Raw genomic sequence first — 113,371 nt, 5'->3', positions numbered from 1 at the left:
AGCTTGGGGACGTTGAGCTCCTCGCCCTCGGGCACCTTGTCGTGGCGCTCGGGCACCTTGAGGCTGGCGCGCGCGGCGCCGGGGAAGGCGTGCGCGTAGTCCTCCTGGTGGATGTTGCGGCGGCTGGTGTTGGAGCGCGGCTCGAAGATGGCCCACAGGCGCCGGTCCGGGTAGCGGTGGTGGATGGCGGAGATGGTCTCCCGCACGGCGGTGGGGTGGTGCGCGAAGTCGTCCACCACGAGCACGCCCTCAATCTCCGCGCGCACCTCCTGCCGGCGCTTCACGCCCTGGAAGGTGGACAGGCCCTGCTGGATTTCAGCGAAGGTGAGCCCCAGGCCGCGCGCGGCGGCGATGACCGCGAGCGCGTTCTCCACGTTGTGCGCGCCGGACATGGGCAGCATCACGGTGCCCAGGTCCTGGCCCTTCTCCACGACGTTGAAGCGCGCGCCCTCCGGGCCGAAGGAGATGTTCCTGGGCGTGTAGTCCGCGTCCGCGCCCTCCTTCGCCACGTAGGTGCTGACGGGCGCGGTGCCTCCGCGCGCGATGCGCACGGCGTTGGGGTACGCGGCGCAGACGACCAGCTGGCCGTCCTTCGGCACCAGGCGCACGAACTTCTCGAACGTGGCCTCGTAGTGGGGCAGGTCGCGGAAGATGTCCGCGTGGTCGAACTCCACGCTGGTGACGATGGCGGTGCGCGGGCGGTAGTGGAGGAACTTGGAGCCCTTGTCCCAGTAGGCGGTGTCGTACTCATCGCCTTCCACGACGAAGTGCGGACCCTTCCCCACGCGGTAGTTACCCGAATAGTTCTGGGTGACGCCGCCCACGAGGAAGCTCGGATCCTTGCCCGCGGACACCAGCACGTGGGCCATGAGCGAGGACGTCGTCGTCTTCCCGTGCGTGCCGGCGACGACGACGGAGTGCGAGTGGTCCAGGAAGAGCGAGCCCAGCGCGGCGGGGAAGCTCATCTGCTTGAGGCCCCGCTCGCGCACGGCGGTGGCCTCCGGATTCACGCGGCGGATGACGTTGCCGATGATGACCAGGTCCGGCTTCGCCGCGTCCAGGTTGGCGGGCGAGTACGGGCTGCTGGCGGGGATGCCCCACGTGCGCAGCATGTCGCTCATGGGCGGATAGACGTTCTCGTCGCTGCCGGTGACGTCGTAGCCAGCGGCCTTGAGCATGCCGGCGAAGGAGCCCATGCCGGTGCCGGCCACGCCCACCAGGTGGATGCGGCGCACGGACTTCGGGTCGAGTGAGTCGAGGACGTTGCCGTTGTCGTCAGCCATGCTGCGGTTTCCTCAGGGGAGGACGTGGAGGTCGAGCGCCTCCACGACGAGCTCGTGGAAGGCGGGGCGGAAGTCGCGGATGCGCAGGTCCTGACGGCCCTGGGCCACGCGGTTGGTGATGAGCGCGACGACGAGCGACCGCCTCAGGTCCACCCAGAGGCTGGTCCCGGTGAAGCCCAGGTGGCCCACCGCGCCCGGAGGCGTGTCGCCAATGAAGCGGCCCGCGCTGGAGTAGCCCTTCGACGGCGAGTCGAAGCCCATGGAGCGCGTGCTGCCCTCCACCAGCGGGTCGGTGGCGAGCGCGCGGTGCCACAAGGGCCCGGGAGCAATCGCGGCATGCGTGCCCGCGGCGCCCTCCAGCACGGCCTGGCCGAAGCGGGCCACGTCCACGGCGGTGCCGAACAGGCCCGCGTGTCCGGCGACGCCGTCCAGCACCCAGGCGTTGTCGTCGTCCACCTCACCGGAGCGGGCCGCCTGCGAAGGCACGTCCTTCCACAGCGACTCCTGGCCCGGAGCGGGCTCGCGAGGACGCATGGCGCCGGTGTGCGCGGTGGCGCCGTCAGCGGGGAAGTCGGTGAGGCGGTGGAAGCGGGCCTTCAGGTCCAGCGGCTCCGCGATGTGGCGGTGGAAGAGCACGTCCAGCGGAGCGCCACCGGCGCGGGCGAGGATGTCCCCCAGGAGGATGAAGCCCACGTCGCTGTAGATGGACTTCGTGCGCACGGGCGCATCCAGCGGAGTGGCGGCGGCGGCGTGCAGGACCTCCGCGTGGACCTGCGCGCGGAGGGTCGCGGGGCAGCTCGCGTCGAGCAGCTCCGGATGGGACTTGAGCGCGTCCGCGAAGAACGGGACGAAGGCCGGCAGGCCGGAGCGGTGGTAGAGCAGGTCCGCGACGGTGACGCCCGCGTCGCCCGCGGGCGAGCCGGGGAAGTAGCGGGACACGAGCGTGTCCGGGCCCACCTTGCCTTCGGTCCACAGGCGCAGGAAGAGCGCGGTGGTGGACATGACCTTGGTGAGGGACGCGAGGTCGAAGAGCGTGTCGCCCGTCGCCTTGCCGGCGACGCCGCCGAAGACCTGCATGCCCTTGTGGAGCACCACGGCCTGCGCGGCGGGGAAGATGCCCAGCTCCACGCCGTCATCGAGCACGGCCTGGAGGTTGGCGATGGGGTGCTGGCTCATCCGGGGCTCACCGCGCCTTCGAGGAACGTCAGGCGCGCGGCGTCCGCGTCCAGACGCACGTGGGTGCCCAGGGCGACGGGGTAATTGATGGCGCCATGGCCAATGGGGAAGCCCGCGGCGCAAGGCACCTTCGCGTCCCGCGCCAGCTCGCGGAGCACGTCCGCGCTGGAGTAGTTCGCGTCCTTCTCCTCGCAGGCGGTGAAGTCACCCAGGACGATGCCGCGCACGCGGGAGAAGACGCCCGCGAGCCGCAGATGGGTCCACATGCGGTCGATGCGGTAGGGGCGCTCGGTGACGTCCTCCAGGAGGAGCACGGCGCCGTCGAGCGGCGGCATGTACGGCGTGCCCAGGAGCCGGGAGAAGACAGACAGGTTGCCACCCACGAGGACGCCTTCGGCGGTGCCGGGGACGTAGGTGGCGTTGCCGGTGAGGGGCGGCGGGGCCTCCGGGGATTCAAGGAGGCGGAAGAAGTAGTCGTGGACCTGGGACGACTGGCGGCCCAGCTGCGTGAGGACGGGCGCGTGGAAGGAAACGCGGTGCAGGGCCTGGAGCGCGCAGTGGACGGACGTCAGGTCGGAGAAGCCGGTGAAGGAGACGGGGCCGGCCTTGTCGAGCGGCAGCTCCGGCAACAGGCGCGCGCTGCCGTAGCCGCCCCGGGCGCAGAAGATGGCGCGGGAGGCGCGGTCGAGGAACGCGTGGGACAGCTCCTCCTGGCGGCGGGCGTCATCCCCGGCGAGGTAGCGGTGCGACGCGCCGATGTCGGGCCGAACCACCGGGGAGTAGCGGTCGGAGAGGATGCGCAGGCCGGCCTCGAAGGGAGCCTGTTCGAAGGGGCCCGCGGGGGCGACGACCTGCACCGTGTCGCGGGGACGGAGCGGAAGGGGCTTGAGCCAACGCACGCAGCGCTTCATAGCACCCGGTGCGAGGGTGAAACGGTGTTTCAGGGAGCCCCGGGCCCGAAGCGTTGAGTACCGCCGGAAGGAGGAACGAGGCCCCGTGGAGCGCTCGTCCGCCCGGCCGTCGCCGGAAACCTGTCCGACAGTCGGACAGGTTTTTTGCGCCGAGCCGCCCTACCCCTCCGTGCGGCGTTCAAGCACCGCCGCGAAGAACCCGTCCGTCCCGTGGCGATGCGGGGTGACGAGGAGGAAGCCCTCCTGGAGGCACGCGTCCGGAAGCCATCCGGCGCCCGGGGTGACGGCGCGGAAGTCAGGGCGGGAGCGAAGGAAGTCCGCGACGACGTCCTGGTTCTCCGCCCGGTTGAGGGTGCAGGTCGCGTAGACGACCCGGCCGCCGGGGCGCACCACGTCTGCGGCCCGGGCCAGGATGTCGCGCTGGACGGCCGTGTACTGGGAGAGCGAGTCCGGGGTGAGCCGGAAGCGAAGGTCCGGGCCCCGGCGGAGTGAGCCCAGCTCTGAACAGGGAGCGTCCGCGAGGACACGGTCGACATTGAGTCCCGGCGCAGGCGGAGTCCGGAGCACCTGGACGCGGGTGAGCCCGGCCCGGGAAGCGCGCTGCTGGAGCCGGTCCAACCGCTCCGCGTCCGGGTCATAGGCGAGCAGCCGGCCGGAGTCCTTCATCGCCGCGCCCAGTTGGAGCGTCTTCCCCCCTGCCCCGGCGCAAAGGTCCAGCACGGTCTCTCCGGGTTGGGCGTCCACGAGGAGCCCCAGGAGTTGGCTGCCCTCGTCCTGGACCTCGAACAGGCCTTCACGCAGGGAGGCCAGCCCATAGAGGTTCGGCCGGGGCCCATCAATGTGAAGGGCCAAAGGGCTCCAGGAGCCAGGGCGGGTCGTGACGCCCTCGGAGGCCAGGCGCGAGGCCAGGGCCTCACGCGAGATGCGGGCCGGATTCACCCGGAGCGTGATGGGCCCCGGGACGTTGAGGCGGGCGCAGAAGTCCTCCGCCTCCGCCCCCAGTTCCCGGGAGAAGTGGTCCGCGAGCCAGTCCGGCAGCGAGGCCCGGAGCGCCAGCGACGGAGGCGTTCCGGTCCGCAAAGGCAGAGGAGCCTCCAGCCCCGCCCAAGACGCGGCGTCCGAAGCGGGAACGCCCACCAGGCCATGCAGGAGCGCGAACAGGAGCTGGGAGGGCGACGCGTCCGGAGAGGCCAGAAGGAACCCCAGGCGGCGGCGCCAGAGGCCCACGTTGAAGACAGCCTCCTTCAGCGCCTGGCGTCCTTCACGGGACAGGTCGCGGTGGGCACGCAGGGTCCGGTCGAGGACGCGCTCGGCGGGGTCGCCCGAGAGGACACGGGCAAGCGCTTCGGACACGACGGGACCGAGCCCCTGGAGGGCGGCCCAGGGCTGCGAGGTAAGCCGGGAGATCGGATCGAACAGGACAGTTGACAGGGCAGGCTCGGTTCTCTAGAAGTCGCTTCCGTCACGGCAGCGCACCGCCGCGACGGGACATATTCCCCGATAGCTCAGCTGGTAGAGCGGGTGACTGTTAATCACCATGTCCGTGGTTCGAGTCCACGTCGGGGAGCAAAAAAGAAGGCCCTGCCCTGAACCGGCAGGGCCTTTTTGCTTTCCAGGGCCTCGCGATGAACGTCGCGGGCCTTCGTGCTCAAGCCGCTGAGTCCCCAGGGATTTTCCTCGCGGTACTGAAGAGTGCGCGCTGTCAGGGCGCAGCCCGTATGGCGGGGGGCCCGGCCGTGGATTCGGCTGGCGCGGCGCACGTCTCGTGTCTGGGCCACGTGCGGAGTCATCCGTTGCTCCCGTACAGCTTCCACGAAGCACTGCACGTCATCCCCGGCATCCTCTGCGAGCCAGCCTCGACTCCGGGTCGGTCGTTGACGCGTGCGCGGCGTTGCTTCTCTTCTCGCCGTGGAAGTCGACGGTGGGGTTGCCCTTGTCGTCCGGAGGCTCCTGGCTCACCAGGTCAGGAGGAGCCCCTACTCCGGTGCGGGAGGTCGTCCCCGCACCGGAGTTGTCCAGCAGCCTGCTAGCTCACGGGCACCGTACCGCCGTCAATCACGTACTCCGCCCCGGTGATCGCGCTCGCCCGGTCCGAGACGAGAAACCCGATCAACTCGGCGACCTCGGCCGGACGCGCGGGGCGCCCGAGAGGAATTCCGCCGAGCGAGCGCATCACGATTTCCTTCGCTCCCGCCTCGTCGGTGCCGTTCTTCGCCGCGATCTCGCTCATGAATCCGACGGAGGCCTCGGTCTCGACCCAGCCCGGTGACACGCGATTCACGCGCACGCCCTGCGGCGCGACCTCCTTCGAGAGGGCCTTGCTGTAGTTCGAGAGTGCGGCCTTGGCCGAGGCGTACGCAGTCGTCGCTTCATGAAGCGGCATCTGCCGCTGGATCGACGTCACGTGCACGACCGCGCCGGTCCGGCGCTCGCGCATTCCGGGGACCAGCGCCCGGTCGAGACGCACCGCCGCCATCAGGTTCAGGTCGAGCGTCTTCTGCCACGCGTCGTCGTCGAGGACGGAGAAGCCGCCCGCCGGCGCCGACGTTCCACCCACGACGTGGACCAGGATGTCCACTGCTCCGGCGGCCTTGACGACGCGCGCGCAGCCCTCGGCCGTGGCGACATCGGCGGCGATGAAGCCCTCGCCCGTTCCCTCCCGCGCGGTCGTCAGCACCGTCGCGCCGGCCGCGCGCAGCCATGCGACCACCGCCTTGCCGATGCCCTTCGTTCCGCCCGTCACGAGCGCGCGCCTACCCTCTAGCTCTCGCATCACGTCATCTCCTTCCGCAGGGTTGAAATGGGCATCGCGGCTCACGCGCCGATGCTCAAAGCCGCGATCCGATCGCCCTTCATCCGGAACGCAAACGTGAGCGTGATGGGACTGCCGGGGAACTGGCCCGTCACTCTCGCGCGAACCTCGCAGGCATCGCCCTTCGCGTTCACCTCGATCGGCTGCGCGACGGCCTGATACTTCTCCTGGGAGTCACGCCACCATTCGTCGATGGCCGCATGCCCGACATGCCGATGTCCCTCATCCTCGACAACGGCATCGGGCGCGAAGGCGTGGAGCGGCGTGGCACTGTCCGCGTCGAAATAGGCTCGAACTGATGGGTGCATTGTCATGACCCAAGACGTAAGCCCGCGCGATTGCCCGCTCAACAGGGACAAAGCAGGATGCGACATCCCGATTTACAGGACTATCGATGTATCAACCCGGACTGAATGATCTCGATGCCGTCCTCGCCGTCGCTCGCAGGAGCTCGTTTCGCGGCGCTGCCCTCGAGCTCGGGATGTCGACGACGGCGATGAGCAGCGCGATCGCGAAGCTCGAAGCACATCTTGGCGTCCGCCTCTTCAACCGCACGACGCGCAGCGTCTCGCTGACCGACGCCGGCAGAGCGTTCGTCGAACAGGTGGCTCCGGGACTCGAGGACATCCGCGGCGCGATGGACGCGGCTCGCGCCCAGCAGGCAAAGCCGTCCGGCATGCTGCGCATCAACACATTCGCGACAGCGGCGCGCGAGATCCTCGCGCCACTGGTGCTGGAGTACCTCCGCCGCCATCCGGACGTGCATGTCGACGTCGTGACCGAAGGCCGGCTGGTCGACGTCGTCGCCGAGGGGTTCGACTTCGGCGTGCGGATGGCGAACCTTGTTCCCACCGACATGATTGCCATTCCGCTTGGAGCGCCCCAACGCCATGCCGTCGTCGCTTCGCCGGCGTACCTGAAGAAGCATGGTCGGCCGCGCGTCCCATCGGACCTCTTCCGTCATCGGTGTATCCGGGTGCGCTTGCCGAACGGCAGCCTCTTCCGGTGGGAGTTCCGTAAGCGGGGGCAGACGGCCCTGATCGATGTGACGGGGCCCCTCACGCTGGACGAGGCCAGCCTCTCGCGGATCGCAGTCCTGGAGGGCATCGGACTCGGCTTCTTCATGGAGCCGGACGTGCGAGGTGACATCGAAGCGGGACGCCTCGTTCGCGTGCTCGAGGACTGGACACCGGAGCTCGCTCGGCTCTGCCTCTACTACCCTGGCCGGCGCAATTCCTCGGCCGCGCACACGGCGTTCGTCGCACTGGCCCGCGAAGTCGCGGCAGCTCGCGAATGAGGCTCGCAGGATGAAAAGTAAGGTGAGAAGGCCCATGGCGTGGGGCTCTACGAAGAGCGCTCTCAGCGCACAGCAGCCCGAGCCATCCAGAGCAAAACCGAGAACGAGTTCGCGCAGGTCTTCATTCGGGGAGCGAAACGAAGGGCCCTACCAACCGGTAGGTCCCTTTTGTTTTACACAGGCCTCGCGATGAACATCGCGGGGCTTTTGTGCTCAAATTGAGCGAGACAACCCGCTGAAGTCTGATGGGTTTCCGCAGCGGTTCGATACCTGGCGGCAGGTGTTAGCGACCTCGACGAAGCCCACAGTTCCAGGCACGCTCCAGAGCACAGGATGTCAGCACCGTTCTGCTGACGTCACGAGCCGGTCACAGCCACGGTCACGAGGCTTGCCTGGAGGCCCACCCCTGGGGGTGCCGACCGCCCTTCGGCCCTTGCACCGTGCGCGGATATCCTTGGGCTTCGCGTTCTCCAAGGACTCCGCGTGACCGCATGGACAGGGCTGCCACCTTCTTTCGATGACACGCGACGATCCCAACCATTTCACGGCAGCTTTCCCGTGTCATGACAGTCGATTGCGCTTCGCACTTCGGGGTCCTTCACATGGCCGATTCCCGGACCTCCAGTCCGGTGAGTCGACACCCGATCGAAACCCCATGATCCCATTCCGAAGTCTGTGGCTCGCGGCCGCCCTGCTGATGGCCGCCTGCGGAACGACTGAGCTCGCGCAGCCCGACGACGTACAGGATGCGACGACGGCCCAGGGCCTCTCCACGCTCTCCGTGCGAGGAACCACCAGCGCGAGCGGCCTGGCCACCACCACCCTCTCCATCCCCACCCCCGCCGGTACGGCCGCCGGAGATGTGCTGGTGATGCAGCTGAGCAATCGCGAGGCCGTCACCGCCGTCGCCACCCCACCCGCTGGCTGGACGCTGCTGCGCTCCGAGCAGAGCGCCTCGGCCATCAAGTCCTGGCTCTTCCTCCGCGTGGCCACCGCGGCCGAGCCGAGCAGTCACACCTTCACCCTCGACCTCGCCAGCTCCATGGCGGCCACCCTGGTCGCGGTGTCGGGCGCGGATCCGCTCCAGCCGATCGACGTGCACGTGGGCCAGAAGAATGGCAACAGCGCGAGCCTCGCGCTACCCGTCGCCACCACGTCGTCCGCGAACGGCCTCGCGGTGTGGTTCTCGGCCCAGGTCTGGGGAGGCGCCGCGTGCCCCGCGGTCCACACCCCTCCGGCGGGCTTCACCGAGCGGCTCGACACCTGCCTCGTCTCGCCGTCGCTCGGCGTGCTGCACAGCGCCGCCACCTCGGAGCTCGGGGCCGCGGGTGCCCAGCCCGCCTTCACCGGCAGCTCCACGCTCCCCAACACCAACATCACGCACGCGGTGGTGCTGCGTCCCCGCCAGCCGCCGGCCACCGGGGAGATCACCCTCGTCGGCACCACGCACGCGAGCGGCAAGACGGTCACCAGCCTGACCCTCACGACCCCTACGGGCGTCGCCGCCGGTAATGTGCTGCTGGCGCACCTTGCGAACCGGAACCAGATCGGCGCCGAGCTCACCCCGCCTCCGGGTTGGACGCTGGTGCGCACCGACATGAGCACCTGGAGCATCCGCGGCTGGGTCTTCGTCCGCGTCGCCACCGCCAGCGAGCCCGCGAGCCACACGTTCCAGAGTTCCATCGCGAGCAACCTCGTCGGCAACCTCGTGGCGTATGCCGGCGTCAATCCGGTCAACCCGATCGACACGCACGCCGGCAAGAGCACCAGCGGCTCGACGGCCTTCACGACGCCGCAGCTGAGCACCTCGACCGCGGGCGGGGCTGCCGTCTGGTTCGGCGCGCAGGCGTGGACCGGCGCCGCGTGTCCGGCCCCGGCGATCGAGCCCCCCGTGGGCTTCGCCGAGACCTACGACACCTGCCTGGTGTCCTCGTCCCAGGGCCTCGTCTTCAACGCCGCCTTCATGCCCCTCGCCGGTGCCGGCATCCAGGGACCGTTCAACGGGAGCTCGACGTTCGCCGAGACCAACGTCGCGCAGGTCGTCGCCCTTCGCCGCGCCGAGGTCGCACCGTCCTCGGGGGTCGCGTTGCGTGGCAGCTCGCGCAACAGCGGCCTGTCGCTCTCCTCGCTGTCCATCCCCAAGCCGTCGGGAACCCAGGCCAACGACGCGCTCATCGCGCGGGTGACCGTGCGCAACAACATCTCCGCGACCGTCACGCCGCCCGCCGGCTGGACGTTCCTGCGCTCGGAGCAGAGCGCCTGGGCCATCCGCACCTGGATCTTCTACCGCGTCGCGGGCGCCTCCGAGCCCGCGAGCTACGCGTTCGGACTGGACGCGACCACCCACATGGCGGGGAGCGTGGAGGCCTTCAGCGGCGTCGATCCGGTCCAGCCCATCGACGTGCACGCAGGCCAGAAGAACGGCGACTCCGCGTCGTTCACCGTGCCCGACGTGGTGACCGGCAGCGCGGGTGGCCTCGCCGTCTGGTACGGCTCACAGGTCTGGCCGGACGCCACCTGCCCTGCCACCGGCATCGAGCCGCCGCTCGGCTTCACCGAGGCCTTCGACGCGTGCCTGGGCAACGCCAATGGACTGCTCTTCAATGCGGCCTACCGGTCGCTCACCGCGCCGGGCCTCCAGACGGGCCTCTCCGGCAGCTCCGCGTTCGTGCAGACCAACACCGCGCACGTGATCGTCCTGCGCGCCGCCAACGCCCCCAGTTGCATGGCCGGCGACACGTACGCGAGCACCTTCACGCTCCAGGGCACCGTGACCGCGCCGGAAATCGTGGAGCCCTCGGGCCTGGCCGCGAGCCGCGTGGTCGGCAACGCGCTCTACGTGCACAACGAGGACACCACCGCGATCGTCGCGATCAACACCCTCAACGCGAGCACGATCGGCACGTTCAACGTGACCAACGTGACGCCGGCCGACTGGGAGGACCTCGCGACCGGGCCCTGCCCGAGCGGCTCGTGCATCTTCATCGGTGACATCGGGAAGGCGAGCGCCAACTTCCCTCCGGGTGGCAGCCCCACGTCGTTCACGATCTACCGCGTGCCCGAGCCGGATCTCGCCCACGGCCAGACCTCGGGGGGGCTCGTCGCCGAGGCCCTCCCGTTCGTCTATCCGGACGGCGCGAAGGACGCGGAGTCGCTGATGGTGCACCCCACCACCGGGGACATCTACGTCGTCACCAAGAACGGGGGCACGGGGAAGAGCGGCGTGTACAAGTTCCCCCAGCCGCTGACGCCGGGCGTGCAGGCCACGCTGATCCACGTCCACACGATCCAGCTGCCGCTGAACGGAGACGCCAACTTCTCGGCCGCGACCGCGGCGGCGATCCACCCATGCGCGGATCGCTTCCTCCTTCGCACCTACCGCACTGTCTACGAGTTCCGTGCGACGCCGGGACTTGGCTTCGAGTCGGCCGTCTTCGCGACGCCCGTCACGCTGACCGACACCTCCGAGGGCCAGGGTGAGGCGATCGAGTACGAGGCCAACGGCGCGAGCTACTTCACGATGAGCGAGAGCCCCTCGCCCTTCAGGCTCAAGCGCGTGCCCCTGCGGTAGGAGCGCGTCGACACGCCGAGGAGCAAGGCCGGTCGTGGGGCACGTCCCCATGGCCGGTGTGCCTCCCCCCGAACCGGTCGCTGCGTCATGCGGACATCAAGGCGAGTGAGCGCACAGAGCACGGGGTCAGCGAGTTCCCGTAGCGGCGTCGGCGCTCCACCCCTCCGACCGAGATGCCCCGCGTCTCCGCTGCCGGTTGAGCGCTCTGGAGCGCTCTCCTGCGTGGTCGTACTGGACCATGTCCGGACGCTCAGGGCAGCAGGGTGATGCGATTGAGCGCGGGGGCGGGCAAGGGGCTCGCCTGGCTGCTGTGTGCCTTCAGGTATGCCTCCAGCGCGTCGCTGTCCACGGCGCCACCCAGCCGGTTCGTCCCCTCGGCGAACACCTGGAAGCCATCACCCCCACTCGCGAGGTAGCTGTTCGCGGTGACGCGGTAGTTCGCCGCCGGGTTCACCGTCACGCCGTTGATCCGGATGGACGCAGGGTCGACGCGGCTTCCGACGGGCGCCGACGCGCTGACCGTATAGGTGAAGCCCGCCGACGGAAGCAGCATGAGGGTGGCTCCCGACGGCCGCCACTGCCACTCCAGCAGTTGCTCGATTTGCGCGCCCGTCAGCGTCAGGGTGACCAGGCTGTTGCCGAACGGCTGCGTGGTGAAGGCCTCGCCGTAGGTGACCTCGCCCTGGGCGATGTCCGCGCGCATGCCGCCCGGGTTCATGAAGGCCACCTGCGCCCCACCCAGGTTCGCGGGCTTCGTCGCCTCCAGCTGCGAGTCCGCGATGACGAAGCCCAGGGTGGACTGGCCCAGGGCGTCCGACTGGGTCCTGAGCGTCTGCGACACCCAGCCGATGACCCGGTTGGCCCTCGGCGCGACGAGCTCCTGGTACTTCGTCACCAACTCCTTCACCGCGCCGGCCTCCTGCACGTCGCGAGTGACGATGAGGTTGTTCGCTCGCGCCTCCACGACGTCGCCCGTCGCCTTGCTCAACGTCAGGTCGATGTCCGTGACGAGCCGCCCCATCGACAAGGCGCTCGTGACGACCTTGCCATCGATGACGCAGTTGTAGGCCTGATGCGTGTGGCCGCTGACGATGACATCCACCGCGTCGTTGAGGCCCTTGGCCACGCCCACGATGGCACCTGAGATGAGGCCGTCCGCACCCGCGCCCTTGCATTCGTTCACCAGCGAGCCCGCGGCCGGAATTCCGCCCTGGTGCACCACCACGATGATGGCTTCGATGCCCTGCCGCCACAGCTCCGGCACCAGCGCGTTCACCGTCTGCACTTCGTCCTTGAAGGTGAGCCCCGCCACGCCCGTGGGCGTGACGCTTTCCGGCGTGGCCTCCAACGTCATGCCGATGAAGGCCACCTTCACGCCCTCGAACTCGCGCACGTCGTAGCGGGGGAACAGCGTGCGGTCCACGCCCGTGGCCACGTTGGCCGCCAGGAACTTGAACTTCGCGCCCGGGAAGCCATCCCCGTCCAGGCAGCCATCCACCGGGTGGCAGCCGCCCGACTGCATGCGCAACAGCTCCGTGCTGCCCTCGTCGAACTCGTGGTTGCCCACCGCGACCAGGTCCAGGCCAATCAGGTTCATCGCCTCGACGGTGGGCTCGTCGTGGAAGAGCCCCGACAGCAGCGGGGAGGCGCCGATGAGGTCTCCCGCCGCGACCACCACCGTGTTCGGATTGGTGGCCCGCAGGGCCGCGATGTGCCGGGCGAAGTACGTCACGCCGCCCGCGTTCACCCTCACCGCTCCACCGTCGGGGGCGATGCCCGCCAGAATCTGGCCCGCGGGCTCCTCGAGCTGCCCGTGGAAGTCATTGAACGCGAGCACCTGCACGCTCACCGTGGTGGAACCCGCGTCGGGCGCCCCCGCGTCGGGTGTCCCCGCGTCGGGCGTCCCCGCGTCCGTGCCGGAATCCGGAGGCGGCACCTGGACGGAATGCTGCTCACAGCGCTTGTCCTCGCAGACCCACTCCGTGTTCGAAGCCGGCGGTCCCTTGTCTTCACGGCAGTCGGCGGCGTCCTGGCACTCGTCACCTCCGCAGCCGCCCTGGGCGAAGAGGAACATGCCGGTGACGAACGCTCCGGCGAGCAGGAAGACGCTGGGTCGCGCTTCCAGAAGTGACGAGCGCGGCGTGGCTTGTGGCATCGACGGAACTCCAGCGAACAGGGCGAGAGAACCTACTCTGGTTCGTGGACGACGGCGCGACTTCATTCGACCCTGTCCAAGAGGGGCGCCAGCGCGCGTTCCATGGCGTTGGCGGTCGCATCGCCGCTCTGGTTGGTGATGATGAACACCCCCCAACTGATACTTCGGCACGAGGTAGAGATAGCATTGCGCGCGAGGCACCCCCGCCGTGATGCACGTAGCCAGGAGGTCCTCCTACGACGACGCGTCCTCCGAGCCGAAGTCGCGGGCCCAGTGCGCCCTCAGGATTCGCGCGAAGCTCTCACGCTGCCTCGCGCCGGAACGACGCAGCGGGTCTTGCGCGGAGATCCAGAACGGGTTGAACCGCTTCGGGTCCTCGAGCAGCACCTCGGCGAACGCCTCGAGGAAGTGCCGGACACGCTCCGGCTCCCGTCGCGCGGAGGGCGGCACGAGCGCCCATTCCTGCTCCACCACGTTGGAGATGAATCCGTCCTCGAAGGTGACCACGCGGAAGAGGATGGAGAGTGACTCGTCGGGCGCCTGCTGGGTGTCCACCCATTGGAGGCGCGTGGAGTCGGTCTCGCGCACCGCCTCGAGCGGCGGCAGGCCCTCGAGACAGTCCTTCAGCGCCCGGGCCGAGAGCGCCTCTCCGGGAAGGAACGGCTCTGTGACGGTCTCCTCGGGATGGAGGTCTAGCGCCGGCAGGTCGGGCGAGCCCGTGGATGAGAAGCTCACCGAGCTGAGCCGTCTGCCTTCGCCTCCGACGTGGGTGGCGAACATGTCGAGCCGACGTGCCTCCACATCGAAGACATAGACATAGGCCACGGCACCGGTCTCCTCCGGTCCGACGCGCAGTCCCGGCTCCTCCTCCGAGAAGCGTTGGCCCTCCGGCTTCTCGGGGCCCGGCATGCAGAGCGACCAGCCCCAGGGGGCCTCATCGATGAGCTGGCGCACCACGGCCCCCAGGTCCCCCTGCGCGCGCTGCGCGCGGTACAGAAGGTGTTGCCCGAGGCCGGTTGGGTAGCCATCCCAGTGATGATAGACGCCACGCCAGGGGCGCTCCGAGACGTGCGCGGGGATGCCCGAGCCCGATGTGTACACAGCGATTGCACCGGGAGTCGACATGGGATGGAGAGTGTAGTGTCTCCATCTCCAGGCCGTGAAGGCTTCACATCCTCCGGCCCTGCCATGAACCCGGCCGCGCTCAGCATCACCGAGGGCGTGGCGGCGTGAGTGGCAGCTACGTGTCTGGCGCCTCCACCGCACCCCGGTGCAGCCGCCGGACGAACCCACGCAGGTTGGCCCGGACCACGCGCGGCCAGATGCTGGATGGAAAGGGGCCCGCCGGGCCCCGGTGATTGACCATGACCGCGCGCAGCGCGGGCAGTGCTTCGAGTGAGGTCATGTCCACGAGCCCGGGACACTCGCGCAAATCGATGGAGCGCAGCTCGTTCATTCCCTCCAGTCCCCGCAGGGATGTGAGCTCGGTGCAGTTGCGGAGGTCGAGGTGCTCAACGCCCCGCAGGTTGCCGAGCTGTCGGATGGAGGTGAGCGGAGCGTCCTTGAGCACCAGCCGGTTGGGGCCGTCCGGCACGCGTGGATCGTCGAGGAAGGCGGCGCTCGGCACCCGGTCCAGGGAGCGAAGCTTCCGGGTGATTTCGAAGCGGAGCCCGCGAAGCTCCGGAAGGTCCGCGATGGGGGCGAGGCTGGTCGCCGCAAGCGCGCGGATCCGGAGGGTTCTCAGTCGAGGCGCATGCGCCAGGTGGCGAAGTCCCTCTTCATCGAGGAACTGGAGCTCGAGCGACGTCATGGGAAGCCGTCCCGCCCGAGTAGACGTCGCGTCCAGTGACCAGGCCGCAAGCTCGAGCTCCTCGGTGTCCGGGAGCGCGGAGATGGGCTCCAGGTCTGGAGTCGACCCGAGGAGGGGCAGGCGCAGGATGGGGATGCGGCAGCTCGCGATGACCTTGGCCTCCGTGACGGAGATTTGTTTGCGCAGGGAGAGGGAGCGCAGCGAGCGGAGCGCCGGAAGCGCGGAGAGGTCGTTGTTCTCGTCGCAAAGCCAGAGCTCCAGTTCCTCGATGGGAAGATCTTCGAGCCCCCTGATGGAGAGGGGCGGGCCCTCGTGGACGACGAGCTTTCGGAGCGTCTCCAGCCCGGACAGCGCGCGAAGGTCGCCGAGGCCGCCAAAGCTGAGCTGGAGCGACTCCAGGCTTCGGCTTCGCGAGATTCCGTCGAGGTCTCGGATGCTGTTCGTCATGAATGCGAAGAGGGATGCATGGCGCAGCGCGGGCAGCTCCGAGAGGGCCGATGCGCCGACGATGCCGGTGTGCGAGTACACCGCGACGCGCTCGAGCTCCGTCAGGCCCGTGAGCCAGCGGACATCGAAGGGACCGCCCAGTCGCGGCCAGGTGCCCACGCCCAGGGAGCGGATCTGCTTGCGGAGCCCGGCGGCACGGGGCCCGTTCGCGTCGCGCAAACGCCGAAGCACCTCGATGGTTTGCTGCTCGCGCACGTCAGTGTCCTGCCAGGAGTCGCCCTCGTCGCCCTCGAAGCGGAGCTGTCCCGGCGCGGCATGAGCGCCTTCAAGGACATTTCTGTTGGGCGCGGGGTCGTAGCGCACCGTCGCGAACAGTGCCTCATCGCTTTCCCCTACCCACCGTCCTGCGTCCCACATCGAGTGTCCCCCTGGCGGCAGTGTATCTGGAACAGCCGGGCGTGGATGACGATGGCCCGCTCCTGCTCCGGTGCGGGAGGTCGTCTCCGCACCGGAGCTTGTCAGCAGCCTGATAGCTCACCCGGTGATCGCGCTCGCCCGGTCCGAGACGAGAAACCCGATCAACTCGGCGACCTCGGCCGGACGCGCGGGGCGCCCGAGAGGAATTCCGCCGAGCGAGCGCATCACGAGCTCCTTCGCGCCCGCCTCGTCGGTGCCGTTCTTCGCCGCGATCTCGCTCATGAATCCGACGGAGGCCTCGGTCTCGACCCAGCCCGGTGACACGCGATTCACGCGCACGCCCTGCGGCGCGACCTCCTTCGAGAGGGCCTTGCTGTAGTTCGAGAGCGCGGCCTTGGCCGAGGCGTACGCGGTCGTCGCCTCATGAAGCGGCATCTGCCGCTGGATCGACGTCACGTGCACGACCGCGCCGGTCCGGCGCTCGCGCATTCCGGGGACCAGGGCCCGGTCGAGACGCACCGCAGCCATCAGGTTCAGGTCGAGCGTCTTCTGCCACGCGTCGTCGTCGAGGACGGAGAAGCCGCCCGCCGGCGCCGACGTTCCACCCACGACGTGGACCAGGATGTCCACTGCTCCGGCGGCCTTCACGACGCGCGCGCAGCCATGCGACCAACGCCTTGCCGATGCCCTTCGTTCCGCCCGTCACGAGCGCGCGCCTCCCCTCTAGCTCTCTCATCACGTCATCTCCTCCCGCAGGGTTGAAACAGGCATCGCGGCTCACGCGCCGATGCTCAAAGCCGCGATCCGATCGCCCTTCATCCGGAACGCAAAGGTGAGCGTGATGGGACTGCCGGGAAACCGGCCCGTCACTCTCGCGCGAACCTCGCAGGCATCGCCCTTCGCGTTCACCTCGATTGGCTGCGCGACGGCCTGATACTTCACCTGGGAGTCACGCCGATGCGGCATCCCGATTCAGAGGACTATCGATGTATCAACCCGGACTGAATGATCTCGATGCCGTCCTCGCCGTCGCGCGCAGGAGCTCGTTTCGCGGCGCTGCCCTCGAACTCGGGATGTCGACGACGGCGATGAGCAGCGCGATCGCGAAGCTCGAAGCACATCCTGGCGTCCGCCTCTTCAACCGCACGACGCGCAGCGTCTCACTGACCGACGCCGGCAGAGCGTTCGTCGAACAGGTGGCCCCGGGACTCGAGGGCATCCGCGGCGCGATGGACGCCGCTCGCGCCCAGCAGGCAAAGCCGTCCGGCATGCTGCGCATCAACACCTTCGCGACAGCGGCGCGCGAAATCCTCGCGCCACTGGTGCTGGAGTACCTCCGCCGCCATCCGGACGTGCATGTCGACGTCGTGACCGAAGGCCGGCTGGTCGACGTCGTCGCCGAGGGGTTCGACTTCGGCGTGCGGATGGCGAACCTCGTGCCCACCGACATGATTGCCATTCCGCTGGGAGCGCCCCACGCCATGCCATCGTCGCTTCGCCGGCGTACCTGAAGAAGCACGGCCGGCCGCGCGTCCCATCGGACCTCTTCCGTCACCGGTGTATCCGGGTGCGCTTGCCGAACGGCAGCCTCTTCCGGTGGGAGTTCCGTAAGCGGGGGCAGACGGCCCTGATCGATGTGACGGGGCCCCTCACGCTGGACGAGGCCAGCCTCTCGCGGATCGCAGTCCTGGAGGGCGTCGGACTCGGCTTCTTCATGGAGCCGGACGTGCGAGGCGACTTCGAAGCGGGACGCCTCGTTCGCGTGCTCGAGGACTGGACACCGGAGCTCGCTCGGCTCTGCCTCTACTACCCTGGCCGGCGCAATTCCTCGGCCGCGCACACGGCGTTCGTCGCGCTGGCCCACGAAGTCGCGGCAGCTCGCAAATGAGGAAGGAGTACCGCGATGGCAGCCGCCGGAGAAGCGCTCGGGTCCGTCCACGCTCATCCCGCTTTGCGACGAAGGTGGAGTGCTGCACGCCGGACTTGAACCGCTGCGTCAAAGGAGGCCCTGCGGCACGTCCCGCGCGACCTGTCGCTGCTCACGCCCAGGTACCTGGCGGGCAAGCTGCACCTGAGCGAGCGGACCCTGTCCCGGCGCTTCGAGGTGGAGACCGGCACCAGCCCCGGACAATGGATCCAGGGGCTGAAGCTCCAGGCGGCGCGGGCGCTTTGTCTGACAGCGGCCAGCTCAAACGTCGCGAGGCCGCCCATCGGGGCCCACCGCATCGAAGTGACGCAGGAGCGCCGCCCCAAGCGGAGGCACGATCGCGCGAGGCAGCGCGTGCCGTCGTCCAGGAGCAGGGGACTGACGCATCGCTGCGCGACATCGCCCGCCGGGCCGACGTCGGCCTCGGCACGCTGTACCGTCACTTCCCGACGCGAGAGGCGCTGCTGGAGGTGCTGCTCCGCTCGAGTCTCGACGAGATGACGGCGCAGGCGGCCGCGCTCGAAACGTCGAATGCACCCGACGAGGCGCTCGTGACGTGGCTGCGGGAAGCGGTCGCGTTCACGAAGAACTACCACTGCGTCACGCAGTTGCTGGCGGCCGCGCTGGATGATCCGCAGTCCGCGCTCCACGCGTCATGCGTCATGCGTCACGGTGCGCTCGGCAGGCGCGCGGCTCCTCTCCCGTGCTCAAGCCAAGGGGAAGGCGCGAAGAGACCTCAACGGTGAAGAGTTGTTCGCGCTCATCGCGGCGCTGGCATGGCTCGGCGACCAACCCTCGCTTGGCCGGCACGCGGATCATCTCTTCGAAATCATCGCGAGCGCGATCAGGAGATGAATGGCCGTCACGAGGTGTTCCGATGGGACGGAACCCCGCGTGCCGTTCAGGCCTGGAACCAGGCCCAGACGCTGGACACGGCGCGGACCGCTTCGCATCTCCCCCGAGGAGCAGCTGCAATTCCTGGCACGGCTCTACAGGGGTTGCTCCAAGCACCCGGGCTGGTACAGCCACGGCGGCCCTCTGCCCTCTTTCCACTGCCAGCAAATGCCAGACCCCGGGTGTTGCCGCAAGCCCCCCCGGCCGTGCTCCACCATCGCCCGTTTTGCTCCAGAAGCGGGAGGCCCGACAGATGCCTACGGACGTGGTGACACAGCACGCGGTGGTGATTGTGGGAGGAGGGCCTACGGGCCTGATGCTGGCGGCGGAGCTGGCATTGGCGCGGGTGGACGTGGCCATCGTCGAGCGGCGCGCCAGCCAGGAGGTCGCCGGCTCTCGCTCGCGCGGCCTGCACGCGCGCAGCCTGGAGGTGCTTGATCAGCGCGGGGTCGTCGAGCGCTTCGTCTCGCAAGGGCAAGCGGTCCAGAACGTCGCATTCGGGCAGACGCCGCTGGACCTCAGCGACTTCCCAACCCGTCACAACCATGGGCTCGCGCTCTTGCAGGAGCGCTTCGAGCACATCCTGGCCGGGTGGGTAGCCGAGCTGGCGGTGCCCATCCACCGTGAGTGCGAGGTGACAGGCTTCACGCAGGACGACACCGGCGTCGACGTCGAGCTGTCCGGCGGCCGTGCGCTGAGGGCGAAGTACCTCGTTGGATGCGACGGGGGACGCAGCCTCGTCCGCAAGGCGGCAGGCATCGGGTTCCCGGGGTGGGACGCGTCCATCAGCTACCTCATCGCCGAGGTCGAGATGACCGGAACGCCGGAGTTCGGCATCCGGCGGGACGAGAAGGGCACCTACGCCATGGGCCCGGCGGAGGGCGGACGCGTGGGCGTCGTGCTGAGGGAGGAGCAGGTCCGCACGGGCGACGCACCGACCCTCGAGGCCCTGCGCGAGGGGCTCGTCGCGCTCTACGGGACGGACTACGGCCTGCGCCGCGCCACGTACCTGTCGAGGTTCAGCGACATGGCGCGGCAGGCGGCGTCCTACCGGGACCGGCGGGTGCTCCTGGCCGGCGACGCGGCCCACGTGCACTCACCCATGGGCGGACAGGGGCTCAACCTTGGCGTGCAGGATGCCGTGAACCTGGGATGGAAGCTGGCCCAGGTCGTGCGCGGCGTCTCGCCGGACAGCCTGCTCGACACGTACCAGGCCGAGCGGCACCCCGTCGCGGCCCGTGCGCTGCAGAAGACCCTGGCGCAGACCGCGCTGAGTCGCGGTGACGCGCGGATGGACGCCGTGCGCGAGACGCTGTCCGAGCTGCTGCGGATGGACGGGCCACGCAAGCAGTACGCGGCGATGATGTCGGGGCTGGACGTCCACTACGACCTGGGCAACGGACACCCGCTGCTCGGGCGCCGCATGCCGGACCTCGACCTGCTCACCGCTGACGGCCCCCGGCGCGTGTTCCACCTGTTGCATGACGCGCGGCCCGTGCTGCTCGACCTGGGCGAACCCGGCACGCTCGACCTCACGCCCTGGGCGGACCGGGTCCGGAGCGTCGCCGCCCGCTACACGGGGGCGTGGGAGCTTCCGGTGCTCGGCGCTGTCACAGCGACCGTCGCGGTGTTGATCCGGCCGGACGGACACGTCGCGTGGGTCGGAGAGGGCTCGGGCCAGGGTCTGCATGAGGCCCTGACCCGATGGTTCGGGCCGCCGCGCGCCCAGGGACCTCAGTAGGACTTCGCGCACTCCGACCAGTTGGGCACGTGGCACGGAACGTCGTTCACCGGTGTGATGGTATCGAGGGTGACGTCGCGGGCCACCGGCGGAACGTTGGGCGGCGGGTCGTTGTCGCGACACGCGGCAAGAAGGGGCGGGTCGGAGTCGCGCCGGCTTCGTGCAGGCCATGACGCGTCCGCCTCCGTCGGAGGTACCACGGACGGAGGAAGGGCACGGCCCGCCGAGCGGCGCCAACGCGCCGGCGTCTGCCCATCTTTCCTTGCATGAGCCGAACGTCCCATCCCCCTCGTCGAGCCCTGAAGGTGGCGCTTGCCATCGTGGGCGTGGCCTTCGTGCTGACGATCGCGGCGTTGGCCATCAAGCCTTCCTGGCTCGGTGAGCGGCTGCGCGCCCAGGTCGAGGCCGTGGCGACGCGCTCGCTCGGCCGCGAGGTGACCATCGAGAAGCTCGACGCTCACCTGCTCCCCACGCCCGGCGCAACCATCACGAACTTCCGTGCCGAGGGAGCGGGCTCCGAGCCCCCCTTCCTCGAAGCCTCCCGTGTCACGGCGACCGTCCAGCTCTGGCCCTTCGTGCGGAGCCTGGGCAAGGACGTGCGCGTGGGCGCGGTGCGGCTCGAGGAACCCACGCTCAACCTGGTTCACCACGTGGATGGCTCCTGGAACCAGGAGACGCTCGCACGTCCGCCCGAGCGGCCCTCCGGAGCATCCGGAAGCAACACGGACATCGAGCACCTGCGCATCCGGGATGGCGTGGTGCGCGTGATGGACCAGCAGGCGGAGGGCAGGCCCGCGGTGGCCGCCCTCCACGACATCGACGCGGACCTGAAGCATGTCGGGCGGGGCCAGCCACTCGAGGGCAAGGTGCGGATGGCGCTGGCCGCTCCCAAGCAGAACGTGGGGCTGGACCTGAAGGTCGATTCGCTCCCACAGGGCCTGCCCCAGGAGGGGCAGCCCTGGCCCCGGGTGACGGCACGCCTGAAAGGCCAGGACGTGTCCGTGAGCGCCTTCCGCCGCCTCCTCCCGGCCTCCGCGACGGAACTCTTCACCGGAGGGACGTTGAACGCCGACGCGGAGCTGAAGACCGACCAGGGCCGGTACGTGCTGTCCGGACATGGCTCGGCGAAGGGGCTGAGGCTTCGAGGAGACCCGGCGAACGGCTCGTTTGACTTCGACTCGCGCATCGACCCGGACCAGCCGGAGGCGGCCAGGGTGGCGTTCACCCGAATCACCCTGTCAGGCCCTGGCGTCGAGCTGGGAGGAACCGCGTCCGCACAACTGAAACCCGCGCGCGTCCGGTTCTCCCTGGCGGGCAGGGAGCTGGACCTGGGGCACCTGCTTGGCGCCATGCCCCCCCGCTCCGCCCCGGATGAGGCGCGCCCCTCCGGCACGCCGCTCATCCCGAAGCGCACGGGGATGGGGAAGGTGGACGTGGATGGAACGCTCCGCATCGCGACCCTGCGCCATGGCGCGCTGACGGCGTCGGACGTCGACGTCCGGGCGAAGCTGGACGATGGCGCCCTCGTGCTCCAGCGAGGCACCGCGCAGGTGTACGGCGGACGCGCGAATCTCACCGGTTCCCGCGTGGACTTCACGAAGGCGCAGCCGGTGTGGTCGCTCAAGGCGGCGCTGGACGGAATGGACACGGCGCAGGCCTTCCAGGCGCTCACGGGACGCTCCTCGCTCCAGGGCGCCGCCAGCGGGAACCTCCAGCTCTCCGGAGCGGGCCTGGACTGGGAGCGGGTCCGCGGCCAGATGACGGGCGCGGGGACCCTGCGGCTGAAGGAGGGCGTCTACACGCCGGCGGACCTGGGCGAGACGGTGGCCTCCACCGTCTCGCAGGGGCTGGAGGCCCTGGGGAAGAAGGGGGCCTCCGGAACCGTGCGGAAGGCGGGGCAAGGCACGCACTTCAAGGACCTGGACGCGCGCTTCCGCATCCAGGATGGCTGGGTGTCCTTCACCCAGCCCATGGCGTTCGATTCGGACCTGGGAAAGGGGACCCTGGACGGACGGGTGTCATTGGATGAGCGCCTGGAGTTGAACGGAGCAATCCAGGCGTCCCAGCAGTTCGTGTCCGGGCTCACCCACGGCGCGGTCCCCCTCCGGGCGCCGGTATCGGTTCCCATCACCATCACCGGCACGGTGAAGGACCCCCAGGTGAAGGCCGGCAGCCCCACGGACATCGCGCAGGCGCTGCTGCCGGCGGTGCCCGTGCCGAAGGAGCTCAAGGGCCCTGTGAACCAGGCGCGCAAGGGGCTGGAGGGCTTCTTCCAGAAGCGGCCCCGCGAGAAGAGATGAGCCCGCTGGCGGGGGAACCTCCAGCCCCGATGCGGGCCATGGGAGAACGAGGTGTCGCGATGGCAAGTGTCGCGGAGAACATTCGTCAGCATCGTGAGGAGATCATCCACGGGTGGTCCGAGCAGGCCGCCCGCGCTGCGTCCGCACGAGGGCTGGATGGGCCTGAGTTCAAGAACGTCATGCCTTCGTATCTGGCCTCGCTCGCCGAAGAGGAGGGGCGCCCCGGTGCGAACGCCAACGCCCGGAAGGCGCACATCCAAAGCCATGTGGCCACCCGCCTCCGGCAGGGCTTCAACGTGGCGGAGGTCATCGAGGAGTTCGCCATCCTGGGACGATGCGTGACCCATACGTGGGCGAACGCTCCGCCCAGGGACCGTCCCAGCCCCCAGGACGTGGAGCGCCTCTTCGCCGAGCTGCATGACGCATCCGTCACCGTGGCGGAGCGCTTCAGCCAGCATCTGCTGGAGGACGAGCAGACGGAGAAACGATACGTGCGGCTGCTCCAGAAGGAAGCCAGCCAGGCGCTCCTGGAGGATACGACGTCCCTCCATCCCCCCTTGAAGGGAGCCCTCGAGTTGATCGTCGAGGCCATGGGCGCGCAGAGCGCGGCCGTGCTCCTGTATGAAGTCGAAGGGGAGAGGCTCGTGACCGCGGCCGCCTCGGGGCTGGCGAGCGAGCAACTGGAGCGCTACGCGACCTCCATGAGCCCCTCATCCTTTCCCGGAAAGATTGCCGCTGGGAGCGACGAGACCTGTTCGGTCCTGGATGCCGGAGCGACACCGTTCGAGCTGAGCCCCCAGCTTCGCCAGAGCGGGCTGCGTTCGCTGCTCGGGGTTCGGCTCCCCCCCCACCGTGCACTGGTGGGCGTCATGTTCGTCGGCCTGACCGAGGTCCGGGAGTTCTCCCCCCGGGAGAAGGCCCGGCTGATCTCGCTGGGACAACAGCTGAGTGTCCACCTGGACAACGCCAAGCTGTACGCGAAGCTTCGGGAGAAGATCGAAGCGCTGCAGGTCGAACGAGGCCTTCGCGAACGCTTCGTCTCGGTGCTCGCCCATGACCTTCGCGGCCCCCTGTCGTCGGCGAAGTCTGGGGCACACCTGCTGCTGCGGCATCCCGAGCGCCTGGACCAACGGCGAGACCTGGCACTGCGCATCGAGCGGAGCATCGAACGCACGGACCAGATGGTGCGGGATCTGCTCGACGCGAACCGCCTCCAGGCAGGCCAGCGGCTCCCGCTTCGCCTCGACACCTGCGACCTGGATGGCATCGCCCGGGAGGTGGTTGAAGAGTTGAGCGCGATCCATGGAGACCGCTTCGTGCTCCACGCGGAGGAGTGGGTCCGGGGAGTCTGGAGCGCGGAGGAGCTCCGCCGCGCGCTCTGGAACCTGGGGAGCAACGCCATCAAGTACGGCTCCGCCACGGAGCCCATCACCTTCACGGTCACCCGGACCGGAGACACGGCGCGAGCCGCCGTCCACAACCGGGGTCCTGTCATCCCACTCGCGGACCAGGAACAGATCTTCAAGCCCTTCACCCGGACCCACTCCGCGCAGGAGGGCCCTTCGAAGGGGTGGGGGCTTGGACTGACGCTCGTCTGGGGGTGTGCGCAAGCCCATGGAGGAAGCGTCGCGGTCCAGAGTGACGCCGCGACGGGAACGACCTTCACCCTCACGCTGCCGCTGGACGCCCGGCCCTACCAGCCTCGCGAGCCGTGAGCCGCCCGCCTGGATGAGGCGCATCCACGCATCATCCGCCCCGCACGCCTACGTTCGCGTGTCCATCCTCTTGAGGAAGAGGAGAGTGGGCACATGCGATTTTCCGAGCGGATCCACCCAGGTCGCACCGTCGTCGCCGCAGGGGGGGAAAAGATAGGCGTCGTGGAGGCCCTGTTCATTGACGCCGAGACCTGGAAGGTCGAGGGGCTTCAAGTGAAGCTGGGCTCCGAGACCGCCGACCAGATTGGGGCGTTCTGGAACCTCTTCCATGCCGGCCGGGTCGAGCTGCCCACCCGCATCATCCAGTCCGTCAGCGACACCGTCGTGCTCTCCGTCTCCGTGGACGAGCTTCGCCAGGTACTGCCTTCGGAGTCGACGCAGCACTCACACGGAGCGCAGCCCTAGACGAGGAGCGCTCCCCTTCCATCCACACGAACATGGACCTTCCGGGCGAAACGCAAGCACTGAGGTGTCTCACCATGTCTTATCGCGTCACCATCACCCCCGAACTATCGGAGGCCTACGAGAAGCTTCCTCTCTCCGAGCGCCACCCCATCCAGGAGCGGCTGGACATGCTCGCCGCGGCGGCCGACGACGCCGCTCAATCTCCGTCCCGGATGGGTCGCCCCCATGCGAAGGAGCTCGCGGTCGTCTCTCCAGGAAATCACCGCGTGTTCCTGGGCGACCAGTGGATTGCCTACTGCGTCCAGGCGCAAGATCGCACCCTCCGGTTGCTGGACTTCGGCAGCTGGAGCATGGGCCCGCTGGCGCGCCAGGACTCGACCGCCGAGGAGTCGCACGACCCGGGACAGCCGGAGGACGGCAGTCACCCGCACAGCCCCGATCACGGCGGCTGAAGGGCCCCCGCCGGCCGGCGCTGACGCTTCGGCGTGGGCGTCACCCCATCCCGCGTTGGCCGCCGCCATCGACGCCTTGAAGGCCCAGGGGTTGCTCTGAGAAATGACCTGGTGGCGCGACGGGGCATCGCCGAGCACCGCGCCTATCTGCGACAGGTCGTCGAGCAATCCCCGCTCTCGCGCCATCGCGACATCGGCCCGGTTGGACCGGTCCACCTACAACGCGCTGTTCCGGCTGCTCAAGGCCGCCTGCGTCTTCCAGTCCGCTTCCGCTTCCGACCGAGGGAGACCAGGCGACGGCGGCAGGACGGCCTGCATCACCAGGCCCAGCACCACCACCAGCGCACAGCCGATGACGTTGAACCAGAGGTAGCCCACGTCGGAGAGGAAGAAGAGGGCAATCACCGTCGCCTGGGAGATGACCGCCGCCGCGAACACGGCGTGGCCGCGCACGCGCTTCGCGAAGAAGGCCACCAGGAAGATGCCCAGCACCGTGCCGTAGAAGATGGAGCCCAGGATGTTGATGGCCTGGATGAGGTTGTCCAGCAGCGAGGCGAAGGTCGCGAAGGCCACCGCGACCAGCCCCCAGAACACGGTGAACAGCTTGGACGCCACCAGCACATGCCGGTCCGAGGCGCCGGGCTTGAACACCCGCCGGTAGAAGTCCACCGTCGTGGTGGTCCCCAGCGCCGTCAGCTCGCTGGCGATGGAGCTCATGGCCGCGGACAGGATGACGGCGATGAGCAGCCCGAACAGCCCGCTGGGCAACCAGCGCTTCACGAAGGCGATGAAGATGTAGTCCGAGTCCTTCGTCTCCGCGCCCGGAAGCGCGCGCGCCACCATGGCCTTGGCCTCCTTGCGGACCGCGCTCGCCTGCGCTTGCGCGCCCTGGAGCAGCGCCCGTGACGCCTCGCCGGCCGCCACGTCGCCCGACTCGACGGCCGCCAGGTAGCGCTCCACCTCCGCGCGCTTGCCGGACTGGACCTGCTCCCACTTCGCTTCCAGCTCGGCGTACTCGGCCGCCTGCGCCGAGCCCTGCACGCGGGTGCGCAGCGCGTCGTTGAAGAGCAGCGGCGGCGGGCTGAACTGGTAGAAGACGAAGACGAGGATCCCGACGAAGAGGATGAAGAACTGCATGGGGATCTTCAACACGCCGTTGAAGAGCAGCCCCAGCCGGCTCTCGGAGATGGAGCGGCCCGTCAGGTAGCGGCCCACCTGGGACTGGTCCGTGCCGAAGTACGACAGCGACAGGAACAGGCCTCCCGTGATGCCGGACCAGAAGTTGTAGCGGTCCTGCATGTCGAAGTCGAAGCTCACCACGTTCATCCGGCCGAACGCGCCAGCGACGTCCACCGCCTTGCTGAACGACACGTGCTCCGGCAGGCGCCAGAGGATGACCGCGGCGGCCACCACCATGCCGCCCATCATCACCACCATCTGCTGCTTCTGCGTCTGGCTCACCGCCCTGGAGCCGCCCGTCACCGTGTAGAGGATGACGAGCGCGCCCATGACGATGACCGTGGGCTCCAGCGGCCATCCGAGGATGGTGGAGAGGATGATGGCCGGCGCGTAGATGGTGATGCCCGCGGCCAGGCCGCGCTGGATGAGGAAGAGGAAGGCGCCCAGCAGCCGCGTCTTCAGGTCGAACCGCGACTCCAGGTATTCGTACGCGGTGATGACGTTCAGCCGGTAGTAGATGGGCACGAAGACCGCGCTGATGATGACCATCGCGATCGGCAGTCCGAAGTAGAACTGCACGAAGCGCATCCCGTCTTCGTACGCCTGCCCCGGGACGGAGAGGAAGGTGACGGCGCTGGCCTGCGTGGCCATGACGGCCAGGCCAATGGTGGGCCAGCGCAGCTCACGGCCTCCACGCATGTACTCGTCGCTGGTGGCCTGCCCCCGGGACTTCCAGAGGCCCCACACAACGATGAACGCAATCGTCCCGCCCAGGACCAGCCAGTCGAGCCCCGTCACGCGTACGCCTCGGTGAGTGCCCAGAACACGGCGACGAACAGCACGAAGGTGCCCAGCACCAGGATGTAGATGTTGCGCCAGGAGCCCAGGAGCGGCGGCGCGTCATCGAGCTCGGGCCGGCGCGCGGGGGCCGCTTCGGCGGCGGGCTCGACAGGGGTCAGGTTGGGAACGGTGCTCATGGCGAAAGGATGTTGGCCAACAGGCGGTAGGCGCCGGGGACCCCGGCGGGGAGCTGACGGAAGAAGGCGAGGCCCGTGTAGATGAAGGTGCCCTTGCCATGACGCGCGACCAGCAGCGCGCCCTGGAGCGGCGCCTCGCCGGCGTCGTGCATGGCGAACACGGGCTGATAGCGGGCGTCCCACGACGACGCGAAGTAGAGGCCGCGCTCCTGCACCCAGCCCTCGAAGTCCGCGGCCGTCAGCGCGTTGGGCGCGCGCAGCAGCGGCTCATTGGCGCGCAGCGGCGTCATCACCGCCGTCTCGTCCGTCACCCGGTCGCGGCCAATCTCCAGGGGATAGGGCCCGACGAAGGACGTGAGCGGCCCCACGCGGCTGTTGGTGTTGTACTGCACCACCAGCCGCCCGCCGCCCTCCACGTACTGGAGCAGCCGCTCCCGGTGGACGGCCAGGTGCGTGTTGGCGTTGAAGGCGCGCACGCCCACGAGGATGGCGTCGAAGCGCTCCAGCGGCTCCCGGGCCAGCCGCTCCTCGGGAAGCAGCGTCACCTCGTAGCCCACCGCGCTCAGGCTCTCCGCGACGCGGTCGCCCGGACCGGGGATGTAGCCGATGCGCTTGCCCTTCATGGCCAGGGAGAACGGCACCGCCCTGGCCGTGGCGGGCTGGCGTACCGTCAATGGCGGGATGTGGGGATGGGAGAGGGAGAGGGCACTCCACGACCAGGCGCGGTCCCCCACGTCGACGTCCACGGAGAGGGCTGCCTCCTTCGTGGAGCCCGGAGGCGGAGTCACCTGGAAGGTGACGGTGCGCTCGTCCCCGCGCGCCGCGAGCTTGAACCCGACCGACGCGGGCTCCACGCGCCAGCCGGGCGGCGCCACCATCCGCACCGTGCCCGGGACCCCGTCCATCCCCGCGGCCAGCACCACCGGCACGGCGCGGGACTCGCCGTTGGGGAACATGAGCACGTCCTGCGCCAGCGTGGCGGTGACGGGCGGGACGACCTCGAAGTCACGGTAGAGCTCGCCGCGCACCGGATCCGTCCAGGCGTGGACCACCGGACGCACCGCGCGGATGCGCCGGCCCGCGACCTCGTACTCGAACGTTACCGGCAGCGCGGGAAGGCCCTCCGGCTGGCCGGTGAGCGCGAGGTCCTCGCCCTTGAGCGTGTAGAGCCCTCCGGTGACAGGCTCCCGGAGCCAGTAGGGCGTGGAGATGGGCGCCGTCGCCGGCAGCGTCACCGTGCGAGACAGCTTCAGGGGCACGTTCGCGCCCAGCGCCTTCCCCACGGCCTCGGGCTTCTCGCCCGGCAGCGTCAGTCCCACCCACTTGATGGCGGCGGGTGAGCGGTTCAGCGCCACCACGTCCAGCGCCACGGGCAGCCCCGGGATGCCCGTGGGCGCGGCGGCGCGCACCTCCAGGAACAGCCCCGCGCAGTTGGCGATGAGCGCCTCCACCTCCCGCAGCTTGGGCGCCTTCCACGGGTGGGTGTCCGGCAGCGCGCTCAGCGCCTCGTGGACGCGGACGAGCGCGGGCAGGGACTGGTGGGGGGCGCGCGCATCGAAGGACTTCGCCGCGGCGGCCACGGCGCGGGACACGGCCTCCGAGCCCGGCCACCGCCTCCAGGAGAAGTCGAGCCCCTCGAACACGTCGCGCTTCGGGAGCGTCCCCGCCAGCGGCGTGAAGTACTCGGCGGCGGGGCCCCGGTCCGCGGCCTGGCCGAAGCCCTGGCTCTTGTGCTGGCTGCGGCTCTCCGCGGCCACCTCGCCCCACGAACGCCCGAGCAGCGCGTCGTAGCCGCCCACCTCCAGCTTCACGTAGCGGGACAGGTCCTCATCGGGCTTGAACGACCACGAGGAGGCGTTCTGCAGCAGGCGGTCCGCCCTCCACGGCTTCACCTCGGACAGCTGCTCGGGGAAGCGCTTCGGATCCGCGGCGGCGATGAAGGCCTCCGCCGCCAGCAGCGCGGAGGCCGTGTGGTGGCCGTGGTTCGGCGGCTGCGTGGTGAAGCGGGTCATGATGACGTCCGGCTGGAAGCGCCGGATGGCGAGCACCACGTCCGCCAGCACCGCGTCATGTCCCCAGATGCGCAGCGCCTCTTCCGCGCTCTTCGAGTAACCGAAGTCCCGCGCCCGCGTGAAGAGCTGCTCCGCGCCGTCCACGCTCCGCGCGGCGAGCAGCTCATGCGTGCGGATGAGCCCGAGCAGCGGCCCCTGCTCGGTGCCGATGAGGTTCTGCCCGCCATCTCCGCGCGTCAGGGACAGGTACCCCGCGCGCAGGCCGCGTTCGCCCACCAGCCATGCGAGCAGGCGCGTGTTCTCGTCGTCCGGGTGGGCCGCGACATAGAGCACACTGCCCGTCACACCGAGCCGCTTCAGGCCCGCCGCGATTTCACCCGCGTGGAGCTGCCGGGCAGGCCGCGCCATCGCCGTCGACCCGAATCCAAGGCTCATGGCCAGCGTCATTCCAAGGAGCAGGTTCCGCATTCGCACGGACCCTATACCAACCGGCGCGGCCCGCGTTCATTCCGGAATGACGCCCGCCGCCATGGACGGACGCGACGTGCGAGCCCGCACTTCCGGTGGCGTGCGCGCATCGACCTGTTATCACGGCAGGCCGTGACGTCCTCGTTCTCGACCGCGTGGCTGCGCGGAGATGCGTCCGCGCTCTCCTTCCTCTCCGACGACTATCGGCACCGTGAAGCGCGCGCCCGCGCCGTGGCCGCCGCCGCGTCGCGCACGGTGGCGCCCGCGCTGCTGGACGTGCTCGGCGCGCAGAACGCGCGCCTCGCGCCGAGTCCCGCCCGGGAGCGCAACCTCGCGCTGCTCGCGCGGCCCGGCACGGTGGCGGTGGTGACGGGACAGCAGATGGGCCTCTTCCTGGGCCCGCTGTACACGCTCTACAAGGCCGCCTCCGCCATCGTCACGGCGCGCGCGCTCCAGGAAGAGACCGGCCGGCCCTGTGTCCCCGTCTTCTGGCTCCAGACGGAGGACCACGACCTTCCGGAGATCGACCACTGTGTCATCCCGCGTCCGGGCGGAGGCCCCTGTCGCGTGGCGCTCGAGCTTCCGGACGCGGCCACGTCTCGAGCGCCCATCGCCCACCGGCTCCTGGGCCCGAGCGTCCTCCCCGCCCTGGCCACCCTCCGCGCCCAGCTGGGAGCGGAGCCCCACGCGGAGGAGTTCCTCGGCCTGCTGGAGGGCGCCTACCGTCCCGAGGCCACGCTCGCGCAAGCCTTCACCGGCGTGCTGTCGTCCCTCTTCGCCGGCGAGGGTCTGATCTTCCTCGACCCGAGGGACGCACGGCTGGCGCCCCTGGCCGCGCCCGTGCATCGCTTCGCGCTCCAGGAAGCAGCGCCCCTCTCCGCGGCGCTCGCGGCCCGCGCGGAGGCGCTCACGCGCGCGGGCTACGCGGTGCAGGTCCATGTCCGCCCCGGCTCGCCGCTCAGCTTCTTCTCACCGGATGCGCTCGATGGCCCGCGCTACCGGATGGATCCGGCGGAAGCAGGCGCCTGGAGCCTGGTGGGCCACCCGGAAGGCGGCGCCATCACCCGGGACGCGCTGCACGCCGCCCTGGAGCGTGAACCGCTGCGCTTCACCACGTCCGCGCTGCTGCGCCCCCTCCTCCAGGACACCCTTCTCCCCACGGCGGCGTATGTCGGCGGCCCGGGCGAGCTGGCCTACTTCGCGCAACTGGCGCCGCTCTACGCCCACGCGGGCCGGCCGATGCCGCTCGCCATTCCCCGGGCCCGCTTCCGCGTGCTCGATGACCGCGCGCGCCGGTGGCTGGACAAGGTGGGGCTCCAGCCGGATGAGGTGAACGTGCCTCGCGACACGCTGCTCACGCGGCTGGCCACGCGCAACGCCCCGGAGCCGCTGGAGACGCCCGAGGCCCTGGAGGCCCGCCTCTTCAGCGCCTTCTCCTCCGAGCTGGAGCGCGTCGCCGGACAGGTGTCGGCGGTGGACGCGAGCCTCCAGGACGCGCTGCGCCGCACCCGGGGCACGGTGCGGGTCGCGGTGTCCCGCCTGACGGGCCGCTACCGCCGCGCGCTCGCCCGGCGCGATGCCACGGCGGCAGAACAGGTGGACCGCCTGCGCACGTTCCTCTTCCCGGAGGACGCGCCCCAGGAGCGGGTCCTGGGGCTGCCCTACTTCGCCTGCCGCATCGGGATGCGTGCCTTCACGAAGCAGGTGCTGGACGCGTGTGTCCCCTTCTGCGGTGACGCCAAGGACCTGACGCCATGAGCGCGACCGGCACCGCCTACGGCATCGACGTCCTCGCCTTTGGCCCGCACCCGGATGACGTGGAGCTGTTCTGCGGCGGGCTGATGGCGAACATGGCCGCCCGCGGCTACCGCACCGGCATCGTCGACCTGACGCGCGGAGAGAAGAGCTCGCGCGGCACGCCGCAGTCCCGCGCGGAGGAGACCGAAGCCGCCAGCCGCGCGCTGGGGCTGGCCCACCGGGAGAACCTGGAGCTGCCCGACGGCTGGCTCAATCCGTGGGCGGGCTTCGACACGCCCGAGCCCGAGCGCGCGCGCACCGCCGCCGTGGTCCGCGTGGTGGAGGCGCTGCGCCGCCTGCGTCCGGAGCTGGTCGTCGTGCCCTGGGAACAGGAGCGGCACCCGGACCACGAGGCGGCCAGCGCGCTGGTGACGCGCGCCCTCTTCTTCGCGGGCGTGCGCAAGTTCGACGCGCAGCCAGACGCGGAGCCCTTCACGCCCAGGCAGGTCCTCTACTACCCGATGCGGCACCTGGCCGAGCCGAGCGTCGTCATCGACGTCTCCGCCGTCTACGAGCGGAAGCTGGCCGCGGTGCACTGCTACGCCAGCCAGGTGACGCCCCGCCCGGACGCCCCGCCCACGCTGGTGGGCTCACCGCTGTCGCTGTCCTCGCTGGAGGCCCGGGACCGCTTCCATGGCGCTCGGATTGGCGTCACCCACGGAGAGCCGTACATCCTGCGCGAAGTGCTGGGGCTGGCGGATCCGCTGGACCACTTCCGCAGGAATAGCTTCGCCCGGCCCCTGTTCTTCCCCTCACGCACATGAACGCCCCGCTCAACGTGGCCATCACCTGCTTTCCGACCTTCGGTGGCAGCGGCATGGTCGCCACGGAGATTGGCCTCGCGATGGCGGACCGGGGCCACCGCGTCCACTTCATCGCCCGGGACCTGCCGGTCCGGCTCCATGGCACGAACCGGAAGGTCGTCTTCCATGAGGTGACGGAGAGCGACTATCCGGCGCTCCAGCAGTCCAGCACCTATCCCATCGCGCTGGCCTCCAAGATGATTGAGGTCGCCAGCTACGAGCGCCTGGACATCCTGCACGTCCACTACGCGGTGCCGCACGCCACCGCGGCGTGGATGGCGCGCGAGGTGCTGGGCCCCCGGGCGCCGCGCGTCGTCACCACGCTGCACGGGACGGACACCACGCTGGTGGGAATCGACCCCAGCTACCTGCCGATCACGCGCTTCTCCATCCTGCGCAGCGACGCGGTGACGGTGCCGTCGGCCTACCTGCGCCGCGCGACGTGGCAGGGCTTCGACATCCCCGAGAGCGTCCCCATCGACGTCATCGCCAACTTCGCGGACACCGCGCGCTATGCCCCGGTGCGTGACCGCGCCTGCCTGCGCGCGCTCTTCCCGGACCTGGAAGACTCCGAGCCGGTGCTCATCCACGTCTCCAACTTCCGGCCGGTGAAGCGCATCTCCGACGTGGTCGCCATCTTCACGGAGGTCCACCGCCGCCGTCCCTGCCGGCTGGTGATGGTGGGAGACGGTCCGGAGCGCTCGCCCGCGGAGCGGATGCTGCGGGAGCAGGGCCTGGAGGGCCGCGTCGCGTTCCTCGGCAAGCAGGACCGCTTCGAGGAGCTGGTCGCCGCCTCCGACGTCTTCCTGCTGCCCAGCGAGCAGGAGAGCTTCGGGCTGGCCGCGCTGGAGGCGCTGAGCTGCGGCATCCCCGTGGTGGCCAGTGACCTGGGCGGAATCCCGGAGCTCGTCACGCACGGCGAGACGGGCTTCCTGGCGCCGCTGGGGGACGTCCCCGCCATGGTCCGGCACGTGCTCACGCTGGTCGAGGACCCGGAGCGCTGGCGGGGCTTCTCACGGCGCGCGCGGGCGCGGGTCCTGGAGCACTTCCAGATGGAGCCCGCCATCGACCGCTACGAGGCGCTCTACCGCCGGCTCCTGACGGGGCCCCTCCATCGCTGAAGGAGCCCCGGGAACCCAAGCGGGCTACTTCTTGTTCTTCCAGTCCGCCAGGGCCTTGGAGACCTGGTCCCGGTAGAAGAAGTTCTTGTCCTTCTGCCCCAGGTCCCACGCGGTCTGCGCGGCCTTGCGGGCCTCGGCGTACTTGCCCATCTGCGACAGGACGCTCGCGCGGGTCCAGTGGGCGTACCACGTGGGGTTGGCGGCCACGGCCGCGTCAGCGTGCTTCAGCGCGGCGGCGTAGTCCTTGGCGGTGGTCGCCAGGTAGGAGGCCGCGCTCGTGTGCATGCTGGCCGCGTCCTTGTCCGCCTGCTCGATGTTGGCCTTCGCGAAGGCGGCGGTGTCCACCGTGATGGGCACGGAGACGCGCAGCTTCTCCCACTCCAGGTCCAGCCGCGTGCTGGTGTCCGTGGTGTCGGTGAAGAGGTACGTCAGGCGCTCGCGCGCCGGAATCTCCGTGGTGGTGGCGTTCACCGAGGCCACGTCCTTGGAGGCGTCATAGGGCGCGCCGCCCCGCCACAGGCCCAGGTCCGTGTTCAGCATCACCTTCCAGCCCTTCTGCGAGGGCAGGCTGACGATGGCGTAGGAGCCGGCCGGGACGGCCTTGTCGCCGAAGGTGACCGGGTGGCTGAAGGTGATCTTCGTCGCCGAGTTGGCGCCGCTGCGCCAGGGCTTGTCATTGGGGACCAGCTCCCCCCAGACCTTCCGGCCCTTCACGCCGGGGCTGGAATATTCGACGGAGATTTCAGACACACCCACCGCCTGCGACACCTTCGCCGCGGGGCTGGGGGCAGGCAGTTGGAGCTGGGCCAGCGCGGGCGTCGCCGCCAGGGTCATGAGCGCGGAGGCCATCCAGCCAAAGAGCGGGTTCTTCATGGTCTTCACTTCATCCTTTCCGACCCGCGAAGGGTCGCGGAGCGGGCGCAGTCGTAACGCGTCCTTCCCAGTGGACGCAAAGAACGCGATGGTCCCCTTCCCCCTTTTCCCCTGGAGTGAGTCGCATGCGCATCCTGTCCATGTCCCTCATTGCCGCCGCCCTCCTGGTCGGTTGCCAGGACGATCCAGCCCCCACGCCAGCGGACTCGGGCGTTCCCCAACAGGACTCGGGTGTCGCACTGCAGGATTCGGGCGTCCCTGAAGACGACGCGGGCACGGACGCGGGCACTCCGGAAGATCCGCTCCCCAGCGGGCCCCCGGTTCCGCAGGGCCCGCCCAACGTGCCCGAGTTCCAGCCGGCCTTCCCCGGCCAGACGCGCGTCCCCGCCATCCAGACGAAGACGGCCCTCCAGGTGACGGAGATTGCCTCGGGCTTCCGCAACCCCTGGGCCATCGCCTTCCTGCCGGACCAGCGCATGCTGGTGACGGAGAAGGCCACCGGCTCGCTCTACATCGTCACGCAGCAGGGCGCGAAGTCCCCCGCCATCAAGGGCCTGCCCGCCGTGGACGCACGCGGACAGGGCGGCCTGCTCGACGTGGAGGTGGGCCCGGACTACGCCCAGAGCGGGCTCATCTACTGGACCTATTCCGAGCCCCGTCAGGGCGGCAACGGGCTGGCGGTGGCGCGCGCGCGGCTCGTGGACGGAGCGCAGCCCGCCGTGGAGGGCGTCCAGGTCATCTTCCGCATGATGCCCACGCTCGAGTCGACGCTGCACTCCGGCGGACGGATGGTGTTCACCCCGGACGGCAAGCTGTTCGTCACGCTCGGCGAGCGCTCCATCCTGGAGGGCCGCGTCCAGGCCCAGGACGTGAAGAGCCACTTCGGCAAGATCGTCCGCATCAACCCCGACGGCAGCGTGCCCCAGGACAACCCGTACCTGGGCAACCCGCAGGCGAAGCCGGAGATCTGGTCCATCGGTCACCGCAACGTCCTGGCCGCGGCGCTCGACAGCCAGAACCGGCTGTGGACGGTGGAGATGGGACCGCAGGGCGGTGACGAGCTGAACCGCCCCGAGGCCGGCAAGGACTACGGCTGGCCCACCATCGGGTACGGCGAGGAGTACTCCGGCGCGCCCATCCACCAGAGCACCCAGGCGCCGGGCATGGAGCAGCCCGTGTACTACTGGGATCCGGTGATTGCCCCCTCGGGCATGACCATCTACTCCGGGACCTTGTTCCCCGAGTGGAAGGACGACATGTTCGTCGGCGCGCTGGCCGGCCAGGCGCTGGTGCGGCTCATGGTGCGCAACGACCGCGTGGTGGGCGAGGAGCACCTCCTCAAGAACCTGAACGCGCGCATCCGCGAGGTGGTGCAGGGCCCCGAGGGCGCCCTCTACCTGCTCACCGACGCCACCAACGGCAAGGTGCTCAAGGTCACGCCGAAGTGAAGCCGTCGTAGGGCACCGCGAGGCAGGGACACCACCGCCGGCCCCGGCCCCCGCCGGAACTGGAGACGGCTCCATGAGCGAGTATCAGTGCTACGAGTTCATCGTGCTCGATCGCCCGCTGAGTCCCAAGCAGATGGCCGAGCTTCGCGCCATCTCGACACGCGCGGAGATCTCCCCCTCGCGGTTCTGGAACGAGTACCACTGGGGCGACCTGAAGGCCGATCCCGCGAAGCTCATGGAGCGCTACTTCGATGCGCACCTGTACTTCGCGAACTGGGGCACGCACCGGCTCATGCTGCGCATCCCGAAGGCGCGCGTCGCGTTGAAGCAGCTCAAGCCGTACTTCGACCGCGGGGACGCCGCGCGCCTCATCAGCACGGGTGAGCACGTCCTGCTCGACCTGAGCAGTGGCATCGAGGAGTTCGAGGACGACGAGCAGAGCCCGGGCTCGCTCGCCGCGCTGTCCCCGCTCCGGTCCGAGCTGATGCGCGGCGACCTGCGTCCAGCGTATCTGGCCTGGCTGCTCGGGGTCTCCGCGGGCGAGCGCGATGACGACGCCGAAGAGCCGCCAGTGCCCTCGGGGCTCGGCGACCTGAGCGCGGCGCAGGAGGCGATGGTCGAGTTCCTGCGCATCGACCCCGACCTCGTCGCGGCGGCCGCGACCGGGAGCGCCCACATGACGGCGGACGGCACGCAGCTTCACCAATGGCTCGCGGCGCTCCCCGTCAAGCAGAAGGACGCGTGGCTGAAGCGCGCGGTGGAAGAGCCGGAGCTGGCCCTCGGTGGCGAGCTGCTTCGGGTCTTCCGGACGACGATGAAGGACGAGCGTTCCGGCCCACGGCGCACCGCCGGCGAGCTGAGGGCGCTTGCCGGGACGCAGCGAGCTGCCCGGATGAAGGCCGAGGCCGCGCGCGCGAAGAAGGCCCGGGCCGCCTCGGAGGCGGCGCGCGCGCGGCACTTGAAGAAGCTCGCTCACGATATCGAGGGCGCCTGGGCCGAGCTCGAGAGGCTCGTGGAGGCCAGCGACTACGACGGGGCCGTGAGGCTCGCCATCGACCTGCGCGACCTCGCGTTCCGAGATGCCAAGGGCATGGCCTTCGCCCGCCGCTTCGAGACCCTCCGCAAGCGTCAGATGCGCCGCCGCGGGTTCTTTGACCGGTGGAAGCGCGCGAACCCGAACGGGGCAGCGAACGGGTGGATGCGATGACCGCGAGGGCCGCCAGGCAAGCAAAGACCCAGGAGGGCCAGGCACCCGCGCCCGCGAGGGACGCGCAGAGAGCCGAGGTGCAGACGGCGTTCCCGTCGCCTCTGGCGGCGGTGCGAGGTTGACGATGGTCGGCGGATTGGAGGCAGCCTCCCGGCTCCGAGGAGACCGTCTCACGAACACTTGGAAGTCATTCCCGCGACACGCCTCGTGGCGTCCGCCCACCCTGCGCGAGCAGGTCCTTCGGGCCCGGGGGGGGCCGCTGTCAGAGGCTCACCGCATCAAGGCTGAATGGATTTGACGAAGTCAATGAAGGCACGCAGCGGCGTCGGCAGGTGGTGTCTGCCGGGGTAATAGAGGAACGGCCCGGGGAAGCTCGGCCACCAGGGTTCGAGCAGGGGTTCGAGCTCGCCCCGGGCGATGTAGGGACGCAGCCAATCCTCGAAGTCGTAGATGATTCCGGTGCCCGCCACGGCCGCCTCCACCGCGAGGTCCGTCGTCGTGCCAAGCCCGACAATCAGCGGACCCTTCGGATCGACCTTGAGCGTCTTCCCATTGCGTTCAAACTCCCACGCATGCAGCGGGCCGCTCGTGAACCGCCCTGCCAGGCAATCATGGTCCAGCAGCTCGCGCGGATGTCTGGGCCGCCCACGGCGCGCAAGGTAGGCGGGGGAAGCGGCTGTCGCGAAGCGCTGGACGCGAGGACCAATGGGGACCGCCACCATGTCCTGCGCGAGCCGCTCTTCGTAGCGGATGCCCGCGTCATAGCCCTCCGCCACCACGTCGACGAGGCGCTCCTCGGCGATCACCTCCAGGCGGATATCCGGGTACTTCGCGAGGAACGGCGGCACGATGCGCGGCAGCACGAGCCGCGCCGCGGCGATGGGGACGGTGAGCCGCAGGCGTCCCGCGGGGCGGTCGCGGAAGTCGTTGACCACGTCCAACGCCGAGCGCACCTCGCTGAGCGCGGGCGTCAGCCGCTCGAGCAGCCGGGCCCCTGCGTCCGTCAGCGTCACGCTGCGCGTGGTGCGATGGAGCAGCCGGACGCCGAGCCGGGCCTCCAGCCGGCGGACCGCGTCGCCCATGCGCGAGGCGCTGCTGCCCGTCGTACGAGCAGCGCCGCGGAATCCGCCCTCCCGGGCGACCGTCATGAATGCCGTCAAATCCGTGAGCTCATCCATCGCTGTGCGGATTTTCGCACGGCCTGTGCACATTGCCACCGATAGTCGCGCAGTGACTCCTTTCGTAGATGAGGGGTGCACCTCCCTTCACCCAGGAGCCTCACCGTGCCCCACCCTTCCATCTCAGGCAGCTACCGCATTGGCACGCACACTGTTCGCCGCGTGGGTTACGGCGCGATGCAGCTCGCGGGCCCCGGCGTCTTCGGTCCGCCCAAGGACCGCCAGGCGGCGCTCGCGGTGCTGCGAGCGGCCATCGAACAGGGCGTCGACCACATCGACACCAGTGACATCTACGGCCCCCACGTGACGAACCAGCTCATCCGGGAGGCGCTGCATCCGTATCGCGACGGACTGGTCATCGCCACGAAGGTCGGCGCGGTGCGCGGCCCCAACGGCTCCTGGGAGCCTGCGTTCTCCCCGGCGGACCTGGAGCGCTCGGTCCACGACAACCTGCGCAACCTCGGGCTCGACGTGCTCGATGTCGTGAACTTCCGCGCGATGTTCAGCGCCGAGGGCCCGGTGGAAGGCTCCATCGAGGCGCCGCTCACCGCGCTCGCGGAGTTCCAGCGGCGGGGCCTCATCCGCCACATCGGGTTGAGCAACGTCACGCCGGCGCAGGTCGCCGAGGGCCGCAAGGTCGCCGAGATCGTCTGCGTGCAGAACCACTACAACCTGACGCACCGGCGGGATGACGCCCTCATCGACCAGTTGGCCGCCACGGGTACGGCCTACGTGCCGTTCTTCCCCCTGGGCGGGTTCACGCCGCTCCAGTCGAGCACGTTGAACGACGTGGCCACCCGGCTGGGCGCGACCCCGATGCAGGTCGCGCTTGCCTGGCTCCTGCACCGGTCCCCGAACGTGCTGCTCATCCCGGGGACGTCGTCGGTGAAACACCTCAGGGAGAACCTTGCCAGTGCCGCACTGACACTGGGCGCCGAGGACATGGACACTTTGAACCGTCTTGCCGAACGGGCCTGACAGGCATGAGGGGAAGCATGGACAAGCACCGGCTGGAAGCGTTCAGCGACGGCGTCATCGCCATCATCATCACCATCATGGTGCTGGAGCTGAAGGTACCACACGGCAGCGAGCTGTCCGACCTGCGGCCACTGGTCCCCATCTTCCTCAGCTACGTGCTCAGCTTCGTCTACATCGGCATCTACTGGAACAACCACCATCACCTCTTGCACACCATCAGCCATGTCACCGGCGGCGTGCTGTGGGCAAACCTGCACTTGTTGTTCTGGCTGTCGTTGATTCCCTTCGCCACCGGCTGGATGGGCGAAAACCATTTCTCATCCATGCCGCTGGCGCTCTATGGCTTCGTGCTCCTGATGTGCGCCTTCGCCTGGAAACTGCTGCAAGCCCGTTTGGTGGTGATGCAAGGCCGGGAGTCGGCACTGGCCCATGCGGTCGGGCGCGATCTCAAGGGCCGGATTTCACCTGCCTTCTATGTGGCCGGAATACTCAGCGCCTTTCTCAATGGGTATCTGTCCGAAGCCATCTACGTGCTGGCCGCGTTGATGTGGCTGGTGCCGGACCGTCGCTTCGAGAAAGCCACGCACGCCAGCTAGGGCACGTCCCCGACGAGTCACCCCCTGGGCGAGGCCAGGCAAGACGGCGGGTGGCTGGTGCCTCGTCGTGACGGAGCCCATAGTCGCGAGACATGGCACGCATCTTCATCACGGGGTCAGCGGACGGCTTGGGCAAGGCCGCCGCCCGGACGCTTCTCGCCGACGGTCACGAGGTGATCATCCATGTGCGCAGCGAGCAGCGGCTCGCGGGTGTGCAGGACCTGGTGACGCAAGGCGCGGCGGCCCTGGTCGCGGACCTGGCGGTGCTGGAGCAGACCCGTGACCTCGCCAGGCAGGTCAATGCGCTGGGGCGCATGGACGCCGTGATCCACAACGCAGGTGTGTACTCCGACCCGTCCGTCCTGTCCGTGAACGTCGTGGCGCCCTACGTGCTCACCGCGCTCATCCAGCGGCCCCAGCGCCTCGTCTACCTGAGCAGCGGGATGCACCAGGGCGGGCGGCCGGACCTCGAAGGCATGGATTGGAGCGGAAGCCGCGTCACGGGGAGCTACTCGGACAGCAAGCTCTTCGTCACCACCCTGGCCGCGGCCATCGCCCGGCGCTGGCCGGACGTCTTCAGCAACGCGGTCGACCCGGGCTGGGTCCCCACGAAGATGGGCGGCCCCGACGCGCCAGATGACCTGCGGCTCGGCCACCTCACGCAGGAGTGGCTGGCGACCAGCGACGCCGCCGAGGCACGCACCACGGATGGCTACTGGCACCACCAACGGCGGGTCGAGCCGCATCCCGCGACACGCGACCTGGCGTTCCAGGCCCAGCTGCTCGACGCGCTGGCTCGGGCCACCGGCGTTTCGCTCCCGCCGGGTCCCTGACGCACGTCATCCCGTCTGACGAGCCAGGTAGTAGACGTTCCCGCCCGGGTCCGTGTGCGTCGCTTCCAGCGTGAGCCCGTGCGCGCGCAGCAGGTCGCGATACCCGTCGACGCTGTACGAGTGATAGCGGAACGGCACGCCATCCATCGGCGCACCGTCGATGGACCCGTGGCTGTCGCCCGAGGTGAAGAGGAACGGGGCGCCCGGCTTCAATGCCTTCGCGATACGGGCGATGGCCTGTTCCTGCTCTTCGTGGCGCAGGTGGAACAGGACGCCCCACGCAATCGCCGCGTCGAACGCCCGCGCCGGAAGTTCACACGCCTGGATGCGCGCGCAGTGCACCGGAACGTGGGGGAAGTTCGCCTGGAAGCGCGCCAGCAGCTCGCGGGAGCTGTCCACGCCCGTCACCTGGCAGCCGTGCTCCAGCAGCACCCGCGTCAGCGGCAGCCCCGTGCCGCAGCCGACGTCCAGCACCGAGGCACCGGCGGGAAGCGAGGCCGCGAGCGCGGTCACCTCCGGAACGCCCATGGAGCCCGTGCGGTGGGCCGCGTAGCAGTCCGCGATCAAGTCGTACTCGTGCACGTGTCAGCACCTCAAACCCGCACTGGTGGGTTTCCCCTATTTTCACGGGTTGTCCATTTTCGTATCCCTCCAAGCAAACATCACTTCGCAGGGGGGGGGTTGACCATGATGCGCAGGTTCCACTGGCTCGCCGCATGTCTGTCGCTCTCGGTTTACGGCTGTGGCACCGAAGACCTTGAGCCCGCCGTGGCCTCGGAGACGGAAGCGCGCGTCCTCACGGCTCCGGCGAGCCTGGCTCGCTGAACGAGTCCCTGTCGGACATCTTCGCCGCAGTGTGCGAGAGCTGGTCGACCGCGTGGTCCACCAGCGCGGACATCTGGAAGATTGGCGAGGACGTCTGGACGCCCGCCACGCCCGGTGACGCCCTCCGGTACATGAACGACCCGGCCCTGGACGGCTCCTCGTTGGATGACTACGGGAACTTCTCGTCCAGCACCGACCCGCATCAAGGCTCGGGCATCTCGAACCTGGCGTTCAAGCTGCTGGCCACGGGCGGCACGCCACGTCCCTGCCCCCCCTACAGCGGGACGGTGAGCAGCCTCAGCGGCACGCTGAACTCGAACCGGTACTACTGCGCGAGCGCCGCCGCGTTCGCCTCGACGCTGTTCACCATCACCGGAGGCACCGGTGACGCGGACCTGTACGTGAGGTTCGGCGCGGCGCCCACGAAGACCACCTACGACTGCCGGCCCTACAAGACGGGCAACACCGAGGCGTGCACGGTCCCGGTCCAGCCCACCGCGGGCAAGTACTGGATCATGATCAACGCGGCCCAGGCCTACTCCGGTGTGACGCTCAGCTATTCCTTCTGAAAAGCGCCGGGTGAGGATGTTGTCGCGGCCACCTGGGGCGGCGCGTAGAGTCGCCCCAGGTCATGACTCTCTCTCCTGAGCCCTCCGCGCTCCGACGCTTCGCGGCCAGGCTCCTGCTCCCCTTGACGTTCGCCATCTGGGGCGTGGTGTGTGCCGTCCCCATGTGGGCCAAAAACGCGCGGTACTGTTTCTGGCACTACGACATGGGCATCTACACCCAGGCGCTGGCCCGGCTGTCCTTCCAGGACCCGAACCCCTGGCTCAGCGCCCGGCAGGTCTTCATCTTCAACGACCATTTTGATCCGGTGCTCTGGCTTGCCCGGCCGCTGGTGATGGGATTGACACCCAGCCAGGCCGCCGTCGTGGCCGAGTGCCTGGCGGTGCTGCTTTCAACAGCCCCCATCCTCTGGCTCCACCACCGGAAGCTGTTGGACCGGGGCGCGACGTTCCTGCTGTGCGCGCTGCTGCTGCTCAACTCCGGCGTGCAGAGCGCCATGGCCTATCCCGTCCATCCCACGACGTGGGCCGTGTTCCCATGGACGCTCCTGGCGGTGGCGTACTGCCTCCGCCGGCCAGGATGGATGCTCTTCGCACTGGCACTGCTCTTCTCCTGCAAGGAGGAGTTCCCCTTCGCGGGCGTGATGCTCGCGGGAGGGCTCGCCTGGCGAGGTGAGCGGCGCGCGGCGCTCGCGGTGGGCGTGCTGACGGTGGCGTGGCTTGCCTTCGTGTTCGCCGGGCGCCCGGCGCTGATGGGCCCGGTGGTGGACTACGGAGGCCGGCTCCTCCCGAAGCCGGGCCAACCCCTGACGGCGTTTCTTTCCGAGCGGCTGACACCGCGGCACCTGAGCAACGCAGGCTCCATGCTCCTCATCTTCGTGCCCCTGGCCCTCTGGGCATGGCGGGAGAAGTGGCGGCCGGATGCCGTCTGGCTGTCCGTGCTGCTGCCGATGCTGGGCATCCGCTTCCTGGGCATGGCGTGGCGCGACCACTACGGCGCGCCACTGCTGGCCGCGGCGGCGATGGTGCCGCTGCCGCTGCTGCTCAAGCGCCGCCCGCCTGTCTGGGTATTGGCGGGGACGGCCCTGTTGCTGCTCACCACCAATGAGAGCGTGCTGCGACGCACGTGGCGTGCGATGGCCGAGCCTGAATCCTTCCCGGCCTACTGCCCCGACACGCCCCAGCGGCTCGCCAGCGTGGGTCAGGGCGTGAAGACCCTCCTGGAGAATCCCGAAGGCCGCGTGCTCTTGAGCGGGAACCTCGTGGCGCCGCTCGCCGCGCGCGATGAAATCTACGCGGTGGACGGCCCCCAGCCGCCGGGGACGCTGCGCTACGCGTGGGTGCTGGTCGAGAAGCCCGGCGGAAACACCATCCCGACTTCGCCGGAGCGGATGGAGGAGCTCATCGCCCGCTGGCGCAAGGCGCCGGACACACGGATCCTCATCGACGACGCCCACGTCTTCTTCGCTCAGGGCGATTTTTCACTGGAGACGGGCGGCGCCATGAGCGCGGGAGGAGAGGCCGTGAGCGAGCCCAGGTAGAGCCGGCCGTGGACTCCGTTGGGCTGCTTGGAAGACTGCCACGCCTCCGGCCCCGGGCTGATGCCGAAGACGTTGCACTCCACCCCCTCACTCCAGACATTGTAACGGCAGGCGAACTGGGTGCCGCGCTGGAAGCCCACGTCCAGGAAGCGCACCGAAGGCAGTGCACGGGCCACGCGAGCGCCCATGGGCTGGTAGTCGCCATCCCAGCTCACCTCCGTGGTGCGCGCGTGGACGCTGCCCGCGAGCACCAACGTCCAGGCCTGGGGACGCTTCGCTTGGGCACCCAGCAGGTGCTGGGCCATCCGCGCCTCGCGCTCATTGCCACGGGCCTTGTCGGAGTCGATGGCGGCCAGGGCCACGTCCCTTCCGGAGACACGCAAGCGGCGCACCTGCTCGACGAGCCCCAGCATGGCGCGGCTGCTGCGTCCGTCCTGATAGGTCCGGCGCCAGAAGGCGCTCTCGGACAGGAGCTGCCGCACGGCCTCGGGGCCGCCGTCGCTGGACAGGTAGCGCTCCAGGAGCGGCTGCTCTGGCGCGGGAATGGACAGCGCCAGCGTCACCGGCAGGCCCTGGGCCGTGGCCTCGCACACCATCCGCAGCGCCACGGACGGCACCTCGTGCGTGCCCAGGGGGTCCGCCACCAGCAGGACACCTCCCGCGGCGAACAGGGACGCGGCGTTCTCCACCGGAGCACCACACGCGGGCGCGAGGGGGGTGGCCGGGGTCTCCCCCTTCTCACCCAGCGCCGAGGGATCCAGGGCGACGGGGGGATTGCCTCCCACCAGCTCCAGCGCGGGGGCCATCTCCAGCAGCTCCAGGAGCTTCTGCTCGACGGCCAGGTCTCGGTAGCCCTGCGCGGGCCGGAAACCCTCCAGTCCGGGGACGTTGCTGAAGGCGGCCAGGTCGGGGAGCTGGCCCTTGGACCGGCCGGGTTCCTCCGGGGCGGAGACCCCCTCCTGGAAGTACCGGATGCGGAAGACGCGAACGAGTGCCTGCCGGGAACCCAGCCGCTTTCCTTCGATGTAGTAGCGCTCGGGCGGCGTGACGTCCGGGATGAAGGAGGTGAACATCATCAGGCCCCCCTCCTTCTCCATCACGGCATAGCGGTCCTTCTCGAAGAGGTACCGGGTCGTCATCAGCGCGTCCTCGACGGGCAGGTGATAGACGAGCTCGTGCTTGGGGGCCTCGTAGCGGCCCGTCTCCGGGTTGTACCGGTCGGCCAGACCTCGTGTGGCCGTCGCACATCCGGCACACCCCAGCAGGCCCAGCATCAATCCAAGTCGTCGCATCCGTCTCTCCGGCTCCTGAGCGCGTCAAACACTGGAACGTCTGGCGTGCGTGGACATACTGCCCTGCCAGGAGATTCCATTCATGCCCATCCTGCCCAAAGAGCGAGACTCCAGGCTGATCACGATCCGTCGCGGCGGGAGCCTGACGGACGAGGACCACCACCTGCTCGCGGAGTGGGCCGCCGTCTGCGCGGAGCACGTCCTGCCCTTCTTCGAAAGCGCGTCTCCCAAGGACGCGCGTCCCCGTGACGCCATCGCGGTGGGACGGGCGTGGATCCGGGGCGAGGTGCCGATGCGTGACGCGCACAAGACCGCGTTCGTGGCCAACGCCGCGGCGCGTGCGCTGCCGGACCCGGCGAAGTTCGCGGCGCTCGCGGCAGGACAGGCGGTGGCCGTCGCCCACGTCGCCGCGCACTACCTGGGCGCGGCTGCGTACGCCATCCGGGCCGCCGCCGCGTCAGTGGCTCCGGAGGACGCGGAAGCGGCCCGGATGTGGGAGCTGGAATGGCAGCACAAGCGCATCCCCACCCGCCTCCGTGAGCTGGTCCTCGAAGACCAGCGGGCGCGAAATGCCATCTGCTGGGGCGTCTTCACCCGCTGAAGGAGACAGGCACGGACACTTCGTCCCGTCCGGTAGCGCGGCCTCGGGTCAAACTGTCACTCGCGTTGACCTCTCCGGCGGGGGCCCAGAGTGGCACTCCCTGGCGTACTGCTTGCAAATCATCGCGGATGGGAGGCGCACATGGCGCGATTGCAGTGGGGACTGGGTCTCACCTGTCTGCTGTTGGGAACGAGCGCGGGGGCAACACATCCCAGCATCCGAGCGAAGTTCAAGACGGATTACCGTGAACAGCGTTTCGAGCAGCTCACCGCCGACGATGCCGAGACCCGGGAGGAAATCCCCGCCGAGGGGACCCTGGAGGGCCCCTTCCTCAGGCTGTTCTCAGAAGTCATCCAGAAACAGAACAACTTCAAGTTCGCCACCTGGGTGCTCTGCGTGTCGCCCACGCCCGAGGACGAGGGCACCGCCCTCCTCGTCGATTCCGTCAGCCGCGTCGAGATGCCCGGCAAGAAGGGCCACGAACTGGTCGTCTCCTACCGGCGGTTGAAGAATCCCGACAGGCAGTCCACGCGCAAGGTCTGGCCCTATGCGGTCCTGATGGCCTATGGATGGCATGACCGGGTCCGCTGTCAGGCAGCGCCGGAATGACAGACGCCTGACCGGCTCACGCCGCCGGTGAACAGGTTGACCTGAAGGGAATCGCGACCTCGAACCTCTACGGCCTCGGAGGGACGGTGTCGAACTTCGGCGCCTCGTCCGCGACGTCGTAGTAGTCGCCCTTGTCGGCCATGTAGACGTGGACCGCGATGCGGGTGTGGGTCGGCGTGTCGAAGGCGCCCATCGCGATTCCAATCCAATCGCGGTGCAGCGGGTCCCAGAACAGCGACGAGCCGCAGACGGAGCAGAAACCGCGGCGCGCCTTCTCCGACGACTGGAACCAGCGGACCTGGTCCGCGCCCTCGATGGTGACGGCAGAGCGCGGCACGTCGCTGGAGACGAAGTAGTGGCCCGAGTGCTTGCGGCATTTGCCGCAGTGGCAGGCGTCGGGGGCGGGCAGGTCGCCCTCGACGGTGAAGCGGACCGCGCCGCACAAACAGGAACCGCGATGCATGGACGACCTCCTCACGACGGGCGAACGTCCTCCGGCCACTTGCGCTCCACGCCGGTGGGGTTCTGACTGTACAGCTCCGCGAGCCGGGCCTTCACCTCCTCCACCGTGCCGACGATGACGTAGGTCCGCGTCTTGAGGTCGCCAGGCACGTTCTCCGACATGCCGAAGGTGACGCCGAGCTTGGTGCAGTCGTCCTCGGGGTTGCCGAGGTCGAACTGGTGCAGGCGGTACTGGAGGTCTGCCCGGTCCTCGTCCGGCGACCAGATGGCCATGGCGTGCGTGCCCCCATCCGTAGCGACGATGAGCGGCACGTTGCCCCCCTCGTCCGGGAAGCCCTTTCGCGGCTCCCCGTCCTTCGGAGGCTCCGAGTGGATCCGGGGGTACTCGCGCGTCTCGCCCGTCGCCGGGTCGAAGCGGTAGTGCTTCTCGAACTCGCCGTTGAGGTAGGTGGTGGGGACCTCGGCGTAGATCTTGTCGTGGGAGGCGGCGAGCTGGATGTGGCTGTCGTACTGGATGACGTTGTCGTGGCCACCCACGCCCACGGTGATGTCCTTGGTGATGAGGTCCTCGGAGACCAGGGTCTCGTTCCTGGCGTACGGTTCGCTGTTGTACTCGCCCGCCTCCTCTCCCGGCTCCAGCCAGTAGGCGGGGTGCACGGTGCTGGTCATGCTGCCGGGCTGCGCGCCGTAGCCCACCACCTGCGTCGTGGAGATGGGGTCCGACTTGTTCCGATTGCTCCCCGCCTCGGTGGGCATCAGGGCCTCGTCGTAGCCGTCCAGCGAGAAGGCCACCTGCATCTGCCGGCCATGGTCCTTGTTGTTGATGTACTGCTTGCCGCCGTAGTTGAGACTGGTGACAGCGCCGCCGTGGCTCGCGGAGGTGCCCATCTGCACCGTCGCGTTGCCAAAGGAGGTGTCCCCGTTCAACGGGCCGGTGGTGCCGTAGGGGCCCGTGGGCCCCTGGGTGCCTCCGGGGCCCTGCGTCGCCGTCGCGGTCATGTCCCCGCCGGGCCACGCGGTGCCCAGGGGCTTTCCCTCCTTGGAGAAGGCCTGCACCTTGCCGCCCAGGTCCGCGAGGTAGCCGTTCTGGAACTCCTGGAAGGGCACCGCATCGGGCTTGCCAGCGGCGACGCGGGCGTCACGGAACGCCTTCACCATCGGATCATCGAGGAACGGCGGACGGGTCTTCACCGCGTCCTCACGGCCGGAGTTGGGATGGCCCAGCAGGGAGTTGGTGCCCTGGCGCCCATGGGTGAAGGTGTTGTCCGAGTAGGCCTTGCAGATGTCGCCGTACACCTCGAAGGACACCCACTGGTTGCGGTCCGAGGGGTTCGGGGCCTGCCCCGCCTCCGGGCGGCAGAAGGTGTAGAGCTGCATCTGCCGCTCGCCGACGGCGGGAAAGTCCTGGAAGAACGCGGGGACGTTCTCGTTGCCGGGCACGGTGGAGCGGCCCGCGGGATACACGGGCGAGCGGGAGCCATGCATGGCCTGGTCGGCGGCGAGGTCCGGCAGGGTGGTGCCGCGCTTGCGCTTGAGCTCGTCCTCGGCGCTGCCCCTGAATTGCTCGCAGAAGGCCTGCCAGTCCTCGACGGACGCGTTGGACACGTCCGGAGGAGGCTTCGTCTCCGCGAGGGCCCTGTGGGACGAAGGCGCCGCGGGGCGGGACTGGGGCTCGAAGCTGCTGCGGGAGAACAGCTCGCGCAGCATGCGCTCGGCGGTGGAGTCCTGCGGCGTCGTTGCTGGCTCGGCCGTGTCCGCGTTCGATGACACCCGGAGACCATTCAGCGCCGATGAGAAACGAGAAATTCCGTCCATGTGTGCCTCCCCCTGAGGCGGGCCGCGAGCTTCGCTGCCCTTCATGACGATCAGCGGGCGAATCCATTGCCGGATCGCTGAATCAATCCCGGCCGAACAGGTGCTCAGTGTAAAACCAGGAATCCCCCCCTCCACGTTCGACCGGGAGCAGCAGTGATGCCAGGAACGCAGTTACGAGTCGTGTGCGCGGTCTTCTCGCTTCTCGTGGGCTGCTCGACGCAGCCGTCACCGGAGCTGGCGGTCGCGCGAGCGGCCGCGGTCATGCAGGACGCCAACTTCGCCGACTCGGTCTTCGTCGGTGGCCTCCAGGGGCCCACCACCATGACCTTCGCGCCCGACGGGCGCCTGTTCGTTTCGGAGAAGAACGGCGCGCTGCGCGTGGTCGTGAACGGCCAGCTCCTGGCGGCTCCGTTCATGACGCTCGCCGTGGACACCGACAACGAGCGTGGGCTGATGGGCGTCGCGTTCGACCCCAACTTCGCCAGCAACCACTACCTCTACGTCTATTACACGTCCGTCGCGGGCAGCATCCACAACCGGCTCAGCCGCTTCACCGCCAATGGCAACGTGGTGGTCCCCGGCAGTGAGCTGGTGCTCGCCGACTTTCCGACGCTCGACGCCGCCAACCACAACGGCGGCGCGGTCCGCTTCGGGCTCGACGGCAAGCTCTACGTCTCCCTCGGTGACAACGCGGTCTCCTCCAATTCGCAGAGCCTGAACACGCCGCTCGGCAAGCTGCTGCGCTTCAACCCGGACGGCAGCATCCCCACGGACAATCCGTTCCATGCGACCGCCACCGGGCTCGCCAAGGCGACCTGGGCCATGGGGCTGCGCAACCCCTTCACCTTCGACGTGCAGCCCGGCACGGGCACCCTGTTCATCAACGACGTGGGCGAAGGTGGCTGGGAGGAGATCAACCGCGGCCAGGCCGGCGCCAACTACGGCTGGCCCATGACGGAGGGCTACTTCACGAACCGCCCGGAGCTCACGCAGCCGTTCTTCGCGTACCCGCATGGCTCCGGCACGGCCGCTGGCAACTGCATCGCGGGCGGGGCCTTCTACAACCCGCCCGTCCCGGCCTTCCCCAGCGCGTATGTGGGCCAGTACTTCTTCGCGGACTACACCAACAACTGGATTGCCCGCATCGACCCGAACAGCGGCGCGCGTTCGCTGTTCGCGACGGCCACCCCGGGGCCCGTGGACCTGGATGTCGGGCCGGATGGCGCGCTCTATTACCTGGCGCGCGGCGCGGGCCAGGTGGGCCGCATCGCATACACGGCCTCGCTGCCGCCGAGCATCGCGCAGCAGCCGGCGAGCACGTTGGTCTCCGCCGGCTATCCGGCGGCCTTCACCGTGTCCGCCAGTGGCGAGCCGCCCCTCACCTACCGGTGGCAGCGCAACGGCGTGGACATCCCCGGCGCGACCTCGCCGGGCTACGAGCTGACCGCCGCGCAGCTCACCGACAGCGGCGCGCGCTTCCGCGTGGTCGTGACGAACGGGCTGGGCTCGGCCACCAGCGCCGAGGCCGTGCTGACGGTGACGACCCACAAGCCGCCGGTGGCCACCATCGTGACGCCGGCCTCGGGCGCGACCTACGTCGCGGCCACGAACCTGACGTTCTCCGGCTCCGCCAGCGACCTGGAGGATGGCGCGCTGCCGCCGAGCGCGATGACCTGGAACATCACCTTCCACCACGACACGCACACGCACCCGGCCATGGCCGACACCTCCGGCGTCGCGAGCGGGAGCTGGCCCATCCCGAACATCGGCGAGAGCTCCGCCAACGTCTGGTATCGCGTGCGGCTGACGGTGCGTGACTCCATTGGCCTCACCCACACGACGTATCGCGACGTCCATCCCGTCACGGTCCCGCTCACGGTGACCAGCGTGCCTGGCGGACTGCAGGTCCTGATGGACGGGCGTCCGGTCGCGGCGCCGCATGCGACGACCGGCGTGGTCGGAGTCGTCCGCTCCGTGGGCGTCGAGTCGCCGCAGTACGCGAACGGGAAGTTCTGGGCGTTCTCGTCGTGGTCGGACGGCGGCGCGCAATCCCATACCTTCGTCACGCCTGCCAGCGCGGCCACGTACACCGCGACGTTCACCGAGACCTCGGGCGGCAGCTGCTATCAGATCCAGAGCGAGCGCTCCGACAAGTGGCTCACCGTGGACGGCGCGGGCAAGGTGGTCGCGGGCAGCACGGCGCAGGCCGGCGGGCAGGTGTTCCAGCTCGTTCCGGCGGGCACCCGCTACAAGCTCAAGGGCTCGGGCGACGCGTTCCTGACGGTGGTCGCGAACCAGCTCTCCATGAGCGCCGACTTCACCAGCGGGGAGTCGTTCACCCGGCTGGCCTGCGGCTACGGCACGCGCACGCGCGTGGGTTTCCAGGCCGCCACGGGGAGCGCGCCCCACTGGAAGGAGACCACGCCGGGCGCGCCCATCCAGAGCGGTGACGGCGGCAATGGCGGCGCCTGCAACCCGGGCGATGGCGGTGCCTGGGAGGGCTTCTACCTGGAGCCCGTGGCCTGTCCGGATGGAAGCACCGGCCCCGTGTGCGGCAACGGCACGGTCGAGAGCGGCGAGCAGTGCGACGACGGCAACACGCAGCCGGGCGATGGCTGCGATGCGACCTGCCACACCGAGGCCAGCGGCAGCGCGGGGTGCTTCCGCATCCAGAGCGAGCGCTCCGACAAGTGGCTCACCGTGGACGGCGCGGGCAAGGTGGCCGCGCTGGGCACGACGCAGACCGGGGGCGCCGTCTTCGAGCTCGTCCTCAGCGGCGCGAAGTACAAGCTCAAGGGGACGGGCGGCGCGTTCGTGGCGGTGGTCGCGGATCAGCTCACCGTGAATGCCTCGTCCAGCACGGCGGAGGCGTTCACCCGCCATGACTGCGGCGTCCACGGCGGCCGCAACCGTTATGGCTTTGAATCGTCGGCCGGCACCGCGCGCAACTGGAAGGAGACCACCACCGGCGCGCCCATCCAGAGCGGCAATGGCGGCAACGGGGGCATCTGCAATCCCGCCGACGCCACCTCGTGGGAGGCCTTCTACCTGGAGCCTACGACCTGCCCCTGAGTCGTCGTGCCATCAGCGCCGGATGCCGGTGAGCGCGAGGCGCAGCACCCGGCGCGCGGTGGCGGGCTCGTTTTCGTTCGCGATGGCGATGGCGTTCGCCAGCATCAACAGGTCCTCCGCCGTGGCGCCAGCCTGAAGCGCCCCGGCGGAGGACGCCCGCGAGACCAGGACCTTCAACACGTCGAGCACCATGTCGGTGCAGCAGATGTCTTCAGCGGGGAGGCCCTCCGGACCGGCGAGCAGCGCGGCGGCGAGCCCCTGGTGGGTCGAGGTGTAGACCGTCACCTCCTCCAGCCAGGCCTCCAGTTCGTCGGCGGGCCTGGCTCCGGGTCGCGCGGCGCCCCGCGCACAGAGCTGCGCGACGCCATCGCGGAAGACCGCCTCCAGCAGCGCCTGCCGTGACGGGAAGTGCCGGTGCAGCGTCGCCGAGCCCACGCCCGCCCGCCGGGCAATCTCCTCGAGCGACGCCTGCGCGCCCTCCCTGGCGACCAGCTCCGAGGCCACCTCGACGATCCGCTCCCGGTTGCGCTGCCCATCCGCGCGCAACCGCTTCCCCTGCTCCACGGCGCACGCCTCCTCACGGGCCTCTTCTTTTTGACAAACGGGGGCCCCCTCCGTATTTAACACGGAAATAAACGGTGGGGTCCCCCACTTACGAAGGAGCCGCCGATGAGCCTCAACGATGTCGTTCTGGTCACCGCCGCCACGGGCCGCCAGGGTGGCGCCACCGCCCGCGCCTTGCTGGCCGAGGGCCGTACACGGGTGCGCGTCCTGGTGCGCGATCCGGAGGCGCCGAACGCCCGGGCCCTGAAGGCGGCTGGCGCGGAGGTGGCCGTCGGAGACCTGGACGCCCCCGCGTCGCTGCGCGCCGCCTGCGCCGGGACGCGGGCGGTCTTCTCCATGCAGTCACCCATCGTCTCCGCGACCGGCGTCGACTTCAGCAAGGAGCGTCAGCAGGGCAGGAACCTCGTCGAGGCCGCGCTCGCCGAGGGCGTCGAGACGTTCGTGCACACCGCGACGTCTGGCGTTGGCGCCCACCGCCAGGTCGAAGGCTGGGCGGAGGGGCGCTGGAAGTCCCACGAGGACTACTGGGAGAACAAGCTGGCCACGTGCGAGCTCGTCCGCACCGCCGGCTTCAAGCACTGGACCGTCATCCTGCCCTCCACCTTCATGGACCACGCGATGTTCGACCCCGCCGGCTTCGTGGACGGGCGCCGGCTGCTCACGGTGGTCAAGGCCGACAAGCCGCTCGGGGTGATTGCTCCGGAGGACATTGGCAAGGCGGCCGCGGCGGCCATCCACGACCCGGCGAAGTTCCATGGCGTGACGCTGGAGCTCGCGGGGGACGTGCTCACGCTTGCGCAGATCGTCGAGCTCCTCTCGCGCGTCCACGGCAAGGAGTACGTCCTCCAGTCCGCCACGATTGAAGAGGCCATCGCGGCCGGCCTGCATCCGAAGGTGGCGGAAGGCATGACGTACATGAACGTCGCCCCGCTGCTGGCCCGGCCTGAAATCGCGCGCTCCTACGGCCTCTCACCCATGAGCTTCGAAGCCTGGCTGCGTCAGCTTCGCGAGAGACCGTGACGCGCGTTCTGTACCGCACCGGATTATTGAGACACCAGGTTGGCCGTAATCAGGCCGCTTGCTTCTGTATCAGCTGCTGGGCTGCTGCACGGGAGATGGCCCGTTCTGCACCACAAGCGGAAGCAGGCGCTGGACGCACAAGCCGTCCAGCGCCCTTTCGCCAGGGACAGGAACCCCGCGCGCTACCCCTTGCCGAAGGCCTTGGCGAAGAGCTTCTCGACGCCGGACTTCTCCGGCTCGATGGCGATGGAGGGCGCGGGCACGCCCATGGCGCCGGCGAGGGCGGGACGCAGGCCCGACGCGATGCCCGGCTTGATGTGGTGACGCAGGTCCACCGCCACGTCGCTCTTCACGTGGGTGCCCACGCCCATCGCCGTGTTCACGTCCGCGGAGTGCTTGAGGAAGCCGTTCTCGATGCCGAACTTGCCGCCCGCCTGGGCCGAGGCGCCCGCCACCGCGCCCGCGGTGACCGAGCCGTGCACCCGGCCCACGTGCCCGCCCGCCGTGCCGTACACGCCCGCCGTGGCGCCCGCGCCCACCTGACCGGAGACCATCGCCGTGGCCGTCCTCGGGTCCACCGTGGCCACGCCCTCCGCGAAGGCGGAGGCGGAGACCTTCGCCTCACCCTTCACGTAGCCGCCCACGTGCCGGTTGAAGTCGTGGTTCGCGCTCGCCGTGACGCCCACGCCCGTCTCCGCCTTGGCCGTCAGCGCGGCCGTGTAGGCGTGCGAGTTCGTGTCGGCGGACACACCGGCCTGGGCCTGCGCCTTGAAGCTGTTGGCCTCGCCGGTGACCTGCGCGCTGGACACGCCGTAGCGGCCCGCGTGCGACTTCTGCCACTCGTAGGAGGCGTTGGGGCCCTGCACCCCGGCCTGGGCCGAGTAGTGGTGCACGCCACCGCCGCTGTGGCTGGTGGTGGAGGCCTGCGCCGACCCCATGTTCGCGCTCAGCCGGCCGCCGCCGAAGGTGTCCTTCTGGTAGGGCGTGGCCGGCTTGTCGATGAACATCGTCTGCTTCGCGTTCGCGGGCGCCGTGAGCTTGTTGTCACCGCCGCTCACCGACACGTCCGAGCCCTGGCCCGTGGTCGTCTCCCAGGGGCTGTAGGAGGGCTGGCCCTCGGGAGCCCCCGCGTGCTTCGGCGGCGTGCCCGTGGTCGCGGCGGGCGTCGTCGCCGTGGGCTTCGTGGCCGTGGCGGCCGGCGTCGTGGGCTTCGTGGCCACGGGCGCCCTCGTCGCCGTGGGCTTCGCGGCCGGGAGCGTCGACGCGCGCGCCGGCGGCTTGGGCTGGGACACCGTGGAGGTCGGGAGCGAATTGGAGCGCGACAGGGAGGAACCAATGCGACGGGCCATGGGAGCAACCTCGGGAGTACGTCGAAGGGGGAGCAGAACAGCGACGCCCTCCCCTACTGCACCCACCATGCCGTGCCCGCGTCGACCGGTGCCGTCCGTGATCTCAAGGGGTTGGAGGGAGGTGCCTCCCGAACGGGCCACGCTGCCTGATGACTGCCGTCACCAGTTCCCGAACCGCGGTCATCACCCCACCCGGTTCCCTGAGCACGCCGGGCAAACGCATGACGCCCCGCCCCTGCCCTTCGCGGGGCTGGGACGGGGCGGCGTTTCACGCTGCCTGGCACCTACAGCATGCTCGCGATGTCCTTCACCGGCTGCGGCGCGGCCTCGGTGTTCGCCAGGGCGCCCGTGTAGGCCCCGAAGAGCATGCCGGCCGGGTTGGCGCGGCCCTTGGTGATGGAGCCGATGACGCCCTCCGCCGCGCCCTTGAGGGTGTTGAGGTAGCCGGTCGCGGCGCCCTCCAGGACGCCCTTGAAGCCGCCCTCGGAGTTGCCCACGCCCGTCAGCACGTTGCTCAGGCCGGGCACGAACCACAGGGCCTTGCCCGCCTCGCCCATGGCCCACTGGAAGTTGTCCTTGTTGCTGCCGTCCGCCTTGACGTGGGTGTCCTTCGTCGTGGGCAGCTGGTGCTTGTCCAGGAACTTGTAGCCCTGCTCGGCGAAGTCCTTGAGCATGCCCGCCTCGGTGCCGTGCCGCGCGTCTCCGTCCTTGGTGATGCCCTCGATGTTGCCGTCGCCCACGCCGCCCTGGACCTTGTTCGAGCGATCCCCGCCGGTGGAGGCCTTCGCGCTGTCGATGAACTCCAGCACCTTCGCCATGCGGTAGACGCCGTCGGCGTTCTGCTTCGGGTCCTTCAGGTCGAGCTTGGGGTCGACGCCGGTCTGCTTGCACAGCTGTTCGAACTTGATGTCCTTCTGGCGGCCCAGGTTCTTGAGCACGGGCGTGTCGTCCACGATCTGCGCCGCGGACCGGTTGTCACCGGCGGGCCGCTTGTCATTGGCGCTCGGCACGCCGGAGGCCGCGGACTGCTGGGGCGCCGGAGCCGCCGAGGGGGGGAGCGGACACCGGTTGATGACGGCGGCGGGCTCGAACGAATCCACCATGCCGAAGCCCTGCGCGGCGGCCAGACCGCGGCGTTCCTGGACGGGACCCGCGGAGAGCGGCTCCTTCGGGTTGACGACGGAGGACGCCGGAGCAGCGTTCGGGCGCAGCATGGGGGAAGAGAAGGCCGTGGGCTTGATCATGGTCATCACCTGGGTCGTGACAGCGTTGCGCTGCCCTACTGCAGCGCGGATGCCAGACCGGCGGCCCGCGCAACCCATCGATTTCCCAGGGACGAAATGCTTGAGACAGGGGCCCGGGTGATGACCCGGGTCATCAGGCGGATGGCGCCAGTCACCATGGCGCCCTCGGGCGAGTCCTTCGCTCAGGCCGCCTGCGAGCTCAAGCGGTGGTCCTTCGCGATCCGGTGGCGTCCCAGGTAGCGCTGGAAGGCCCCCAGCACCGCGTCCGCGTCCTGCACCTTGCTCAAGCAGATGGAGTGCTTGCCCAGGAAGCGCCCCTCGCCGGTGACCTCCAGGTCCAGGTACTTCTTGAACAGGCGCTCGGAGGTGGAGGCGTTGGCGATCCGCTCGAACTCGATGGGGTGCTCCCACTCCGAGCAGCTCACCTGCGCGTAGTCCATCCGGACCTCGTAGCCGGCCTCCTTGCCCTCGAAGACGAGCGCCGGGAAGAACTTCTCCACGTGCTCCCGCTCCGCGTCCGTGGACGGTTCGTAGCGGCAGGCGAGCGCCAGGTCATGGGCCTCGGAGAAGCGCGCCTCGTAGGCGCCCCACAGCCGTGCCTCGATGGCCTCCGCGTCCTCGACGGCCTCCACCCACGAGGACTGCACGGGCTCCAGGAGCACCTGCGCCATGTCCGCGGGCTTGAGCTGGACGCCCACGTTCTGCATGCGCACGCCCAGCGGCGGGTGTGAATCGAACGGGTGCGGCGTCACGGCCACCTGCAGGTCGTCGTGCACCACCTCGGACTGGGCGTACTCGGAGAAGCCGAGCGCGACCCGCTGCGAGATGGCCACCGACTGGTGCTGTTCATTCTGCGCGAAGAGCTTCGCCTCCACCCGGTCCCGGAAGCTCGAGTACGCGCCCACCTTCACCAGCGAGCGGGCGATGTCCTGCCCCGACGTGACGCCCGCCGCCAGCCGGTCCGCCGCGAGCTCGCTGGCGCGGCGGCCGCGGCCCAAGGACAGCTCGAAGAGCCCGCGGTAGGCGGCCATGAAATAGAAGACAGGGCGCGTCACGCCGCCCTCGTACAGGGTCTGAAGATAGTGGCCGAAGTGGGAGAGCATGGGCGCCAGCCGCTTGCTGTGGCCGGTGTCGCCGCCCAGGAGGTGTCCCATCTCGTGCGCCAGGACGGCCTCCGCCTCGGAGCGCTCCAGGAGGCGCAGCAGGGACAGGCTCACGAAGAGCGTGCGGCCGGAGAGGACGCGCCCGTCCACGCGCACGTCGCTTTCGGTGACGAAGAAGTTGGTGTCGATGCCCGCGAGGATGTGGTCCGGCGGCGTCGTCTGGAGCCGCTCGCACAGCCGGCGCACGCAGGCCCACAGCTCCGGGGCGCGCGCCTCCGGCACCTCCTCCGCCTCCACGTCGAAGTCCCTGGGCGGGCGGCTGAAGATGGCCACCACCACCAGGAAGATGGCGATCGCCGCCAGGATGCCCACCATGCCGATGAGCTTCGGGTAGTAGCGGTTGGTCCAGATGGCGGTCAGCCAGTAGGACAGCCACACCATCAGCACGCCCTGCCCCACCACCTGGAGGGCGCTGTTGATGCGCAGCACGAGCCAGCCCACCACGAAGCTGCCGTACTGGATGGGACGCGAGATGAACGCGGCCAGGCCGCACAGGAGCGCGATGACCGTGGAGGCCAGCCCGAGCGCCAGCAGCGCCCAGGAGGCCAGGTACGCCCAGCCGAACTGCTTCGCGTCCGAGCACGCCTCACCCAGGCCGTTGCGGTAGCTGGCCAGCTCCTCGCCCTGGCTCTGACAGGCCACGGACGCGGGGACCGCGCGGTAGAAGTCCATCGCCTCCTGGCGGTCCTCCGCGGTCATCTCCGGATCGCGTGCAATCTGCTTCTCGATGACTTCGAGCACCTCCGCGTCGAAGTGGCCGGAGGCGTAACCGGAGAACCAGAGCCCGAACACGGGGAGGGCGAAGAGCAACAGAGCGGGCAGCACGTAGCTCTGGACAATGCCAAGGGACTTGCGAGTGGAGGCCATGGGAATGGCGGGCACCATAGCAAAGCCGCGCACGGCGAACGCGAGGCGCCCCCTGAGCGGAAGCCGTGAAATAGCTCGCGGCAGGTGTTCGTTTCCCCGGGAAGCCAGCAACCTGCTTGAAGCGGGAGCAGACCGAATGATTCGACCGAAAGTGGGAGTCCGCGCGCTGCTCACGCTGGCCCTGATGGGGACCGCCTGCGCGGCGCCGTCCGTGCGCCCCGTGTCTGACTCCGGAGTGCCCGCGTTCAGCGAGGACATGCTGTCCTCCGAATTCTGGATCCGCCGTGCGCCGTCGCCGGACGCGGTGCTGCTCGATGCCGGGCAGGTGGCGGCGAAGCGCCTGCGCGCGTTCGGTCCGGAGGGCGGCCTGGTGGACCTGAAGGGCATCCCGGCCACGCTGACGCGGGCCCAGGTCGCGGGCTGGGTGCGGGACGCGCAGCAGACGCCCATCCAGGCGGTCATCGACGAACAGGGCCAGCCGGTGACGGAGGCGATGATGGATGCGCTTCGCCAGAACGCCGCGGCCGGGCACATCCCTGAAACCACCGCCGCGCGTCATGGCCTCAGCGTGCGGCGCACGCACCTGCGGTCGCTGCCGTCCAGTCAGCGGTTCTTCGCTTCGGAAGACCTGCGCGACTACGAAAGCCTCCAGGCCGGCGTCCTGTTCCCGGGCGAACCGGTGGTCATCGCGCACCAGAGCGCGGATCAGCAGTGGCTGTTCGTGATGACGACCCAGGGGCCCGCGTGGGTCCAGCGCGGTGACATCGCGGAAGGCACGGCGGGCGAGGTGTTCGCCTACGTGGAGAAGACACCCGGGCGCGTCGTCACCGGCGACCAGGTGCGTACGGTCTTCACACCGGAGGCCCCGGAGGTCTCCGAGCTGGCGCTGGACATGGGGACGCCGCTGCCACGTGCCGGCGTGGCTCCGGGTGAGCCCGTCAACGGCGCCAGCAGCCATGCCTCGTGGCCGGTGCTGCTGCCGGTGCGAAAGCAGGACGGCTCATTGGCCTTCCGGAGCGCTCTGGTGCGGCGGACCGCCGACACCGCTCCGGGCTATCTGCCAATGACGCGCGCCAACATCCTCCGGCAGGCGTTCAAGTTCCTTGGCGAGCGTTATGGCTGGGGACACCAGTTCAATGCGCGCGACTGCAGCGGATTGACGGGCGAGGTGTACCGCAGCCTGGGGCTCTTCCTGCCGCCCAACTCCGGCCTGCAGGGGAAGAGCGCGGCGCTGAACCACCGCCTCTTCACGGCCCGGGACTCCCACGAGGAACGGGTGCGAGCCCTGGCTCGGGCGCAGGTGGGAGACCTGGTCGTCGTCCCTGGACACGTCCTGATGATCATCGGCCACGTGAACGGAGAGCCGTACGTCATCCAGGATGTCCCCTACGCCGTGTTCAAGGACCCGGCCACGCAGCAGCTCCGCAAGACGAAGCTGAACCAGGTCTCCGTCACGCCGCTGCTGCCGCTGTATGCCGATGACACGACCCTGTACGTGGACGCGATGACCAGCCTGGTGCACGTCACGCGGCCGTAGGCCCCCATCGCTACACAGGGCGAAGGGACGCCCGGTCGATATCCACGGAGTCCCCATCACCGCCTGGCGAGGCCTCACTGGCCCGGAAGCGCTTGCCTTCGGGCGTGATGAGGAACCAGGCGGTGGCGACAGCGGGATCGTCCGCGGGAGGCGAGACCAGCACCTCCTCGCCGAGCAGAGGCGCGACCCGGGTGGCCACCTCCACCGAAGTGAGCCCGGGAGCGCCCTGGATGCGCGAGGCATCGATGTAGAGCGTCACATCCGTGCGGAACCCGGCGGACCGGAGCGCGGTCTCCACGAGCACCGCCACCTCCGCGGGGCCATCCACGTCGAAGCGCTTCACCTCTTCAGGAGGAAGGCCAAGCGCGCGGCCGATGCTCTCGAAGAGGCGCCCTTCACCCACGGCCCCCCGCGCGATGAATCCGACAACCTGTCTTTCCGGCGGCATGTCTCTTCCTCTCAACCCGCTTTGTAGGCCTTGAGCGCGTCTTTCCTGTCGCTCTGCGACGTCCCCATCTTGTCCAGGATCTCCCTGGCGCGCGGAGTGTCGTCGAACTTGTTGTAGACGCCCAAGGCCTTGAAGGCCGAGCGGTTCAACTCATGGAACCCGGAGCCCCGGATGGGAAACAACGTACCATTGTCGTGGGCCCCATAGGTCCGGCCGTTGAGTGTCCAGGTCACGGTCCCTGACTCATTGCCCTTCCTGGCCTTGCCGTCGTTGATCTCCTTCACGTCCCGGCTGACGTCGACGCGCGATTCGACGACCGTGTTCTTGTCCTTGGCGACGGAGGACTGGTCGACCTTCCGGATGTAGTGCCGATCCGCGGGCTTGGACGTGGGCTTGTCAGGCTTTTCCGCCCAGGCGGGCGGCGCGAAGAACAGGACGCCGAGCGCCATCAGCACGGCGGCCAGGGTCAACGGGCTGAAAGGCTTCAGGACAGCGGGACGAAGCATCGGATGCGCTCCTGCGAAGGATGATGCGGCCGTCCGGCAAGCCTCTCACAGCTACTTCGGCGATGGCTTGCCCTTCGCTCGCGAGGCCTTCGGCTTGCTCTTGCTCTCCAGGTTGAGCACCACCGCGGCCTGGATGAGCTTCTTGAAGGCCGCTTCGTTGAGCTTGTCGCCTTCGTGGAGGTCGATGGCGCGCCGCGCGTTCCCCTCCAGGCTGGAGTTGAAGAGCCCGGCGGGGTCCGGCAGCGCGGCGCCCTTCAGGAACGTCAGCTTGACGTGGCTCTTGTAGGACTCACCCGTGCAGAGGATGCCGTCGTGGGACCAGACGGGCGTCCCCATCCACTTCCACTCCTCGACGACCTGGGGGTCCGCCGCGTGGATGAGCGCGCGCACCTTCGCGAGCGCCTTGCCCCGCCAGTCACCCAGGTCTTCAATCCGCTGGTCGATCAACGCGGACGCGTCCTGGGCCGGGGCCGCCTTCTTCGCGGTCATCTCCCGGCCCCCTGCAGGCCGCGCCAGGCGCCATACGAGAGCACCCAGAGCACGCTGGTGAAGGCCGCGAAGCCCCACGCCTCCGGGCCGTCTCCCACCGCGAAGTGCGCGATGAGCGCCGAGACGAGGTTGATGGCGAAGCCGGCGTAGGCCCACTCCTTGAGCCGCGCCGGCACCGGTGCGAGCAGCACCAGGATCCCAAGCACCTTGGCCCACGCCAGCTCCACCCGGAAGTAGCCGGGGAAGCCCAGGCGGGTAAACCCGTCCGCCGCGTCCTTCAGGCTCAGCTGCGCGAAGGCGGTGAAGCCCATCTCCAGGCAGAAGAGCACGGTGGCGATCCAGAAGACGACGGACACGGCTTTGGGGGACGTCCTCGCGGCGGCGAGCGCCGGCTTCGGCAGGGTCGATTCCATGGCGTTGCTCCTTTCACTGCTTCGAGGGACTGCCCTTCCAGGAGGGCGTCTGGATGCCGAACTGCTCCGCGTACTCGGAGTTCAGCCGCTGCCAGTCGTACTGCATCGCATCCGGCCCCACGATGCGCCCCAGCGGGTCGTCCGCGAGCAGGTGCTCCAGCACGTCGAAGCAGATGTGCCAGCCCGACGCGCCCCACGCGATGAAGCCGCGGTCGATGTTGTGCCAGAGCGTGAGGCGGGTGCCGTTGGTGGCCGTGGGCTCCAGCTCCCAGCGCAGGTCCTGCTGCCCCCAGCTGTACTCGAGCAGCTTCGGCTCATCCGCCCGCTTCACCGTCGTCTCCGAGACCATGGGCGCCGGCGCGCCCACCGTGGAGAGCTTCACCGGCCCCGGGGAGGCCAGGCTGCGGTCGGCGTCGAACGGCGCCCACTGGGCCAGGTGCGCGGGGTCGGTCAGCGCCTTCCACACCTTCGCCGGCGGATGACGCAGGTCCCGGACGAGGACGAGCGTCCACTTCTCCCCTTCCTTCTGGACCCGGGCTCCGGCCGCGGGGCCGGGCATGTACTTCGCGCGGTGGCTCATCGCTTCTTTCCCTTCTTGGATGCGGGTTCGGGTTCGGATTCGGAATCCATCTGGTCCAGATGGCGCTCGAGCGCGTCCACGTGGGCCGTCCAGAAGCGCCGGAATGGCGCGAGCCATTCATCGACCTCCATGAGCGGCTCCGGCCGGATGCGGTACACGCGCCGCTGGGCATCAATGCGTGACTCCACGAAGCCTGCGTCACGCAGCACGCGCAGGTGCTTGGACACCGACGTCTGCGGCATCCGCAGCTGATGCTCGATTTCCCCGACGGAGTGCTCCGACGCCGCCAGCAGGCTCAGGATGGCCCGGCGGTTCGGCTCCGCGATGATCGCGAACGAGGATTCCATGCCCCGTATATGCCCACGGCTTCATATGCCCGTCAAGTCATATACGAGACCCGAAGAAGGGAAGCCCGCCTGCTCACCCCGCCACGGCCCTGCGCACCGCCGGACGCTGGCTGTGACGCCGGACGTACTCCAGCAGCCGGGGGTGCCGGTCGAGCAGCATCAGCGTGTGCGCCAGGTGGAGGATGGAGGCCATCACCACGTCGGCGGCGGTGAACGCTCCACCCACGAGGAACTCACGGTCACCGAGCCCCGTGTCGATGAAGTCCAGCACGGCCGTGAGCCGGGCCCGGGCCTGCGCGGCCGTCCCGTCCGAGGCCTCACGCTCCGGCGGCGACCGCGCGTCCCGGTAGAACTCCATCACCACGGGATCCAACCGCAGCTCCGCGAAGGCCATCCATCCGTAATAGGGGCCGCGCTCCGGAGACCCCACCGGCGGCGCCAGCTGCTTCTCCGGGAACCGGTCCGCCAGGTGCAGGCAGATGGACAACGAATCCAGCAGCGTGACGTCCCCGTCCACCAGGGCGGGGAGCTCTCCCAGCGGATGCACCGCCAGGTATTCGGGGGTGATGTCCTGCTGCCGGGCCAGTTCGTACGGCACGCCCAGCTCCTCCAGCAGCCAGCGGGGGCGGACCGCGCGGGTCCTGGGGGCGAAGTAGAGCTTCATGGGTGGCACTCCTGGAGTTCGTGTGAGGCCCCAACCCTGCGCCCGCGAGGGCACCCGGACAATGCGGCCCCGGGCGAACTCATTGTCAGGTTAGGCTTGACGGCCATGATTCCACCGGCCGACATGGTCCTCTTCGCGACGGTCGTCCGCGAGGAGAGCTTCACCCGGGCAGCCCTCAAGCTCGGCATCACCAAGCAGACCGTCAGCGAGCGCATCCGCCATCTGGAGGAGCGGCTGGGCGTGCGGCTCCTGGAGCGGACCACGCGGCGGCTGCGGGTGACGGGGGCCGGGGTGACGTACTCCGAGCGCTGCGCCGCCATCGCCGCGCTCATCGAGGAAGCGAACAGCGAGGTGCAGCAGGGCAAGGCGGCGCCGTCCGGCCTGCTGCGGGTCTCCTCGCCGGTGCTCTACGGCCGGCGCTTCCTGACGCCGGTCATCGCCAGGTACCTCGACCTCTACCCCCAGGCACAGGTGGAGCTGGTGCTGGCGGACCGCCGGCCACACCTCATCGAAGAGGGGCTGGACGTCGCCATCCACATCGGCCCGTTGACGGACTCGTCGCTCGTGGCGCGGAAGCTCGGGGAGAGCTCGGTGCATTTCGTCGCGAGCCCCCGCTACCTGGCGAAGCACGGCATGCCCGACGCCCGGGACCTGCGCTCCGCGCGCTGCATCGGGTTCAGTGCGTTCGAGACGTGGATGGCGGAGGGCGTGAAGACGCGCATCGATCCGGTCCTGACCGTGAATGACCTGGAGCTCGCGTGCGAGGCGGCCATCGCCGGAGTGGGCATCGCGATGGTCCCGGACATCCTCTGCGGCGACGCCCTCCGGGACGGCCGGCTCAAGGTCCTCTTCGGCCCCAAGCCGGCGATGCTGCGGCCCATCCACGCCGTCTATCCCAGCCGGTCGAACCTTCCGCCCAAGGTCCGGCTCTTCGTGGAGGCCCTGTCCACGCTGACGCCTCAGCGCTTTCGAGCAGCCCGGCCCCGCGGCGTCTCCCCCGCGTAGCGCCGGTACACGCGGCGGAACGCGGCCGCGTCGGCGTAGCCCACCCGGGCGGAGATGGCCTCGACGGACTCGTGCGTCGTCTCCAGGAGGTGGGAGGCGTGGGCCACGCGGACCCGCTGGACGAACTCGAGCGGCGTCATTCCCAGGCCGGCCTGGACCCGCCTCGCGAGCGTCCGCGTGGAGGTGGCGGCGGCACGGGCAAGCTCCTCCAGCGACAGCTGCCGGCCGAGGTTCGCGGCGACGAACCGCTCCACCGCGCTCAGCGCCGGATCCGCGACGCGCAGGTGCTCCATCACCATGTACCGGGACTGCGAGACGCGCTCGTCGAGCACGAGGTAGCGGGCCACCAGGTGCGCGAGCGACGGGCTCGCGACGCGCGCCAGGAGGGCCAGCATCAGGTCCGCGTGCGCGAAGGCCGAGCCCGCGGTGAAGACCCCTCCGCTTTCGACGACCATCCGGTCCGAGCGGACGGTGACCTGGGGAAAGCGGCGCGCGAACACGGGCACGAGCCACCAGGTCGTCGTCGCGCTCCCCCCCTCCAGGAGCCCTGACGCGGCGACGACGAAGGTCGCCGAACACGAGGCCGCGACCACCGCGCCCTTCGCCGACGCTCGCGCAAGCAACTCAAGGACGCGCGCGGTGTCGTCGCGCGAGAGCAGGCGTTCGATGGCTCGCTCGCTGACCGCGGAGAGCCCGGGCACCAGCAGCACGTCCCCCGCCTTCACGCCTCGAAGGCTGAGCGCGCCGTCCACGGACACCGGGCGGCCCGTCCCCGAGCGGACGGACTCTCCGTCGAGCGACACCACGCGCTGGCGCAGCGGCTCCGCTCGCCGGGGCACCGGGGCAAGGCCCGCCTCCGCGAGCCGTGCCGCCGCGGCGACCGCGTCGAGGCCGACACCCAGCGGGCCTTCGGCCACGCCATCCAGGACGACGTGCGTAATCACCCTGGCAAGAGTAGACCGAAGGTTGTCGATTCCGCCACTGGCCGGGACGGGCGTTCTTTTCGCATCGTCCGGGCATGCGAACCTCCGAAACGGACGCCACCGCCGATGATCCGCTCGATGACTTCGAGCGGCGGTCCATCACCCTCGATGCGGCCACGCGGACGGTCTACGTGGCCGGCCGCGGCCCCGCGGTCATCGTCATGGCCGAGATGCCGGGCATCAGCCCTCACGTCGCGCGCTTCGCGCGGTGGGTCCGGGATGCCGGCTTCACCGTGTACATGCCGTCACTGTTCGGGAAGGACGGAGCCTGGCCGCACGCGGAGGCGGGGCTCGCCGTGATGAAGCGCGCCTGCGTGAGCGCGGAGTTCCGCGCGTTCGCCGCGAACGCATCCAGCCCGGTGACGCAGTGGCTGCGTTCGCTCGCGCGCCTCGCGCACGGGGAATGTGGGGGCCCTGGCGTCGGCGCCATCGGCATGTGCTTCACCGGCAACTTCGCGCTCAGCATGATGCTCGAGTCGTCAGTGCTGGCGCCGGTGCTCTGCCAGCCCTCGCTGCCCCTGGATGCCCCGGGCGCCATCCAGATCGCCCCCGAGGAGGCCGCGGCCATCCGGGAGCGGCTGGAGCGGGAAGACCTGACGGTGCTCGCCTACCGCTTCGAAGGGGACCGCTACTGCACGGCGCAGCGCTTCGCGGCCTACGCCTCCGCGCTGGGTTCGCGCTTCGTCCCCAGGGTGCTGCCCGATTCGGCCGCGAACGCCAGGCCCCCGGCGTTCTTCGAACGGGTCGTCGGTGGGCCGCACAGCGTCGTGACGGCGCACCTCATCGACACAGCGGGAGAGCCGACGGCCGCGGCGCGTGATGAGATCCTGACCTTCTTCGCCCAGAGGCTCCAGCCGGGCTGACCCCGGCCGGGGCGCGCCTCTACTTCGGCGTGGGCACCTGGCGCTCGCTGTCCGCCGGGTCCCCTGGCGGTTCGAGCGGCACCGCCGGTCCAATCCAGAGGATGTCCCGGAAGGACAAGAGCCGCTCGCGGTACGAGCCGATGGGCGCGCGAGGGTGCAGGAGGATTCCCTCGTCGGAGACCTCCAGCAGGGCCCCGAGGGCGTACCACGTCCCGTACTGCGTCTGGCGCAGCAGCACGCCCTGGCCCAGATACGGCGTGAGGTTGGCGCGGCAGATGGCGGGGCCGTGCGTGAAGACGGGCTCGGCCTTGTAATGGTCCAGGGGCCGCGTGGGGGCCTGGTATTGCCTCAGGAAGCCCCACTTCCCGTGCCGGTCGTCTCGCGCTTCCAGGGTCTCGCCCTCGGGCACGGGGATATGCCGCTCCTCGAACGGGGCTTGCGCCAGGGGCGCGACGGAGAACGGTGCCCCGTCCTCCCAGCGCGCGTGCTGGGTCCCCACCGCCCAGCGCCAGGGCCAGGCATGACGTCCCCCCACGGAGAACATCAGCCGGGGCTCGAGCTTCTCCCGCGAGCCGGGGGGACACACCACGGTGCCGTCCGCCTGGGCTCGCGTGAAGTCCCAGCCGCGCTCGGTCGGGATGAAGCCCGCGGTGTCCTCCAGCCAGGGGTTCCAGTCGCTCGGGGGCGGCACGCGGCCCGGCTCCAGCTCCAACGAGGAGCGGAAGCGCAACGCTCCGGTCGTCACGTCCCAGAAGGCGATGTCGTGGTGCCCCGTCCCCACGAGCGTGTCGTCCGCGCCCCAGGCCAGTCCATCGATGCCGCTGGCGCCCTCCAGCCGCCGGAGCATCTTGGGCGAGCCCCCCACCTTCCACAGCTCGATCTTCCCCTCACGCAGCAGGCATGCGCCCATGGAGCCATCCGGCGACCAGGCCCAGCGGCCCAGGTCGCCACTCCTGGAGGACGGCCCGAACGCACGGCGCTTCAGGTCCACCACGCCCAGGAGCTTGCCGTTGTTGAAGAGGAGGACCTGCGGGAACTCGTAGCCGTTGATGAGCACGGCCAGGCGGCGGCCGTCGCGGGACCAGACGTATTCCTCGACCCCGTGAACGCGCACGTCGGCGTCCTTGCCCAGGTCGGTCATCGTCCGGCCGGTGTGTCCGTTGGCGAGCCGGGGCGGCTGGTCGCCGTAGGCCAGGCGGGCCCCGTCCGGAGAGAACGCCACCGGCAGCGTCAGTTCATCGAAGCGGTATTCGAGGTTGCCGCTCCCCACGTCGAGGGTGGAGGCGGACGGATGCGGTTCCGGCTCCGGGCCGGCGTTCGGCTCGAGCACGAACTCCTGTTTGCAATAGCCCTGGATGCGTGCGCCATCCGGGCTCCACCGCACCCAGGTATGCGGGCGCGACCTCGAAGGCTGTCCGTCCAACCGGGCCGGGCACCAGCGAAGGCCTTCACTGTCCTCGTTGACCCGGGTCCCTTCCCGGAACGGGACGATGCAGCCCAGCGCGCCGTCCGGCCCGGGGGTGGAGATGAACAGCTGCTTTTCATCCGGAGACCAGCACCACGCGGGCAGGTGCCCCGTGTTCGCCACGTGGGCGGGATTGATGACCGACCCCGCGGGCGGCGAGCCCCACCGCCGGGTGAGGTCCGCGGTGAAGGAAGGCAGCGTCCCGGCGAAGGCCCGCAGCACGCCGATGACGACGTTGTCCAGGATGACGCCGAGCCACGCGCCTGACGGCGACCACTGGAGACAGGAGGGCTCCCGCGCCGAGCCGACCAGCGTCGTCTCGAACCCGACGGCGTCGACCACGCGCCCCGTCGCCAGCTCCCAGATGCGCACGTCGCCTCCGTGCGATTCATCGAGGCGGTTGCTCGCGATGGCGAGGTGCCGTCCATCCGGGCTGAGCGCGAAGCAGCGCTGCATGCCGATGTAGCGCGGGGTCTCCAGGAGCCGGGCCCCCGCGGCCAGCACCTTGCCGGAGAAGCGCCGGTGGACGTCCGTGACGCCGTGCTCACGCTCCAGCCGCAGGAGCCGCTCCCGCAGCGGCGCCAGGTCCCGGCCGGGCTCGAAGCCGCTGAAGTCGGCCTGTTCCACCAGCGCTTCGAGCTCCGCGTCGGAGCAGTCCACCAGCTGAGAGAGGTTCGCGAAGGGTCCTGGCATTGGACGGACGATACCGCCGCCCCCCTGCCCGAGGGCAGCCCCTCACGCTGCTCAAAGCAATGGCAAACAAAACAAACAATCCAGTGAATCCAATGATTGTAAAGACAGCCCCCCTGGACCGGGGTCGTGGGTCCCGGAACACCTCTCCCCCGGCTCTCGGGTGACGACTGGCAGTCCGTTTACAATCCAACACTCCATCACTAGGCTGCCGCGCAATGCCGCATGCGCGATTGATTGGTCTCTTCATGCTGGTGGCGGTCCTCGCGTTGCCTGGAATTGCCCACGCGCAGACCGTTGTCGGCCTCTACCCCATCCAGGGAAAGCTCGAAGCCGGGCCCCGCGCTGACGCGGAAGGGCTCATCGTGTCCGGCGTCCGTGCCAGTGAGCGACGCTTCGGGTCGTTCATCCTGCGCGGTCCCGTGCCGCTGGAGGCGTCGTGCGACCCCCAGCCGACGACGGAGTGCCTGGCGGCGGCCAGCAAGGGCGGCGCGACCCTCTACGCGGAAGGAGCGATGGCGGCGGACGGGGTGGTCACCGTCACCATGACGGTCATCCGCGGCACGCAGCGCACGCGGCCCATCAGCTTCCGCTTCATCCCGGGTTTTTTGGACCTGCGGCCCGCGCACTTCGCCATCGACCAACTGGAGAAGGCCTACGCGGAGCTGAACGCGCCCGCCGCGGACACCACCGCCCCCACGCCCGGGCCCGCTCCGGTGGAGCCCAGGGCGGACGCCCCCGTCGCGGCGCGGCAGCAGGCCCCCGCCCCCGAGCCGGCCGCCGTGGAGGAGGAGCCGGCGCCCCTCACCGCCGAGTCGCCCTACGTGGACGATGAAGCGCCCGCGCCGCGGTCGTCCGGGTGGATGCGGAAGGCGGGCGTCTACACGGCCATTGGCGGCGCGGTGCTGGTGGGCGCGGGTGGCGCCTTCGGTCTGCGCAGCCGCAGCCTGAACAACGACCTGTCGACCCGCTACACGGAGGGGCGCCTGGTGGCGGGGGACCGCTCCAGGTTCGACCAGGCGAAGTCCTCCAGCCTGCTGGCGAACACGCTGATGATTGGCGGCGGCGTCGCCGCGCTGACCGGGCTCACCCTCTGGGGTCTGTCCGGGGTGTCGTTCGATACGGATGGCCGCGGCGGCGGCAAGCTCAACGTGGGGGGCCGGTTTTGATTCGTGCATGCATGGTGGGGGTGGTGCTGTTGCTGACAGCGTGTACCAGCACGTCCGAGGGCCTGTGCGAGTCCGCCAAGGACTGCCTTCCGGGCCTGAGCTGCCAGGAAGGCGTCTGCGTCGGGTGCGGCGGTGACGGCGAGTGCAATGCCTGGGAGGCCTGCACGACGGACCGGCGCTGCGAGCTGCGCGCGGGGCGGTGCGCGAAGAACGCGCATTGCGAGGCGTGGGAGACGTGCAACGCGGACAACACCTGCGTGCTGGCGGCGAGCGCGTGCACGTCCTCGGCGGACTGCAAGGCCCATGAGACCTGCGACGAGACGCAGAAGCTGTGTCTCCTCCAGGAGGGCCGGTGCAACAGCAACACGGACTGCGAGTCGGGCTATCTCTGGGCGGCGACCTGCGACGCGGACAACCGGTGCCACAGCGAGCCGGTGGCCGGCAACGACGTGCTCATCTGGGGCACGCTCTCCGAGGGCGCCTGCTACCGGGACGCCATCGCCAGCGTCCTGAGTCCCTCGCGCGTGCAGGTGGGCTTTGGCTGCGGCGCCGGCAGGCCCGATGCGACGGTCTCCCCCAGTGGCCGCATCTACTACGTCGACGATGGCATGGGCCCGAACCGGCTCCGGGTCTTCGTTCCGGATGGCTTCCCCATCAAGGACGGTGCGCACACCTACCCCGACGAGGGTTTCAAGAACGACCCCGTGGTTCCGACGCCCGGGTGCCCGGCGGACGTCGGCATCCGGACCTTCATCATGCAGGCGGGCACCGGCTCCATCATCTACAACTGCACGGAGGACAAGGCAGGCTGGCGGTACTACGACACCCACGGGGCGGTCGTGACGGACCAGCAGTATCCGGTCGCGTGGAACGCGGAGAACTACCTCCTCATTCGGGGCGACTACGGCACCGCGAGCGTGCAGGCCCCGGACCGGACCACGGTCCTCCCGGTCGTGGGATTGCCGGACAGATGGGCCTATATCGATGCGCGTGCGGACTCGACGGGGTTCCGGATGGCGCTCACCGACTCCAGCTCCACCAGCCGCCAGCAGCTGTGGCACATCTCCAATCAGGGCCAGGCGACCCTCGTGGGGACGTATGGCGCGTACCCGGAGCACGCCCTCTCCTACGCCGGAGGCGGAGGGGTCCTGGACAACGCGGGTGCGCTCGTCGCCCAGTCCAGCCGCGACGTGTCGACCGTCGACCTGGTCATCAGGCGGACGCCGGACGGCGCCCCCGGGGTTATCATCTACGCCGAGGACGAGTCCCCCGCGAAGGTGAACTGGCAGGCGGACTACAAGGTGAACTTCATCTTCATGCACGGCTCGTATCTCTTCGCGGGACCCTGACCCCATGTCCACACGAGGACTCCAGGCCGTCTGGCTCTGCACCGGCCTCTTGCTGGCCGCGTGCACGGCCCCCTCCCCCGCTCCGGGAGACCCTTCCATGCCATGGGTGAGCATTCCGGCCTCGGACGCGCGGGTGCGCTACGTGGGCCGGACGTACCGCTCTGAATCCGGCGTCGTCTTCGCCCATCCCGGCGTGACGGTTCGCGCGAGCTTCTTCGGCGACGCCGTGCGGATGCGGCTGGACGACGCGGGCCCGGGCGGCGACGTGGGGACCAACCACTTCGACATCGCGGTGGACGGCGCACCGCCCACGCTGCTCGCGGTGCGGCCCGGCCAGGGCAGCTACGTGCTGGCCACGGGACTCCCCGTGGGCCTCCACACGGTGGAGGTCATCAAGCGCACCGAGTCCATGGTGGGCGTCAGCACGCTGCTGTCGCTCGACGTGCACGGCGAGTTCCGGGAGCCGCCCCCTTCGCACACGGGGCTTCGGATGGAGTTCGTCGGGGACTCCATCACCTGCGCCTACAGCACCGACGCCACCTTCATCCCGGCGTTGGCCTTCTCCGGGATTCCCTCCTTCACGTCGAAGAACCAGAATCCCAGACGTGGCTACGCCTGGCTCACGGCGAAGGCCCTGGGCGCTGAGGCCACGTTCGTCTGCTATTCGGGCCACGGCGTGTACCGCAACCTGGACCAGACCACGTCCGGGCTGATTCCCGCCATCTACGAGCGCGCCGTTCCGGACCATCCCGCCGCCTGGGACTTCTCCACCGGCTCGCCGGACGTCATCGTCCTCAACGCCGGCACCAACGACACGTTGGCGGGCACGGGCACCGCCGCGTTCCTGCCGGACGAAGCGGCCTTCAAGTCCGCCTACCGGGCCTTCCTCGCGCGGCTCCGCGCGCTGCATCCCCGCGCGCACATCATCTGCACGTTGGGCAGCATGACGGATGGTTTCAAGCGCCAGGAACAGCAGGGCGTGGTGACGTCCGTGCACGCCGGCGAGTGGATCTCCCAGCTCGTGGCGGAGCGGCGGCAACAGGGCGACACCCGCATCCACCGCCACGCCATGGCCGTGCAGAACCGCTTCATGGACGGCGTTGGCGAGGACTGGCATCCGTCCGCCGCCACGCACCAGAAGATGGCGGAGTCGCTGAGCCGGTTCATCCAGGACGTCGTGCGCCCCTGAACCGGGCGCCCCCAAACCCAATCCTCATCACGTTCTGACGAGCGGCGGCGCAAGGGTGCCATCCCCTGGCATGCCTGCCTGTGATTGCCGCACGCAGGGTGCGTGTCGAAGGTTGCGTGGAACCCGAGGAGGCCTCCGAGAACCACCGAGGCCGCCCCTCCCCCAGCACACCGGGACGGGCAGGGCTCCTCCTTCCCCAAGGCACCCATGAGTCCATTCTTCGTCCTCATCGCGGCCATGGCCCAGACGCCCACGCCTCCTCCCGACGCGGAGGACGCCTCCTCTCCGGCCTCCGTCGCGGCGGCGGCCGAGGACGACGAAGAGGAGGAAGGGCCCTGGACGGGTTCGTTCGGGCTGGGGGCCTCCTTCTTCTCCGGCAACAGCCGCGCCTTCACCCTCACGGGCGATGCCCTGGCGGAGTACGACTCGCCGGTGTGGGCCCTCACCCTGGAGGCGGATGGCGCGTACGGCAACGCGGCCGCCGAGGGTGAGGAGGAGCGGGAGGACACGGCGAAGACGCTCGGCGGCTGGGCGCGCGCGGACTACCGCTTCACGCCCCTCTTCAGCGTCTACGGCTTCGCCGGCGCGGAGGCGGACCAGCCCGCCAGCCTGGAGCTGCGCGTGGAGACGGAGCTGGGCGTCGGCCTCACGGTCCTGGAGCGCAAGAAGAAGGAGAAGGAGCTCTTCCTGCGCACGTACCTGGGCGCGGGCTACGCGAAGGACCGCCGCTTCCAGTACTTCCCCACGCGCGAGAACCTGCCGGACGTGACCCTGTGGTCGCCCGCCGTGGGCGTGGCGTTCCGCTACGACATCAACGAGCGGGTGCACCTGCGCGAGGACGCCATCCTCCTGCCGGACATCTTCGGGGACACGCGCGTGCTCCTGGACTCCACCACGAAGCTGTCCGTGCACCTGACGGACCGCTTCGCGTTCACCACGTTCTTCGAACTGCAACACGACAGCGTCCCCGCGCAGGGCAAGGTCCGGACGGATACCTCGCTTTCGGTGGGCGGCGAGCTGGAGCTCTGAGCGGGATTGGAAAGGAGCAGCACTCCCATGGCCAAAGCGGCTCATTTCGACGACATCCAGGCCCCCGGCGAGGCGAAGAAGAAGCAGCGCCAGGCGCCGCCGAAGAAGAAGGGCATGGAGCGGGTGCTCGACGCCATCGAGCGGGTGGGCAACAAGGTGCCCCACCCCGCGGTCATCTTCGTCGCGCTGATTGCGCTGGTGATGGTGCTCTCCCACCTCTTCTACCGGCTGGGCGCGAGCGTCACCTACGAGACCATCAACCCGGACACCCACCAACTGGAGGAGACGACCACCGCCGCGAAGAGCCTGCTGACGGGCGAGGGCCTGCGCTTCATGTTCGCGGGCGTCGTGCAGCACTTCATGGACTTCAACGCGGTGGGCGTCATCATCGTCGCCATGCTGGGCGTGGGCGTCGCGGACGCGGCGGGCCTGGTGGGCGCGTTGATCCGCAAGCTGGTGGCCGTCGCTCCGGCCCGGGCCCTCACGTACATCCTGGTGTTCGTGGGCATCCTGTCCAGCATCGCCGCGGATGCCGGCTACCTGGTGCTGATTCCCCTGGCGGCGGCGGCGTACCTCACCGTGGGCAGGCATCCGCTCGCCGGGCTGGCGGCGTCGTTCGCCGGTGTCGCCGCGGTCTTCACCGTCAACATCCTCATCAAACCGCTGGACGGCATCCTCACGGAGATCACCAACGACGCCATCCACATCATGGCGCCGGAGCGCTCCATCGACCTGACGGCGAACTTCTGGTTCTCCGTCGCGTCGGTGGTGATGCTGACCCTCGTGGTGTCGCTCATCAGCGACAAGCTGATTGAACCCCGGCTGGGTGAATACAAGGGTGAGAAGCCGGCCACGACGGGCGCGAAGCTGTCCCCGGAGGAGTCGCGCGGGCTGAAGTTCGCGTTCTGGGGGCTCGTGGGCGTGCTGGTGTTCTTCGGGCTGCTGGCGCTGCCGCCGGGGGCGCCGCTGCGCAACCCGGAGACGGGCGCGCTCGTCGGGGACTCGCCGTTCATGAACGGCCTCATCGTCGCCATCACCGTGCTGTTCCTGGTGACGGGGGCCGCCTATGGCGTGGGCGCGGGGACGCTCAAGAACAGCGTGGACGTCATCAAGGCCATGGAGAAGGCGGTGGCCGGACTGGGCGGCCTCATCTTCCTGCTCTTCATCATCAGCCAGTTCATCGCCCTGTTCACCTACACGAACATGGCGACCCTCGCGGCCGTGAAGGTGGGCGACGCGCTGGAGCACGCGGGCCTGGGGGCGCTGCCGCTGCTCGTCGGGTTCGTGCTCGTCGTGGCCGTGCTGGACCTCATCATGACGGGGGCCATTCCGAAGTGGGCCATCTTCGCGCCCGTGTTCGTGCCGCTGCTGATGCGGCTGAACGTGGACCCGGAGGCCGTGCTCGCCGCCTACCGCGTGGGCGACGGTCCGTTCAATGCCATCTCACCGCTGAACGCCTACTTCGCGCTCATCGTCACCTTCGCCCAGAAGTACCAGAAGGACGCGGGCGTGGGGACCGTGGTGGCCTTGATGCTCCCGTACGTGGTGGTGGTCTTCGCCATCTGGATTGCGCTGCTGGTGGCCTGGCAGGTGCTGGGACTGCCCTGGGGGCTCGGGTAGGCGGCGGAAAGCGCCGCCCCCCGGATGCCCCGGCCGTCAGCGCCGCGCGTCGCGCCGGCCCTGGGTGCGGCGGCCCCTGGTGGAGGCCGCGACCTGCCGCTTGAGGGAGGGAAAGCGCTCCTGCTTCAGGGCGCCTCCCTGCTTCTGGCGGGACTTGCGCTGTCCCGGAGCCTTCGCGGTGCGGCCGGCGGCGCGCGGGCGGCGCGCGGGCTTGCGGCCTCCGGTGGCCACGCGCGTCGTGCGCCGGGAGGCAGGGCGGCTCGCGGCGCGGGTGCGGACCTGCTCCTTGCGCTCCAGCAGGGCGAGCCGCTTCTCGAAGCGCTCCAGGGTGAGGGCGAAGTACTGCGCCTTCTGGAGCGTGTTGCGGTTGCCTTCCGCGCGGCGGGAGCGCGAGGGCGCCGTCTTGCGAAGCGCCTCCCTGCGCTGGCGTTGCGCGGCGTCCTGGTACTTCTCCATCAGGCGGCGCGTGCGCTGGATGCGGCCGCGCAGCTCGCGGGGCGACAGTTCGGCCAGGTTGCGTGGCGCGCTGGACAGGACGAGCTGGGCTTCGCGCTCGGTGAGCAATGACATCCGCTTCGACGGCAGTGTTCGCATGGGCTTTTCCCCCTCCATGAGGATGGCGTGGCGGAACATCCACACCGGCCATCCGCCGGCAAACCGCTCCCGGAGGCAGGGGCGAGTGGCCTTCTGGATGTTGCACCCTCCTGGAGCCGTGCCCAGTTCCTCCAACAGGAGGCTTCCATGTTGACCTCGTTTCATTCGCGCGCGCAGGCCGAGTTCCACCCCGCTCCTTCCATTGAACCGCCGGAGGAGACGAAGCTCGCCGTCTCACCCTCCCTCCCCAAGGATGCCGGCTGCGTCGGCACCTTCGTGGGGACGGGCGAAGGGGTGAAGGGCGCCGGCGTCGACGCCGCGTTCCTCAAGGCGGCGGGCTTCGAGGGCAAGGCCGGCCAGACACTCGTGGTCCCCCAGAAGGACGGTCCGCCGCTCGTCGTCGTCGGCGTGGGCGGGAAGGCCGGGCTGGATGCCGGAAGGCTCCGGGACGCGGCCGCCGCGTTCGCGCGCGCCGTGGGCCAGCAGACGCGGCTCGCGCTCCAGCTGCCGGAGCTGGGGAGCGTCCCGGTGGAGCTCGCCGCGCAGGCCCTGACCGAGGGCGTGCTGCTCGCCCGCTACCGCTACCGGCCCTACAAGCGGCAATCGGAGCAGGAGCCGCCGCTCGAAAGCCTGACGCTCGTCGCGGGCCAGGAGGACACGGACGCGGTGGAGCAGGGCATGGTGCGCGGGGGCATCCACGCGCGGGCCACGGCGTTCGCGCGCGACCTGGCCAACGCGCCCGCCACCCTGCTGACCGCCGCGCGCATGGCGGAGGTGGCCGAAGGCCTGGCGAAGCGCTGCGGCCTGGAGGTCGAGGTCTTCGACGGAGAGGCCCTGGCCCGGCTCGGGTGCGGCGGGCTGCTGGGCGTCAACGCGGGCAGCGCGGAGCCTCCGCGGATGATCAAGCTGACGTACACGCCCGGAGGCAGCAAGGGCGAGGCCGTGCAGCCCGTGGGCCGCGTCTCGCTGGTGGGCAAGGGCATCATGTTCGACTCGGGCGGCCTGGGCCTGAAGCCCAACGACCTGGTCCACGCGACCATGAAGGGCGACATGTCCGGCGCGGGCGCCATCCTCGCGGCGATGACGGCGCTCAAGTCCCTGGGCTGCCGGACGGCGGTGACGGCGTACCTCATGTGCACCGACAACATGCCCTCGGGCACGGCCATGAAGCTGGGGGACGTGCTGACGGTGCGCGGCGGCAAGACGGTGGAGGTCATCAACACCGACGCGGAAGGGCGCCTGGTGATGTCCGACGCGCTGGTGCTGTCCACCGAGCAGTCCCCCCGCCCCGACGCCATCGTGGACATCGCCACGCTCACCGGGGCGTGTCAGCGCGCGCTGGGGCTCCTGAGCGCGGGCGTCCTCGGCAATGACCAGGCGCTCGTGGAGCAGGTGAAGGACTCCGGCGAGCGCACCGGCGACACCGTGTGGCAGCTGCCGTTGGACCGGCGCCTGCGCCCGGAGCTGGAGTCGGAGGTGGCGGACCTGAAGAACGTGGGCGGGGAGAACGCCGGGGCCATCACCGCGGGCCTCTTCCTGGAAGAGTTCGTGGGCGGGCTGCCGTGGGCGCACATCGACATGGCGGGCACGGCGCGGGCCGAGCGCGACAACGCCTGGCGCAGCAAGGGCGCGACGGGCTACGGCACGCGCCTGCTCATCGACTTCCTCATGGGCTTCAAGCCCACCCGCGAAACGCGCCACTGAGAAGCGCGCGTCAGTCCGGCAGCCAGTCCGCGCGTCCCCGCTCGACGCGCGTGCGGCGCTCGCCCTGGAAGGAGGCCCGCACGCGCTCCGCCTGGGCGAGCAGCCGGTGGAACCGCGCCTGGTCCGGGGACGCCTGGACCTCCGCGAGCACGCGGGCCAGGAGCGAGTGGGCCGCGGCGCGGTCCTCCACGTCGCGCGCGGCCAGGCCCACGGTGAGGGCGATTTGAAGCACCTCCTCCAGCACCTCCGGGTCGCCCCCCGCGGAATGCAGGGGGCCGTCCACGGCGAGGAAGAGGTAGTCGCGCAGGCGCAGCGCCACCAGGGAGACGCGAACCCGGCCATCCGGGTCCACGACGTTCCAGTCCCCCTGCGGCAGGCCCGCCAGCCGGCGCATCACCGAGCGGATCTGCTGGAGCGCCTGGCGCGCCGTGTACGGGTCGTTCGAGGACGAGTTCAGCGCCCGGTTCGCCACGTCCACGAGGATGCGCAGCCCCAGGGAGGGGTCGCAGTCCGGCTCGCGCGCCGCGGTGATGATCAACGTGGAGGTGAGCTCCTGGAGCACGTGGGCATCCAGGGGCCCCCCGCCGTCCGCCACCACCCAGCCGACGACGTCCCCCTGGTCGATGTACTCGCCCACGGTGATGCAGACGCGGACCCGCACGCCCCACCTGCGCGCGAGCCGCGTGAGGGCCTGGAGGTCCACGTCCGCGAGGTAGCCGGAGGCAGCGGCCAGGAGCGCGGGCGCATCCGGCGGCAGCCGCAGGGCCACGGCGGGGTTGAGCGGCAGCCGCCTGAGCCGGGCCTGGATGCGCCGCTCCGTCGCGGAGACGATCAGGTGCTGGACGAGCCCGAGCACGCGCTCCACGCGCAGGAAGCGGAAGGTGCGGACCAGGAAGACGATGAGCAGGCACAGCGCGACCACCATCAGGAAGATGGCCACCGACAGCACGGGCCGGGGCCTGACGCCGTGGTCCTCGATGACGCCCAGCTCCCGGATGGCCGCGAGGATGAAGCTGCTGGAGAGGGCGAAGAACGGCAGGGCCCGGCGCAGCGGCGCGCTCTTCAGGTAGATGGGCACCAGCCGCGGCGAGTACTGGTTCGCGGCGGACTGGATGAACGGCGCGTTCAGCGACAGGACGATGGTGAGCACGGTGATCTGGAATCCGAGCAGCGCCCCCAGCGCGCCCCGGGTGTCGTCCAGGTCGCCCGGCCACGCATGCCCGAAGATGCCCGGCGCCGTGTCCGACTGCACGCGGGCGAGCGCGATGCCCAGCACCACGCCCGCGGCAATCACCCCACCCAGGACCCACCAGTAGGGCTCGCGGAAGAACCGGCGCAGGAGGCGGACGGACATGCGGCCCCCGCCTACGGCGTGCCCTCTTCTTCCGGGGCCGCCACCGGCTGGCTCCGGGTCAGCCGCTCCACGGTGAGCAGCTCCGCCAGCTGCTCGCGCGTCAGCAGCCCGGCGGACACCACCAGGTCCGCGATGCGGGCGTTGGTGGCCAGGGCCTCCCTCGCCAGCCGTGCCGCGGGCGCGTAGCCGATGTGCGGAATCAGGGCGGTGATGACGCCCACGAAGGACTCCATCTGGCGCTCCAGCCGCTCCTTGTTGGCGGTGATGCCCCGCACGCAGTTGACGCGCAGCGTGGCCATGGCGGCGGTCATGTACTTGAGGTTTTCGAAGAGCACGTGGGCCATCACCGGCCCGAAGGCGTTGAGCTGCAGCTGCCCCGCCTCCGCGGCCATGGTCAGCGTCACGTCGCCTCCGGCGACCACGAACGCCACCGCGTTGACGACCTCCGGAATCACCGGGTTCACCTTGCCCGGCATGATGCTGGAGCCCGCCTGCACGGGCGGGAGGTTGATTTCGTTGAAGCCCGCCTGGGGGCCGGAGCCCAGCAGCCGCAGGTCATTGCAGATCTTCGACAGCTTCATCGCGGTGCGCTTGAGGGTGCCGGACACCTCCATGAAGGCGCCCACGTCCGGGGTCGCCTGGATGAGGTTCGACGCGGTGACGATGGGCCGCCCGGTGATGTCCGCCAGGTGCTGGCGCACGGCCTCCGCGAAGCGCGGGTCCGCGGCGATGCCCGTTCCAATCGCCGTGGCCCCCAGGTTGACCTCCTCCAGGCGGCGGATGACGGTCTCCAGGCTGGTGTGCTCCCGGGCCAGCGTGATGGCGAAGCCCTCGAACTCCTGCTGGAGCGTCATGGGCACGGCGTCCTGGAGCTGCGTGCGGCCAATCTTCACGATGCCCGCGAACTCCTCCCCCTTGTCGCGGAACGCCTGCTCCAGCAGGTGGAGCTCCGCCAGCAGGCGCTCCAGGGACAGCATCAGCCCGACCTTGAGCGCCGTGGGGTAGGTGTCGTTGGTGCTCTGGCTGCGGTTCACGTGGTCATTCGGGTCCAGGTGCGCGTAGTCGCCCCTGGGGCGGCCGGCCAGCTCCAGGCCCCGGTTGGCGATGACCTCGTTGAAGTTCATGTTCGTGGAGGTGCCCGCCCCGCCCTGCATGACGTCCACGATGAACTGGTCGTGCAGCCCGCCGGACTTGATGTCCTCGCAGGCCCGGTCGATGAGCGAGGCCCGCGTCGCGTCCAGCACGCCCAGCTGCGCGTTCGCGCGCGCCGCGGCCTGCTTCACGCACGCGTAGCCGAAGAGCAGGTCGGGATGGATGGAGATGGGGCGCCCGCTGATGGCGAAGTTGTCCAGCGCGCGGCTGACGTTGATGCCCCAGTAGGCGTCCGCCGGGAGCCGCCGGGAGCCCAGGCCGTCCGTTTCGGTCCGGGGCCAGGCGCCGTCCGGCGTCAGCGTGTGGATGCTCTTCTGGAACGTCTCTTCCGCGCGCGGGTCGGCCATCACCGCGAACGTAAGGACGCGGGACGCCCGGAGGGACATGCCCTCCGGGCTCCCCGGAGCGTCCCCTCCCTCACTTCACGGGCGCGCACTTCGCGGGGCCGAGCGTGGCCTGGAAGTAATGCGAGTACAGGTCCGGCGTGAGCGTGAAGTTGCAGGTGTTCACCGCGTCCGGCGACAGGTTCTGGTGCTCCTGCATGTAGCGCGCGACGTAGTCCCGCACGCCGTCCGCGGAGGACCACAGCAGGGTGCCCTCCTTGAACATGCTGTAGCCGCCTCCGCCACCGCCGCGGTAGTTGTTCACCGCGATGCGGAAGAGCTGGTCGTCCCGCACGTCCTGGCCGTTGAAGCGCAGGTGCGTGAGCCGCGAGCCCGCGGGCTTCGTCAGGTCATAGCCGTAGTCGATGTGCGAGTAGAGGTCCCAGTTGTAGTCCGCGACCACGGGCGTGGTGGCCTTCGCGTCCGCGGGCTTCACGGGCAGGTTGGCCGGGTCCAGCTGCTTGAAGTACAGCGTGTTCATCTCCAGCGCGCGCCGGAGGATGGAGCCGTTGATCTCCATCACGTACAGCGTGTTGTCGTAGATGTAGACGCTGTAGGCGTCACGCAGGGTGACGTCCCCCTTGGGCAGCGCGACGTCATTGGAGAACAGGGCGGTCGCGGACAGGTCCACGGGGAAGCCGGCCTCCTTCGCGGCCTCCTCCTGCACGATGTTGAGCAGGTCCGCCAGCGCGCTGTCCACGTAGCGGCCGGGGAAGCCGCCCGTGAAGGCCTCCGTGGTGCTGCCAATCTTCTGGTTCACGTAGGCCACCGTGGTGTCGTGGGCGGCCTGGGTGAGCTGCTTGACGTTGGCATCCTCCGCCACCGTCTCGTCCACCGCGTGGAGCTTCGAGTCGTGCGCGTCCACGCCCCAGCGCTCGCCGCTCCAGGTGACGTTGAGCTGCACGTCGGCCAGGTGGCTGCCCCAGCGGTTGGGCTGGGTGAGGAGGACCTCACGGCCATCCTGCTGCTTCAGCAGCATCTTCGGGATGGGCTGGTGGGTGTGGCCGGTGAGGAGCACGTCCACGTCCGCCACCTGCTGGGCAATCTGCACGGCCTGGTTCTCGGCGGTGAGGTTGCCGCGGTCGGTCCACTTCGTGGGGTCCGCGTAGTCCGCGAGCCACGACTCGGGGCTGGACGCGCTGCCCGTCGGCTGCTTGTCCGGGCCGCCGTGGATGGCCACCACCACCACGTCCGCGCCCGCCGCCTTCATCTTCGGCACGTAGGTCTTCGCGATCTCCAGCGGTTCATCGAAGCGCAGCCCGGTGATGTTGTCCTTGCGCTCCCACGTGGCCACGCCCGGCGTCACCAGGCCGAGGATGCCGACCTTCACGTCGCACACCGTGGTGATGACGTACGGGGTGAAGGCCTCCGAGCCGTCCGAGCTCTTGCGCACGTTGGCGCCGAGCAGGGGGAAGTTCGCCTCGCCCTTGAACTTGTTGAGGACGTCCTGGCCGTAGTTGAACTCGTGGTTGCCCATGGCCATGGCGGCGTAGCCCAGCTCGTTCATGGCGGTGGCCATGGGGTGCTTGGACGCGTTGTCCACCTGGGCGTAGTAGGTGCCCAGCGGCGACCCCTGGATGGTGTCGCCGGTGTCCACGAGCAGCGTGCAGTCCGGGTTCTTCGCGCGCTCCTGCTTGATGAGCGTGGCCACCTTGGCGAGGCCGCGCTTCGCGTCCGGCTTCCCGGTGAAGTAGTCCCACGGGAAGATGTTGGTGTGCAGGTCGCTGGTCTGCAGCAGCGTCAGCGTGCGCGGCGACCGGTCCACCGGAGGCGGTTCCACGGGCGGGTCGTCGTTGGAGTCACAGGCGGTCAGCAGCGAGCTGGCGCCCACGAGACAGAACGTGCCGGTGCGCAGCGCGCGCAGCAGGAAGGAGGAGCGGTTCACGAGGCCTCGAGCTTGAGTCATGCCGGAAGGAAATCTTCCGGAGGGTCGCGCACCCTACCCCACTGCTCTGACATTCCGTCTGGATTCACCCGGCCGTGGAGTCGAGGTTGGCCACCACGCGGTGCAGGAGCGACATGAAGGTGGCGCGCTCGCGTTCGCTGAAGCCCGCCGTCGCCTGCTCCGCGACCCGGGCCAGCTGGGCCTTGGCTTGCGGCAGGCGCCCGCGGCCCTTCGCGGACAGCGAGATGCGGGTCGCGCGCTTGTCGTCCGGATGCGGCTCGCGCTGGATGAGCCCGTCGCGCTCCATGCGCGTGAGGAGCGCGGCCATGGTGGGCTGCTCGACGTGCGCGTACTCCGCCAGCTGCTTCTGCAGGAGCGGCCCCTGCTCCTCCAGCGCGATGGCCACCGGCAGGTAGGCCATGCCGAACTCGAGCGGCCGCAGGCGCTGCTCGAAGTGGCGCATCAGGAGCCGGGACGCGTGGTTGATCCAGAAGGTCGGGACGGCTTCCGGGTCCCACGGGGGGGCGCTCCTGGGGCTCATTGCAGGTTCCCGGAGCTGTCCTCCGGCCCCTCGTCCGCCGTGGGGTAGGCGGAGACGGCCAGGGCGATGCCCTGGTCCGCGAACCACCGGACGTCGTCGGGCGGGAAGTGGATGGAGCTGGCGAAGTGCAGCGCGCTTCCGACGAACAGCCCGAAGTCCACGACGCAGGGCACGGCCAGCTGCCGCAGCTCCGCGAGCAGCGGGGCCAGCAGCTCCAGCTGCCGGCGGGCGGCGACCACGGGCCCGTGCAGCGTGCCCTCCCCGTCCGGCACCAGGGTGACGTTGAAGCCGGACGTCGAGTGCCGCCCCTGGCGCCGCTGCTCGCCCTGAAGCCAGACGGCATCCGGGTGGCATTCCGGGAAGCGATCCAACACGGACGCCACATCGAATTCCGGGGCCTGGGCCCTTAGGACAGCCACCGTCATGAGCGCGCTCCCTTCCAATCCACCGTGCCAGCCATTCCCATGCGGGCTCCTGGGGTCTGGGGTCATATCGCAGCCGGGGCAGGAACCGCTTCGCCGCCGTTCCTGCTTTGTTCAGGCGCACGTCCCGTGTGGCCCCTGTCCGCTGCCTCCCCTGGGGATTTCATCCGGGGTGCCGGCGCCTACCTTTTCCGTGCCCCCTCACACAATCCGGGAGTCACGCCATGATTTCGACAGAGTCCGAGTCCTCACGAACGAAGGAGGCGCCCAGGACAGGCTGGGGAGACAAGACCCGGGCGGAGCCCGGCCTGCTCATTGAAGACCATGCGCTCCTCGGAGACCTCTACACGGCCGCGCTCGTGGGCCGGGATGGCTCCGTCGACTTCCTCTGCCTCCCGGACTTCGACTCTGACGCGTGCTTCACGTCCCTGCTGGGGACTCCCGACAACGGCCGGTGGAAGCTCGCGCCCAAGGCGGCCGTGCGTGACGTGCGGCGCCGCTACCGCGGCAAGACCCTCATCCTGGAGACGGAATTCGAGACGGACACGGGCGCGGTGCGCGTCGTGGACTTCATGCCCATCCGCAAGGGAAGCCCCCACCTGGTGCGCTGGGTGGAGGGGGTCCGGGGCACGGTGGAGATGCGCTCCGAGCTGCGTCCCCGGTTCGCCAACGGCTACACCGTCCCCCTGGTGGGCAGGCGGGATGGGAGTTCCTCCGCCGTCGCCGGGCCGGATGCCGTGTTCCTGCGAGGCGGCACCAGCGAGGATCCACCGCCCTTCGAGTCGGAGTTCACCATCCAGGCCGGCCAGCGGGTCCCCTTCGTGCTCTCCTGGGCCCGGCCCTACGACGGCGTCCCCGAGGCGCTGGATCCCGAGACCGCCCTGCGGGAGACGGAGGCCTATTGGGAGGACTGGGCCTCGCGGCTGCGGCTGCCCCCCCAGCACCAGGACGTGGTCATCCGCTCGCTGATCACCCTCAAGGCGTGCAGCTACCAACCGTCGGGGGCGCTGGTCGCCGCGCCCACCTTCGGGCTCCCGGAGACGCCGGGCGGGGAGCGCAACTGGGACTACCGGTTCTGCTGGATCCGCGACTCGGTCCTGACGCTGAACGCGTTCATGCGCGCGGACCTCACGGACGAAGCGGGCGCGTTCGGCAACTGGCTGGAGGACGCCATTGGTGGCGCGCCGGACCAGCTTCAAATCATGTACGGCATCCGGGGCGAGCGCCGCCTCACCGAGGTCACCCTGGACTGGCTGAAGGGCTACGAAGGGGCCCGGCCCGTGCGCATCGGGAACGGGGCCTACTCGCAGTTCCAGCTCGACGTGCTCGGTGAGTTCGCCGCGGTCCTCTACATCCACGCGCAGCTGGTGGGCAAGCTGTCGGAGCGTGGAGGCAAAGCGCTCAAGGCGCTCGCGAAGCGCGTGTCCGAGGTCTGGACGGAGCCGGACCACGGCATCTGGGAGATGCGCGGCCCGAAGCAGTCGTTCACCGCCTCCAAGGTGTCGGCGTGGATCGTCATCGACTGCTGGGTCCGCGCCATCGAGAAGTACGGCCTGAAGGAGGACAAGGCGCCGTGGGTGAAGCTGCGGCAGGCCATCCACGACGAGGTCTGTGAGAAGGGCTACGACGCGAAGCGCGGGACGTTCACGCAGTACTACGGCTCGAAGGGAGTGGACGCGAGCCTGCTGTTCATCCCGCTCAGCGGGTTCCTCCCGCCGGAGGATCCCCGCATCGCCGGGACGGTGCGGGCCATCGAGGAGGAGCTGATGCCCAAGGGGCTGGTGCTGCGCTACCGGACGGAGGCGGGCACCGACGGGCTCGCCGGCGAGGAGGGCGCCTTCCTCGCCTGCTCCTTCTGGCTCGCGAACACCTACCACCTCCTGGGGCGGACCGAGGACGCGCAAAAGCTCTTCAACAAGGTGGCGGGGCTCCGCAACGACGTGGGGCTGCTCGCCGAGGAGTACCTGCCCGGGGAGCGCAGGATGATTGGCAACTTCCCCCAGGCGTTCAGCCATCTGGCGCTCGTGAACAGCGCCTACTTCCTCGACGAAGGAACCAAGGCGACGATGTACTCGTAGGCGAATCCCCTTCCGTGGCGACGCCCCTCCCGCACGTGCCTTGTCAGGCCGCGCGGGCTGGGGCGTCCCAGGGAGCGCGGACGCTCCGGCGTCCCGGCCGCGGCTGCTGACCCGAGGTCTCGAATCCATCGCTCACGTCCCCCGGGCCTTGAAGTCCGCCCGGGTCAGATTCCGAGAAGGTCATGCAGCCGAAACTGAACCGGCTCCTGCGGGCGCTTGCCCGCGAGGGGCTCGACGTTGCTTACGACGGTCGTGTCTACACGGTCCGCCTCCAGGCGGATCCCCATGCCCCACCCGCTGAAGTCCTCCTTCCACCGGACCTGCCGGTGGAGGGCAAGGCGCTCCAGCAGCTCGCGGCGCTCGCCGCGCTCCACCATCCCGACGGCGGGCGCGTGAAGCAGGTGCGCGCGACGCCGGACTTCCATCCGGGGGACTCCGGGGTGGCCATCGGGTCGGTGGTCCACACGGAGGGCCTGGTGGTCCCCGGCGCCGTGGGCACGGACATCAACTGCGGGATGCGCCTGCACGTCGCGGACATCCCGGTGGAGGCCTTCCTCGCCCGCCGCGACGCCTTCGTGGAGCGGATGAAGGGGCACTATTTCTTCGGCACGCGGGACGTGGCCCAGGGCTCGCGCGCCCTGGAGGCGCTGCTTCGTGACGGCCTGCCCGGCTGGCTCCTGGAGACGGAAGGCCAGCCCCTGGGCATGGCCGCCCGGATGGACCTGGGCCAGCTGGACCGGGAGGCCGCGCGGGTCCACCTGGGCGGCGCGCTGGAGGGAGACCCGGCCTGGGCGCCCACCGGGCTGCGGCGGGAGGGCGTGGTGCGCGACCCGGGGCTCGCGACGATTGGTGGAGGCAACCACTTCGTGGAGGTGCAGCGGGTGGAGGCCGTGGTGGACCGCGCGCGGGCGTGGGCCTGGGGCGTGAGGGAGGGGCAGCTGGCGTTCATGGTGCACTCGGGCTCGCGGGACATGGGCAAGCACGTGGGGCGCGCCTGGCAGGAGCGGGCGCGCGCGGCGTGGCCCGTGGGGGCGCCGCACCCGGCGAGCGGCATCTTCCCGCTCGCGGATCCGGTGAAGGTGCGCGAGTACCTGAAGGCGGAGGCCACGGCGGCCAACTACGCCTTCCTCAACCGGCTGCTGCTCGCGGAGCTGGTGCGGCAGACGCTGCGGGAGCTGTTCGGGGACGTGGAGGCGCCGCTCGTCTACGACGTGCCCCACAACATCACCCTGCCCTGGGAAGGCGGCTGGCTGGCGCGCAAGGGGGCCTGCCCGGCGGAGGAGGACCAGCCGGTCATCATCCCCGGCTCCATGGGCGCGACGTCGTACCTCATGCGGGGCCTGGGCAACGCGAAGGCCCTGGCGTCGGCGTCGCATGGGGCGGGCCGGGCGCACTCGCGCTTCTCCATGTCGCGCGGGGGCGCGAAGCACCGGGAGGAGGACCTGGGCCTCACCGGGGTGGACTGCATCGCGCTGAGGGCCGAGCGGCGCATCGAGGAGGCGCCGGCCGCCTACAAGCCCATTGGCCCGGTGGTGGCCTCCCAGGTGGACGCCGACATCGTCCGGGAGGTGGCCCGGCTCAAGCCGCTGATGACCTTCAAGGCCTGAGGGACGGCTCGCCCCTGTCGCGGGCCAGCTCGCCACGGGCCCGGAGCCGCTGGCGGCAGAGGCATGTTGGCGGGCCATCTGGTCATCAGCTACTGACGCCGCGCGTGACGCGGGGCGTCCGGTTCGAGGGGGCCGGACGCCCCGTGGATTCGCTCGCGCGCCAGGGGCGGTCCCGTTAGCTTGCGCGCCCATGTACTTCGAACTCTTTTCGCAGATGAAGAAGCAGCTGGGGCAGTTGAGCAAGTGGTTGGACACGGCCGCGGCCCACGCCAAGGCGAAGCCCTTCGACCCGAACCTCTATCTGAACTTCCGGCTGGCGCCGGACCAGCTGCCGTTCGTGCGGCAGGTGCAGATTGGCTGTGACGCCGCGAAGCTCGCGGCCTCGCGCTTGTCAGGCAAGCCCGCGCCGTCGCACCCGGACACGGAGCAGACGCTGGAGGAGCTGGGCGCCCGCGTCCGGTCCACCCTCGAGTACCTGGACACCTTCACCGCGAAGGACTTCGAGTCCGCCGCCGGGCGCGTCATCTCCCATCCCCGCTGGGAGGGCAAGGTGATGAGCGGCGCGGACTACTTCCTGGAGAACGCCGTCCCCAACTTCTTCTTCCACCTCACCACCGCGTACGCGCTCCTGCGCCACAACGGCGTCAACCTGGGCAAGGCGGACTACCTGGGGTCGCAGAGCCTTCGCGCGCCCTGAAGCCTTCCGCCCGCCGCTCCCCCACCGACAGCGCCCACAGCGGGAAGATGCGCAGGTAGGCGTCGTAGTGGATGGCGCAGGTGCGGCTGAACACGCCGGCCAGGGGCTCCGGGGGCCACTGGCCCTCGGCCTCTCTTGAACGCAGCCAGGCCACGCCCCGCCGCGTGGCCTCGGCGTGCGCGTCCCCCGCGGCCACCAGGGACATCACGGCCCACGACGTCGTCACCGCGTGGCCCGTGCGCCCCTCCACCCAGCGGCGCTCGCGGCAGGCCTGGATGGACTCGCTCCAGGAGCCGTCCTCGCGCTGGTGGGCCTTCAGGAACGTCACGGCCTTGCGCAGCGCGGGGTCCGCCGGGCCCGCGCCCGCGGCCACCAGGCCCGTGACGGCGAACCACGTGCCATAGCTGAAGCACACGCCCCAGGACCCCTCCCAGCTCCCATCCGGGCGCTGCTGACGGCGCAGGAAGTCCGCGCCCCTCGCGATGGCCCGTTCCACCGGAGCCTCCGTCGCCTCCGGACGCGCGCCGCGCCACGCCGCCAGCGCCTGCACGCAGGCCGACGTGCACTCCACGTAGCTGGGGTCCACCATGATGCCGGCGAAGACGTCCGAGGGATTGAACCGCTCCAGCCAGCGCGGCCCCCGCTGCCGCTCGTAGGTCGCCCAGCCGCCGTCCCGGTTCTGCAGGGACAGGATGAACGCCACGGCCTGCTCCAGACGCTCGCGCGGCACGCGGTTGAGCCCCAGCGGCTCCAACAACAGACACGCCTTCAGCGCCTCCGCCGTGCAATCGCTGATGGGCCAGCCGTGCGCGCGCGTGCTGAAGGGCCACCCTCCCCGGCTGGGATGCCGGTGGTGTCTCGTGGCGCCGGGCGAATCCTCCAGCACCTGCTGCGCCTCCAGGAAGCGGCCCGCGCGCGCCAGCGTGTCCCGCGCCCAGATGGACTCCCCGGAGGCCACCAGCGCCTGCACCGCGAAGGCGGTGTCCCAGAGCTGGGAGGAGTTGTAGCCATTGACCGAGATGCCCTCGCGCGTCCGCTGGAGGTAGTCCGGCAGGCGCTCCAGGTGGGCGCGCACCTCCGGGCCGTCCGGCCGCGCCACGTGCCACACCACCATGTCGAGCACCTTGTTGATGGGCCCGATGCAGACGAAGTGCGTCGCCTCGTCCTCGCCGCGAATCAGCGCCAGGGACTCCTCCAGCGCGCGTGAGCGCAGCCGCTTCGAATGGAGGCGCTCGTACAGGCCCAGCACGCGGTGCACGGCGCGCAATGCCAGTCCATGGGGGGTGTAGGCGTCGGACCCGGACACCCGCTCGCGCGCCGCCTCCCAGTCCACGTCCGCGTAGGGCCGGGCGTACAGCTCCCGCCGCAGCTCGGCCAGCAGCGGCGTCTGGGGGGCGCGGACGCGGCGGCCGTAGAGCCAGCCCATGGGCAGGTACACCATGCGGCAGTGACACCAGAGGCGGGAGGGATGGAAGGGCAGCGCGCGCGGCAACAGCCAGAGTTCGGGAGGCACGGGCGCCAGGCCTTCGTATTCGTAGAGACCCAGCAGGGCGAGGATGAACTTCCCCCAGGACGCGCTCCCCAGCGGGCCGCCCCGGGGAAGGAACCACGCCCGCGCGCGGACGAGGCCCGGATCCTCCGCGCCGACGCCCAGCAGCCGCTGCGCGACGTAGGTGAGCACCGTCGTGAACACGAGGCTGGGTGACTCCACGTCCAGCCCCCAGCCTCCGTCCGGGTTCTGGTGCGCGCGCATGTGGGCCACCATCCCGTCGCGGATGGACGCCTCCGGCGCGCGGCCCATCACATACAGCCCGGCCACGTACACCGGCCCCAGGAACAGCGGGCCGCTGTAGTCCCCCTTCCACGAGCCGTCCGGTGACTGCGTCCGGGCCAGCACGTCGCGAGCCCGCCGCGTCACCTCCAGGCCTCCGCGCCGTCCCGGGCCTCGCGTGAGCCTCCGGCGTAGAGCGCCCGCAGCGCCTCGTTGGACCCCACCCGCTCCTGCGTGAGCCGCATCAGCGTGGCCACCGTCTCCCGGGGAATCTTCACCGGCTCGGGCTCGAACACCGCGGGGTTGCCCTCCACCGCGTCGAGCGTCGCCGCCGCGAAGAACAGCGGATAGAGGCAGAACAGCCGCAGGCCGGGCTCCTCCACGGGCAGGGCCAGCGAGTACTCGAGCGCGACGTCCAGCTCCCTTCTCGCCACGGACACCAGCTCATCCATCAGCGCCACGGCGCGGCCCCGGAGTGACGGCAGGGCCAGCGTGGCGGGCGTGAGGCCGTGCGCGGCCATGCGGTCCCTGGGCAGCCAGCAGCTTCCCCGGTCCAGGTCCTCGCGCACGTCCTTCAGGATGTTGGTGAGCTGCAGGGCCCGGCCAAAGGCAGGCGCCCGAGGCATGAGCCACGGCTCGCGCCAGGCGACCCGGGGGGAGCTGGCGACGAAGAGCCCGGTCAGCATCTCTCCCACGACGCCCGCGACGTAATAGCAATACAGGAACAGGGCCTGGAGGTCGGGCAGCCCCATGACCTGCCCGCCCCCTCCGTGCACGCGCTGTATCTGTTTCATCCCGCCGGTCATCGTGCGCACGCACCGCGCGATGGGCGGGTGGACCCAGGAGGGAAGCGAGGCCAGGGTTTCGAGCACGGCCGGTGTCTGGGAAAGCAGCTCGGCCTCCGCCTCCGGCGCCTCGTCCCGCAGGGCGAGCCGCGCCTCTCGCGCGAAGGAGCGGGCACGGGCCTCCCAGCCCGGCTCCAGCGAGACGAGGGTTCCCAATTCGTCGAGCCATGCACCGTGGACCGCCCCGGGGGACTCGTCCTCCAGCGTGTCCGCGATGCGGCACAGCAGGTAGGCCACCGTCACCGCCAGGTCCAGGGGCTCGGGCAACAGCGGGATGTTGAGCGCGAAGGTCCGGGAGACCCGGGGCAATTGCGTGCGACAGAATGCTTCACCCTGCACCTTCATGCCTGCCTCCTCGCGCGTGCGGCGCCGCGCATGAATGGATAAGTCGTTCAATGCCAGACATGGAGTCTGCGAACGCCAGCGGGGGCCACGTGGGGGACACCGAAGTGGTGATAGCCGGGGGCGGACCCGCGGGCTGCGCGGTGGCGGCGGCGCTCTCCGATTTGGGGTGGTCCGTCCTGCTGCTGGACGCGGGCGTGGACCGGCACAAGCAGCTCGCGGGCGAGCTGCTCCACCCGACCGGCGTGCGGGACCTGCGCGCGATGGGCTTCGGGGACGTGGTGGATGGCTGGGCGGCGCACCCCGTGAAGGGCTTCGCGGTGCGCTTCCATGCCCCCGCCCGCACGCTCGTCCTGCCCTACGGTCGCGGTTGCACGGGGCTGTCTCTGGAGCACGCCGCCCTCACCCTGCCCCTCTTGGAAGCGGTGTCGCGGCGGCGCAACGTCACCCTGCTCACGCGGGCCCGCGTGACGGCCGTGGAGCACAACTGCGAGCGCGGCGTGCGCCTGCGCTATTCGCACGCGGGCGCCGAGCACACCGTGCACGCCCGGCTGCTGGTGGCCGCGGACGGGCGCGCGTCGCCCGTGCGGCGGATGCTGGGCATCGCCGAGCACCACCAGCGCCTCTCCACCATGCTGGGCGTGACGGTGGACAGCGACTGCCTCACCCACCCGGAACATGGCCACCAGTTCGTGGGCGGCGCCGTGCATGCGCTGGCGTACACCATCCAGCCCGGCGTGGCGCGCGTGATGGTGGACCTGCCCCTGGGCAGCACGGCCCGGACGCTGAAGGAACGACCGGAGTTGCTGCTCGCCCTGCCCTCGCGTCTGAGGGAGGCCGTCTGGCGGGCGCTGGAAGAGCGGCCCGCGGTGCGCATGGCGTCCAATGACGACTGGCTGGCGGAGACCGTGTGGATGGGGAGCGCCGTGCTCGTGGGCGACGCCGCCGCGTGCTGCCACCCGCTCACGGCCAGTGGCATGGCGTCCGCCTTCCATGACGCCCGCGCCCTCCAGGAGTCGCTGGACCGCCACCCGGGCCACGTCGCCCGCGCGCTGGAGCACTACGCGCACGCGAGGCGGCCCGCGCAGCGCACCCGCGTCGCGCTCGCCTCCGCGCTCTACAGCGCCTTCGCCCGGCAGGACGAGGCCATGCACGCGCTGCGCATGGGCCTGTTGCACTACTGGGAGCACAGCCCCGGTGGCGCGCGCGCCTCCATGGCCCTCTTGTCCTCCGAGGAGCCCCGCATGCGGGTGATGGCCCGCGAGTACCTGCGCGTCGTCCTGCATGCCTTCGCGGCGATGCTGTCGCCGAACGGACCGGGAGGCAGCCTGCGCTCCGCCGCGCCGCTGTTGCGCTCCGCCGGGCCGCCCTTGCGCGGCACCGTGGCGAGCGCGGTGGAACAGGTGGGGAGCTGGCTGCATCGTCGCGTCCGCCGTCCCGTCTACACGCTGGCCCGCGCGGGCTGGGCTTCCCCCAGGCGCGCCTTCGCATCCAACCGGTAGCCCCGGCCGCGCCAGTCCACGTCGCGGGACACCCGCGCGGACAGCGCCACGCCCGCGCCCAACAGCGGCAGGACCGCCGGAACCCAGTAGTGCCGGGGAGCGACGTCCGGCCCGTGACAGGCCCGCTGAAGCCGCAGCTGGCTCCACACGGAGAAGCCGATGGGCAGCGCGGACAGGAAGGCCGGGCCCCAGGCCCTCCTCGCCACCGACGTCGCCAGGCTTCCCCAGGACAGCCAGCTCACCGCGCCGCGCACCCAGTGGGGCCGCGCGAAGGCGGCGGGGAGGCCTGCCTCCGAGAAGAGGATCCACCGCCGGAAGATGCGCAGGAAGGCGCCCAGCCCCAGGCGTCCGGTGACGACGCGCAGGGGCGCGTGGACGACGCGGTTCTTCCACCCGGCCTCGTGCAGCCGGCGCCCCAGGTACATGTCGTCCACGAACTGCCCGGCGGCGCAGCCCACGCCCCCGATGGCCGCGAGCGCCTGGCGGCGGAGCACCATCAGCTGCCCCATGATGAAGGGCAGCGCGCCATCCGCCGCCGAGGAGCACGCGACCGACGCGCCGTACCACGCGTTCACCAGCAGCCCGTAGCCCACGTCGCCCGCCAGCGGGGTGTCCGCCGCCGCGTAGATGGGCGCGAACGTGGCGCCCGTCCCTCCATCCTCCAGCAGCGCGCCCACCAGCGCCGTGAGCACGTTGGGTGAAGGCCGCGTGTCCGAATCACTGAAGGCCAGGAGTTCGCACCGGGAGCGGTCCACGCCCACCTGCATCGCGTTGAGCTTGCCCGTCATTCCCACCGGAGGCTCGCCCGCGACCAGCAGCTCCACCCGCTTCGCGCGCGTCGGGCGGGCGGCCACCTCCTCGCGGGTGGGGAGGAACGCCGGGTCGTCCTCGCTGTCGAAGACGAAGAGCACCTCCCACTCGCCGCGATAGTCCAGGTCCAGCAGCGCCCGGACGTTCTCGCGTGCGTCCACGTCCAGGCCCCGGATGGGGCGGATGACCGTCACGGAGGGGGGCTCGAAGGACGTCACGGGAGGGGCCGCGCGCCGCCGCAGTCCGGCCATCAGCCGCCGGTGTCCGTGCACGAGCACGCCCAGCGCCGCCGCCGTCCACCCGAGCTGCCTCGCGTTCATGGCCGCACCTCCGTCCCCTGCGCCCGGGGCTGCGAGCGCCTCCAGTGGCCGGGCCCCCACCAGTTCAAATCCCCCATCAGCCGCATCATCGCGGGGACGATGAGCACCCGGACCAGCGTCGCATCCAGCGCGACGGCGATGGCCATGCCCAGGCCCATCGCCTTCACCACCACCACGGACGCCAGCGTGAAGGCCGCGAACACGGCGACCATGATGGCCGCCGCGCTGGTGATGAGGCCGCCGGTGCGCTCCAGCCCTTCCGCCACCGCGTGGGTGTTGTCGCCCGTGCGCAGGTACTCCTCGCGGATGCGGCTGAGCAGCAGCACCTCGTAGTCCATGGACAGGCCGAACAGGGCGCAGAACAACAGGATGGGCAGCGACGGTTCGATGGGCCCGGGCTCGAAGCGCAGCAGCCGGTGCAGGTGTCCCTCCTGGAAGATCCACACCAGGGCCCCGAACGAACCGGCCAGCGACAGCAGGTTCATCAGGAGCGCCTTCAACGGCAGCAGCACGGAGCGCAGGAGCACGAAGAGGACGATGCACGTCATCCCCATCACGAAGCCCACCGCCGCGGGCGTGTGGTGCTTCACGAAGGCCGCCGCGTCCACGTCCGTCGCGGTCTGTCCTCCCACCCACCATTGGCCATCCCCCACCGCGCGCTCCTCGCGCAGCGCCCGGACCAGGTTGCGCGCCTCCACGCTGCTGGGCGGAGAGGACGTCAGCACCTGCATCACCGCCACGTTGCCAGTGACGTACGCGGCCCGCGCGGCCTGGACCTCCGGTGGAAGGAATTGGGGTGGCGCCGCGGCCATGCGCTGGACCGTGGCCCGGTCCATGCCGGGGCCAAGGTCCACCGCGCTCTCCACGCCGACCACGCCGGGCAGCGAGGCCACCCGGCGGCTGGCGTCGTAGAGCGCACCCGCGCGCTCCGGCGTGAGGGGATTGCCGCTGGGGAACTCCACCGCCACCAGCACGCGGGTGGCGGCCTCGCGGGGGAACAGGCGGGCCAGGGTCTCCGCGCCCTGACGTGCTTCGGTGCCCTCGGGCAGCGCGGTGATGTCCGTGGCCGCCAGCTGGAGGCGCCGGAACGGCAGCCCCATGGCCAACAGCAACGTCAGCGTGGGCAACAGCACCCAGCCGGGATGACGCATCACCCAGGTGGCCAGCGCATGCCAGCCGCCGCCACGGCCTGCCCTGGGCGTGAAGGGCAGCCGACCCCGGTCCACGCGAGGCCCCAGCCAGGCGAGGAGCGCGGGCAGCACGGTGAGCGCGAAGAGGACCGCGAAGGCCACCACCAGGGCGCCGCCCAGTCCCATGGCGCTCAGGTACGAGCCCTGGAAGAAGAGCAGCCCGCCCAATCCCACCGTGACGGCCAGCCCGGAGAACGCCACCGCGCGCCCGGCGGTGTCCAGCGTGCGCATCAGCGCCTGCTCCGTGGAGAGGCCCAAAGCCAGCTCGGAGCGGAAGCGGCTCACGATGAAGAGCGAGTAGTCGATGGCCACGCCCAGCCCGATGAGCGACACGACGTTGAGCGTGTACTGGGCCATGTTCGTGACGTGCGACAGGAGCATCACGCCCGCCACGCCGCACAGCACCGCCAGCCCGCCCACCACCAGCGGCAGCATGGCCGCCACCACCGTCCGGAACACCCACAGCAACACCAGCAGCGCCAGCGGGAAGGACAGCAACTCCGCGCGCAGCAGGTCGTGCTCCAGCAGCTCGTTGAGCGCGGCCAGGAAGGCCACCTTGCCGGTGAGCGTCGTCCGGAGGTTCGGGTCCTCCAATGCCGAGCGCACGGCGGGGAACGCGGCGGTGGCCTCGCGCTCGCCGCCCTTGAGCCGCACCAGCGCCAGCAGGTCGTGGCCTGTCTTCGCCACGAAGCGGGCGCGGAAGGCCTCGGGTGCACCGATGGGTGACACCACGGAGTCAACCTCTGGCAGCCGCTCCACGCGCGACAGCACGGACGTCACCGCCTGGGTGAAGCGCGGCTCGTCCGTGGTCCAGGTGTCGTGATGGAAGATGACCGCCAGGGTCTGGTCGTTCGACCCGGCGGCGGCACCGCGCGCGAGCGCTTCGGCCTTCGCGGCTTCGATGCCCTCGATGGTGCCGGTGGTGAGGTGCCCGCCCCGGAGCAGCGCCCACACCGCCGCGGCGAGGAGCAGCAGCGTGCCCACGAGCACCCAGCTCCGGTGCCGGAACACGCCCACCGCCAGCCGGGTGAACAGGGACGGCTCGCCCCCCATTGGTGCGTCGCTCTGCCGTCCCGCCATGCCCGCTCCCCCGTTCGCCCGCCCCGTCCGTCACCAGGGAACTGGTGACGGAGGGAGCGCTTGGGCAGGGGCTTCATCCTCCGGGGCCATCCGGAGGTGCGCCGGCCTACTGGAAGCTCACCTTGCCGTCCCGTTGGTAGCAGACATGCGGCACGCCATCCGTCATTCCGGCACGGGCATGCGCACGGCCGAGAGCTTCCGGTCCACGACGATGGAATGCAGCGCATGGATGCGTCCGTCCGCGTCCAGGTCCACGCGCATCACCGTGTGCATGGCCAGCATCGGGTCCTTCGCGGGAGGGTACACGACCACCATGGCGGGTAGGCCGTTGAGCATCTTCATCTCCAAGGCGATGGGCATGCTCCGCATCTCCATCAGCCGGCGGACGAAGAGGACGACGCGCTGCGGGCCCAGGATGGGCACCAGGGCGGCGCGGCTCTTTCCGCCGCCGTCCGTGAGCGCGCGCACGTCCGAGGCCAGCAGTGCCTCCGCGGCGGCCACGTCCCCCGTCACGAGTGCGCCCAGGAAGGCCTCCAGCGCGGCCCGGGTGCGCGCCTGCATGTCGCGGGTGGGCACGCATCGCGCCTGGTCATACGCGGCCATGGCCGCCCGTGCGCGGTGGTGCACGACCTTCACGTTCGCTTCGCTCATGCGCAGGGCCTCGGCCACTTCCAGCACCGAGTAATCAAAGACATCGCGCAGCAGCAGCACGGCCCGCTGTTTGGGCGACAGGGCCTCCAGTGCCAGCAGGAAGGCGAAGGAGACGCTCTCCAGCAGTTCATAGCGTCCCTCGGTGGAGCCACCGCCTGGAAGCCGGGCCTCCATGGAGGGAGGGACCTCCTCGTCGCCGGTCTCCACCGGTGAGGGCAGCCAGGGCCCGACGTAGCCCTCACGGCGGCGGCGGCGCAGATGGTCGCGAGCCAGGTTGACGGCCACGCGGGTCAGCCAGGGCCGAAGCAGGTCCAGCCGCTCCGGCGGCGTCGCGAGCGCGCGTGCATAGACGTCCTGCACCAGGTCATCGGCGTCCGCCGCCACGCCGGTCATCCGGTAGCAGAGCCCCCAGAGGAAGCGCTCATGCTCGCGCGCCGCCTGGCCCAGTGCTCCTCGCGCCTGTGAATCCATCCCGTTCAAGTCCTCACGTTCCAACAATCCAGGCACGAAGCCAGGAAGCATCGATGCGGGGTGAGCCCAAGGCCCAGCGGTCATCACCCACCCGGCCGGAGCGAGCCCCCGGCCGCCGATTCCCAAAACCTGTCCGACTGTCGGACACGTTCGTACGCAGTGCCAGGCTGACGCGGGCGCTGCCGGGACGCGGTCCTCCAGAACCTGTCCGACTGTCGGACAGGTTTTTCCGAAGCGTCGCCGGCGGGCGGTCCCACCGCGGGGTTCTCACCTTCTCATCCACGGGGACGGGGTTCATGGCGGAGGACCTGGTGACTTCGCGGCCGATCTCTCATCCGTGCCTCCAGCAACTCAGGCCCCCGCTGCACGGCGTTGGGACGCCGCATTGCCTTGCACCAGGGCTTGCTCCACGGCCTCGGCGCTCGCCAGGGATGCGTCCGCGAGCATTCCCTCCTCGCCCACCCAGTCGCCCACGCGGTAGAGGCCGCCCACGTGCGGCACCGACACCGTGGGCCGCCCGGACAGTCCTCCATTCGCGGCCCGGGGCAGCCCCGCGCTGACCGTGAGCGAAGGACGGAAACGCCTCGCCACCACCTTCTCGCGCCAGCCTGGCTGGAGCGCGTCCATTACGGCTTCCAGCTGCGCCTCGCTCGCGTCCGTGTCCGTGCCTCCCAGGTACTTCGCCACGTGCACCATCGCGCCCCCTTCCGGGGCCAGCTTCGCGGAGGCCGAGTGCACCGACGCGTACCAGGGCCCATCCAACCCGAGCGCGAACAGCGCGTCCGGCCTCGGCAGCGCCGACAGTCCCAGCTCCAGCGTCGCCGCATGGACCGGCACCGCCTCCCGCGCCTCCCTTGCGAGCACCGCGTCCTCCGGCACGAGCGCCGCCACGTCCGCGGGACTCCCCGCCAGCACCACCGCGTCCGCCCGGTGCACCGTGCCGTCCGCGAGCCTCACGCCTTCGACCCGCTGGCCTCCAGCCTGGAGCACGACGCCCTCCACCCGCGCGGACAGCTCCAGCCGGGCTCCGGCTTCGCGCCCCCGCTGCGCCACCGCGTCCACCAGGGTGCTCCAACCTCCGTCCACGTACAGCACGTTCGCGGCCGTCGCGCACTGGAGCTGCTTCAACGCCGCCCCCGCGCTGAGCGCCTCCAGGTCCGCGCAGTACGTGGACACGCGGATCAACGCCGCGACGAGCGCCCGGCTGTCCTTTCGCGTCAGGCGCGTCTCCAGCCACTCGCGCATCGACAGCGCGCCCAGCGGCTGCGTGTCGATGCGGGCCAGCCCCGCCAGCAGCTTCGCCACCTCCAGCTTCCCGGCGAGCGACAGCACGTCCGTCGTCATCAGCGTCACGGCGCCTCGGGGCAGCGTGTGCAGCCGGCCCCCGAGCAGCGCATGGGCGCCCGCCTGGTTCGGAATGCCTCCCGTGGGCCTCACCCCCAGGCGCTCCAACACCCGCAGCGCCGCGCCCGCCCGGTACAGGGCATGCGGGCCCAGGTTGAAGCGGAAGCCCTCCACCTCCGTCGTCCGCGCCCGCCCGCCCAGGTGCTTCGAGCGCTCGTACAACGTCACCTCGCAGCCGCCCCGCGCGAGCAGCGCCGCCGCCGAGAGGCCCCCCAGTCCGCCGCCCACCACGGCCACCTTCGTCGCCTGCATGTCCGTCCTCCGTCCCAAGGCCCGGCACATTCCGGGCATCCGACGGCCACCACGAAAATGGACGGCGAAAGGTTACAGCGCCACTTCCGTCAGGCCCCCCGGTCGACCGGCAGCCCCGAGCGCGCGAAGGAGAACACCAGCGACGTCTCGATGCGGCTCACCTCCGGGCGGCGGGTGAAGGACTGGATGGTGAGCACGCGCAGGTGCTCCGTGTCCCGACACACGACGTGCACCAGGAAGTCCGTCGTCCCCCCAGGCAGTAGACCGCCACCGGCCTGGCGGGAGCGAAGCGAATCGACCCGGACGCGCTCGAGCGCGACGTGCTCCGGCGGCTGGGCGCACCGGTGGAGGTCGGCATGCGCTTCCGCATGCCCCACTTCGGGCACGTCTTCGCCAGCAACGCGTACGCGGCGGGCTACTACCGCTATCTCTGGGCGGACATGCTGGCGTCGGACGCGTTCGAGGCGTTCCAGGAAGCCGGAGGCGCCTACGACGCGAAGGTGGCCGCGAGGCTGCGCGAGCACGTGCTGGCGGTGGGCAACACCGTCGATCCGTTCGAGGGCTACCGGAAGTTTCGTGGAAAGGACGCGACCCTCGACGCCCTGATGCGCGAGCGGGGCTTCGCGCCCATACACTGAGGACCATGCTCGACCACACGGGGATGGGTGTCGCGGACGTCGCACGTTCCGCGGTCTTCTACGACGCGGCACTGGGAGCGCTCGGACTGCGCCGTGCCATGCAGCTTCCCCCCGAGACGGGCGCGGATGGCATTGGCTACGGCCGGGAGTACCCCATCTTCTGGATCGACCGCTTCCATCCCCACGGCGTGAAGCAGCACACGGCCTTCGCCGCCACGAGCCGCGCCCAGGTCGACGCCTTCCACGCGGCCGCGGTGGCGGCGGGCGGGACCGACAACGGACCGCCCGGACTGCGCGGCGTCGAGAAGGGCTATCCCTCCGGGTACTACGCCGCCTTCGTGCTGGATCCGGACGGCAACAACATTGAAGCCGTCTTCCGGGAAGGCCTCCGGTAGCACCTGCCGCACTCAGTGCACGGCGCGCGCGAACTGCCCCGGGGTGATGCCGACGATGCGCTTGAAGTGCCGGTTGAGCTGACTCTGATCACAGAGCCCGACCTGGAGGGCGACCTCCGCGGGCGCCAGTCCCTGTGACAGCAGCCGCTGCGCTCGCGAGACGCGCAGGTGGGTGAGGTAGGTGTGCGGAGGCATGCCCAGTTCCTCGCGGAAGGCGCGGCACAGGTGGAACCGGTTCCAGCCCACCTGCTGGGCCAGTGACTCCAGGGTGATGCCCTGTGGAATGGCTTCGTGCAGGGCCTCCACCACGCGCCGGATGGGCCACCGGTAGCGCTGCTCCACTGCGCCCGAGGGGTCCAGACATCCGACCAGCGCGGAGAGGGATTCAGCCAGGGCCGTCTGGAGCGCGAGCGCGCTGGCGCGTCCCTCCAGGCCCGCGTCCAGCACGGCGTGGAGTCGCACGAACGCGGCCGCCGAGGGCTGGGCTGTTTCGAGTTGGAGCTGGCGAAGCCGGGCGGAGGCCGGCGCGCCCAGCGCCTCGCGGGCCTCGGCGACGAGGGATTCGTCGAAGGCGATGACCTGGAACCGGGCGGGTCCGTCACGGCGCAGGTCCCGGTGCACCTCGCCCATCTGCTTGAGGTCGACCGTGCGGGGTGAGGAGGAATGGACCTTGCCCCGCCCCCACCACTCCGAGTGCCCCCGCTGCGTCAGCATCACGGAGAAACGCTCCTTCACGGAGCGCAGCAGCCGCCCGTCCGTCCGGTAGCGCACCAGCCGCAAGCCCGGCAGCTCCGGGAAGAGAGAGGTCTGGATGGACAGGGGGCCATCCACGACGGCGTGAGAGAGCGCGGTCACGGTTGGATTCTAGGGACGGGCGTCCCCCCTGGCTTGGGCGAAGTTGACGTGCACGGCAGGTCAACAACGTCCAAGCCCGGCGCGCCCCGGCATGGCTACGTCTCGCATCGCAGGCCCGGCCCTCCCCTCACCTGGCCGGGCAGGAGGGCGTCATGTCAGGCATCCAGGACAAGGTCATTGCCATCACCGGAGCCAGCACCGGCATTGGCGAAGCCGCGGCGCTGCTGCTCGCGGAGCGCGGAGCGAAGGTCGTGCTCGGCGCGCGGCGGACGGAGCGGCTGGACCCGGTGGTGGAGCGCATCCGGACGGCAGGGGGCGAAGCCCTCTGCGCGCGGACCGACGTGAGGCGGCGCGAGGACGTCGCCGGGCTCGTCCGCCTGGCCCGCGAGCGGTACGGCAAGCTGGACGTGCTCATCAACAACGCGGGCAGCCTGGCCACCTCGCCGCTGGACGACCTGCGCGTCGACGACTGGGAGGAGCTGATCGACACCAACATCAAGGGCGTGCTGTACGGCATCGCCGCCGCGCTGCCTGTCTTTCGCGAGCAGGGCTTCGGGCACTTCATCAACACCGCGTCGACCTCGGCGCACCGGATCGTGCCCGGACAGGCGGTCTACGCCGGGACGAAGTTCGCCGTGCGCGCCATCTCCGAAGGGCTGCGCCAGGAGGCGGGCCCCAGGCTGCGGGTGACGGTCATCTCCCCGGGGATGACCCGGACGAACTTCCTGGAGCACGTGAAGAATCCGGAGCTCCGGGCCCGGTTCGAGGAGGTCAAGGACAGGCTCGCGATCGCGCCGGAGGCGATTGCCCGCGCCATGGCCTTCGCCATCGAGCAGCCCGCGGACGTGGACGTGGGCGAGGTGATTGTCCGTCCCACCGCGCAGGACTGAAGGCTGGCGGCCCGCCGTGAAGTCCTCGCGGCTCGACCGCGGCAGGGGTTGCCGTGTACCGTGGCTCGCGTCATGCGGCGGTCTGGAAACCCAGCAGGTAGACGGTCCGTGGCGACACGGTCCCCTGCCTCTCCGGGGTACCCCCGGGGATTCTTCAAGCGGAGCACTTCCCCACGCATGGCCGACCTCGCGGCAAGCCGCGACGCTGGCCACGCCAGACGGGACAGGTGGGACCGGGCCGCCGCATGGCGGATGCGTGCCGGATGAGTGAACGGAACGTGGTGGCGAAGGCGCTCGCGTCCGCCTTCCTCGCGGCGCCCTGGACGCGCGCCGGGCTCATCGCGAACGGAGCCGAAGTCGTCGGCGGCCGGTTCCCGTGGCTCGCGTCGCTCGCGCGAAGCACGCTGCGGTTCTTTCCCCGGCCACCGCACGACAGGCTGGAGTTGCTCGCGGAGATACTCGCGACGCGGCCCGCGTTGAAGCAGGCCTGCGCGAACCCGACCGCGCCGGTGCGGCTTCTTCGCTGGCTCACCGCCGAGCCTCAGATGGGCCGCGCCCCGTGGCCCGTTCCAGCCCTGCCCACCCAGGCGGACCTCGCGGCGTGGCTGGGGGTGACGGATGCCCAGCTTGACTGGCTGGCGGATGGAAAGGGATTGGAGCACAGGACCTCTCCCGGGCGCTGGCGGCGCTATGGCTACACCTGGATTCCCAAACGCAGCGGCGGGCAGCGGCTGCTGGAGCAGCCCGGTGAGGAGCTCGCGAGGCTCCAGCGCAAGGTGCTCCACTGCATCCTGGACCGGATTCCTCCGCACGAAGCGGCGCATGGCTTCGTGAAAGGCCGGGGGATCCGAGGCTTCGTCGAACCCCATACGCGCCAGGCGGTCGTCGTGCGGCTGGACCTGGAGGACTTCTTCCTCTCCGTGCGGCCACCGAGGCTCTGGGGCGTGTTCCGCGCCGCCGGATATCCGGATGGGGTGGCGGGGGCACTGGTGGGGCTCTGCACGAACCGGACGCCAGGGGCGGTGGTCGCGCAGGCCCGGAAGCCAACCCACGCCCAGGAGGTGGAATCGCGTTGGCTCCTGGGCCGGAGGCTGGAGTCGCGCCACCTGCCGCAGGGAGCGCCGACGTCGCCCGCGCTCGCCAACCTCGCCGCGTACCGGCTGGACGTCCGGCTGTCCGCGCTCGCGGGTGTCCTGGGCATGCGTTACACGCGCTACGCGGACGACCTGGCGTTCTCAGCGGACGCCGCGAGGCCCGGGAGCATCCGCCGCCTCCTTCGGAGCGTGCGCCGCATCGTGCGCGACGAGGGCTTCACGGTTCGTGAGGACAAGACGCGGGTGATGTCCAAAGGCCACCAGCAGTGGCTCGCGGGCGTGGTGGTGAATGAGCACCCCAACCTCCGCCGCGAGGACTACGACCGGCTGAAGGCCGTCCTGCACCTGTGCCGCACCCGGGGGCCGGCCAGCCAGAACACCGGCGGCCATCCCGACTTCCGCGCGCACCTGCTCGGAAGGATTGCCTGGGTGACGTACCTCCACCCCGCGCGCGGCGCCAGGCTGCGCGCGCTCTTCGACCGGATTGCTTGGGACTGAAGCCGTGAAGGTGGGCTTCACGGCCCTTGCGGAATCTGGCCGTTCACCTTCGCCGGGGTCGCGGACAGACTCCCGTGCATGAACATGAACGCGAGGCGGCGATGAGCACGGTCCTGGTCACCGGCGGGTCTGGCTTCATCGGTGGGCATTGCATCGCGCAGCTGCTGGCCGCGGGCCATCAGGTGCGCACCGGTGAGAGCCTTCAGCGTCTGGGTTTGCTACGCGGGCAGTGACTTCAGGAACGCCAGCAGGGCGGCGTTCACCTCCTGCGGACGCTCCTGCTGGAGCCAGTGGCCCGCGCCGGGAATGACCACCAGGTCCCGGAGCCCGGGCACCAGCGCCTTCATGGGGTCCACCGGAGAGAAGCCGCGGCCCGGATCCTTCTCCCCGATGAGGAACAGGGCGGGCTGCCGGATGAGGGCGGTCGCGAGTTCGGGCAGCTCCTCCCAGTCGCGGTCCATGTTCCGATAGCGATTGAGCCCGCCCCGGAAGCCGCTGTGCTCCAGCTCCTTCGCGAAGTGCGCGAGGTCCGCCTCCGTCAGCCACGCGGGCAGCGAGTCCGGCACATCGAGGCCGGTGAGGAAACCGTCGCCCTTGCGGCGGGCCGGGTCGACCAGGCCTCGCGAATCGAAGCCGGGGGCGCCGGCCAGGATGGTGCGGACCGTCCTCGGGACGTCCGCTTCGAACTCCGCCTCGGCGACGCCCGGCGCCTGGAAGTAGAGGAGGTAGACCCACGTGTCCTTGAACATGCTCCGGAAGAGCTGCGTCGGCGGCAGGGGCGCGCGGCCCAGGTACGGCACGCTCAGGCCCACGACGGCGCGGAAGCGGTCCGGGTGCAGCGCGGCGCAGGTCCACGCCATCGCCGCGCCCCAGTCGTGGCCCACCACCACCGCGGTCTTCTCCCCCAGCGCATCGAGCAGGCCCACCCAGTCCGCCAGCAGCTGCTTCATGCTGTAGGCCTCGACGGGCTCCGGCCGGTCGCTCTGCCCGTAGCCGCGAACGTCGGGCGCCACCGCGTGGTAGCCGGCCTCCGCGAGCGCCGCGAGCTGGTGGCGCCACGAGTACCCCGACTCCGGCCAGCCGTGGAGCAGCAGCACCAGCGGCCCCTGGCCGGCCTCCGACAGGTGCAGGTGGATGCCGTTCGTCCGGACAGTGCGGTGGGTGATGTCGGCCATGCACGCGTTCTGCACGACGCCCTCCCCGCTGTCATGCCGCGAATGGCGCTGGGTCCGGCTGATGACGGTGGGCATCGGACCGGTGACCGCAGTCACCAGGCGCGGGCCTTGGGGCCCTTCGGGAGGCTCGTGAAAACCGTGGGTTGTGCGCGGCCCGCCGGCTTCCGGGGACTGGCACAGCGGCTGCTATGGGCTCTGGCATCGCTTCACCCGAAACCCAATCCCTTTCGAGGTCCCCGCCATGGCCATCTCGCCCCTTCGCAGCGCCTCCACGCCCGTGTCCCGCATGCCGGTTCACGACGCCGGCAGCGCCCGTCCCGCCAACCTCCAGGCCGGCAACGTGAGCGGGTTCTCCCCGGCGCAGAAGCCGGGCTCGCGGCTGTCCTCGGCGCTGCAGCAGGACGGCTTCGACGCCGGCTCCAGCAAGGGCGCGGAGCTGGGCAAGATGCTGCAGGAGACGCTGTCCGCGCTGACGTCCATCGTTCAGCTGCTGGGGCAGGCGACGGGCGGCGCGCAGGGGGTCCAGGCCGCCGAGGGTGGCAGGTGCGGCACGGGTTCGCAGCCCTTCTCCGACAGCAGCTTCACGCCGCAGGCTTCGTCGGCCCGGCCGCCCGTGGCGCTCAACGGCAACACCGGCGTCGTGGGCCCCGCGGCCTCGCGGCCGACGGTGTCCTCGAGCGGCGGCTCCAAGCTGGGCGGCAACCTGCCCCCGGGACTGGAGAAGTTCCGGGGCGCCATCGAGTCCGCCTCCGCCAAGACGGGCATGCCGGCGGAGATGCTGGCCGCGCAGATCTGGCAGGAGTCGCGCGGCAACCTGGAGGCCGTCTCCACGAACGGCGGCAACGGCCTCACGGACACCGGCCTGATGCAGGTCAACCCCAACACCTTCGGGGAGCTGCAGGCCAGGCACCCGGAGCTCCAGGGCAAGAACCTCTCCGACCCGGAGACGAACATCCTGGCGGGCGCCTTCTACATGAAGGACATGAAGGAGCAGTTCGGCAGCGATGAGCTGGCCCTGCGCGCCTACAACTCCGGCCCCAACGGCGTGGACCGGAGCAACCCGGACGCCATCCCCGCCGGCACCGGCGACGCCACCTACGTGCGGAAGGTGAAGTCCTTCATGAACACGCTGGCCACCGGCCAGGGCACGCTGCCCGCTTGAAGGCGCCGTGCCCATGACATACCCGTGACGGAAGGATGGAATCCCCCGGGGGACAGAGGCGGAGCCGGCGTCTAGCTTCCGCCGCATGACCCCTTCCACCTTCCGTCCGTTCGCGTTGGCAGCCGTCTCCTCTTCCGCGCTGATCATGAGCGCGTGTACGGGAGGCGCCGCCGCGCCCCGCCCCGCGGAGTCCCTCTCCGTCCGGGAGCTGAACATCGTCGACGAGAATGGCCAGACGCGCGTGCGCATCGCCGCGCCGATGCCCAACCCCCAGGGCCTCAAGCGCGCCGTCACCGCCTACGGCATCCAGTTCCTGAGCCCCACCGGGCAGGAGATTGGAGGGCTGGGGATGCTCGACTCCATTGACTTCCGCGGGCTCTGCTTCGACAGCGAGGAGGGCTACGAGGCCATGTGCATGGCCTTGGAAAAGGGAAAGCCCACCATCACCTTCCGGCATGACTGGAAGGAGCGCATCACGATGGGCGTGGAGAACGGCGTCGCGAGCATCGTCATCCACGACGCCCAGGGCACCCCGCGCCTCAAGCTGGAGGTGGACCCGGATGGCAAGACACGGACCGTGGGCGTGACGCCCGCGCCTTGACGGGTGTCACGCCGCCAGCGGCCCCGGTGCGCCGGGCAGGTGCACGGCGAAGCGCGCGCCCCCCAGCGGGCCATCCTCCACCTGGAGGGTGCCGCCGTGCTGGGTGACGATGGCATGCACGATGGAGAGCCCCAGCCCGCTGCCGCTCGCCTTCGTCGTGAAGAAGGGCTCGAAGAGCCGCGCCCGCGCCTCCACCGGTACTCCGGGCCCGCTGTCGTCCACGAAGAGCGCCACCTCTCCCGGGTGCGCGCTCGCGCTGAAGCGCACCCGGCCTCCCGGCGGCGTCGCCTCCAGCGCGTTGAGCGCCAGGTTCAGCAGCACCTGCCGCAGCCGCTCCTCCTCCCCCCACACCTCCAACGCGCCCGGCGGCTCCACGTCCAGCGTCACGCCGCGCTGCTCGGCCTGCCAGGCCAGGAGGCTGCCCACCCGCTCGAACAGGGGCGCCACCGCCACGGCGTCCGACCTGAACTCGCGGGGACGGGCGAACTGGAGGAAGTCCTCGAGGATGTGATCCAGGCGGCGGATTTCATCCCGCACCAGCAGCAGCGGCTCCAGGAGCGGCCCCTGGACGGACTCCTCCAGCCTGCGCACCCGCCGCTCCAGGACGACGAGCTGCAGGACGGCCGCGTTGAGGGGGTTGCGGATTTCATGCGTCAGGCCCGCGGTCAGCGTGCCCACCGCGGCCAGCTTCTCCGACATCTGCGCGCGCCGGGCCAGCGCCCGCTTCTCGCGGTGCAGCCGCACCTGGCGCAGCGCCTGCTCCAGGGTCACCAGCAGCTCCGGCGTGGCGCAGGGCTTGAGCAGGTACGCGCACGCGCCCGCGTGCACCGCGGCCACCGCCGCCTCCAGCATGCCCAGGCCCGTGAGCAGCACCACCTCTCCGTCCGGCACCAGCGCCTTGAGCCGGGGGGCGAGCCACGAGCCCTCCCCGTCCGGCAGCCGGACGTCCACCAGCGCCACGTCGAAGCCCGCCGGCGCCCGCTCCAGCGCCCCCGCGCAGCTCGTCGCGCTGGAGACGGCGTAGCCCTGGTCCTCCAGCAGCTCCTTCATGTTGTCCAGGAACGCCGCGTTGTCATCCACCACCAGCACCCGGGGGCGCTCCCCCGCGCCCCCCGTCACGCGCGGCCTCCGTGCACCTGCTCCAGCGCGGCGAGCAGCGCCCCGGTGTCGAAGGGCTTGCGGACACACCGGCCCTCGAAGTCCGCGGGCAGCGCCTCCGGGAAGGCCGTGACGACGAAGGGGGTGGTGGCGGGGAAGCGCTCCCGCACGCGGCGCAGCGCCTCGCCGTCGGGGCCGCCTGGCACGCGCAGGTCCACGAGCGCCGCGAAGGGGCGGACGGACTCCAGCCCCTCCACGTCCGGCACCGAGTGCGCGACCACGGCCGTGAAGCCGCGCTCACGCAGCACCTCCGTGAGGTTGTCCGCGAGGCGGACGTCGTCCTCCACCAGCATGACGAGCCCGTCGCGGCGGGCCCGCGCGAGCAGCTCCACCAGCACCGGCACCGGCACCGGCTTGGGCAGCACCGCGAGCACGCCCTCCGCGCGCGCCCGCGCGAGCTCGGCCTCCCCGGGGTGCGCGGTGACGACGATGGCCGCGAGCCCCGGGTCTCGCTGGCGCAGGTGGTGCACCAGCGCGGCGCCACTCATCCCGGCCATGCGCATGTCGGTGATGAGCACGTCGTAGCGCGCCTCGCGCGCGGCCTGGAGCGCGGCCTCGCCCCCGTCCACCACGGTGGCCGAGTGGCCCTGCTCCTCGAGGATCTCCGCCAGGTTCTCCGCGAACGCCCGGTTGTCATCCACCAACAGGAAGTGGCCCATCAGGATGGCTCCAGCGTCAGGGGAAGCTCCATCACGAAGCGGGCCCCTCCCGGCCCGGCTCCGGCTTCGGCGGGAGCGTACGCGATGCCGCCGCCATGCCGCTCCAGGATGCGCCGCACGAGCGCCAGGCCCAGCCCCAGCCCGCGCGCCTTCGTCGTCATCAGCGGCTCGAAGACGCGCGCGCGGATGGCCGGATCCAGGCCCGGGCCGCTGTCCTCCAGCACCAGGCGGACCCGCCGCGCCCCGGCCTCCGGGACGTCCGCCGTCAGCCACACCTCGCCCTCGCGCTCGCCCAGGGCCTGCACCGCGTTCTGCAGCAGGTTCACGAAGACCTGCCGCATCTGCACCGCGTCCCCCTCCAGCGGGGGCAGGGCCTCCAGTCCCTCCTCGCGCACGCGCACGTGGGCGGGCGGCGTGACGGCCTCCAGCGCGGAGGCCCAGACCTGCGCCAGCCGCAGCGGCGCGCGGACCAGCGGGCTGGAGCGGATCATGTCCAGCAGGCTGGTGACGATGTGGTTGGCCACCTCCACCTGCTCCCCGATGCGGTCCAGGTGCTTGACCACGCGCGCATCCTCCTTCGCGGCGGGGCGGCCCTTGAGGATGAAGAGCGACGTCTCGATGACGCCCAGGGGGTTGCGCAGCTCATGGCCGATGGAGCCCACCAGCTGTCCGAAGGTCGCCAGCCGCTCGGACCGGGCCGACTGGGCCAGCAGGTCCTCGCGGTACGTGTGCAGCATGATGGCCAGCTCCAGGTCGAGGATCTTCCCCAGCGCCCGGCCCAGGCGGGCGGCCCGGGCGGGGTCGCCGCGCAGCGACTCCTCCAGCACCGCCGTCAGCTCCTGGCGCAGCAGGTTCATGGCGCCGAACATGTAGTGCTGCGGCAGGTGGATGCGCACGTGCACCCGGCCGATGCGGCAGCGGCGCTCGAACCAGGCCGCGTCCCACGGCCCCAGCAGGAGCGACCCCATCCAGTCCTGGAGGGTCACCTTGAGGTGCCCCACCCGGCTCTCGCCGCCCTCCAGCGCCTCGCGCGCCCCCGGGTGCTCGAGGATGCGCCGGTAGAAGACGTCCGCGATGCGCTCGAAGTGCGCGCAGGCGATGGGGTGCAGCTCCCGCAGGGCCTCCCCGTCGCCGTCGGAGAACCCCACGTAGCGCTGGAGTTCCTCCAGGATGTCTTCCGTCACGCCTCCAGGTCCGGCTTCCATGGTGAATCCCTTCCTTGCGCGCGGGGCCTCAAGGCGCGGCCGGCTCCTCGTCCGGGCCGGCGCCACCGCCGCCGTACTCCTTGAGCTTGTATTGGATCTTCCGCACGCTGATGCCCAGCACCTCCGCGGCGCGCGTGGTGGAGCCCTGCACCATCTCCAGCGTGCGCAGGATGGCCTCGCGTTCGATGGCGGCCAGCGTCGCGCCGGGGATGAGCCGGTCGCCGCCCCCGGCGCTGGGACGGGGGCCGCGCAGCACGGGCGGCAGGTCGTCCGCCGTGAGCTCCTCTCCCCGCGCGAGCACCACGGCGCGCTCCACCGCGTTCTCCAGTTCGCGGATGTTGCCCGGCCAGTCGTGGCTCATCAGCGCCTCCAGGGTGCCGGGCGCCAGCCCCTTCACGCCCTTGCCGTGGGTCGCGTTGCAGCGCTCGATGAAGTGGCTCACCAGCGCGGGGATGTCCGCCTTGCGCCGGCGCAGGGGCGGCAGCGTCACCGCCACCACGTTGAGGCGGTAGTAGAGGTCCTCGCGGAAGCGGCCCGCCTTCACCTCCGCCTCCAGGTCCCGGTGGGTGGCCGCCACGATGCGCACGTCCACCTTCACCGTCTGCGTGCCGCCCACGCGTTCGAACTCGCGGCCCTGCAGCACGCGCAGGAGCTTCACCTGCACGGCCGGGGAGATTTCGCCAATCTCGTCCAGGAACAGGGTGCCCCCGTCCGCCAGCTCGAAGCGGCCCTCCTTGCGCGCCAGGGCGCCGGTGAAGGAGCCCTTCTCATGGCCGAACAGCTCGCTCTCCAGCAGGCTCTCGCTGAGCGCCGCGCAGTGCACCTTGACGAAGGGGCGCGCCTTGCGAGGGCTGAGCTCGTGCAGCGCCTGGGCCACCAGCTCCTTGCCCGTGCCGCTCTCCCCCAGGATGAGCACCGTGGCCCGCGTGGGGGCCGCCTGGTGGATGAGGGAGTAGACGCCCTGGAGCTCGGGCGCGTCCCCGATGATGTTGCCCACGCGGAAGCGCTCCGCCACCCGCTCCCGCAGCTGCCGCGCCTCCTGCTTCAGCCGGCGCGTCTCCAGCGCCTTGCCCAGCACGACGAGCACGGCGTTCAGGTCCAACGGCTTGGTGAGGTAGCTCTCCGCGCCCAGGCGCATGGCCTCCACGGCCGCCTCCACCGTGGCGAACGCCGTCATCATCACGAAGGCCGCGTCGCTGCCTTCCTCCTTCGCGCGGCGCAGCAGGGTGACGCCGTCCATGCGCGGCATCCGCACGTCGGTGAGCACCAGCGCGGGTGAGAAGTCCGCGAGCGCGGCGAGCGCCTCCGCGCCGTCCGCGGCCTCCCGCACCTCGTAGCCCTCCTCCGCCAGGAGGGTGGCCAGGGCGCGCCGCGCGTTCACCTCGTCATCCACGACCAGGATGCGTTCTGGGGCCATGCCCCTGCTTACCAGAAGACCTGGACCCGGGGCCTTCACGCGTTCGCGTCCCGGGCCCGCGCGTCCGCGCATGCCAGGCAGCAGCGCGCCTCCGGGACGGCCAGCAGCCGCTGCCGGCCAATGGCGCCCCCACACCGCTCGCAGCCGCCGAAGCGGCCCTGCTCGATGCGCTCGAGCGCCGCCTCCACCTCCTCCAGTTCGCGCGGCGGCAGGCACGCCCTGCGCACGGGCGGCCGGGCCGCCACCTCCTCGTCCGCGCGCGCCGCGCGCAGCGCGTCCCGGCGGGACAGGAGCATCCGCCGCGCCAGGGTCGTGATGGGGTCAACGTGCATGGAGTCCTCGTCGCGCGCGGGCATCAGGAGGCCGGGGGAAGTGACAGGGAGGCGGTGCGCTTGCGCCGCGCCGCGAGCACGCCCGGCGCCGCGAGCACCGCGACGGCCACCGTCACCAGCGCGGCGCCCGCCAGCTCGCGGACGCCCACGCCGGGGAGCCCCAGCCACGCGGAGAGCACGACCGTCGCGCCCACGCCCGCGAACACGCTGGAGGCGCGGTTGATGGGCACGGTGAAGGTGTTCTCCCGCGCGTCCAGCAGCACCAGGCCGCCGAAGATGCCGCTGCCCTGGGAGAACAGCCCCACGGCCACCTCCACGGCCAGCGTGGGCCGTGAGAACATCCCGGTGAAGCCCTCGCGCAGCTGCTCCGCCGCGCCGCCCACGCCCGCGAAGGCCCACAGCGCCAGCAGGACGACGAGCGCGGGCGCGGCCACCATCTGCTCCTCCACGAAGTAGCGCTCGCGCGCGCCGGGCACGTGGTTCTTCGCCAGCCGGCTCATGAAGCGCAGCCGCACGAAGTAGCTGACGACGTACACCGCCCAGTCCAGCCCCGCCGCCAGCGACAGGCGCGGGTCCGCGCCCGGCCCCGTCGCGACGAGCAGCGCCACCAGGCTCACCCCCAGCGCGACCCGCGAAGGCCACGTGACGTGACGGCCGCTCACCGCGTCCACCAGCGGCGCGAGCACCAGCACGCCGCCGCGCATCAGCAGCATCATGAAGACGATGGAGGTGCCGTCGAAGGTGTACGCCAGCGTGGTGGTGGCGATGATGCCCGTGGTGCACAGGCCCGACAGGAACGTCCAGCGCCCCGGCCAGGGCAGGCTCACCGGCCCGAAGCGCCGGCGCCCCGCGTGCTGGAAGGCGCCGCTCCACGCCAGGTACGCGAACATCCCCACGAGCGTGGCCAGCGCCGTGGAGGGCAGCAGCACGAAGCCCGGCAGCCCCGCCGTCATCCCCGGCAGCGCGCCCAGGCTCAGCGCCTTCGTCAGCGCGCTGTAGGGCAGGTAGCAGGCGAAGTACCCCAGCGCGAACCACCCGATGGCGACCGGGACCCTGGGAGACGCGCTCATCGCGCCCCCACCTCTTCACGCGTGGCATCCATCGAGCTTCCTCCGTCTCCCGTATCGCGCCCCGGGCCCCCCACCGCGCGGCCCATGCCCCTTGCTCTACAGGATGCATGCCAGTCCTGTCCCGGCCCGCGCGCGGCGCGCCCCCGCAGGAGTTGCACGCCCGGGGCGTGCACCGCGCAACGCTTGCGCCCCCCAGCCCTTGGGGCCGGTGTCCGGGCCGCGCACGGCGGATGCAGAGTCCGGCGAGGACACTTCACGGCCGCCTCCGCGCGCCGCCGGGGGACACGCCCATGCGCATCGCCTTCTTCGACACCCACCGCTTCGACCGCACCGCCTTCGAGGAGGCCAACTCCGGGTTCGGCCACGAGCTCACCTGGTTCGAGCCGCGCCTGACGCCCCAGACGGTGGGGCTGGCGGCGGGCTTCCCCGGGGTGTGCTCCTTCGTGAATGACCGGCTGGACGGCGCGTGCCTCCAGGCGCTGGCGCGAGGGGGCACGCGGCTGGTGGCGCTGCGCTCGGCGGGCTTCAACCACGTGGACCTGGCGGAGGCCGCCCGGCTGGGGATGACCGTCGTCCGCGTCCCCGAGTACTCGCCGCAGGCCGTGGCCGAGCACACGGCGGCGCTGGTGCTCGCGCTCAACCGCAAGGTGCACCGCGCCTACGCGCGGGTGCGCGAGTGGAACTTCTCGCTGGACGGGCTGGTGGGGTTCGACCTGTCCGGCAAGACGGTGGCCCTGGTGGGGCTGGGGCGCATCGGCCGCGCCACCGCCCGCATCTTCCACGGCTTCGGCTGCCGGCTGCTCGCGGTGGACCCGCGGCTGAAGGAGGAGGACGCGCGCCAGCTGCACCTGGAGCCCGTGGCGCTCCCGGAGGCCCTGGCCCGGGCGGACGTCCTGTCGCTGCACGTGCCCCTCACGCCCGCCACGCGCCACCTCATCGACGCGGCGGCGCTCGCGCGGATGAAGCCCGGGGCCATGCTCATCAACACCGGCCGCGGGGCGCTCATCGACAGCCAGGCCCTGCTGGCGGCGCTCAAGTCGGGCCACCTGGGGGCCGCCGGGCTGGACGTGTACGAGGAGGAGGAGGGCGTCTTCTTCCAGGACCTCTCCGGGCAGGTGCTCCAGGACGACGTGCTCGCGCGGCTGCTCACCTTCCCCAACGTGCTCATCACCGCGCACCAGGCCTTCCTCACCCGTGAGGCGCTGGGCGCCATCGCCCGCACCACGCTCGAGAGCATCCGCCGCTTCGAGCGGGGCGAGCCCCTGGAGGCGACGGAGGTCCGGGCCGAGCAGGTGCTCCCGCGCTGAGGGCCCGCCCGGGGCGGCGGGCGCGGGGACGTGCGCGGCCCGCCGGGCAGCTCCTTGCTCAACGCCTCGCCGGGCCCCGGCTCCGCGCCACCAGCTTGCGCAGCTCCAGCACGCTCACCGGGATGAGCCCCAGGCCCAGCGCGAGCAGGAGGTGCGTGGCGGCCAGCGGGACGAGCGAGAAGAACGCGGCGAGCAGGGGCACCTCCGGCAGGGCGACCTGGAGCGCCAGCGTGAAGGCGACCACCCCGAGCAGCGCCCCGTTGGTGAACGTCCCCACCTCCCAGTGGAGCATCCCGGCGCTGCGCGCGGCGAAGGCCCGCAGCACCTGGCAGACCACCAGCACGGTGAACGTCAGGGTGCGCGCCTCCTCCAGCGACAGGTGCCGGAGCGCCCAGAGGAAGGTGCCCAGCGTGACGGCGGCGTCCAGCAGGCCGGTGCCCAGCACCGCCGTCCACTCGCGCCGGCCCAGCATGGGCTCCTCGGGCCGCCTCGGCGGCCGCCGCATGACGTCCGGAGGGGCCGGGTCCATGACCAGCGCCAGGGCCGGCAGCCCGTCCGTGACGAGGTTCACCCAGAGCAGGTGCAGCGGCAGCAGCGGCAGGGGCAGTCCCAGCAGCGACGCGCCGAGCATCAGCACCAGCTCCCCGGCGTTGCCGGCCAGCAGGTACACGAGCGTCTTGCGGATGTTCTCGTAGATGCCGCGCCCCTCGCGCACGGCCGCCACGATGCTGGCGAAGTGGTCGTCCGTGAGGATGAGGTCGGACGCCTCGCGGGTGACCTCCGCGCCGGTGCGGCCCATGGCGATGCCGATGTGGGCCTCGCGCAGGGCCGGCGCATCGTTCACGCCGTCCCCCGTCATGGCCACCACCTCGCCGCGCGCCTTCCAGCCGCGCACGATGCGCAGCTTCTCCTCCGCCGTCGCCCGCGCGTGCACGATGCCCTCCGGCGACTCGCCCTCGCGCAGCAGGCCCAGCTCCCTCGCGATGGCCAGCGCCGTGGTGGGGTGGTCGCCGGTGATCATCACCGTGCGCACCCCGGCCTCGCGCGCCGCGCGCACGGCCTCCACCGCTTCGGGCCGGGGCGGATCCGCCAGCCCCACCAGCCCCACCAGCGTGAGCTCCCGCTCGTCGGGGCCCTTCCCCTCCGCCACGGCCAGCACGCGCAGGGCGCGCCCCGCCAGCGACGCCAGGGCCTCCGCCACGCCCGGCGGCACCTGCCGGCACAGCGGCAGCAGCACCTCCAGCGCGCCCTTCACGTAGAGGACCCCATCCGAGCGCAGGACGCTCATGCGCCGCCGGTCCGAATCAAAGGGCTGCTCCGACACCCGGGGGCGCTCACGCTCCACGTCCGAGCGCTCCACGCCCCGGGCCCGCGCGGCCGCGAGCAGCGCCAGCTCCGTGGGGTCCCCCGCGCCGGGGCCCTGCGCCCCCACGGCTGGCAGCTCCGCGTCACAGCACGCCGCCGCCACCTCCAGCACGCGCTGCGTGGCCTCCGGGGGCCACACCTCGCGCACCTCCATGATTCCCCGGGTGAGCGTGCCCGTCTTGTCCGTGCAGATGACGGTGGCCGAGCCGAGCGCCTCCACCGCCTGCATCCGCCGCACGAGCACGTGCCCCTTCGCCATGCGCTGCACGCCCACCGCGAGCGCGAGCGTCACCACCGTGGGCAGGCCCTCCGGCACCGCCGCGACCGCGAGCGCCACCGCCGACAGCAGCAGCTCCACCCCCGCCTGCCCCCGCGC

General features: G+C 70.5%; 102 protein-coding genes, 1 tRNA gene and 1 pseudogene (1 of these 104 cut by a window edge). 48 read left to right on the top strand and 56 right to left on the bottom strand.

Annotated elements, in window-relative coordinates; translation table 11 throughout:
- From mpl to D7X96_RS06715, 4 genes are all read right to left on the bottom strand, one after another.
- Nucleotides 1-1,283, bottom strand: partial view of a UDP-N-acetylmuramate:L-alanyl-gamma-D-glutamyl-meso-diaminopimelate ligase gene (gene mpl / locus D7X96_RS06730; RefSeq protein WP_121769276.1) — the 5' portion only. It extends 187 nt beyond the left edge of the window; 1,283 of the gene's 1,470 nt are visible here — the first part of the coding sequence; its start codon is at nt 1,281-1,283; its stop codon lies beyond the left edge, outside the window.
- Between the two features lie 12 nt (nt 1,284-1,295).
- Nucleotides 1,296-2,459 (bottom strand): serine hydrolase domain-containing protein, encoded by a 1,164-nt coding sequence (locus D7X96_RS06725; RefSeq protein ID WP_121769275.1) that lies wholly within the window; start codon nt 2,457-2,459, stop codon nt 1,296-1,298.
- A complete protein-coding gene (locus D7X96_RS06720) occupies nt 2,456-3,370 on the bottom strand; it encodes a S66 peptidase family protein (protein WP_121769274.1) in 915 nt (304 codons plus the stop codon). The genes D7X96_RS06725 and D7X96_RS06720 overlap by 4 nt, the downstream gene beginning before the upstream one ends.
- A 159-nt stretch (nt 3,371-3,529) precedes the next feature.
- Nucleotides 3,530-4,723, bottom strand: a complete 1,194-nt coding sequence (locus D7X96_RS06715) for an RsmB/NOP family class I SAM-dependent RNA methyltransferase (protein WP_244219480.1) — start codon at nt 4,721-4,723, stop codon at nt 3,530-3,532.
- A gap of 141 nt (nt 4,724-4,864) precedes the next feature.
- On the opposite strand from D7X96_RS06715, the gene D7X96_RS06710 reads away from it, so the two are divergent.
- A tRNA-Asn gene (locus D7X96_RS06710) sits at nt 4,865-4,937 on the top strand.
- Between the two features lie 272 nt (nt 4,938-5,209).
- On the opposite strand, the pseudogene D7X96_RS41890 reads toward D7X96_RS06710, so the two are convergent.
- The 3 genes and pseudogenes from D7X96_RS41890 to D7X96_RS06695 all read right to left on the bottom strand — a co-directional run.
- A pseudogene (locus tag D7X96_RS41890) lies at nt 5,210-5,320 on the bottom strand (IS5/IS1182 family transposase); the annotation flags it as partial.
- 76 nt (nt 5,321-5,396) lie between these two features.
- Nucleotides 5,397-6,188: an SDR family oxidoreductase gene (locus D7X96_RS06700; protein ID WP_244219479.1), complete on the bottom strand. Its 792-nt coding sequence runs from the start codon at nt 6,186-6,188 to the stop codon at nt 5,397-5,399.
- Nucleotides 6,185-6,490 carry a nuclear transport factor 2 family protein gene (locus D7X96_RS06695; protein WP_244219478.1) on the bottom strand — a complete coding sequence of 102 codons (306 nt, stop codon included), beginning with the start codon at nt 6,488-6,490 and terminating at the stop codon, nt 6,185-6,187. Before D7X96_RS06695 ends, D7X96_RS06700 begins: the two co-directional genes overlap by 4 nt.
- Nucleotides 6,491-6,576: 86 nt before the next feature.
- On the opposite strand from D7X96_RS06695, the gene D7X96_RS06690 reads away from it, so the two are divergent.
- Complete coding sequence (locus tag D7X96_RS06690; protein WP_121769272.1) at nt 6,577-7,479, top strand: LysR family transcriptional regulator; 903 nt, start codon at nt 6,577-6,579, stop codon at nt 7,477-7,479.
- A gap of 655 nt (nt 7,480-8,134) precedes the next feature.
- Nucleotides 8,135-11,050, top strand: coding sequence for a cell wall anchor protein (locus D7X96_RS06685; RefSeq protein WP_121769271.1), 2,916 nt, complete (start codon nt 8,135-8,137; stop codon nt 11,048-11,050).
- 250 nt (nt 11,051-11,300) lie between these two features.
- Here the strand turns inward: D7X96_RS06685 and D7X96_RS06680 are convergent, their stop codons facing one another.
- From D7X96_RS06680 to D7X96_RS06655, 5 genes are all read right to left on the bottom strand, one after another.
- Nucleotides 11,301-13,205: a bifunctional metallophosphatase/5'-nucleotidase gene (locus D7X96_RS06680; RefSeq protein WP_121769270.1), complete on the bottom strand. Its 1,905-nt coding sequence runs from the start codon at nt 13,203-13,205 to the stop codon at nt 11,301-11,303.
- A gap of 234 nt (nt 13,206-13,439) precedes the next feature.
- Nucleotides 13,440-14,159, bottom strand: coding sequence for a hypothetical protein (locus tag D7X96_RS06670; protein ID WP_244219477.1), 720 nt, complete (start codon nt 14,157-14,159; stop codon nt 13,440-13,442).
- 286 nt (nt 14,160-14,445) lie between these two features.
- Nucleotides 14,446-15,717 (bottom strand): leucine-rich repeat domain-containing protein, encoded by a 1,272-nt coding sequence (locus D7X96_RS06665; protein ID WP_147468252.1) that lies wholly within the window; start codon nt 15,715-15,717, stop codon nt 14,446-14,448.
- Nucleotides 15,718-15,996: 279 nt separating this feature from the next.
- Complete coding sequence (locus D7X96_RS06660; protein WP_244219476.1) at nt 15,997-16,509, bottom strand: SDR family oxidoreductase; 513 nt, start codon at nt 16,507-16,509, stop codon at nt 15,997-15,999.
- A 147-nt stretch (nt 16,510-16,656) separates the two neighbouring features.
- A complete protein-coding gene (locus tag D7X96_RS06655) occupies nt 16,657-16,821 on the bottom strand; it encodes a hypothetical protein (RefSeq protein ID WP_199746839.1) in 165 nt (54 codons plus the stop codon).
- Nucleotides 16,822-16,865: 44 nt separating this feature from the next.
- On the opposite strand from D7X96_RS06655, the gene D7X96_RS41410 reads away from it, so the two are divergent.
- The 9 genes from D7X96_RS41410 to D7X96_RS06610 all read left to right on the top strand — a co-directional run bounded on the left by D7X96_RS41410 (nt 16,866) and on the right by D7X96_RS06610 (nt 25,313).
- Nucleotides 16,866-17,390 carry a LysR family transcriptional regulator gene (locus D7X96_RS41410; RefSeq protein ID WP_255424944.1) on the top strand — a complete coding sequence of 175 codons (525 nt, stop codon included), beginning with the start codon at nt 16,866-16,868 and terminating at the stop codon, nt 17,388-17,390.
- Nucleotides 17,366-17,767, top strand: coding sequence for a LysR substrate-binding domain-containing protein (locus D7X96_RS41405; protein ID WP_306449624.1), 402 nt, complete (start codon nt 17,366-17,368; stop codon nt 17,765-17,767). Before D7X96_RS41410 ends, D7X96_RS41405 begins: the two co-directional genes overlap by 25 nt.
- A gap of 281 nt (nt 17,768-18,048) precedes the next feature.
- Nucleotides 18,049-18,552 carry a TetR/AcrR family transcriptional regulator gene (locus D7X96_RS06640; RefSeq protein WP_244219475.1) on the top strand — a complete coding sequence of 168 codons (504 nt, stop codon included), beginning with the start codon at nt 18,049-18,051 and terminating at the stop codon, nt 18,550-18,552.
- Nucleotides 18,479-18,661, top strand: coding sequence for an SbtR family transcriptional regulator (locus D7X96_RS41720; protein WP_368667100.1), 183 nt, complete (start codon nt 18,479-18,481; stop codon nt 18,659-18,661). Before D7X96_RS06640 ends, D7X96_RS41720 begins: the two co-directional genes overlap by 74 nt.
- Nucleotides 18,662-18,953: 292 nt before the next feature.
- Nucleotides 18,954-20,441 (top strand): FAD-dependent monooxygenase, encoded by a 1,488-nt coding sequence (locus D7X96_RS06635; RefSeq protein ID WP_121769267.1) that lies wholly within the window; start codon nt 18,954-18,956, stop codon nt 20,439-20,441.
- Nucleotides 20,442-20,707: 266 nt separating this feature from the next.
- On the top strand, nt 20,708-22,741 hold the full coding sequence (locus D7X96_RS06625; protein WP_121769266.1) for an AsmA family protein: 2,034 nt from the start codon (nt 20,708-20,710) through the stop codon (nt 22,739-22,741).
- 59 nt (nt 22,742-22,800) lie between these two features.
- Entirely contained in the window at nt 22,801-24,456 is a 1,656-nt protein-coding gene (locus D7X96_RS06620; RefSeq protein ID WP_120546904.1) for a sensor histidine kinase, read from the top strand.
- Nucleotides 24,457-24,549: 93 nt separating this feature from the next.
- On the top strand, nt 24,550-24,861 hold the full coding sequence (locus D7X96_RS06615; RefSeq protein WP_120546905.1) for a PRC-barrel domain-containing protein: 312 nt from the start codon (nt 24,550-24,552) through the stop codon (nt 24,859-24,861).
- A gap of 74 nt (nt 24,862-24,935) precedes the next feature.
- Nucleotides 24,936-25,313 carry a type II toxin-antitoxin system RelE family toxin gene (locus D7X96_RS06610; RefSeq protein ID WP_120546973.1) on the top strand — a complete coding sequence of 126 codons (378 nt, stop codon included), beginning with the start codon at nt 24,936-24,938 and terminating at the stop codon, nt 25,311-25,313.
- Nucleotides 25,314-25,529: 216 nt separating this feature from the next.
- Here the strand turns inward: D7X96_RS06610 and D7X96_RS06600 are convergent, their stop codons facing one another.
- The 3 genes from D7X96_RS06600 to D7X96_RS06590 are packed head-to-tail and all read right to left on the bottom strand — an operon-like array spanning nt 25,530 to nt 29,916.
- Complete coding sequence (locus D7X96_RS06600; RefSeq protein ID WP_233609516.1) at nt 25,530-27,290, bottom strand: sodium:solute symporter family protein; 1,761 nt, start codon at nt 27,288-27,290, stop codon at nt 25,530-25,532.
- The gene (locus D7X96_RS06595) at nt 27,287-27,469 is read right to left on the bottom strand and encodes a hypothetical protein (RefSeq protein WP_120546906.1); all 183 of its coding nucleotides are present in this window, start codon (nt 27,467-27,469) and stop codon (nt 27,287-27,289) included. The genes D7X96_RS06600 and D7X96_RS06595 overlap by 4 nt, the downstream gene beginning before the upstream one ends.
- Nucleotides 27,466-29,916 carry a PIG-L family deacetylase gene (locus tag D7X96_RS06590; RefSeq protein ID WP_233609517.1) on the bottom strand — a complete coding sequence of 817 codons (2,451 nt, stop codon included), beginning with the start codon at nt 29,914-29,916 and terminating at the stop codon, nt 27,466-27,468. Before D7X96_RS06590 ends, D7X96_RS06595 begins: the two co-directional genes overlap by 4 nt.
- Nucleotides 29,917-30,081: 165 nt before the next feature.
- Here D7X96_RS06590 and bshC point away from each other — a divergent pair, with 165 nt between their 5' ends.
- From bshC to bshA, 3 genes are read left to right on the top strand one after another with little or no spacing between them, the layout of a single operon-like run.
- A complete protein-coding gene (gene bshC, locus D7X96_RS06585; RefSeq protein ID WP_120546907.1) occupies nt 30,082-31,707 on the top strand; it encodes a bacillithiol biosynthesis cysteine-adding enzyme BshC in 1,626 nt (541 codons plus the stop codon).
- Nucleotides 31,704-32,510, top strand: a complete 807-nt coding sequence (bshB1, locus tag D7X96_RS06580; RefSeq protein WP_120546908.1) for a bacillithiol biosynthesis deacetylase BshB1 — start codon at nt 31,704-31,706, stop codon at nt 32,508-32,510. Before bshC ends, bshB1 begins: the two co-directional genes overlap by 4 nt.
- The gene (gene bshA, locus D7X96_RS06575; protein ID WP_121722432.1) at nt 32,507-33,670 is read left to right on the top strand and encodes an N-acetyl-alpha-D-glucosaminyl L-malate synthase BshA; all 1,164 of its coding nucleotides are present in this window, start codon (nt 32,507-32,509) and stop codon (nt 33,668-33,670) included. The genes bshB1 and bshA overlap by 4 nt, the downstream gene beginning before the upstream one ends.
- A gap of 24 nt (nt 33,671-33,694) precedes the next feature.
- On the opposite strand, the gene D7X96_RS06570 is transcribed toward bshA, so the two are convergent.
- The gene (locus D7X96_RS06570; protein WP_120546910.1) at nt 33,695-34,552 is read right to left on the bottom strand and encodes a DUF2911 domain-containing protein; all 858 of its coding nucleotides are present in this window, start codon (nt 34,550-34,552) and stop codon (nt 33,695-33,697) included.
- A gap of 116 nt (nt 34,553-34,668) precedes the next feature.
- Here D7X96_RS06570 and D7X96_RS06565 point away from each other — a divergent pair, with 116 nt between their 5' ends.
- Nucleotides 34,669-35,991, top strand: coding sequence for a PQQ-dependent sugar dehydrogenase (locus tag D7X96_RS06565; protein ID WP_121769265.1), 1,323 nt, complete (start codon nt 34,669-34,671; stop codon nt 35,989-35,991).
- A gap of 73 nt (nt 35,992-36,064) precedes the next feature.
- Nucleotides 36,065-37,198: a hypothetical protein gene (locus tag D7X96_RS06560; protein WP_120546912.1), complete on the top strand. Its 1,134-nt coding sequence runs from the start codon at nt 36,065-36,067 to the stop codon at nt 37,196-37,198.
- 278 nt (nt 37,199-37,476) lie between these two features.
- Here the strand turns inward: D7X96_RS06560 and D7X96_RS06555 are convergent, their stop codons facing one another.
- Nucleotides 37,477-38,376, bottom strand: coding sequence for a LysR family transcriptional regulator (locus tag D7X96_RS06555; protein WP_121722435.1), 900 nt, complete (start codon nt 38,374-38,376; stop codon nt 37,477-37,479).
- A gap of 105 nt (nt 38,377-38,481) precedes the next feature.
- Here D7X96_RS06555 and D7X96_RS06550 point away from each other — a divergent pair, with 105 nt between their 5' ends.
- The 3 genes from D7X96_RS06550 (at nt 38,482) to D7X96_RS06540 (ending at nt 40,783) form a co-directional block, all read left to right on the top strand.
- Complete coding sequence (locus D7X96_RS06550) at nt 38,482-39,354, top strand: aldo/keto reductase family oxidoreductase (RefSeq protein ID WP_121769264.1); 873 nt, start codon at nt 38,482-38,484, stop codon at nt 39,352-39,354.
- Nucleotides 39,355-39,371: 17 nt separating this feature from the next.
- A complete protein-coding gene (locus D7X96_RS06545) occupies nt 39,372-39,950 on the top strand; it encodes a TMEM175 family protein (protein WP_167510807.1) in 579 nt (192 codons plus the stop codon).
- 92 nt (nt 39,951-40,042) lie between these two features.
- Nucleotides 40,043-40,783 carry an SDR family NAD(P)-dependent oxidoreductase gene (locus tag D7X96_RS06540; protein WP_120546916.1) on the top strand — a complete coding sequence of 247 codons (741 nt, stop codon included), beginning with the start codon at nt 40,043-40,045 and terminating at the stop codon, nt 40,781-40,783.
- A 6-nt stretch (nt 40,784-40,789) separates the two neighbouring features.
- On the opposite strand, the gene D7X96_RS06535 is transcribed toward D7X96_RS06540, so the two are convergent.
- Complete coding sequence (locus tag D7X96_RS06535) at nt 40,790-41,365, bottom strand: class I SAM-dependent DNA methyltransferase (protein WP_121769263.1); 576 nt, start codon at nt 41,363-41,365, stop codon at nt 40,790-40,792.
- Nucleotides 41,366-41,470: 105 nt separating this feature from the next.
- On the opposite strand from D7X96_RS06535, the gene D7X96_RS39915 reads away from it, so the two are divergent.
- From D7X96_RS39915 to D7X96_RS06525, 3 genes are all read left to right on the top strand, one after another.
- Nucleotides 41,471-41,608: a hypothetical protein gene (locus D7X96_RS39915; protein ID WP_158616151.1), complete on the top strand. Its 138-nt coding sequence runs from the start codon at nt 41,471-41,473 to the stop codon at nt 41,606-41,608.
- Nucleotides 41,609-41,637: 29 nt separating this feature from the next.
- Nucleotides 41,638-42,177, top strand: a complete 540-nt coding sequence (locus tag D7X96_RS40390) for a pre-peptidase C-terminal domain-containing protein (protein WP_121769262.1) — start codon at nt 41,638-41,640, stop codon at nt 42,175-42,177.
- A 62-nt stretch (nt 42,178-42,239) separates the two neighbouring features.
- On the top strand, nt 42,240-43,715 hold the full coding sequence (locus tag D7X96_RS06525) for a glycosyltransferase family protein (RefSeq protein WP_121769261.1): 1,476 nt from the start codon (nt 42,240-42,242) through the stop codon (nt 43,713-43,715).
- On the opposite strand, the gene D7X96_RS06520 is transcribed toward D7X96_RS06525, so the two are convergent.
- Nucleotides 43,643-45,007: a hypothetical protein gene (locus D7X96_RS06520; RefSeq protein ID WP_120546920.1), complete on the bottom strand. Its 1,365-nt coding sequence runs from the start codon at nt 45,005-45,007 to the stop codon at nt 43,643-43,645. The genes D7X96_RS06525 and D7X96_RS06520 overlap by 73 nt on opposite strands.
- Nucleotides 45,008-45,089: 82 nt before the next feature.
- On the opposite strand from D7X96_RS06520, the gene D7X96_RS06515 reads away from it, so the two are divergent.
- On the top strand, nt 45,090-45,608 hold the full coding sequence (locus D7X96_RS06515; protein ID WP_121769260.1) for a putative immunity protein: 519 nt from the start codon (nt 45,090-45,092) through the stop codon (nt 45,606-45,608).
- Nucleotides 45,609-45,749: 141 nt separating this feature from the next.
- The gene (locus D7X96_RS06510; RefSeq protein WP_120546922.1) at nt 45,750-46,217 is read left to right on the top strand and encodes a hypothetical protein; all 468 of its coding nucleotides are present in this window, start codon (nt 45,750-45,752) and stop codon (nt 46,215-46,217) included.
- A 67-nt stretch (nt 46,218-46,284) separates the two neighbouring features.
- On the opposite strand, the gene D7X96_RS06505 is transcribed toward D7X96_RS06510, so the two are convergent.
- Nucleotides 46,285-46,680 (bottom strand): GFA family protein, encoded by a 396-nt coding sequence (locus D7X96_RS06505; RefSeq protein ID WP_120546923.1) that lies wholly within the window; start codon nt 46,678-46,680, stop codon nt 46,285-46,287.
- An 11-nt stretch (nt 46,681-46,691) separates the two neighbouring features.
- Nucleotides 46,692-48,449: a hypothetical protein gene (locus tag D7X96_RS06500; RefSeq protein ID WP_121769259.1), complete on the bottom strand. Its 1,758-nt coding sequence runs from the start codon at nt 48,447-48,449 to the stop codon at nt 46,692-46,694.
- A gap of 225 nt (nt 48,450-48,674) precedes the next feature.
- Between D7X96_RS06500 and D7X96_RS06495 the strand changes: the two genes are divergently transcribed.
- Nucleotides 48,675-51,566, top strand: coding sequence for a PQQ-dependent sugar dehydrogenase (locus D7X96_RS06495; protein ID WP_244219472.1), 2,892 nt, complete (start codon nt 48,675-48,677; stop codon nt 51,564-51,566).
- A 12-nt stretch (nt 51,567-51,578) separates the two neighbouring features.
- Here D7X96_RS06495 and D7X96_RS06490 read toward each other — a convergent pair whose 3' ends face one another.
- A complete protein-coding gene (locus D7X96_RS06490; protein WP_120546926.1) occupies nt 51,579-52,130 on the bottom strand; it encodes a TetR/AcrR family transcriptional regulator in 552 nt (183 codons plus the stop codon).
- Nucleotides 52,131-52,235: 105 nt separating this feature from the next.
- On the opposite strand from D7X96_RS06490, the gene D7X96_RS06485 reads away from it, so the two are divergent.
- Nucleotides 52,236-53,150, top strand: coding sequence for an NmrA family NAD(P)-binding protein (locus D7X96_RS06485; protein ID WP_121769258.1), 915 nt, complete (start codon nt 52,236-52,238; stop codon nt 53,148-53,150).
- A 182-nt stretch (nt 53,151-53,332) separates the two neighbouring features.
- Here D7X96_RS06485 and D7X96_RS06480 read toward each other — a convergent pair whose 3' ends face one another.
- The 3 genes from D7X96_RS06480 to D7X96_RS06470 all read right to left on the bottom strand — a co-directional run bounded on the left by D7X96_RS06480 (nt 53,333) and on the right by D7X96_RS06470 (nt 57,773).
- Nucleotides 53,333-54,499, bottom strand: a complete 1,167-nt coding sequence (locus D7X96_RS06480) for a hypothetical protein (protein ID WP_121769257.1) — start codon at nt 54,497-54,499, stop codon at nt 53,333-53,335.
- A gap of 284 nt (nt 54,500-54,783) precedes the next feature.
- Nucleotides 54,784-55,743, bottom strand: coding sequence for a hypothetical protein (locus D7X96_RS06475; RefSeq protein WP_244219471.1), 960 nt, complete (start codon nt 55,741-55,743; stop codon nt 54,784-54,786).
- A 182-nt stretch (nt 55,744-55,925) separates the two neighbouring features.
- Nucleotides 55,926-57,773: a M48 family metallopeptidase gene (locus tag D7X96_RS06470; RefSeq protein ID WP_208647275.1), complete on the bottom strand. Its 1,848-nt coding sequence runs from the start codon at nt 57,771-57,773 to the stop codon at nt 55,926-55,928.
- A gap of 136 nt (nt 57,774-57,909) precedes the next feature.
- Between D7X96_RS06470 and D7X96_RS06465 the strand changes: the two genes are divergently transcribed.
- On the top strand, nt 57,910-59,310 hold the full coding sequence (locus D7X96_RS06465) for an SH3 domain-containing protein (RefSeq protein WP_121769255.1): 1,401 nt from the start codon (nt 57,910-57,912) through the stop codon (nt 59,308-59,310).
- Nucleotides 59,311-59,320: 10 nt separating this feature from the next.
- On the opposite strand, the gene D7X96_RS06460 is transcribed toward D7X96_RS06465, so the two are convergent.
- The 7 genes from D7X96_RS06460 to D7X96_RS06430 all read right to left on the bottom strand — a co-directional run bounded on the left by D7X96_RS06460 (nt 59,321) and on the right by D7X96_RS06430 (nt 62,757).
- A complete protein-coding gene (locus tag D7X96_RS06460; RefSeq protein ID WP_120546931.1) occupies nt 59,321-59,758 on the bottom strand; it encodes a hypothetical protein in 438 nt (145 codons plus the stop codon).
- 11 nt (nt 59,759-59,769) lie between these two features.
- Complete coding sequence (locus D7X96_RS06455) at nt 59,770-60,264, bottom strand: hypothetical protein (protein ID WP_120546932.1); 495 nt, start codon at nt 60,262-60,264, stop codon at nt 59,770-59,772.
- A gap of 51 nt (nt 60,265-60,315) precedes the next feature.
- Nucleotides 60,316-60,753, bottom strand: coding sequence for a DUF1801 domain-containing protein (locus D7X96_RS06450; protein WP_120546933.1), 438 nt, complete (start codon nt 60,751-60,753; stop codon nt 60,316-60,318).
- Nucleotides 60,750-61,166, bottom strand: a complete 417-nt coding sequence (locus tag D7X96_RS06445; protein ID WP_120546934.1) for a DoxX family protein — start codon at nt 61,164-61,166, stop codon at nt 60,750-60,752. Before D7X96_RS06445 ends, D7X96_RS06450 begins: the two co-directional genes overlap by 4 nt.
- Before the next feature lie 13 nt (nt 61,167-61,179).
- Complete coding sequence (locus D7X96_RS06440) at nt 61,180-61,746, bottom strand: SRPBCC family protein (RefSeq protein ID WP_121769254.1); 567 nt, start codon at nt 61,744-61,746, stop codon at nt 61,180-61,182.
- A complete protein-coding gene (locus tag D7X96_RS06435) occupies nt 61,743-62,093 on the bottom strand; it encodes an ArsR/SmtB family transcription factor (protein ID WP_120546936.1) in 351 nt (116 codons plus the stop codon). The genes D7X96_RS06440 and D7X96_RS06435 overlap by 4 nt, the downstream gene beginning before the upstream one ends.
- Nucleotides 62,094-62,166: 73 nt before the next feature.
- Entirely contained in the window at nt 62,167-62,757 is a 591-nt protein-coding gene (locus D7X96_RS06430; RefSeq protein ID WP_121769253.1) for a glutathione S-transferase family protein, read from the bottom strand.
- Between the two features lie 105 nt (nt 62,758-62,862).
- On the opposite strand from D7X96_RS06430, the gene D7X96_RS06425 reads away from it, so the two are divergent.
- Nucleotides 62,863-63,762, top strand: a complete 900-nt coding sequence (locus D7X96_RS06425; RefSeq protein WP_120546938.1) for a LysR family transcriptional regulator — start codon at nt 62,863-62,865, stop codon at nt 63,760-63,762.
- Here the strand turns inward: D7X96_RS06425 and D7X96_RS06420 are convergent.
- Entirely contained in the window at nt 63,717-64,706 is a 990-nt protein-coding gene (locus D7X96_RS06420; RefSeq protein WP_120546939.1) for a GlxA family transcriptional regulator, read from the bottom strand. The two genes, D7X96_RS06425 and D7X96_RS06420, sit on opposite strands and share 46 nt — an antisense overlap.
- A 74-nt stretch (nt 64,707-64,780) precedes the next feature.
- Between D7X96_RS06420 and D7X96_RS06415 the strand changes: the two genes are divergently transcribed.
- Entirely contained in the window at nt 64,781-65,608 is an 828-nt protein-coding gene (locus D7X96_RS06415) for a dienelactone hydrolase family protein (RefSeq protein ID WP_120546940.1), read from the top strand.
- 19 nt (nt 65,609-65,627) lie between these two features.
- Here the strand turns inward: D7X96_RS06415 and D7X96_RS06410 are convergent, their stop codons facing one another.
- Nucleotides 65,628-67,766, bottom strand: coding sequence for a WD40 repeat domain-containing protein (locus D7X96_RS06410; RefSeq protein WP_121769252.1), 2,139 nt, complete (start codon nt 67,764-67,766; stop codon nt 65,628-65,630).
- 245 nt (nt 67,767-68,011) lie between these two features.
- On the opposite strand from D7X96_RS06410, the gene D7X96_RS06405 reads away from it, so the two are divergent.
- From D7X96_RS06405 to D7X96_RS06385, 5 genes are all read left to right on the top strand, one after another.
- Nucleotides 68,012-68,932: a hypothetical protein gene (locus D7X96_RS06405; RefSeq protein ID WP_121769251.1), complete on the top strand. Its 921-nt coding sequence runs from the start codon at nt 68,012-68,014 to the stop codon at nt 68,930-68,932.
- A gap of 11 nt (nt 68,933-68,943) precedes the next feature.
- Nucleotides 68,944-70,281, top strand: coding sequence for a hypothetical protein (locus tag D7X96_RS39905; RefSeq protein WP_158616152.1), 1,338 nt, complete (start codon nt 68,944-68,946; stop codon nt 70,279-70,281).
- A 4-nt stretch (nt 70,282-70,285) separates the two neighbouring features.
- Nucleotides 70,286-71,470 carry an SGNH/GDSL hydrolase family protein gene (locus D7X96_RS06395; RefSeq protein WP_233609951.1) on the top strand — a complete coding sequence of 395 codons (1,185 nt, stop codon included), beginning with the start codon at nt 70,286-70,288 and terminating at the stop codon, nt 71,468-71,470.
- 207 nt (nt 71,471-71,677) lie between these two features.
- Entirely contained in the window at nt 71,678-72,499 is an 822-nt protein-coding gene (locus tag D7X96_RS06390) for a DUF481 domain-containing protein (protein WP_121769250.1), read from the top strand.
- A gap of 27 nt (nt 72,500-72,526) precedes the next feature.
- Nucleotides 72,527-74,119, top strand: coding sequence for an AbgT family transporter (locus tag D7X96_RS06385; RefSeq protein WP_120546945.1), 1,593 nt, complete (start codon nt 72,527-72,529; stop codon nt 74,117-74,119).
- 36 nt (nt 74,120-74,155) lie between these two features.
- On the opposite strand, the gene D7X96_RS06380 is transcribed toward D7X96_RS06385, so the two are convergent.
- On the bottom strand, nt 74,156-74,713 hold the full coding sequence (locus D7X96_RS06380) for a hypothetical protein (RefSeq protein WP_120546975.1): 558 nt from the start codon (nt 74,711-74,713) through the stop codon (nt 74,156-74,158).
- A 147-nt stretch (nt 74,714-74,860) separates the two neighbouring features.
- Here D7X96_RS06380 and D7X96_RS06375 point away from each other — a divergent pair, with 147 nt between their 5' ends.
- Nucleotides 74,861-76,417: a leucyl aminopeptidase gene (locus D7X96_RS06375; RefSeq protein WP_121769249.1), complete on the top strand. Its 1,557-nt coding sequence runs from the start codon at nt 74,861-74,863 to the stop codon at nt 76,415-76,417.
- A gap of 10 nt (nt 76,418-76,427) precedes the next feature.
- Here the strand turns inward: D7X96_RS06375 and D7X96_RS06370 are convergent, their stop codons facing one another.
- The 5 genes from D7X96_RS06370 to D7X96_RS06350 form a co-directional block, all read right to left on the bottom strand.
- Nucleotides 76,428-77,771 carry a DUF2254 domain-containing protein gene (locus tag D7X96_RS06370; RefSeq protein WP_121769248.1) on the bottom strand — a complete coding sequence of 448 codons (1,344 nt, stop codon included), beginning with the start codon at nt 77,769-77,771 and terminating at the stop codon, nt 76,428-76,430.
- Between the two features lie 11 nt (nt 77,772-77,782).
- Complete coding sequence (locus D7X96_RS06365) at nt 77,783-79,309, bottom strand: aspartate ammonia-lyase (RefSeq protein ID WP_244219470.1); 1,527 nt, start codon at nt 79,307-79,309, stop codon at nt 77,783-77,785.
- 31 nt (nt 79,310-79,340) lie between these two features.
- Nucleotides 79,341-81,212: a bifunctional metallophosphatase/5'-nucleotidase gene (locus D7X96_RS06360; RefSeq protein ID WP_208647274.1), complete on the bottom strand. Its 1,872-nt coding sequence runs from the start codon at nt 81,210-81,212 to the stop codon at nt 79,341-79,343.
- A gap of 64 nt (nt 81,213-81,276) precedes the next feature.
- On the bottom strand, nt 81,277-81,732 hold the full coding sequence (locus D7X96_RS06355) for a MarR family winged helix-turn-helix transcriptional regulator (RefSeq protein WP_120546949.1): 456 nt from the start codon (nt 81,730-81,732) through the stop codon (nt 81,277-81,279).
- Complete coding sequence (locus D7X96_RS06350) at nt 81,729-82,157, bottom strand: hypothetical protein (protein ID WP_147468251.1); 429 nt, start codon at nt 82,155-82,157, stop codon at nt 81,729-81,731. The genes D7X96_RS06355 and D7X96_RS06350 overlap by 4 nt, the downstream gene beginning before the upstream one ends.
- A gap of 221 nt (nt 82,158-82,378) precedes the next feature.
- On the opposite strand from D7X96_RS06350, the gene D7X96_RS06345 reads away from it, so the two are divergent.
- From D7X96_RS06345 to D7X96_RS06335, 3 genes are all read left to right on the top strand, one after another.
- Nucleotides 82,379-84,232, top strand: a complete 1,854-nt coding sequence (locus D7X96_RS06345) for a glycoside hydrolase family 15 protein (RefSeq protein ID WP_120546951.1) — start codon at nt 82,379-82,381, stop codon at nt 84,230-84,232.
- Between the two features lie 182 nt (nt 84,233-84,414).
- Nucleotides 84,415-85,839, top strand: a complete 1,425-nt coding sequence (locus D7X96_RS06340) for an RtcB family protein (protein ID WP_120546952.1) — start codon at nt 84,415-84,417, stop codon at nt 85,837-85,839.
- A gap of 190 nt (nt 85,840-86,029) precedes the next feature.
- Nucleotides 86,030-86,536, top strand: a complete 507-nt coding sequence (locus D7X96_RS06335) for a DUF1993 domain-containing protein (RefSeq protein ID WP_120546953.1) — start codon at nt 86,030-86,032, stop codon at nt 86,534-86,536.
- On the opposite strand, the gene D7X96_RS06330 is transcribed toward D7X96_RS06335, so the two are convergent.
- Nucleotides 86,484-88,454: a 2,3-oxidosqualene cyclase gene (locus tag D7X96_RS06330; protein ID WP_244219469.1), complete on the bottom strand. Its 1,971-nt coding sequence runs from the start codon at nt 88,452-88,454 to the stop codon at nt 86,484-86,486. The genes D7X96_RS06335 and D7X96_RS06330 overlap by 53 nt on opposite strands.
- Complete coding sequence (locus D7X96_RS06325) at nt 88,451-89,497, bottom strand: phytoene/squalene synthase family protein (RefSeq protein WP_121769285.1); 1,047 nt, start codon at nt 89,495-89,497, stop codon at nt 88,451-88,453. Before D7X96_RS06325 ends, D7X96_RS06330 begins: the two co-directional genes overlap by 4 nt.
- A gap of 59 nt (nt 89,498-89,556) precedes the next feature.
- On the opposite strand from D7X96_RS06325, the gene D7X96_RS06320 reads away from it, so the two are divergent.
- Nucleotides 89,557-90,996: an FAD-dependent oxidoreductase gene (locus D7X96_RS06320; RefSeq protein ID WP_158626558.1), complete on the top strand. Its 1,440-nt coding sequence runs from the start codon at nt 89,557-89,559 to the stop codon at nt 90,994-90,996.
- Here the strand turns inward: D7X96_RS06320 and D7X96_RS06315 are convergent.
- The 5 genes from D7X96_RS06315 to D7X96_RS06295 all read right to left on the bottom strand — a co-directional run bounded on the left by D7X96_RS06315 (nt 90,936) and on the right by D7X96_RS06295 (nt 97,407).
- Nucleotides 90,936-92,126, bottom strand: a complete 1,191-nt coding sequence (locus D7X96_RS06315; protein ID WP_121769245.1) for a glycosyltransferase family 2 protein — start codon at nt 92,124-92,126, stop codon at nt 90,936-90,938. The genes D7X96_RS06320 and D7X96_RS06315 overlap by 61 nt on opposite strands.
- Nucleotides 92,123-94,396: an MMPL family transporter gene (locus D7X96_RS06310; RefSeq protein ID WP_121769244.1), complete on the bottom strand. Its 2,274-nt coding sequence runs from the start codon at nt 94,394-94,396 to the stop codon at nt 92,123-92,125. Before D7X96_RS06310 ends, D7X96_RS06315 begins: the two co-directional genes overlap by 4 nt.
- A gap of 162 nt (nt 94,397-94,558) precedes the next feature.
- Nucleotides 94,559-95,518: a sigma-70 family RNA polymerase sigma factor gene (locus D7X96_RS06305; RefSeq protein ID WP_121725296.1), complete on the bottom strand. Its 960-nt coding sequence runs from the start codon at nt 95,516-95,518 to the stop codon at nt 94,559-94,561.
- Nucleotides 95,519-95,869: 351 nt separating this feature from the next.
- A complete protein-coding gene (locus D7X96_RS06300) occupies nt 95,870-97,174 on the bottom strand; it encodes a phytoene desaturase family protein (RefSeq protein ID WP_121769243.1) in 1,305 nt (434 codons plus the stop codon).
- A gap of 89 nt (nt 97,175-97,263) precedes the next feature.
- The gene (locus tag D7X96_RS06295; RefSeq protein WP_233609974.1) at nt 97,264-97,407 is read right to left on the bottom strand and encodes an Lrp/AsnC ligand binding domain-containing protein; all 144 of its coding nucleotides are present in this window, start codon (nt 97,405-97,407) and stop codon (nt 97,264-97,266) included.
- Nucleotides 97,408-97,494: 87 nt separating this feature from the next.
- On the opposite strand from D7X96_RS06295, the gene D7X96_RS06290 reads away from it, so the two are divergent.
- Nucleotides 97,495-97,812: a M3 family metallopeptidase gene (locus D7X96_RS06290; protein ID WP_370450084.1), complete on the top strand. Its 318-nt coding sequence runs from the start codon at nt 97,495-97,497 to the stop codon at nt 97,810-97,812.
- 5 nt (nt 97,813-97,817) lie between these two features.
- A complete protein-coding gene (locus D7X96_RS06285; protein WP_121769242.1) occupies nt 97,818-98,207 on the top strand; it encodes a VOC family protein in 390 nt (129 codons plus the stop codon).
- Nucleotides 98,208-98,219: 12 nt separating this feature from the next.
- Here D7X96_RS06285 and D7X96_RS06280 read toward each other — a convergent pair whose 3' ends face one another.
- On the bottom strand, nt 98,220-99,062 hold the full coding sequence (locus tag D7X96_RS06280) for a helix-turn-helix transcriptional regulator (protein ID WP_121769241.1): 843 nt from the start codon (nt 99,060-99,062) through the stop codon (nt 98,220-98,222).
- Nucleotides 99,063-99,214: 152 nt separating this feature from the next.
- Between D7X96_RS06280 and D7X96_RS06275 the strand changes: the two genes are divergently transcribed.
- From D7X96_RS06275 to D7X96_RS06265, 3 genes are all read left to right on the top strand, one after another.
- A complete protein-coding gene (locus D7X96_RS06275; RefSeq protein ID WP_121724011.1) occupies nt 99,215-99,952 on the top strand; it encodes an SDR family oxidoreductase in 738 nt (245 codons plus the stop codon).
- Between the two features lie 263 nt (nt 99,953-100,215).
- Entirely contained in the window at nt 100,216-101,544 is a 1,329-nt protein-coding gene (locus D7X96_RS06270; RefSeq protein WP_121769240.1) for a reverse transcriptase family protein, read from the top strand.
- Nucleotides 101,545-101,645: 101 nt separating this feature from the next.
- Nucleotides 101,646-101,777: an NAD-dependent epimerase/dehydratase family protein gene (locus tag D7X96_RS06265; RefSeq protein ID WP_199747050.1), complete on the top strand. Its 132-nt coding sequence runs from the start codon at nt 101,646-101,648 to the stop codon at nt 101,775-101,777.
- Here the strand turns inward: D7X96_RS06265 and D7X96_RS06260 are convergent.
- Nucleotides 101,763-102,719, bottom strand: a complete 957-nt coding sequence (locus D7X96_RS06260) for an alpha/beta fold hydrolase (protein ID WP_121724015.1) — start codon at nt 102,717-102,719, stop codon at nt 101,763-101,765. The genes D7X96_RS06265 and D7X96_RS06260 overlap by 15 nt on opposite strands.
- Before the next feature lie 241 nt (nt 102,720-102,960).
- Between D7X96_RS06260 and D7X96_RS06255 the strand changes: the two genes are divergently transcribed.
- Together D7X96_RS06255 and D7X96_RS06250 are read left to right on the top strand one after the other, a co-directional pair.
- Nucleotides 102,961-103,881: a lytic transglycosylase domain-containing protein gene (locus tag D7X96_RS06255; RefSeq protein WP_121769239.1), complete on the top strand. Its 921-nt coding sequence runs from the start codon at nt 102,961-102,963 to the stop codon at nt 103,879-103,881.
- Between the two features lie 145 nt (nt 103,882-104,026).
- Nucleotides 104,027-104,482, top strand: coding sequence for a hypothetical protein (locus D7X96_RS06250; protein WP_244219468.1), 456 nt, complete (start codon nt 104,027-104,029; stop codon nt 104,480-104,482).
- A 6-nt stretch (nt 104,483-104,488) separates the two neighbouring features.
- Here D7X96_RS06250 and D7X96_RS06245 read toward each other — a convergent pair whose 3' ends face one another.
- From D7X96_RS06245 to D7X96_RS06220, 6 genes are read right to left on the bottom strand one after another with little or no spacing between them, the layout of a single operon-like run.
- A complete protein-coding gene (locus tag D7X96_RS06245; RefSeq protein ID WP_244219467.1) occupies nt 104,489-105,601 on the bottom strand; it encodes a sensor histidine kinase in 1,113 nt (370 codons plus the stop codon).
- Nucleotides 105,598-106,299, bottom strand: coding sequence for a response regulator (locus D7X96_RS06240; RefSeq protein WP_121724009.1), 702 nt, complete (start codon nt 106,297-106,299; stop codon nt 105,598-105,600). Before D7X96_RS06240 ends, D7X96_RS06245 begins: the two co-directional genes overlap by 4 nt.
- Nucleotides 106,299-107,504, bottom strand: coding sequence for a sensor histidine kinase (locus tag D7X96_RS06235; protein ID WP_244219466.1), 1,206 nt, complete (start codon nt 107,502-107,504; stop codon nt 106,299-106,301). The genes D7X96_RS06240 and D7X96_RS06235 overlap by 1 nt, the downstream gene beginning before the upstream one ends.
- A 28-nt stretch (nt 107,505-107,532) precedes the next feature.
- Nucleotides 107,533-108,921 (bottom strand): sigma-54-dependent transcriptional regulator, encoded by a 1,389-nt coding sequence (locus tag D7X96_RS06230; RefSeq protein ID WP_121769236.1) that lies wholly within the window; start codon nt 108,919-108,921, stop codon nt 107,533-107,535.
- A 35-nt stretch (nt 108,922-108,956) separates the two neighbouring features.
- Nucleotides 108,957-109,253: a TraR/DksA family transcriptional regulator gene (locus tag D7X96_RS06225; RefSeq protein ID WP_199747048.1), complete on the bottom strand. Its 297-nt coding sequence runs from the start codon at nt 109,251-109,253 to the stop codon at nt 108,957-108,959.
- Nucleotides 109,254-109,276: 23 nt separating this feature from the next.
- The gene (locus D7X96_RS06220; protein ID WP_120546969.1) at nt 109,277-110,323 is read right to left on the bottom strand and encodes a hypothetical protein; all 1,047 of its coding nucleotides are present in this window, start codon (nt 110,321-110,323) and stop codon (nt 109,277-109,279) included.
- A gap of 290 nt (nt 110,324-110,613) precedes the next feature.
- Here D7X96_RS06220 and D7X96_RS06215 point away from each other — a divergent pair, with 290 nt between their 5' ends.
- Nucleotides 110,614-111,630 (top strand): 2-hydroxyacid dehydrogenase, encoded by a 1,017-nt coding sequence (locus D7X96_RS06215; RefSeq protein ID WP_120546970.1) that lies wholly within the window; start codon nt 110,614-110,616, stop codon nt 111,628-111,630.
- 58 nt (nt 111,631-111,688) lie between these two features.
- Here the strand turns inward: D7X96_RS06215 and D7X96_RS06210 are convergent.
- On the bottom strand, nt 111,689-113,371 hold a 1,683-nt coding region (locus D7X96_RS06210), incomplete at its 5' end, for a cation-translocating P-type ATPase (RefSeq protein ID WP_147468250.1).

This window comes from Corallococcus interemptor, assembly GCF_003668875.1.
Lineage (GTDB): Bacteria > Myxococcota > Myxococcia > Myxococcales > Myxococcaceae > Corallococcus > Corallococcus interemptor.
This window is presented reverse-complemented; position numbering and strand designations above follow the sequence as displayed.

Coding starts and splice junctions, on each gene's coding strand:
- D7X96_RS39915 (WP_158616151.1), top strand. CDS start 41,471: ATGATGCGCAGGTTCCACTGGCTCGCCGCATGTCTGTCGCTCTCGGTT.
- D7X96_RS06430 (WP_121769253.1), bottom strand. CDS start 62,757: ATGAAGCTCTACTTCGCCCCCAGGACCCGCGCGGTCCGCCCCCGCTGG.
- D7X96_RS06515 (WP_121769260.1), top strand. CDS start 45,090: ATGCCCATCCTGCCCAAAGAGCGAGACTCCAGGCTGATCACGATCCGT.
- D7X96_RS06510 (WP_120546922.1), top strand. CDS start 45,750: ATGGCGCGATTGCAGTGGGGACTGGGTCTCACCTGTCTGCTGTTGGGA.
- D7X96_RS06255 (WP_121769239.1), top strand. CDS start 102,961: ATGGCCATCTCGCCCCTTCGCAGCGCCTCCACGCCCGTGTCCCGCATG.
- D7X96_RS06690 (WP_121769272.1), top strand. CDS start 6,577: ATGTATCAACCCGGACTGAATGATCTCGATGCCGTCCTCGCCGTCGCT.
- D7X96_RS06540 (WP_120546916.1), top strand. CDS start 40,043: ATGGCACGCATCTTCATCACGGGGTCAGCGGACGGCTTGGGCAAGGCC.
- D7X96_RS06360 (WP_208647274.1), bottom strand. CDS start 81,212: ATGACTCAAGCTCGAGGCCTCGTGAACCGCTCCTCCTTCCTGCTGCGC.
- D7X96_RS06465 (WP_121769255.1), top strand. CDS start 57,910: ATGATTCGACCGAAAGTGGGAGTCCGCGCGCTGCTCACGCTGGCCCTG.
- D7X96_RS06425 (WP_120546938.1), top strand. CDS start 62,863: ATGATTCCACCGGCCGACATGGTCCTCTTCGCGACGGTCGTCCGCGAG.
- D7X96_RS06325 (WP_121769285.1), bottom strand. CDS start 89,497: ATGAAGGTGCAGGGTGAAGCATTCTGTCGCACGCAATTGCCCCGGGTC.
- D7X96_RS06435 (WP_120546936.1), bottom strand. CDS start 62,093: ATGGAATCCTCGTTCGCGATCATCGCGGAGCCGAACCGCCGGGCCATC.
- bshB1 (WP_120546908.1), top strand. CDS start 31,704: ATGAGCGCGACCGGCACCGCCTACGGCATCGACGTCCTCGCCTTTGGC.
- D7X96_RS06560 (WP_120546912.1), top strand. CDS start 36,065: ATGAGCGAGTATCAGTGCTACGAGTTCATCGTGCTCGATCGCCCGCTG.
- D7X96_RS06440 (WP_121769254.1), bottom strand. CDS start 61,746: ATGAGCCACCGCGCGAAGTACATGCCCGGCCCCGCGGCCGGAGCCCGG.
- D7X96_RS06545 (WP_167510807.1), top strand. CDS start 39,372: ATGGACAAGCACCGGCTGGAAGCGTTCAGCGACGGCGTCATCGCCATC.
- D7X96_RS06685 (WP_121769271.1), top strand. CDS start 8,135: ATGATCCCATTCCGAAGTCTGTGGCTCGCGGCCGCCCTGCTGATGGCC.
- D7X96_RS06395 (WP_233609951.1), top strand. CDS start 70,286: ATGTCCACACGAGGACTCCAGGCCGTCTGGCTCTGCACCGGCCTCTTG.
- D7X96_RS06335 (WP_120546953.1), top strand. CDS start 86,030: ATGTACTTCGAACTCTTTTCGCAGATGAAGAAGCAGCTGGGGCAGTTG.
- D7X96_RS41410 (WP_255424944.1), top strand. CDS start 16,866: ATGTATCAACCCGGACTGAATGATCTCGATGCCGTCCTCGCCGTCGCG.
- D7X96_RS06300 (WP_121769243.1), bottom strand. CDS start 97,174: ATGCAGGCGACGAAGGTGGCCGTGGTGGGCGGCGGACTGGGGGGCCTC.
- D7X96_RS06220 (WP_120546969.1), bottom strand. CDS start 110,323: ATGAGCGCGTCTCCCAGGGTCCCGGTCGCCATCGGGTGGTTCGCGCTG.
- D7X96_RS06445 (WP_120546934.1), bottom strand. CDS start 61,166: ATGGAATCGACCCTGCCGAAGCCGGCGCTCGCCGCCGCGAGGACGTCC.
- D7X96_RS06385 (WP_120546945.1), top strand. CDS start 72,527: ATGGCCAAAGCGGCTCATTTCGACGACATCCAGGCCCCCGGCGAGGCG.
- D7X96_RS06520 (WP_120546920.1), bottom strand. CDS start 45,007: ATGCGACGACTTGGATTGATGCTGGGCCTGCTGGGGTGTGCCGGATGT.
- D7X96_RS06310 (WP_121769244.1), bottom strand. CDS start 94,396: ATGGCGGGACGGCAGAGCGACGCACCAATGGGGGGCGAGCCGTCCCTG.
- D7X96_RS06230 (WP_121769236.1), bottom strand. CDS start 108,921: ATGGCCCCAGAACGCATCCTGGTCGTGGATGACGAGGTGAACGCGCGG.
- D7X96_RS06285 (WP_121769242.1), top strand. CDS start 97,818: ATGCTCGACCACACGGGGATGGGTGTCGCGGACGTCGCACGTTCCGCG.
- D7X96_RS39905 (WP_158616152.1), top strand. CDS start 68,944: ATGGTGGGGGTGGTGCTGTTGCTGACAGCGTGTACCAGCACGTCCGAG.
- D7X96_RS06635 (WP_121769267.1), top strand. CDS start 18,954: ATGCCTACGGACGTGGTGACACAGCACGCGGTGGTGATTGTGGGAGGA.
- D7X96_RS06475 (WP_244219471.1), bottom strand. CDS start 55,743: ATGATCAAGCCCACGGCCTTCTCTTCCCCCATGCTGCGCCCGAACGCT.
- D7X96_RS06460 (WP_120546931.1), bottom strand. CDS start 59,758: ATGCCGCCGGAAAGACAGGTTGTCGGATTCATCGCGCGGGGGGCCGTG.
- D7X96_RS06235 (WP_244219466.1), bottom strand. CDS start 107,504: ATGGAAGCCGGACCTGGAGGCGTGACGGAAGACATCCTGGAGGAACTC.
- D7X96_RS06275 (WP_121724011.1), top strand. CDS start 99,215: ATGTCAGGCATCCAGGACAAGGTCATTGCCATCACCGGAGCCAGCACC.
- bshA (WP_121722432.1), top strand. CDS start 32,507: ATGAACGCCCCGCTCAACGTGGCCATCACCTGCTTTCCGACCTTCGGT.
- D7X96_RS06305 (WP_121725296.1), bottom strand. CDS start 95,518: ATGGATTCACAGGCGCGAGGAGCACTGGGCCAGGCGGCGCGCGAGCAT.
- D7X96_RS06370 (WP_121769248.1), bottom strand. CDS start 77,771: ATGTCCGTCCGCCTCCTGCGCCGGTTCTTCCGCGAGCCCTACTGGTGG.
- D7X96_RS06380 (WP_120546975.1), bottom strand. CDS start 74,713: ATGCGAACACTGCCGTCGAAGCGGATGTCATTGCTCACCGAGCGCGAA.
- D7X96_RS06270 (WP_121769240.1), top strand. CDS start 100,216: ATGAGTGAACGGAACGTGGTGGCGAAGGCGCTCGCGTCCGCCTTCCTC.
- D7X96_RS06695 (WP_244219478.1), bottom strand. CDS start 6,490: ATGCACCCATCAGTTCGAGCCTATTTCGACGCGGACAGTGCCACGCCG.
- D7X96_RS06525 (WP_121769261.1), top strand. CDS start 42,240: ATGACTCTCTCTCCTGAGCCCTCCGCGCTCCGACGCTTCGCGGCCAGG.
- D7X96_RS06680 (WP_121769270.1), bottom strand. CDS start 13,205: ATGCCACAAGCCACGCCGCGCTCGTCACTTCTGGAAGCGCGACCCAGC.
- D7X96_RS06555 (WP_121722435.1), bottom strand. CDS start 38,376: ATGGATGAGCTCACGGATTTGACGGCATTCATGACGGTCGCCCGGGAG.
- D7X96_RS06485 (WP_121769258.1), top strand. CDS start 52,236: ATGAGCCTCAACGATGTCGTTCTGGTCACCGCCGCCACGGGCCGCCAG.
- D7X96_RS06725 (WP_121769275.1), bottom strand. CDS start 2,459: ATGAGCCAGCACCCCATCGCCAACCTCCAGGCCGTGCTCGATGACGGC.
- D7X96_RS06375 (WP_121769249.1), top strand. CDS start 74,861: ATGTTGACCTCGTTTCATTCGCGCGCGCAGGCCGAGTTCCACCCCGCT.
- D7X96_RS06590 (WP_233609517.1), bottom strand. CDS start 29,916: ATGAGCCTTGGATTCGGGTCGACGGCGATGGCGCGGCCTGCCCGGCAG.
- D7X96_RS06320 (WP_158626558.1), top strand. CDS start 89,557: ATGGAGTCTGCGAACGCCAGCGGGGGCCACGTGGGGGACACCGAAGTG.
- D7X96_RS06260 (WP_121724015.1), bottom strand. CDS start 102,719: ATGGCCGACATCACCCACCGCACTGTCCGGACGAACGGCATCCACCTG.
- D7X96_RS06240 (WP_121724009.1), bottom strand. CDS start 106,299: ATGGGCCACTTCCTGTTGGTGGATGACAACCGGGCGTTCGCGGAGAAC.
- D7X96_RS06340 (WP_120546952.1), top strand. CDS start 84,415: ATGCAGCCGAAACTGAACCGGCTCCTGCGGGCGCTTGCCCGCGAGGGG.
- D7X96_RS06625 (WP_121769266.1), top strand. CDS start 20,708: ATGAGCCGAACGTCCCATCCCCCTCGTCGAGCCCTGAAGGTGGCGCTT.
- D7X96_RS06215 (WP_120546970.1), top strand. CDS start 110,614: ATGCGCATCGCCTTCTTCGACACCCACCGCTTCGACCGCACCGCCTTC.
- D7X96_RS06405 (WP_121769251.1), top strand. CDS start 68,012: ATGCTGGTGGCGGTCCTCGCGTTGCCTGGAATTGCCCACGCGCAGACC.
- D7X96_RS06250 (WP_244219468.1), top strand. CDS start 104,027: ATGAGCGCGTGTACGGGAGGCGCCGCCGCGCCCCGCCCCGCGGAGTCC.
- D7X96_RS06345 (WP_120546951.1), top strand. CDS start 82,379: ATGATTTCGACAGAGTCCGAGTCCTCACGAACGAAGGAGGCGCCCAGG.
- D7X96_RS06355 (WP_120546949.1), bottom strand. CDS start 81,732: ATGAGCCCCAGGAGCGCCCCCCCGTGGGACCCGGAAGCCGTCCCGACC.
- D7X96_RS06225 (WP_199747048.1), bottom strand. CDS start 109,253: ATGCACGTTGACCCCATCACGACCCTGGCGCGGCGGATGCTCCTGTCC.
- D7X96_RS06565 (WP_121769265.1), top strand. CDS start 34,669: ATGCGCATCCTGTCCATGTCCCTCATTGCCGCCGCCCTCCTGGTCGGT.
- D7X96_RS06615 (WP_120546905.1), top strand. CDS start 24,550: ATGCGATTTTCCGAGCGGATCCACCCAGGTCGCACCGTCGTCGCCGCA.
- D7X96_RS06415 (WP_120546940.1), top strand. CDS start 64,781: ATGCGAACCTCCGAAACGGACGCCACCGCCGATGATCCGCTCGATGAC.
- D7X96_RS06455 (WP_120546932.1), bottom strand. CDS start 60,264: ATGCTTCGTCCCGCTGTCCTGAAGCCTTTCAGCCCGTTGACCCTGGCC.
- D7X96_RS06315 (WP_121769245.1), bottom strand. CDS start 92,126: ATGAACGCGAGGCAGCTCGGGTGGACGGCGGCGGCGCTGGGCGTGCTC.
- D7X96_RS06410 (WP_121769252.1), bottom strand. CDS start 67,766: ATGCCAGGACCCTTCGCGAACCTCTCTCAGCTGGTGGACTGCTCCGAC.
- D7X96_RS06505 (WP_120546923.1), bottom strand. CDS start 46,680: ATGCATCGCGGTTCCTGTTTGTGCGGCGCGGTCCGCTTCACCGTCGAG.
- D7X96_RS06365 (WP_244219470.1), bottom strand. CDS start 79,309: ATGTCCCTCCGGGCGTCCCGCGTCCTTACGTTCGCGGTGATGGCCGAC.
- D7X96_RS06595 (WP_120546906.1), bottom strand. CDS start 27,469: ATGAGCACCGTTCCCAACCTGACCCCTGTCGAGCCCGCCGCCGAAGCG.
- D7X96_RS06720 (WP_121769274.1), bottom strand. CDS start 3,370: ATGAAGCGCTGCGTGCGTTGGCTCAAGCCCCTTCCGCTCCGTCCCCGC.
- D7X96_RS06450 (WP_120546933.1), bottom strand. CDS start 60,753: ATGACCGCGAAGAAGGCGGCCCCGGCCCAGGACGCGTCCGCGTTGATC.
- D7X96_RS06610 (WP_120546973.1), top strand. CDS start 24,936: ATGTCTTATCGCGTCACCATCACCCCCGAACTATCGGAGGCCTACGAG.
- D7X96_RS06350 (WP_147468251.1), bottom strand. CDS start 82,157: ATGACGGTGGCTGTCCTAAGGGCCCAGGCCCCGGAATTCGATGTGGCG.
- D7X96_RS06470 (WP_208647275.1), bottom strand. CDS start 57,773: ATGGCCTCCACTCGCAAGTCCCTTGGCATTGTCCAGAGCTACGTGCTG.
- D7X96_RS06480 (WP_121769257.1), bottom strand. CDS start 54,499: ATGGCCCGTCGCATTGGTTCCTCCCTGTCGCGCTCCAATTCGCTCCCG.
- D7X96_RS06620 (WP_120546904.1), top strand. CDS start 22,801: ATGGCAAGTGTCGCGGAGAACATTCGTCAGCATCGTGAGGAGATCATC.
- D7X96_RS06265 (WP_199747050.1), top strand. CDS start 101,646: ATGAGCACGGTCCTGGTCACCGGCGGGTCTGGCTTCATCGGTGGGCAT.
- D7X96_RS06390 (WP_121769250.1), top strand. CDS start 71,678: ATGAGTCCATTCTTCGTCCTCATCGCGGCCATGGCCCAGACGCCCACG.